General features: G+C 42.4%; 100 protein-coding genes, 3 tRNA genes and 3 pseudogenes (2 of these 106 cut by a window edge). 47 read left to right on the forward strand and 59 right to left on the reverse strand.

The window, feature by feature from the left end:
- A protein-coding gene (locus HMPREF1534_RS10340; RefSeq protein ID WP_005939800.1) for a bifunctional metallophosphatase/5'-nucleotidase crosses the window boundary here: on the reverse strand, positions 1-874 show its 5' portion. 866 nt of this gene lie to the left of the window's left edge; only the first 874 of its 1,740 coding nucleotides appear in the window; the start codon lies at positions 872-874; the stop codon falls past the left edge of the window.
- A gap of 10 nt (positions 875-884) precedes the next feature.
- Positions 885-2,810: a sensor histidine kinase gene (locus HMPREF1534_RS10335; protein WP_018452510.1), complete on the reverse strand. Its 1,926-nt coding sequence runs from the start codon at positions 2,808-2,810 to the stop codon at positions 885-887.
- 118 nt (positions 2,811-2,928) lie between these two features.
- Between HMPREF1534_RS10335 and HMPREF1534_RS10330 the strand changes: the two genes are divergently transcribed.
- The 6 genes from HMPREF1534_RS10330 to HMPREF1534_RS10305 all read left to right on the forward strand — a co-directional run bounded on the left by HMPREF1534_RS10330 (position 2,929) and on the right by HMPREF1534_RS10305 (position 11,142).
- On the forward strand, positions 2,929-3,894 hold the full coding sequence (locus tag HMPREF1534_RS10330; protein ID WP_005939806.1) for a DnaJ C-terminal domain-containing protein: 966 nt from the start codon (positions 2,929-2,931) through the stop codon (positions 3,892-3,894).
- 14 nt (positions 3,895-3,908) lie between these two features.
- Positions 3,909-4,196, forward strand: coding sequence for a chaperone modulator CbpM (locus tag HMPREF1534_RS10325; protein ID WP_005939809.1), 288 nt, complete (start codon positions 3,909-3,911; stop codon positions 4,194-4,196).
- 308 nt (positions 4,197-4,504) lie between these two features.
- Positions 4,505-6,628: a Tex family protein gene (locus tag HMPREF1534_RS10320; RefSeq protein WP_005939819.1), complete on the forward strand. Its 2,124-nt coding sequence runs from the start codon at positions 4,505-4,507 to the stop codon at positions 6,626-6,628.
- A gap of 15 nt (positions 6,629-6,643) precedes the next feature.
- On the forward strand, positions 6,644-7,444 hold the full coding sequence (gene nudC / locus HMPREF1534_RS10315) for an NAD(+) diphosphatase (protein ID WP_005939822.1): 801 nt from the start codon (positions 6,644-6,646) through the stop codon (positions 7,442-7,444).
- A 29-nt stretch (positions 7,445-7,473) separates the two neighbouring features.
- A complete protein-coding gene (locus HMPREF1534_RS10310; RefSeq protein ID WP_005939824.1) occupies positions 7,474-9,135 on the forward strand; it encodes a putative transporter in 1,662 nt (553 codons plus the stop codon).
- Positions 9,136-9,144: 9 nt separating this feature from the next.
- Positions 9,145-11,142: a fructose-bisphosphatase class III gene (locus tag HMPREF1534_RS10305; RefSeq protein ID WP_005939826.1), complete on the forward strand. Its 1,998-nt coding sequence runs from the start codon at positions 9,145-9,147 to the stop codon at positions 11,140-11,142.
- A 125-nt stretch (positions 11,143-11,267) separates the two neighbouring features.
- Here HMPREF1534_RS10305 and panD read toward each other — a convergent pair whose 3' ends face one another.
- Both panD and panC read right to left on the reverse strand, forming a co-directional pair.
- Positions 11,268-11,621 carry an aspartate 1-decarboxylase gene (gene panD, locus HMPREF1534_RS10300; protein ID WP_018452512.1) on the reverse strand — a complete coding sequence of 118 codons (354 nt, stop codon included), beginning with the start codon at positions 11,619-11,621 and terminating at the stop codon, positions 11,268-11,270.
- Positions 11,618-12,469, reverse strand: coding sequence for a pantoate--beta-alanine ligase (gene panC, locus HMPREF1534_RS10295; RefSeq protein WP_005939828.1), 852 nt, complete (start codon positions 12,467-12,469; stop codon positions 11,618-11,620). The genes panD and panC overlap by 4 nt, the downstream gene beginning before the upstream one ends.
- 272 nt (positions 12,470-12,741) lie before the next feature.
- On the opposite strand from panC, the gene HMPREF1534_RS10290 reads away from it, so the two are divergent.
- Complete coding sequence (locus tag HMPREF1534_RS10290) at positions 12,742-13,566, forward strand: glycogen/starch synthase (RefSeq protein WP_005939829.1); 825 nt, start codon at positions 12,742-12,744, stop codon at positions 13,564-13,566.
- Between the two features lie 19 nt (positions 13,567-13,585).
- Entirely contained in the window at positions 13,586-14,971 is a 1,386-nt protein-coding gene (locus tag HMPREF1534_RS10285) for a DUF4270 domain-containing protein (protein ID WP_005939830.1), read from the forward strand.
- A 202-nt stretch (positions 14,972-15,173) separates the two neighbouring features.
- On the opposite strand, the gene HMPREF1534_RS10280 is transcribed toward HMPREF1534_RS10285, so the two are convergent.
- From HMPREF1534_RS10280 to HMPREF1534_RS10270, 3 genes are all read right to left on the reverse strand, one after another.
- Complete coding sequence (locus HMPREF1534_RS10280) at positions 15,174-16,919, reverse strand: phospho-sugar mutase (protein ID WP_005939831.1); 1,746 nt, start codon at positions 16,917-16,919, stop codon at positions 15,174-15,176.
- 191 nt (positions 16,920-17,110) lie between these two features.
- Complete coding sequence (locus tag HMPREF1534_RS10275; RefSeq protein WP_005939834.1) at positions 17,111-18,754, reverse strand: C69 family dipeptidase; 1,644 nt, start codon at positions 18,752-18,754, stop codon at positions 17,111-17,113.
- A gap of 37 nt (positions 18,755-18,791) precedes the next feature.
- Entirely contained in the window at positions 18,792-20,459 is a 1,668-nt protein-coding gene (locus HMPREF1534_RS10270) for a M23 family metallopeptidase (RefSeq protein WP_005939837.1), read from the reverse strand.
- Between the two features lie 197 nt (positions 20,460-20,656).
- On the opposite strand from HMPREF1534_RS10270, the gene ald reads away from it, so the two are divergent.
- Positions 20,657-21,748, forward strand: a complete 1,092-nt coding sequence (gene ald, locus HMPREF1534_RS10265) for an alanine dehydrogenase (protein WP_005939840.1) — start codon at positions 20,657-20,659, stop codon at positions 21,746-21,748.
- A gap of 288 nt (positions 21,749-22,036) precedes the next feature.
- The gene (locus HMPREF1534_RS10260; protein WP_005939843.1) at positions 22,037-22,522 is read left to right on the forward strand and encodes a hypothetical protein; all 486 of its coding nucleotides are present in this window, start codon (positions 22,037-22,039) and stop codon (positions 22,520-22,522) included.
- Between the two features lie 187 nt (positions 22,523-22,709).
- Here HMPREF1534_RS10260 and HMPREF1534_RS10255 read toward each other — a convergent pair whose 3' ends face one another.
- From HMPREF1534_RS10255 to HMPREF1534_RS10245, 3 genes are all read right to left on the reverse strand, one after another.
- Complete coding sequence (locus HMPREF1534_RS10255) at positions 22,710-23,696, reverse strand: YeiH family protein (protein ID WP_005939845.1); 987 nt, start codon at positions 23,694-23,696, stop codon at positions 22,710-22,712.
- Positions 23,697-23,786: 90 nt separating this feature from the next.
- Positions 23,787-24,683, reverse strand: coding sequence for a LysR substrate-binding domain-containing protein (locus HMPREF1534_RS10250; protein ID WP_005939847.1), 897 nt, complete (start codon positions 24,681-24,683; stop codon positions 23,787-23,789).
- Positions 24,684-24,696: 13 nt separating this feature from the next.
- A complete protein-coding gene (locus HMPREF1534_RS10245) occupies positions 24,697-25,278 on the reverse strand; it encodes a DUF6621 family protein (RefSeq protein ID WP_005939851.1) in 582 nt (193 codons plus the stop codon).
- Between the two features lie 298 nt (positions 25,279-25,576).
- On the opposite strand from HMPREF1534_RS10245, the gene clpB reads away from it, so the two are divergent.
- Complete coding sequence (clpB, locus tag HMPREF1534_RS10240) at positions 25,577-28,165, forward strand: ATP-dependent chaperone ClpB (RefSeq protein ID WP_005939854.1); 2,589 nt, start codon at positions 25,577-25,579, stop codon at positions 28,163-28,165.
- A gap of 89 nt (positions 28,166-28,254) precedes the next feature.
- Here clpB and HMPREF1534_RS10235 read toward each other — a convergent pair whose 3' ends face one another.
- The 5 genes from HMPREF1534_RS10235 to nusB all read right to left on the reverse strand — a co-directional run bounded on the left by HMPREF1534_RS10235 (position 28,255) and on the right by nusB (position 31,676).
- Complete coding sequence (locus tag HMPREF1534_RS10235; RefSeq protein ID WP_005939858.1) at positions 28,255-28,695, reverse strand: DUF5606 family protein; 441 nt, start codon at positions 28,693-28,695, stop codon at positions 28,255-28,257.
- 68 nt (positions 28,696-28,763) lie between these two features.
- Entirely contained in the window at positions 28,764-29,360 is a 597-nt protein-coding gene (gene coaE / locus HMPREF1534_RS10230) for a dephospho-CoA kinase (RefSeq protein WP_005939861.1), read from the reverse strand.
- Positions 29,353-30,366, reverse strand: coding sequence for a CdaR family protein (locus tag HMPREF1534_RS10225; protein WP_005939864.1), 1,014 nt, complete (start codon positions 30,364-30,366; stop codon positions 29,353-29,355). Before HMPREF1534_RS10225 ends, coaE begins: the two co-directional genes overlap by 8 nt.
- Before the next feature lie 14 nt (positions 30,367-30,380).
- Positions 30,381-30,692: a preprotein translocase subunit YajC gene (gene yajC, locus HMPREF1534_RS10220; protein WP_005939868.1), complete on the reverse strand. Its 312-nt coding sequence runs from the start codon at positions 30,690-30,692 to the stop codon at positions 30,381-30,383.
- 57 nt (positions 30,693-30,749) lie between these two features.
- Positions 30,750-31,676, reverse strand: coding sequence for a transcription antitermination factor NusB (gene nusB, locus HMPREF1534_RS10215; RefSeq protein ID WP_005939871.1), 927 nt, complete (start codon positions 31,674-31,676; stop codon positions 30,750-30,752).
- Between the two features lie 193 nt (positions 31,677-31,869).
- On the opposite strand from nusB, the gene HMPREF1534_RS10210 reads away from it, so the two are divergent.
- The 4 genes from HMPREF1534_RS10210 to HMPREF1534_RS10195 all read left to right on the forward strand — a co-directional run bounded on the left by HMPREF1534_RS10210 (position 31,870) and on the right by HMPREF1534_RS10195 (position 34,049).
- Entirely contained in the window at positions 31,870-32,256 is a 387-nt protein-coding gene (locus HMPREF1534_RS10210; RefSeq protein ID WP_005939875.1) for a PUR family DNA/RNA-binding protein, read from the forward strand.
- A 180-nt stretch (positions 32,257-32,436) separates the two neighbouring features.
- Positions 32,437-33,033 carry a 50S ribosomal protein L25/general stress protein Ctc gene (locus HMPREF1534_RS10205; RefSeq protein WP_005939878.1) on the forward strand — a complete coding sequence of 199 codons (597 nt, stop codon included), beginning with the start codon at positions 32,437-32,439 and terminating at the stop codon, positions 33,031-33,033.
- Positions 33,034-33,057: 24 nt separating this feature from the next.
- A complete protein-coding gene (pth, locus tag HMPREF1534_RS10200) occupies positions 33,058-33,621 on the forward strand; it encodes an aminoacyl-tRNA hydrolase (RefSeq protein ID WP_005939880.1) in 564 nt (187 codons plus the stop codon).
- Positions 33,621-34,049, forward strand: a complete 429-nt coding sequence (locus HMPREF1534_RS10195) for an RNA-binding S4 domain-containing protein (RefSeq protein WP_005939883.1) — start codon at positions 33,621-33,623, stop codon at positions 34,047-34,049. The genes pth and HMPREF1534_RS10195 overlap by 1 nt, the downstream gene beginning before the upstream one ends.
- A gap of 129 nt (positions 34,050-34,178) precedes the next feature.
- On the opposite strand, the gene HMPREF1534_RS10190 is transcribed toward HMPREF1534_RS10195, so the two are convergent.
- The 6 genes and pseudogenes from HMPREF1534_RS10190 to HMPREF1534_RS0118975 all read right to left on the reverse strand — a co-directional run.
- Positions 34,179-36,446: a cation:proton antiporter gene (locus HMPREF1534_RS10190; RefSeq protein WP_005939886.1), complete on the reverse strand. Its 2,268-nt coding sequence runs from the start codon at positions 36,444-36,446 to the stop codon at positions 34,179-34,181.
- Between the two features lie 193 nt (positions 36,447-36,639).
- Complete coding sequence (gcvT, locus tag HMPREF1534_RS10185) at positions 36,640-37,725, reverse strand: glycine cleavage system aminomethyltransferase GcvT (protein ID WP_005939890.1); 1,086 nt, start codon at positions 37,723-37,725, stop codon at positions 36,640-36,642.
- Positions 37,726-37,764: 39 nt separating this feature from the next.
- Complete coding sequence (gene pepT / locus HMPREF1534_RS10180) at positions 37,765-38,985, reverse strand: peptidase T (protein WP_005939893.1); 1,221 nt, start codon at positions 38,983-38,985, stop codon at positions 37,765-37,767.
- A gap of 105 nt (positions 38,986-39,090) precedes the next feature.
- Positions 39,091-40,497, reverse strand: a complete 1,407-nt coding sequence (locus HMPREF1534_RS10175) for an amidophosphoribosyltransferase (protein ID WP_005939896.1) — start codon at positions 40,495-40,497, stop codon at positions 39,091-39,093.
- An 884-nt stretch (positions 40,498-41,381) separates the two neighbouring features.
- Complete coding sequence (locus HMPREF1534_RS10170; RefSeq protein WP_005939899.1) at positions 41,382-42,281, reverse strand: Abi family protein; 900 nt, start codon at positions 42,279-42,281, stop codon at positions 41,382-41,384.
- Positions 42,282-42,604: 323 nt separating this feature from the next.
- Positions 42,605-42,904: pseudogene (locus HMPREF1534_RS0118975) on the reverse strand (BRO family protein); the annotation flags it as partial.
- Between the two features lie 166 nt (positions 42,905-43,070).
- On the opposite strand from HMPREF1534_RS0118975, the gene crcB reads away from it, so the two are divergent.
- Positions 43,071-43,436: a fluoride efflux transporter CrcB gene (gene crcB, locus HMPREF1534_RS10165; protein WP_005939905.1), complete on the forward strand. Its 366-nt coding sequence runs from the start codon at positions 43,071-43,073 to the stop codon at positions 43,434-43,436.
- Between the two features lie 62 nt (positions 43,437-43,498).
- Entirely contained in the window at positions 43,499-44,794 is a 1,296-nt protein-coding gene (gene eno, locus HMPREF1534_RS10160; RefSeq protein ID WP_005939908.1) for a phosphopyruvate hydratase, read from the forward strand.
- A 123-nt stretch (positions 44,795-44,917) separates the two neighbouring features.
- Here eno and HMPREF1534_RS10155 read toward each other — a convergent pair whose 3' ends face one another.
- Both HMPREF1534_RS10155 and HMPREF1534_RS10150 read right to left on the reverse strand, forming a co-directional pair.
- Positions 44,918-47,329, reverse strand: a complete 2,412-nt coding sequence (locus HMPREF1534_RS10155; protein ID WP_005939911.1) for a DEAD/DEAH box helicase — start codon at positions 47,327-47,329, stop codon at positions 44,918-44,920.
- 73 nt (positions 47,330-47,402) lie between these two features.
- Positions 47,403-47,476, reverse strand: a tRNA-Thr gene (locus tag HMPREF1534_RS10150).
- A gap of 275 nt (positions 47,477-47,751) precedes the next feature.
- On the opposite strand from HMPREF1534_RS10150, the gene HMPREF1534_RS10145 reads away from it, so the two are divergent.
- Genes HMPREF1534_RS10145 through HMPREF1534_RS10120 form a run of 6 tightly spaced genes read left to right on the forward strand, consistent with a single transcriptional unit; the run spans position 47,752 to position 52,068 of the window.
- Positions 47,752-48,285: a DUF4199 domain-containing protein gene (locus tag HMPREF1534_RS10145; protein ID WP_005939914.1), complete on the forward strand. Its 534-nt coding sequence runs from the start codon at positions 47,752-47,754 to the stop codon at positions 48,283-48,285.
- A gap of 5 nt (positions 48,286-48,290) precedes the next feature.
- Complete coding sequence (locus HMPREF1534_RS10140; protein ID WP_005939917.1) at positions 48,291-49,244, forward strand: glycosyltransferase family 2 protein; 954 nt, start codon at positions 48,291-48,293, stop codon at positions 49,242-49,244.
- A 2-nt stretch (positions 49,245-49,246) separates the two neighbouring features.
- Positions 49,247-49,795, forward strand: a complete 549-nt coding sequence (locus HMPREF1534_RS10135; RefSeq protein ID WP_005939920.1) for a DUF6452 family protein — start codon at positions 49,247-49,249, stop codon at positions 49,793-49,795.
- Entirely contained in the window at positions 49,749-50,453 is a 705-nt protein-coding gene (locus HMPREF1534_RS10130) for a DUF6048 family protein (protein ID WP_005939923.1), read from the forward strand. Before HMPREF1534_RS10135 ends, HMPREF1534_RS10130 begins: the two co-directional genes overlap by 47 nt.
- A 3-nt stretch (positions 50,454-50,456) precedes the next feature.
- Positions 50,457-51,029 carry a manganese efflux pump MntP gene (locus HMPREF1534_RS10125; protein WP_005939925.1) on the forward strand — a complete coding sequence of 191 codons (573 nt, stop codon included), beginning with the start codon at positions 50,457-50,459 and terminating at the stop codon, positions 51,027-51,029.
- Positions 51,030-51,039: 10 nt separating this feature from the next.
- On the forward strand, positions 51,040-52,068 hold the full coding sequence (locus tag HMPREF1534_RS10120) for an FAD:protein FMN transferase (RefSeq protein ID WP_005939928.1): 1,029 nt from the start codon (positions 51,040-51,042) through the stop codon (positions 52,066-52,068).
- A 98-nt stretch (positions 52,069-52,166) separates the two neighbouring features.
- Here HMPREF1534_RS10120 and HMPREF1534_RS10115 read toward each other — a convergent pair whose 3' ends face one another.
- Complete coding sequence (locus tag HMPREF1534_RS10115) at positions 52,167-52,769, reverse strand: MarC family protein (protein ID WP_005939930.1); 603 nt, start codon at positions 52,767-52,769, stop codon at positions 52,167-52,169.
- Positions 52,770-52,954: 185 nt separating this feature from the next.
- On the opposite strand from HMPREF1534_RS10115, the gene HMPREF1534_RS10110 reads away from it, so the two are divergent.
- The 6 genes from HMPREF1534_RS10110 (at position 52,955) to HMPREF1534_RS10085 (ending at position 59,111) form a co-directional block, all read left to right on the forward strand.
- On the forward strand, positions 52,955-53,623 hold the full coding sequence (locus HMPREF1534_RS10110) for a Crp/Fnr family transcriptional regulator (protein ID WP_005939933.1): 669 nt from the start codon (positions 52,955-52,957) through the stop codon (positions 53,621-53,623).
- Positions 53,624-53,939: 316 nt separating this feature from the next.
- Positions 53,940-55,982, forward strand: a complete 2,043-nt coding sequence (locus HMPREF1534_RS10105; RefSeq protein WP_005939936.1) for a M3 family metallopeptidase — start codon at positions 53,940-53,942, stop codon at positions 55,980-55,982.
- A gap of 14 nt (positions 55,983-55,996) precedes the next feature.
- Complete coding sequence (locus HMPREF1534_RS10100; protein ID WP_005939939.1) at positions 55,997-56,446, forward strand: DUF4847 family protein; 450 nt, start codon at positions 55,997-55,999, stop codon at positions 56,444-56,446.
- A gap of 4 nt (positions 56,447-56,450) precedes the next feature.
- The gene (locus HMPREF1534_RS10095) at positions 56,451-56,885 is read left to right on the forward strand and encodes a deoxycytidylate deaminase (protein ID WP_005939942.1); all 435 of its coding nucleotides are present in this window, start codon (positions 56,451-56,453) and stop codon (positions 56,883-56,885) included.
- A 14-nt stretch (positions 56,886-56,899) separates the two neighbouring features.
- Positions 56,900-58,648, forward strand: coding sequence for a S41 family peptidase (locus tag HMPREF1534_RS10090; protein WP_005939945.1), 1,749 nt, complete (start codon positions 56,900-56,902; stop codon positions 58,646-58,648).
- The gene (locus HMPREF1534_RS10085; RefSeq protein ID WP_032932387.1) at positions 58,551-59,111 is read left to right on the forward strand and encodes a 5-formyltetrahydrofolate cyclo-ligase; all 561 of its coding nucleotides are present in this window, start codon (positions 58,551-58,553) and stop codon (positions 59,109-59,111) included. Before HMPREF1534_RS10090 ends, HMPREF1534_RS10085 begins: the two co-directional genes overlap by 98 nt.
- Here the strand turns inward: HMPREF1534_RS10085 and HMPREF1534_RS10080 are convergent, their stop codons facing one another.
- Positions 59,112-59,402, reverse strand: a complete 291-nt coding sequence (locus tag HMPREF1534_RS10080; protein ID WP_005939952.1) for a DUF721 domain-containing protein — start codon at positions 59,400-59,402, stop codon at positions 59,112-59,114. It lies immediately after the preceding gene.
- On the reverse strand, positions 59,399-60,514 hold the full coding sequence (gene recF / locus HMPREF1534_RS10075) for a DNA replication/repair protein RecF (protein ID WP_005939955.1): 1,116 nt from the start codon (positions 60,512-60,514) through the stop codon (positions 59,399-59,401). The genes HMPREF1534_RS10080 and recF overlap by 4 nt, the downstream gene beginning before the upstream one ends.
- A gap of 150 nt (positions 60,515-60,664) precedes the next feature.
- On the opposite strand from recF, the gene HMPREF1534_RS10070 reads away from it, so the two are divergent.
- The 5 genes from HMPREF1534_RS10070 to HMPREF1534_RS10050 all read left to right on the forward strand — a co-directional run bounded on the left by HMPREF1534_RS10070 (position 60,665) and on the right by HMPREF1534_RS10050 (position 63,107).
- On the forward strand, positions 60,665-61,342 hold the full coding sequence (locus tag HMPREF1534_RS10070) for a tetratricopeptide repeat protein (protein WP_005939958.1): 678 nt from the start codon (positions 60,665-60,667) through the stop codon (positions 61,340-61,342).
- Between the two features lie 118 nt (positions 61,343-61,460).
- Positions 61,461-61,958 carry a 6,7-dimethyl-8-ribityllumazine synthase gene (gene ribH / locus HMPREF1534_RS10065; protein ID WP_005939960.1) on the forward strand — a complete coding sequence of 166 codons (498 nt, stop codon included), beginning with the start codon at positions 61,461-61,463 and terminating at the stop codon, positions 61,956-61,958.
- Between the two features lie 110 nt (positions 61,959-62,068).
- Positions 62,069-62,151 (forward strand) — tRNA-Tyr (locus HMPREF1534_RS10060).
- A gap of 8 nt (positions 62,152-62,159) precedes the next feature.
- A tRNA-Gly gene (locus tag HMPREF1534_RS10055) sits at positions 62,160-62,232 on the forward strand.
- 170 nt (positions 62,233-62,402) lie between these two features.
- A complete protein-coding gene (locus HMPREF1534_RS10050; protein ID WP_005939963.1) occupies positions 62,403-63,107 on the forward strand; it encodes a pirin family protein in 705 nt (234 codons plus the stop codon).
- Between the two features lies 1 nt (position 63,108).
- On the opposite strand, the gene HMPREF1534_RS10045 is transcribed toward HMPREF1534_RS10050, so the two are convergent.
- From HMPREF1534_RS10045 to HMPREF1534_RS09970, 17 genes are all read right to left on the reverse strand, one after another.
- Positions 63,109-64,851, reverse strand: coding sequence for a hypothetical protein (locus tag HMPREF1534_RS10045; RefSeq protein ID WP_005939965.1), 1,743 nt, complete (start codon positions 64,849-64,851; stop codon positions 63,109-63,111).
- A gap of 19 nt (positions 64,852-64,870) precedes the next feature.
- The gene (locus HMPREF1534_RS10040) at positions 64,871-66,070 is read right to left on the reverse strand and encodes a 6-bladed beta-propeller (RefSeq protein ID WP_005939968.1); all 1,200 of its coding nucleotides are present in this window, start codon (positions 66,068-66,070) and stop codon (positions 64,871-64,873) included.
- Positions 66,071-66,078: 8 nt separating this feature from the next.
- The gene (locus HMPREF1534_RS10035) at positions 66,079-66,882 is read right to left on the reverse strand and encodes a hypothetical protein (RefSeq protein ID WP_005939971.1); all 804 of its coding nucleotides are present in this window, start codon (positions 66,880-66,882) and stop codon (positions 66,079-66,081) included.
- 12 nt (positions 66,883-66,894) lie between these two features.
- Complete coding sequence (locus tag HMPREF1534_RS10030) at positions 66,895-67,293, reverse strand: 6-bladed beta-propeller (RefSeq protein WP_005939974.1); 399 nt, start codon at positions 67,291-67,293, stop codon at positions 66,895-66,897.
- Positions 67,294-67,555: 262 nt separating this feature from the next.
- On the reverse strand, positions 67,556-68,314 hold the full coding sequence (locus HMPREF1534_RS10025; protein WP_005939978.1) for an exodeoxyribonuclease III: 759 nt from the start codon (positions 68,312-68,314) through the stop codon (positions 67,556-67,558).
- A 62-nt stretch (positions 68,315-68,376) separates the two neighbouring features.
- Positions 68,377-68,823 carry a S24/S26 family peptidase gene (locus HMPREF1534_RS0118980; protein WP_018452526.1) on the reverse strand — a complete coding sequence of 149 codons (447 nt, stop codon included), beginning with the start codon at positions 68,821-68,823 and terminating at the stop codon, positions 68,377-68,379.
- Positions 68,801-69,685 carry a phosphoenolpyruvate carboxykinase (ATP) gene (locus tag HMPREF1534_RS10020; RefSeq protein WP_005939984.1) on the reverse strand — a complete coding sequence of 295 codons (885 nt, stop codon included), beginning with the start codon at positions 69,683-69,685 and terminating at the stop codon, positions 68,801-68,803. Before HMPREF1534_RS10020 ends, HMPREF1534_RS0118980 begins: the two co-directional genes overlap by 23 nt.
- A gap of 7 nt (positions 69,686-69,692) precedes the next feature.
- Positions 69,693-71,315, reverse strand: a complete 1,623-nt coding sequence (locus tag HMPREF1534_RS10015) for an ABC transporter ATP-binding protein (RefSeq protein WP_005939987.1) — start codon at positions 71,313-71,315, stop codon at positions 69,693-69,695.
- 3 nt (positions 71,316-71,318) lie between these two features.
- Positions 71,319-72,428 (reverse strand): nucleotidyltransferase domain-containing protein, encoded by a 1,110-nt coding sequence (locus HMPREF1534_RS10010; RefSeq protein WP_005939990.1) that lies wholly within the window; start codon positions 72,426-72,428, stop codon positions 71,319-71,321.
- A 27-nt stretch (positions 72,429-72,455) separates the two neighbouring features.
- Positions 72,456-72,728: a PqqD family protein gene (locus HMPREF1534_RS10005; protein ID WP_022507287.1), complete on the reverse strand. Its 273-nt coding sequence runs from the start codon at positions 72,726-72,728 to the stop codon at positions 72,456-72,458.
- 102 nt (positions 72,729-72,830) lie between these two features.
- The gene (locus HMPREF1534_RS10000) at positions 72,831-76,055 is read right to left on the reverse strand and encodes a fimbrillin family protein (protein ID WP_005939996.1); all 3,225 of its coding nucleotides are present in this window, start codon (positions 76,053-76,055) and stop codon (positions 72,831-72,833) included.
- Between the two features lie 1,613 nt (positions 76,056-77,668).
- Positions 77,669-79,159, reverse strand: coding sequence for a S41 family peptidase (locus tag HMPREF1534_RS09995; protein ID WP_005940005.1), 1,491 nt, complete (start codon positions 79,157-79,159; stop codon positions 77,669-77,671).
- 178 nt (positions 79,160-79,337) lie between these two features.
- Positions 79,338-79,700, reverse strand: coding sequence for a preprotein translocase subunit SecG (gene secG, locus HMPREF1534_RS09990; RefSeq protein ID WP_005940008.1), 363 nt, complete (start codon positions 79,698-79,700; stop codon positions 79,338-79,340).
- A gap of 5 nt (positions 79,701-79,705) precedes the next feature.
- Positions 79,706-80,440 (reverse strand): hypothetical protein, encoded by a 735-nt coding sequence (locus tag HMPREF1534_RS09985; protein WP_005940011.1) that lies wholly within the window; start codon positions 80,438-80,440, stop codon positions 79,706-79,708.
- A gap of 14 nt (positions 80,441-80,454) precedes the next feature.
- Positions 80,455-80,982 (reverse strand): LptE family protein, encoded by a 528-nt coding sequence (locus HMPREF1534_RS09980; protein WP_005940014.1) that lies wholly within the window; start codon positions 80,980-80,982, stop codon positions 80,455-80,457.
- Positions 80,969-82,234 (reverse strand): sigma-54 interaction domain-containing protein, encoded by a 1,266-nt coding sequence (locus tag HMPREF1534_RS09975; RefSeq protein ID WP_005940017.1) that lies wholly within the window; start codon positions 82,232-82,234, stop codon positions 80,969-80,971. Before HMPREF1534_RS09975 ends, HMPREF1534_RS09980 begins: the two co-directional genes overlap by 14 nt.
- Positions 82,235-82,408: 174 nt before the next feature.
- Entirely contained in the window at positions 82,409-83,716 is a 1,308-nt protein-coding gene (locus tag HMPREF1534_RS09970) for an inositol-3-phosphate synthase (protein WP_026231492.1), read from the reverse strand.
- 135 nt (positions 83,717-83,851) lie between these two features.
- Here HMPREF1534_RS09970 and HMPREF1534_RS09965 point away from each other — a divergent pair, with 135 nt between their 5' ends.
- Complete coding sequence (locus HMPREF1534_RS09965) at positions 83,852-84,727, forward strand: PfkB family carbohydrate kinase (protein ID WP_005940023.1); 876 nt, start codon at positions 83,852-83,854, stop codon at positions 84,725-84,727.
- 11 nt (positions 84,728-84,738) lie between these two features.
- Here the strand turns inward: HMPREF1534_RS09965 and HMPREF1534_RS09960 are convergent, their stop codons facing one another.
- Genes HMPREF1534_RS09960 through rlmN form a run of 9 tightly spaced genes read right to left on the reverse strand, consistent with a single transcriptional unit; the run spans position 84,739 to position 93,486 of the window.
- Positions 84,739-85,941, reverse strand: coding sequence for a sugar MFS transporter (locus HMPREF1534_RS09960; RefSeq protein ID WP_005940026.1), 1,203 nt, complete (start codon positions 85,939-85,941; stop codon positions 84,739-84,741).
- 5 nt (positions 85,942-85,946) lie between these two features.
- Positions 85,947-86,672 carry an HAD family hydrolase gene (locus HMPREF1534_RS09955; RefSeq protein ID WP_025066748.1) on the reverse strand — a complete coding sequence of 242 codons (726 nt, stop codon included), beginning with the start codon at positions 86,670-86,672 and terminating at the stop codon, positions 85,947-85,949.
- Positions 86,673-86,674: 2 nt separating this feature from the next.
- The gene (locus HMPREF1534_RS09950) at positions 86,675-87,676 is read right to left on the reverse strand and encodes a lysylphosphatidylglycerol synthase transmembrane domain-containing protein (protein WP_005940032.1); all 1,002 of its coding nucleotides are present in this window, start codon (positions 87,674-87,676) and stop codon (positions 86,675-86,677) included.
- On the reverse strand, positions 87,673-88,623 hold the full coding sequence (locus HMPREF1534_RS09945) for a CDP-alcohol phosphatidyltransferase family protein (protein ID WP_005940035.1): 951 nt from the start codon (positions 88,621-88,623) through the stop codon (positions 87,673-87,675). Before HMPREF1534_RS09945 ends, HMPREF1534_RS09950 begins: the two co-directional genes overlap by 4 nt.
- A 4-nt stretch (positions 88,624-88,627) precedes the next feature.
- Positions 88,628-89,485: an ATP-grasp domain-containing protein gene (locus HMPREF1534_RS09940; RefSeq protein WP_005940038.1), complete on the reverse strand. Its 858-nt coding sequence runs from the start codon at positions 89,483-89,485 to the stop codon at positions 88,628-88,630.
- A 23-nt stretch (positions 89,486-89,508) separates the two neighbouring features.
- Complete coding sequence (locus HMPREF1534_RS09935; RefSeq protein ID WP_005940040.1) at positions 89,509-90,216, reverse strand: nucleotidyltransferase family protein; 708 nt, start codon at positions 90,214-90,216, stop codon at positions 89,509-89,511.
- Between the two features lie 5 nt (positions 90,217-90,221).
- Entirely contained in the window at positions 90,222-91,322 is a 1,101-nt protein-coding gene (pdxA, locus tag HMPREF1534_RS09930; protein ID WP_005940043.1) for a 4-hydroxythreonine-4-phosphate dehydrogenase PdxA, read from the reverse strand.
- A 25-nt stretch (positions 91,323-91,347) separates the two neighbouring features.
- A complete protein-coding gene (locus HMPREF1534_RS09925; protein WP_005940046.1) occupies positions 91,348-92,412 on the reverse strand; it encodes a DUF4837 family protein in 1,065 nt (354 codons plus the stop codon).
- Positions 92,413-92,439: 27 nt separating this feature from the next.
- The gene (rlmN, locus tag HMPREF1534_RS09920) at positions 92,440-93,486 is read right to left on the reverse strand and encodes a 23S rRNA (adenine(2503)-C(2))-methyltransferase RlmN (RefSeq protein ID WP_005940049.1); all 1,047 of its coding nucleotides are present in this window, start codon (positions 93,484-93,486) and stop codon (positions 92,440-92,442) included.
- A gap of 85 nt (positions 93,487-93,571) precedes the next feature.
- Here rlmN and HMPREF1534_RS09915 point away from each other — a divergent pair, with 85 nt between their 5' ends.
- The 5 genes from HMPREF1534_RS09915 (at position 93,572) to HMPREF1534_RS09895 (ending at position 100,806) form a co-directional block, all read left to right on the forward strand.
- The gene (locus HMPREF1534_RS09915; protein WP_005940051.1) at positions 93,572-96,025 is read left to right on the forward strand and encodes a DUF4922 domain-containing protein; all 2,454 of its coding nucleotides are present in this window, start codon (positions 93,572-93,574) and stop codon (positions 96,023-96,025) included.
- Positions 96,025-97,341, forward strand: a complete 1,317-nt coding sequence (locus tag HMPREF1534_RS09910; protein WP_026231493.1) for a SpoIID/LytB domain-containing protein — start codon at positions 96,025-96,027, stop codon at positions 97,339-97,341. Before HMPREF1534_RS09915 ends, HMPREF1534_RS09910 begins: the two co-directional genes overlap by 1 nt.
- Before the next feature lie 19 nt (positions 97,342-97,360).
- Positions 97,361-98,635 (forward strand): MFS transporter, encoded by a 1,275-nt coding sequence (locus HMPREF1534_RS09905; protein WP_005940057.1) that lies wholly within the window; start codon positions 97,361-97,363, stop codon positions 98,633-98,635.
- 70 nt (positions 98,636-98,705) lie between these two features.
- On the forward strand, positions 98,706-99,263 hold the full coding sequence (locus tag HMPREF1534_RS09900; protein WP_005940060.1) for a DUF4251 domain-containing protein: 558 nt from the start codon (positions 98,706-98,708) through the stop codon (positions 99,261-99,263).
- A gap of 256 nt (positions 99,264-99,519) precedes the next feature.
- Complete coding sequence (locus HMPREF1534_RS09895) at positions 99,520-100,806, forward strand: 6-bladed beta-propeller (RefSeq protein WP_005940063.1); 1,287 nt, start codon at positions 99,520-99,522, stop codon at positions 100,804-100,806.
- Positions 100,807-100,832: 26 nt separating this feature from the next.
- On the opposite strand, the gene HMPREF1534_RS09890 is transcribed toward HMPREF1534_RS09895, so the two are convergent.
- Positions 100,833-102,590, reverse strand: coding sequence for a VapE domain-containing protein (locus HMPREF1534_RS09890; protein WP_005940066.1), 1,758 nt, complete (start codon positions 102,588-102,590; stop codon positions 100,833-100,835).
- Positions 102,591-103,814: 1,224 nt separating this feature from the next.
- On the opposite strand from HMPREF1534_RS09890, the gene HMPREF1534_RS09885 reads away from it, so the two are divergent.
- The 4 genes and pseudogenes from HMPREF1534_RS09885 to HMPREF1534_RS09870 form a co-directional block, all read left to right on the forward strand.
- Positions 103,815-105,068: a hypothetical protein gene (locus HMPREF1534_RS09885; RefSeq protein ID WP_005940073.1), complete on the forward strand. Its 1,254-nt coding sequence runs from the start codon at positions 103,815-103,817 to the stop codon at positions 105,066-105,068.
- Positions 105,069-105,074: 6 nt separating this feature from the next.
- The gene (locus tag HMPREF1534_RS09880) at positions 105,075-106,229 is read left to right on the forward strand and encodes a 6-bladed beta-propeller (protein WP_005940076.1); all 1,155 of its coding nucleotides are present in this window, start codon (positions 105,075-105,077) and stop codon (positions 106,227-106,229) included.
- A gap of 261 nt (positions 106,230-106,490) precedes the next feature.
- Positions 106,491-106,649, forward strand: a pseudogene (locus HMPREF1534_RS09875) (Arm DNA-binding domain-containing protein); the annotation flags it as partial.
- Positions 106,637-107,371: pseudogene (locus HMPREF1534_RS09870) on the forward strand (mobilization protein); the annotation flags it as partial. The pseudogenes HMPREF1534_RS09875 and HMPREF1534_RS09870, both read left to right, overlap by 13 nt.
- Before the next feature lie 70 nt (positions 107,372-107,441).
- Here the strand turns inward: HMPREF1534_RS09870 and HMPREF1534_RS09865 are convergent.
- The 5 genes from HMPREF1534_RS09865 to HMPREF1534_RS09845 form a co-directional block, all read right to left on the reverse strand.
- Positions 107,442-108,365, reverse strand: a complete 924-nt coding sequence (locus HMPREF1534_RS09865) for a tyrosine-type recombinase/integrase (RefSeq protein WP_005940087.1) — start codon at positions 108,363-108,365, stop codon at positions 107,442-107,444.
- Positions 108,366-108,411: 46 nt separating this feature from the next.
- Entirely contained in the window at positions 108,412-109,584 is a 1,173-nt protein-coding gene (locus HMPREF1534_RS09860; RefSeq protein ID WP_005940089.1) for an HNH endonuclease family protein, read from the reverse strand.
- A 22-nt stretch (positions 109,585-109,606) separates the two neighbouring features.
- On the reverse strand, positions 109,607-110,458 hold the full coding sequence (locus HMPREF1534_RS09855) for a BRO-N domain-containing protein (RefSeq protein ID WP_005682029.1): 852 nt from the start codon (positions 110,456-110,458) through the stop codon (positions 109,607-109,609).
- 366 nt (positions 110,459-110,824) lie between these two features.
- On the reverse strand, positions 110,825-111,958 hold the full coding sequence (locus HMPREF1534_RS09850) for an adenine-specific methyltransferase EcoRI family protein (RefSeq protein WP_005940092.1): 1,134 nt from the start codon (positions 111,956-111,958) through the stop codon (positions 110,825-110,827).
- A 4-nt stretch (positions 111,959-111,962) separates the two neighbouring features.
- Positions 111,963-112,166 carry a helix-turn-helix domain-containing protein gene (locus HMPREF1534_RS09845; RefSeq protein ID WP_005940095.1) on the reverse strand — a complete coding sequence of 68 codons (204 nt, stop codon included), beginning with the start codon at positions 112,164-112,166 and terminating at the stop codon, positions 111,963-111,965.
- Between the two features lie 457 nt (positions 112,167-112,623).
- On the opposite strand from HMPREF1534_RS09845, the gene HMPREF1534_RS09840 reads away from it, so the two are divergent.
- The 3 genes from HMPREF1534_RS09840 to HMPREF1534_RS09830 are packed head-to-tail and all read left to right on the forward strand — an operon-like array spanning position 112,624 to position 115,003.
- The gene (locus tag HMPREF1534_RS09840) at positions 112,624-113,463 is read left to right on the forward strand and encodes a hypothetical protein (RefSeq protein ID WP_005940098.1); all 840 of its coding nucleotides are present in this window, start codon (positions 112,624-112,626) and stop codon (positions 113,461-113,463) included.
- The gene (murQ, locus tag HMPREF1534_RS09835; RefSeq protein ID WP_005940100.1) at positions 113,460-114,275 is read left to right on the forward strand and encodes an N-acetylmuramic acid 6-phosphate etherase; all 816 of its coding nucleotides are present in this window, start codon (positions 113,460-113,462) and stop codon (positions 114,273-114,275) included. The genes HMPREF1534_RS09840 and murQ overlap by 4 nt, the downstream gene beginning before the upstream one ends.
- A gap of 26 nt (positions 114,276-114,301) precedes the next feature.
- Complete coding sequence (locus tag HMPREF1534_RS09830; protein WP_005940103.1) at positions 114,302-115,003, forward strand: SIMPL domain-containing protein; 702 nt, start codon at positions 114,302-114,304, stop codon at positions 115,001-115,003.
- A gap of 4 nt (positions 115,004-115,007) precedes the next feature.
- Here the strand turns inward: HMPREF1534_RS09830 and HMPREF1534_RS09825 are convergent, their stop codons facing one another.
- Positions 115,008-115,343, reverse strand: the 3' end of a protein-coding gene (locus tag HMPREF1534_RS09825) for an ATP-binding response regulator (RefSeq protein ID WP_018452537.1). 1,302 nt of this gene lie beyond the right edge of the window; only the last 336 of its 1,638 coding nucleotides appear in the window; its start codon lies beyond the right edge, outside the window — the gene reads right to left on this strand; its stop codon occupies positions 115,008-115,010.

Here is a 115,343-nt window from a genome sequence, read left to right on the forward strand (position 1 = left end):
TCTTCAATTTCACTTTCAGTGTCACGTCAGATACCACATTCGCATTGCTTGCCGGATCTATTATCAGTACGCTATCTCCTTTTATATCAGCCACCTTTGTACAAGCACGGGCATGGTCATGCCCTATCAACACGATATCAAAGCCGGGCACTTTTTGAGCAATGTCCATAGAAGGATCTTCCACCACACTGCCAAGTACGTTGCCTGATTTTCCGGCATGAAACAAACCAATCAGCACATCGGGATTTTCTTTCTTCCGAATGATATCCACCCAATGGGCGGCAGATGCCTGCATATCCTCAAAATGAAGACCGCTCCACAGTTTTTCGGGCAGCCAAGAAGGAATGGCCGGAGTAATCATGCCCAGAATGGCAATCTTCACACCATCACGATTGATGATTTCGTAAGGCTTCAGATAAGGCTTACCTGTGGCATTGTCCACAATGTTGGCTCCCAATACGGGAAACTTACATTGCTTTATCCAACGGTCATAAACAGCATGTCCGGTTTCAACATCATGGTTTCCCATATTGCCCACTGCATACCCCATGAAGTTTTGTATCTCGGCTACCACATGAGTAGAAACCGTATCTATGAAATTGTAATAATACGCAGTGGGCTGCCCCTGAAGGATATCACCGTTATCTACCAAAATACAATTGTCTCCATATAACTTGCGCTGCTCCTTGACATAAGAATAAACACGCGCCAGACTCCCGTTCCACTCCTTTCTCTCTATAAAATTATAAGGAAAAAAATTACCGTGTACGTCACTCGTCTCTATTATTTTTATCTCTACCTCTTTCACATTATCAGCCGCCGTCAGCTTCATTCCGGCCCATAACAAAGCCGCCAAACATATTAAATATTTCATATTACATCTATTATTTTTCATTCAACGGATGAGTGAACACAAATCGTGCTCCTTCCTTATAGTTCTTATCTACCCAGATTTTACCACCCAAATTCTCCACAATCAGCTTGCAGATAGAGAGGCCCAAACCTGTACCCTGCGAATACTCATTCAACTTTTCAAACCGCTCAAAAATCCTTTCGCTTTTACCGGCAGGGATACCACATCCGGTATCTGTCACCGAGAACTCCAGACAGTTATCCTCTTTGTTTACCTTTATTGCCAGACGGATAAAACCGGAAGGTGTGAACTTACCGGCATTTGAAAGAAGATTAATCAACACCTGTTTCAACCGTTGCGCATCCGTCTTTAATATCAACGAAGACACCGGAGTTTGAAATTGATATATCGCCTGAGTACGACGAGCATATTCCGCTGTACTCAATGCCGTTTGACACAGCTCTACCACATCACACTCCTCTTCCACAAACTTAATACGCCCCGATTCCATGCGAGAAATATCAAGAATATCATTAATCAGATGAAGCAATAAATCGGAGTTTTTCTGAATAATATCACAATACTGTGCTTTCTCTTCACTTGTTGCATCATCGCCGACCAATACATTGGAAAAGCCGACAATGGCATTCAACGGTGTACGTATCTCATGACTCATATTAGCCAGAAATGCTGTTTTCAATCTGTTCGCCTCTTCTGCTTTCTCCTTGGCAACCAACAGTTCCTCACCGGATTTTTCCAAGTTATCCTTCAGATGATTGATGCGGACAATATAATATACGGCTATCAGAAAACAAGCTATCAGGAACATGAATGCTGCAACCACTCCAATCACCCAATATTTATATTGCTCATAAAATCCGGGAGTTTTATTAATCAACTCAGCACCTTTAGGCAAATTAATAGAATCCAATCCAAATTGATGCATCCGTTTCACATCAAACACATAATTACCGGGAACAGGCACAACGCCAGTCTCGCTGCCGGTCTCACCGTCCAGAAAATTATATGTGGCGCCGGCTATTTCTTTTCCCACCTTATGATAAACCGGAGTATAACCTCCCAACGCCCAATGGCCCAAACCGACAGATGCAATAGTAAAAACCGGCAACGTAGGATTAGCATCGCGCAACATATACGTTGTGTTGCCCATCACATAATTTTCCGTACAGTCTATGCGCCACGTACCCACAAGCACACAAACATCATTCGACAGATGACGTATTCTCTCACTGACCTCCAGAAAACTGCTGGTCCGACCGTCAAGCAACATCAGCTCCAGCTCGGGATATTTTTTCATCTCCTTCTTTACAAAGGCCTGCATGGAAAGACCACCATACGTGTTATCCGAGATAAATGCGACTTTCTTCATATTCGGATAAAAACGACGCATCAGTTCAATATTCTTGTCCACATTATACTGATAAACATAGCCTGAAACTATATTATAATCGGGAAAGTCTTTAAAGATATCTTTGCTATCGGGAGACCATTTCACCAAATCCACACTGTCTTCGGGCAGGACAACGGTATTCGCACTCACCATTCCGCACATGGCAGGAGTTTTCTTGGCTATCTCCGAATTCTGAGAGATGAAAGATGCCCACGCCTCCTGGCCCAATAATATAATCAGCGAAGGTGCCGCAGTACGTTCATATTTTTCAAGGATAGAAGCCATACGTTCTTTCCACAGGTGTGCCTCGGACAGGTTCTTGCAATTCATGCTTTCTATCGTAATGAGACGCTTTCCTCCCCGCAGTTTATACTCGTCCATAAAAGCAGACAAGTTGTCAGAAATACTACGTGTCTCAGGATTATAGGAAGTGATAATCAGAATCGTGCCGTCTGTAGTCACTTCAGCTTTTAACGGACGTGGAAATCCAACCGTAATCAGCATGACTAACAGTAGAAATCGGTATATCATTATCACTTTTTTCATTCTCTTTCAGAATAAATCTAAAAAATACAGGTGCAAAGATAATAAAATAAATTATAGCACAACTAATTGGCATGTATTTTGTTTCCTTCATTACAGACGAAATTTAACTAAAAACAATATGGCTTACATCGATTATTACAAAGCATTGGGAGTGGACAAAAGTGCCACCCAAGATGATATCAAAAAGGCTTTCCGAAAGTTAGCCCGCAAATATCATCCTGACCTAAATCCTAACGACCCTTCGGCCAAAGATAAATTTCAGGAGATAAATGAGGCTAACGAAGTTTTGAGTGACCCGGAAAAGCGAAAGAAATACGACGAATACGGCGAGCACTGGAAACATGCCGATGAATTTGAAAAACAAAAGCAACAATACGGAGCCGGAGGCTTTGGAGGCAGGACCGGCGGATTCGGTTCTTCCGGTAACGGCTCGTACTGGTATTCTTCCAACGGTGAAGAAGGTTTCGGAGATGCCGGAGGATTCGGCGGTAATGCCGGAGGATTCTCTGATTTCTTCGAAGAGTTGTTCGGACATCGTGGAGCGGGAGCCGGCAGCAGACGAGGTGCCGGATTCCGGGGACAGGATTATAATGCCGAACTGCAACTGTCACTGCGTGAGGCTGCCGTAACACATAAGCAGGTACTTAATGTGAATGGCAAGAATATCCGTATCACTGTTCCTGCCGGTATTGCCAACGGACAAACCATCAAGTTGCGTGGTCACGGTGCACCGGGAGTTAACGGGGGACCTGACGGTGACTTGTATATTACCTTTATCATACCGGACGACCCTGTGTTCAAGCGCTTAGGCAATGACCTTTATGTCACTGCTCCACTCAATCTTTACACGGCTGTGCTGGGCGGTGAAGAAACCGTAGACACGCTGGACGGTAAAGTAAAGCTAAAAGTAAAACCCGAAACCCAAAACGGCACCAAAGTCCGCCTGAAGGGAAAAGGATTCCCGGTTTATAAAGAAGAAGGGAAGTTTGGCGACCTGATTGTGACTTATAACATCACCATCCCCACCAACCTGACTGAACATCAGAAAGAGTTGTTCCGCCAACTGAAGAATAGTATCAACTAAAAAAGAAAAGGATTATGCAGACCGATTTAATAATTATCAATGATTATTGCGACCGTTGCCACGTAGACCCTTCGTTTATTGTGGAACTGGAAGAAGACGGATTAATCAACGTTCAAGTGATTGGCGAGGAACGCTATATCCCGGTGTCGCAACTGGCTGAACTGGAGCGTTATACACATTTATACTACGACCTGTCCATCAATGTAGCAGGCATAGATGCCATCCACCACATGCTGGAACGGATAGAATCCTTGCAGCACCAAGTCCGTTCGCTAAAAAGCGAACTGCAATTCTACCGTTGACAGAAACAGCCGTTCAATCGTCAACCGTAGGGAGTCGACTGCCATTTTACCGGTAGGGATCAGGTTTGTCCGCCTAAAAACTGTTTACTTTGTGCATTTACTCCCAAAGTCGTGACCATTGGGGTTGTAAATGTGTCAAAACGTGGATAACCCTGCCCCTACAGCTGACGATGGAATAGCCCGGTTTAGTTTTGACACACTACCAACAAAAAAACGCCTTTTCGGACAGCTTCTTCTTTTTATTCTGCGGAAGTAGGAATTTCTGCTTAGTAAATATTACCTTTGCACTCCGATAGAAAACAATAAACATGGAATTATTCAGCAAAATGATAGCCACGGCACTGGGCGTTGCCGTACACCAAGTAAATAACACATTATCATTGTTGGCCGGAGGCGCCACCATCCCATTTATCAGCCGATACCGTAAAGAAGCCACAGGAGGGCTGGACGAAGTACAGATCGGTGAGATAAAAGACCGCAACGATAAACTTTGCGAATTATCCAAACGCAAAGAAACCATTTTATCTACTATTGACACACAAGGCAAACTGACCGGAGAGTTGCGTACCCGCATAGAATCCTGCTGGGACTCCACCGAACTGGAGGATATATATCTACCCTATAAGCCCAAACGGAAAACACGCGCCGAAGCAGCCAGACAAAAAGGACTGGAACCGCTTGCCACCCTCTTAATGCTGCAACGTGAAAATCATCTGGAAAACCGTCTCGGCTCTTTCGTCAAAGGAGAAGTGAAAGACGAAGAAGATGCACTGAAAGGCGCTCGTGACATCATAGCCGAACAAGTAAGTGAAGACGAACGTGCCCGTAACCAACTGCGCAATCAGTTTTCGCGTCAGGCTGTCATCACTTCCAAAGTAATAAAAGGAAAAGAAGAGGAAGCCGTCAAATACCGTGACTACTTCGACTTCAGCGAACCGCTGAAACGATGCATTTCACACCGCTTGCTCGCCATCCGCCGTGGAGAATCGGAAGGTCTGCTGAAAGTGACCATCAGCCCTGACGACAATGAATGTAGTGAACGGCTCGAACGGATGTATGTACGCAGTAATAACGAATGTGGACATCAGGTTGCAGAAGCTGTCCGTGATGCCTACAAGCGCCTGTTGAAACCGTCCATAGAAACGGAATTCGCCACGCTCAGCAAAGAGAAAGCCGATGCAGAAGCCATCCGGGTATTTGCCGAAAATCTGAGGCAACTGTTGCTCGCTCCTCCCCTGGGACAAAAACGGGTAATGGGAATAGACCCCGGATATCGCACGGGCTGCAAGGTGGTGTGTCTTGATGCACAAGGTACCCTGCTCCACAACGAAACGATTTATCCCCATCCTCCCAAAAGCGAATATCAGCTTGCCGGACGGAAAATCGCCAAACTGGTGGAACAATATGCCATAGAAGCCATTGCCATCGGTAACGGAACCGCCAGTCGGGAGACCGAACAATTTGTCACCTCACAAAGCTATAACCGTGAATTACAAGTTTTTGTAGTGAGTGAGGATGGAGCATCCATCTATTCGGCTTCCAAGACAGCGCGTGACGAGTTTCCCGATTATGACGTGACCGTGCGCGGTGCTGTTTCCATCGGACGCCGTCTGATGGACCCACTGGCCGAGCTGGTCAAAATTGATGCAAAATCCATCGGAGTAGGTCAGTATCAGCATGATGTAGACCAAACTCTTTTAAAGAAATCGCTGGACCAAACCGTAGAAAGCTGTGTGAATCTGGTCGGTGTCAATCTGAATACCGCCAGCCGGCATTTACTGACCTACATTTCAGGTCTCGGTCCCACACTTGCCCAAAATATTGTGGATTACCGTACGGCAAACGGTCCTTTTCATTCCCGGAAAGAGTTGATGAAAGTTCCCCGCATGGGAGCAAAGGCATTCGAACAATGCGCCGGTTTCCTTCGCATCCCACAATCAAAGAATCCGTTGGACAATTCGGCTGTTCATCCCGAAAGTTATCCGGTGGTGGAACATATTGCGAAAGACCTTCATTGTACGGTAGACGACTTGATAAAGAATAAAGAGTTGCGTACCAAAATTGATATTAAAAAGTATGTCTCCGATACAGTCGGACTGCCTACACTAACGGATATCATGCAAGAACTCGACAAGCCGGGGCGTGATCCCCGCCAGCAAATCCAAGTATTTGAATTTGACAAGAATGTGCGTACCATCGACGATTTGAAAGAAGGTATGATACTGCCGGGCATTATAAACAATATCACCAACTTCGGTTGTTTTGTCGACATAGGTATCAAAGAGAACGGCTTGGTACATGTATCCCGGCTATGCAGGGAATTTGTGAGCGACCCGAGCACCGTAGTCAGGATACATCAGCATGTTCAAGTAAAAGTAATGACTATCGACAAAGAAAGAAAGAGAATACAATTAACGATGATTTTAGACTGACAATAAAACAAGATAATGGAACAAGAAAATTGTAATTGGTTTGTTTTTTATAAAGACCAAATTCTAATCTTACAAACAGAAAACGGATATCATGTGCCTTGCTGTACAGAACCTCCCGTAGCAGTTCCTATCGGCAGCACTATTCACACAATAGGAGAGATGAACGGACTTCCCTGCAAAACCTATTCTCTGCACACCCCCATTCCGGGTTCCGAAAGTCCGGCAAGACAGATGATGGGACTTCGGGCTTCTTTTGATTTTCTGCCGTTGCAAGAATACCAAATGGGCGGCAAGGCTTTTCAGATATTAAATTGGGACCAAAACAGCCGTTACTGTCCGGCATGCGGTGTTCCCACCCATCAAATCTCTCCCATTGCCAAGAAATGTCCGCAATGCCGACAAGAGTTCTACCCCCGTATCTCTCCGGCCATCATCGTGCGCATACAAAAAGGAGACAGTATCCTGCTAGTGCATGCCCGTAACTTTCGCGGCACATTCAACGGACTTGTCGCCGGCTTTCTGGAGCCCGGAGAGACATTGGAAGAGTGCGTACACCGCGAAGTGGCGGAAGAAACCGGACTGCACATCAAGAATCTGAAATATTTCGGCAGCCAACCGTGGCCTTATCCCAGCGGCATCATGATAGGATTCACCGCTGACTATGAAAGCGGTGAGATCAAACTGCAAGCGGAAGAATTAAATGCCGGAGCTTTTTATACTAAAGATAACCTGCCTGAAATTCCGGGAAAACTCAGTCTGGCAAGAAAACTGATAGATGACTGGTTGGGTGAAAATAGTCAAACGGATTTAGGATAATTACAATTAGTATTTGTTATCTTTGCATCATGGAATGGTTAAATAGTCTATTTTTCGAGCATACTCCTTTACAAGCGGTAGTCATCCTGTCGATAATTACTGCCGTAGGTCTCGGCTTGGGTAAGATTCATGTATTCGGAATCTCACTGGGAGTGACTTTTGTCTTTTTTGCCGGTATTCTGGCAGGACATTTAGGGTTCTCCATTGATTCCAATATGTTGAATTATGCCGAAAGCTTCGGTCTGGTGCTCTTCGTTTATGAATTAGGATTACAGGTAGGTCCGGGCTTTTTCAGCTCTTTCAGGAAAGGAGGAGTTAAACTCAACATGCTCGGTATGGGAGTGGTCTTAATAGGTACGGTGATGACTGTAATATTAAGCAAACTCACTACAATCCCAATGAGCGACATGGTAGGTATCCTTTGTGGAGCTACAACCAACACTCCGGCATTGGGAGCCGCCCAACAGACTCTAAAACAACTTGGCGAACCGGCCAATGGAGCAGCGTTGAGTTGCGCGGTGACTTATCCGCTGGGAGTAGTCGGTGTCATCCTTGCCATGCTGGTGGTTCGCAAGCTTTTTGTACGCCCATCGGATATCGAAACAAACGAGCACGAAGATGCCAACCAGACTTTCATTGCTACTTTTAAAGTACACAATCCCGCTATTTTTAATAAAAGCATCAAAGAAGTAGCCGAACTGAGTTATCCCAAATTTGTCATCTCCCGCCTATGGAGAAACGGCGCGGTAAGCATTCCCACTTCTGAAAAGGTTTTGAAAGAAGATGACCGCTTGCTAATCATCACTACCGAAAAAGACGCCCCCACCCTTACTATCCTTTTCGGCGAGCAGGAAGCTCAGGATTGGAATAAAAAAGACATTGACTGGAATGCTATCGACAGCCAGCTGATTTCCAAGCACATTGTTGTCAGCCGCCCTGAAATCAATGGAAAAAAACTCGGTTCCCTACGCCTGCGCAACAGCTATGGAATCAATATCAGCCGTGTGATGCGCAGTGGTGTGCAACTGCTTGCAACTCCGGGGTTAATCCTCCAACTGGGTGACCGGCTCACTGTGGTAGGTGAAGCAAAAGCGATAGAAAACGTCGAAAAAGTATTGGGAAACGCTACCCGTACACTGAAAGACCCCAACCTTGCCGCCATCTTTATCGGGATAGTGCTCGGATTGGTTCTCGGTTCAATTCCCATTGCCATTCCGGGAGTCAGTACTCCTGTCAAACTCGGACTTGCCGGCGGCCCTATCGTAGTAGGTATTCTCATCGGTTGTTTCGGACCACGTTTCCATCTGATTACATATACAACCCGAAGTGCCAACCTGATGTTGAGAGGAATAGGGTTATCACTCTATCTGGCATGTCTGGGTCTGGATGCCGGAGCCCACTTCTTTGAGACCGTTATGCGCCCCGAAGGAGCAATCTGGATTGGTTTAGGATTCGCCATCACTTTTCTTCCAGTCGTAATCATGGCACTCATCGCCCTGCGCATGAGCCATCTGGATTTTGGCAGCACTTGCGGAATGCTGTGTGGAAGCATGGCCAACCCCATGGCACTTAATTATGCCAACGACACTTTGCCCGGTGACAACCCTGCAGTGAGCTATGCCACAGTATACCCGCTGTCTATGTTCAGCCGTGTCATTATTGCACAATTAATACTCATGTTCTTTTTATAAAATATAACAATGAACGCTTATAATCAAATTACCCCCGAAACCATACAAGAAGATATGCGATACCTGCAACTGTTATCGCACAGCTTCCCGACCATAGCCGATGCCAGTACGGAAATCATCAATCTGGAAGCCATCCTTAACCTTCCCAAGGGAACAGAACATTTTCTGGCGGACTTACATGGAGAATATGAAGCTTTTCAGCATGTGCTACGTAATGCTTCGGGAGCCATCAAACGAAAAGTAAACGAAATATTCGGCAATACTTTACGTGAGAATGAGAAGAAAGAACTTTGCACCCTGATTTATTATCCTGAACAAAAACTGGAGCTTATCAAGGGAGTGGAAACAGATATAGACGACTGGTATGTCATCACACTCAACCAACTGGTCCGCGTCTGCCAAAATGTTTCTTCCAAATATACGCGTTCCAAAGTGCGGAAGGCACTTCCCAAGGAATTTTCGTACATCATTCAGGAATTGCTGCACGAAAGTTCGATGGTACCCAACAAGCAGGCTTATATCAATGTCATTATAAGTACGATTATCAGTACCCGCCGTGCAGATGATTTCATTATTGCACTCTGTCAACTCATTCAGCGTCTCACTATCGATACACTGCACGTATTAGGAGATATTTTTGACCGTGGACCCGCTCCCCACCGTATCATGGACATTCTCTGCAACTATCATAACTTTGATGTACAATGGGGAAACCATGATATTCTATGGATGGGAGCTGCAGCCGGAAACGAATGTTGCATGGCTAACGTGCTCAGATTGGCAATGCGCTATGGTAACTTGTCCGTACTTGAAGACGGATACGGTATCAATCTTCTGCCGCTGGCAACCTTTGCCATGGAAACTTATGCCGAAGACTCGTGCAGCCTGTTCGGTCCCAAAGTAGAAGGTCAGGAGTGCACGTACAACGAAAAGACCTTGCGCATGATTGCTCAAATGCATAAAGCCATAAGCATCATCCAATTCAAACTGGAAGCGGAAATCATCAAACGCCGTCCCGATTTCGGAATGGATGACCGCATGTTGCTTCATCGCATCGACTTCGAACGGAATATACTGACTTTAGACGGAAAAGAATATGAACTGAAAGACAGTTTCCTACCGACAGTAGATCCTGCCGACCCCTATAAGCTGACTTCCGAAGAAAGAGAAATCATGAATAAGCTTCATCATTCATTCGTCAGCAGCGAAAAACTGAAAAAGCATATGCGTTGCCTGTTCCGCTACGGATGCATGTACACCGTAAGCAACTCCAACCTGCTGTTTCATGCTTCCGTTCCCCTCAATGAAGACGGTACCTTGAAAAACGTGATGATAGCCGGGAAAGCCTATAAAGGCAAAAAACTGCTCGAAAAGGTCGGGCATCTGATACGCACCGCTTACTTTGCAGAAGAAGATAATGAAGAGAAGCAATTTGCCATAGACTATGTGTGGTATTTATGGAGCGGAAAAGACTCTCCTGCCTTCGACAAAAACAAGATGGCTACTTTTGAACGCTATTTCCTGAAAGAAAAGGAATTGCATAAAGAGATAAAAGGACACTACTACACTCTTCGCAACGAAGAAAAAGTATGCGATATGCTTTTAGACGAGTTTGGAGTAGTAGGAAAACACCGCCATATCATCAACGGTCATGTGCCGGTTAAAACCATTCAAGGGGAAAACCCTATTAAAGCCAATGGCAAGATGATGGTGATAGACGGCGGATTCTCCAGAGCTTATCATTCCGAGACCGGTATTGCCGGATATACCTTGGTCTATCATTCACGCGGCTTCCAGCTAGTCCAGCATGAACCTTTCACATCCATGCAGAAAGCGATAGAAGAAGGACAGGATATTAAATCGAGTACACAAATCGTAGAGCTCAGCTCGCAGAGAATGATGGTGAAGGATACGGACAAAGGCCGGGAATTAGTTACCCAAATCAATGATTTGAAAAAGCTGCTCTTAGCCTACCGCATGGGACTTATTAAAGAAAAAGCCTTGTAAGGACATAAAAGAAAAGGAAAGTGTGTCAAAATTCCCTTTTTATCGAAATGAGAGTTTCGACACACCCTCCAACAAACTTTAATTTAATACATCTAAAAAATAAAAATGATTATATTTTAAAAGAATCATCCCAACACTTGATTCGTCATCGAATCAGGAAAAACCACTGTCGGCTTGAACGACTTGGCCTCTTCAAAATCCATCATGGCATACGACATGATAATCACGATATCTCCCACCTGCACTTTACGTGCAGCCGCACCATTCAGACAAATACATCCCGAGCCGCGTTCTCCTTTAATAATATACGTTTCAAAACGCTCTCCGTTATTGTTATCCACAATGTGTACTTTCTCACCGGCAATCATATTGGCGGCATCCATCAAATCTTCATCAATCGTGATACTACCCATATAGTTCAGGTTAGCTTCTGTCACACGAACACAATGAAGTTTGGATTTCAACACTTCAATCATCATAGCTTTTCCTTATATTTTATATTGTCAATCAAGCGTACCTCACCGCAAAATACGGTGATACAACCTACTGCATATTCCGTATCTTCCCAATTGGCAATCTTCTGCAGACTATTTCCATCCACTATTTCAAAATACTCCAAACGCAAGCCCTTGGAAGCTGCAATAGCATTCTCTACAAACTTCTGAGTCTCTGCCACTGTATGTGACGCAGCAAACATACGGCTCTTAAACAATGTTTGTGATATATTCAATGCATATTCTCTTTCTTCAGGTGAAAGACGTGCATTACGACTGCTCAGAGCCATACCGTCTTCTTCGCGAACGATAGGACATCCCACAATCTGCAACTTAAATTCCATTTGTTTCACCATTTCACGAATAATAGCCAACTGCTGGAAATCTTTCTCGCCAAAATAAGCACGGTCAGGCTCTACTATCATAAATAGTTTACTCACAATTTGGCATACACCATTAAAATGTCCCGGACGGAATCGTCCTTCCATTACTGTGTCCAACGGAGCATAGCTGAACCGGCGTGTATCCGGCTCCGGATAAATTTCTTCCACGGATGGAGCAAAAACAAAAGATGCCCCTACCTTTTCCAATAATTCACAATCGGCATCCAACGTACGCGGATATTTAATTAAGTCATTCCGGTCGTTAAACTGAGTAGGATTCACAAAATCACTCACTACCACCACATCATTCTCGGCAACAGCACGTTTCACCAATGAAGCATGACCTGCATGCAACGCTCCCATCGTAGGAACCAAACCGATTGTTTTTCCTATATTACGCAGGGCATCAAGCTCTGACTGAAGCTCTTTAATCGTATGAACTAACTTCATTTTATCTCACTTCTTTTTAAGCTGTTTCAATTAAAACGGCTGCAAAGTAAACCATTATTTTGGAGATAACGAAAAAAAAAACGTTTTATTATCAGTCAAAGATATGCCAACAACGACAACTTCAGCTCGCTATCAGACAGAAAAACAATTCTTTTTTCCTTTATTATCAGACACTTAACAAATCATAAGGAATTATTAAGTGTGTATTTTTGCCTCTCTCAGCTATTTTTTTTATATCTTTGCAAAATGTTTATGAGCAACAAAAAGTTAAGATGAAGGCAAATAAAGTTTTATTTATTACACAAGAGATTACCCCTTACGTTCCCGAATCCGAAATGGCAAGCATGGGAAGATATCTTCCGCAGGCTATTCAGGAAAAAGGCAGAGAAATCAGAACTTTTATGCCGAAGTGGGGCAATGTTAATGAACGCAGAAATCAATTACACGAAGTCATTCGCCTGTCGGGTATGAACCTGATTATCGACGATACAGACCACCCGTTGATTATCAAGGTTGCGTCAATCCAGGCCGCCCGCATGCAGGTATATTTCATTGATAATGATGATTATTTCCAGCACCGTCAAATGGTAGCTGATGAAAACGGAGTAGAATACACGGACAATGACGAACGTGCTATTTTCTATGCACGTGGTGTATTGGAAACAGTAAAGAAACTGCGTTGGTGTCCCGATGTTATCCATTGTCAGGGTTGGATGAGTGCATTTGTACCCCTCTATATCAAAAAAGCTTATCAAGACGAACCGTCTTTCAGAGATTCTAAAGTTGTATTCTCTGTATTCGGAGATGATTTCAAATCGGAATTCCAAGGTGATTTAGCCGAGAAATTGATGCTGAAAGGCATTGAAAGAAATGATGTAGACAACATTATCAAAACTCCGGCTAATTATGAAGAACTCTGCAAATTGGCCATCGCCTATTCAGACGGTGTAATTCAAAATAGTGAAAAGGTAAATGAGAACGTGATGAAATTCGCACGCGAATCGGGTATTCCTGTCCTTGATTACCAATCACCCGAAACTTATGCAGACGCTTTTAATAACTTCTACGATGAAGTTTGGGAGTTTGAAAAGAAATAAATCAATATAGATTACAAAAATGAAAATCAAATATTTATGCGCATTGTTGTTAGCCGCACTTACATACAGTTGCGATGATACGACACCGGGAATCGGTGATACGACTATTCCGGATGGAGACCATATTCAGGCCGGAGGCAAAATCTATGATGTCACCACCCGTTCTATTTTAGCGGATTCCGTATATGCACGTACCAGTACTGCTTATCTGGGACGTTATACCGACCCTCAGTTCGGTGAATTCACGTCCGACTTTATAGCGCAATTCAACTGTACGGATGATTTTGAATTCCCCGAAGCTGTACAAGAGATCACAGGACTGACACTCTTTGTCCAATATACGAAATTTTTCGGAGATTCCCTAAACTCCATGCGCATGAGAATTGATACATTGGACAAAGTGATACCGGAAGGAGATTTGAACACATTTTATACGAATGTAAATCCCGACAACTACTACAACGAAAATGCCAAACCCATCGCTGAAAAAGCTTATTCGGCAGGCGGAACCGATGCCCACCTCACAGATACGCTTAGCAGCAGATATTATACTCAAACCATAAAATTGCCCACTAATCTGGGAAAATTTATGTATGAGAAATATAAGGAAGATAAAAACAACTATAAGAATGCCGATGCATTTATCAAGAATGTCTTAAAAGGCATCTATGTACGTTGTACACATGGTGACGGTACTATTCTATATATTGACAACCTTGACTTACGTATGCATTTCAGCAGATTGATTAAGAGTTCTTCCAATAAGCTAGACTCTTTGGTAAATACATTCGCTGATTTTGCTGCGACAAAAGAAGTTATTCAAGCCAACCGTTTCCAGAATTCCGAAAGATTGAAAGAATTGGTGGACAAAGACAATTGTACTTACATAAAGACTCCTGCCGGAATCTATACGGAAGCTACATTGCCTGTCGATGAAATATATGAAGCGCATCAGAATGATACATTGAATGCTGCAACTCTTTCTTTCACCCGCTTTAACGAAAAAAACAACAGCAGTTTTGCAATGGGCATTCCCCAATATTTATTAATGGTAAGAAAGAAGGAAATGTACTCGTTCTTTGAGGAGAATAAGATTACCGACAATATCTCTTCTTTCATCACAAGCTTTACCAGCAACAGTAATAAATATACTTTTTCCAATATTGCCCAATTGATTACTCACTGCATCGAAGAAAAGAAAAAAGGAGAAGCCGGTGACCCGGACTGGGTTAAAAAGAATCCCGATTGGAATAAAGTTGTGCTGATACCTGTAAAGGTGGACTTTGATACAAACAATTCGATTATCGGGGTAAGCAATAACTTGGATATGGAGAGCGCTGAGCTGAAAGGCGGCACCAAAGCAGGAAATGAATTAAAAATGCAAATCATATATACCAAGTTCTAACGATACGGATTACACGTTAGTACGCATAGGATCACACATATATATGTGTGGCCCTACGTGTACTAATGCACAAGGTCACACATACGTACGTGTAAGCCCATGCCTGCACAGGCATAAAATAAAGGGTGCGCCAAAAGTCCGAAACGGTTTTACTTTTGACGCACCCTTTTTTATCTTTTGCCTCAAGATGGCTGTAACCGGATTAAATTCCCAATGACTTTCTTACGGCTTCTACTTTTTCTTCTGCAGCAGCATTAGCAGCATCATAGCACTTAGGACATCCCATCTCGCCTTTCACTTCCATATAGAACTTAATCTTAGGTTCGGTACCCGAAGGACGAACAGAAATCTTAGTACCGTCTTCAGTGAAGTATTGCAGTACATTAGAGGTTTCAGGCATATCAATATCTGCCACATTACCTTCACCGTCTGTAGCTTTCAAAGTCTTGTAATCCTTTGCCAATATCACTTTAGAACCACCGATTTCTTTCGGAGGATTGGCGCGGAAGTTTTCCATCATTGCTTTGATTTCATCTGCACCACTCTTACCAGGCTTCACTACATTGACTGTCGTTTCTTTAGAGAAACCATATTCCACATAGATATCCATCAGAACATCGAACAAAGTCTTGCCCCGGTCTTTGGCCCAAGCACAGATTTCAGCCAGCAACGCACAAGCAGAAACAGCATCTTTATCACGAACAAAGTCTTCGGCCAGGAAACCATAACTTTCTTCACCACCGCCGATGTATTGCTGTTTGCCTTCGCTCAAACGGATTTCACGTGCAATCCATTTAAAACCGGTATAGCAGTCGCGCATCTCAATCTTATTCTTGTCGGCCACAGCCTTGATAAGCTCGGTAGTAACAATGGTCTTGACAATAAAATCATTGTCCTTCATCTTGCCCATTGCAATGCGGTTCTTGATGATATAATACAAGAAAAGCAAACAAGTCTGATTACCATTAATCAATACCCACTCACCCTTGTCGTTCTTACAAGCCATACCTACACGGTCGGCATCCGGGTCACTCGCCATCACGATGTCAGCATCAATTTTCTTAGCCAAATCGATAGCCATAGACAATGCTTCCGCATTTTCGGGATTCGGCGAGATAACAGTCGGGAAATCGCCACTCTTCACCATCTGTTCGGGCACGCAATGCACATTTTCAAAGCCCCATTGTTTCAAAGCGCGCGGAATCAGCATCATACCCGTTCCATGAATAGGAGTATACACAATACTCAAATCCTTCTGACGCTTAATTACTTCAGAATCAATAGAAATAGTATGCACCTTATCCAAATAGATGCTATCGATATCCTCACCAATCACCTGAATCAGTTCTTTGTTTCCTTCAAACTTAATATCGGCAGCCGAAGCAATCTTATTCACTTCATCAATAATACCTTTATCATGCGGAGCCAATACTTGTGCACCATCATCCCAATAGGCCTTATAACCGTTATATTCTTTCGGGTTATGAGAAGCTGTCAGGATGATACCGCTTTGACATCCCAAATGACGAATGGCAAAAGACATCTCAGGAGTGGGACGCATATCCTCAAACAGATATACCTTGATACCATTAGCCGAGAAAATATTTGCTGAGATTTCGGCAAACAGACGGCTGTTGTTACGGCAATCATGACCAACCACAACAGCTATTTGTTCAAGGTCTTTAAAGTTCTTATTAAGATAGTTGGACAATCCCTGAGTAGCTGCACCGACAGTATATATATTCATACGGTTACTACCTACTCCCATGATACCGCGCAAACCGCCTGTACCAAATTCCAAATCTTTATAAAATGCTTCTATCAAATCGGTTTTATCTTCATTTTCCAACATACGCTTTACCTCTGCCTGAGTTTCGGCATCGTATGCAGGAGTTAACCACTTCTTGGCTTTCTCAGTCACTTGCTGAATCAATTCTTCATTTTCCATGTGATCTACTTTATTAGAGTTAATATTTTAATAATACGCAAATGTAAAAGAATAAGTTCACAATTCCTATCTTTTGAAGAAATAAATTATAATGGAATCCATGCCTGTATCCATGAAAAAAAATCCGCACTACACCTCCATAGAGATGTAATGCGGACAGCTTTTTATTATCAAACGTAAGATACGCCTTCTTATTTTGTCACTTTATAACGCTCTCCTGTAGCTTTCACCAGCTCTTCCAAAAATTCCTGAGGATAACCCGGACGCACCAGCGGAGCACAGTTTCCTGTTTCCGGTCGCAAGATAGAGCCGTTCTTTGCCATTTTCTTCACTGCACCGTCGTTGTATTTCACAATGAGGAATTCTCCCAACTTCTTCCAGCTGTCAACTGCCGACTGAGCCGTCATGCAAGAATAGTTGGTCAAAAACTCTTTCGCTTTCACCGGGTCTTTCTCGTAAAGGCTGAGTGCAGCGTTTTCTATACCACTTTGCGCACTGTCATAAGTATCCTCCAAATTGTTTTGAACCGCACGCATATCCTCAATCATCAAACTGTATCGAGGACGAATCATGTCGGCCACCCAGTTGTAAATCCAGAAAGCGGAATTCCACGAGAAGGTTACACAGTCTGCTTCTTTACCGCTATAACAATCGGGAATTCTGTCCGTACAGCAATAGACCGGAGCAAATACTGTCATGTTGGCATCATCCGCACCAAACCACAGTACACCACCTATCGCATCGGGGAGTTCGGCACGCATCTGTGCCACAAATGTAAATGCAGTCTGCTGAGTAGAAATCGGGCGTTCATTAAAATACTCTTTGTCGCCTACTTTATAAGTCAACGGTGACAAACGATAAGGTGTTTTAAAAGGACCGGCTCCCGGATCATTAGTGATATCCAGCGGCGTGCCTTCATAATGGTCACGCATGGCTCTTTGTACATCGCGCACAGAAAGCTTATGGTCGGGCTTGATATAAAGAGGCATCGGTTCCTTGCTCTCTCCCTTTATATAAGGCAAATAGGTATCTCCTACCGCTTTATTAAACATATTATAGTAGCTCCATACACGTGCTTCACAAAAACGAAGCCCGCCGAAATCCAAAGGATTATAAGCTTCCGAAAAACTAAAATCTTTGTTCATACCGTCAAAATAACCTTTCTCGCGGGCAAACGAAATCACATCGGGAGAATAGAGACAGTTGTCTTTGTCATTCATATTAAATTTATGAATCCGGCTTTGATTGGCATGTGCTGCAATACAATCATCCGGTATCCTGACAGCTACCCATACTGCTCCTTTCACACCCGGCCCTTTGCCTATCATTTCAAGAATCCATACTTCGTTGGGGTCTGCAATAGAGAATGACTCGCCACTGCTGTAATAGCCGTATTCCTTAACCAAGTCAGTCATCACTTCAATAGCTTCTTTTGCCGTGCGCGAACGTTGGAGCGCAACATAAATAAGACTGCCGTAATCCATAATACCGGTAGTATCCACCAACTCTTCACGCCCGCCGAAGGTTGTTTCTCCAATCGTTACCTGATATTCATTCATGTTTCCAATCACATTGTAAGTTTGGGGGGCTTCCTTTATCTGTCCCAAATACTTACCCGTATCCCATTCATAAATATCACGCATGGTGCCTTTGGCATGTACACCTGCGGGATAATGATATAACTCACCGAACATTCCGTATGAATCGGCTGAATAAGATACAATAACCGAACCGTCTGTCGATGCATTTTTACCAACAATAAAGTTGGTACAGGCCAGTGTTTCGGTCACGGCTGCCATCAGCAAGGCAGCTCCTAAAATTAGCTTGTTCTTCATTTATATAACTTTTTAATTGTGTTATTCTGTTTTCTACTTAAAACTTATATTCTTTCCGCGTCTCATTCCCACAATAATCGGTCACGATCACTTCCAGCTTATGGGGCACTCCCCTTTTCAAACGCTTCGGGTACTTCATTGACAACCGGGCTGTCTTCGAGCTGAAACTGAAAAGCTCAAACCGACCATCAATCATCACCTTGTAATCTCTCACACCTGTCTCGGCATCACCAATCTTAAACTGTATGTTTCCGCTTTTCCACTGAGACCGGTTCAGGGGAGTGACTCGCGGAGAAACCGTATCGACAGCCACGGTATATGTTCCCAACTCACGAATGGTTGTTTTCATCCAGCCGTCATCAAACTTCCCTCCGGCAGAACCCTTCCTGTTTCCCCACTTACGAACTACATAATATTTTGATGTGTCTTCCACCGGAAAACGATGCACGCCAATCATCAACGTACATCCCGCCTGCAAAGGCACTGCCTCATCATGCAACCGATATTCGTATGCAATGGCAGCAGTATCCTTTATCACCTTAGTGTTCAATGCAATGTCTTCATACAGCATGCCTCGCGGAATGACCAATTCCATTCCGGGTTCCTGTATCACATTGCCTTTATCCCATTCCAAATAATGTTTTGCTTGCGGATTATATTCTTCTATCGGCATCCGGCATCCACGCACCACAAACCGATATGTGTTCTTATTGCCATATAAATCCTCCAGTTCATAACGGAAGTGATAATCCCTCTCCTCGTCAATCGTCACGACTCCTCCCTTCTCATCAGCCTGTAACATACGCAAAGGATTTCCCGGAAGTATCTGTGAACGCATCACCCAACTGTTTTTCTTCACATGTTCCTCATAATCCGTCCAAGCGTTAATCATGCGGTTTTCTTCAGGCAAAACGCCATCCACCGTACTACGGAACACTTCAGCCGTATCTACATAAAGTACGACAGACCGCACCCCGTAATTGTTATGCGTACCGTCCATGTAGTCGTATGCTTTTATACCTGCTGCTATTTCTCCCCAAGCCTCAACCGGAGTTCCCAATGCGGCAACCGGAATCGCTTTCTTCTTCGGAGAACCGCTCACCACTCCTTTCCCCGGCTGAGGATAAAGCATCACCAAAGAAGCACGAGGAGGAGTCGTGTCTTTCACCTTATCCGTATAAAACTGCAAAGGGTCTATCAGCTCACCTGTATCCGTACGACGAATCTCCATATGCAAATGAGGACCAAACGAATATCCTTCATTACCGCTCAAAGCAATAATCTCACCGGACTTAAACGCCAGTTGGCCGGGTTCAAACTTCAAGTCTACCGCAAAAGTCTCATTCTCATACTGATATTCTTCCACCAGCTTTGCCACAGCCGGAGCGAACTTTGAGATATGTCCATACACGGAAGTATAGCCATTAGGATGAGTGATATACAAAGCCTGCCCATAACCTCCGGGCGTAACCGACACACGGCTTACATAGCCGTCGGCAATGCAATGAATAGGCTTGCCAATCTCCCCCTGCGTTTTAAAATCAACTCCTCCGTGAAAATGATTGGCACGCAACTCACCAAAGTTTCCGCTTAAAGTCAACGGAAAATCAAAGGGGGAAATAAAAGGTTTTTCGGGATGTTCCTGTGCCCGGGTAGCCAAACAGCCTCCCAATGCAAGGAGCAATATATAACTGCGTATCGTCATTTTTCTCCTATCTGTTTTTTTGTTCTTTTCCGCCCCTGCATACGGGCAGGTGCAAACTTACAAAATAAATTCAAAAGTTCCTCTTAATTTGTGTTGCTAAACATACTTCACAGAGAAAAAAAACAGAGCAGCAAGGAACCTACTTTTCTGACATTTTGTTACCTTTGATACATTCAAACCCCTTAAATGTGACGATTATGATAGTAGGAATTCCTAAAGAAATCAAGAACAACGAGAATCGTGTATCGTTAACCCCCTCGGGAACACGAGAATTAGTACAAAGAGGTCACACGGTATATGTCCAGCACACTGCCGGTATCAACAGCGGATTTACTGACGAAGACTATGAAAAGGCCGGAGCACATATACTCCCCTCCATCGAAGATGTATATGGAACAGCCGAAATGATTATCAAAGTAAAAGAACCTATCGAAAGCGAATACGGCTTGGTGCGCGAGGGGCAATTGGTATTTACCTATTTTCACTTTGCCTGCGACCAACAGTTGACGGAAGCCATGATAAAAAGCAAATCGGTGTGTATGGCTTACGAAACGGTAGTAGACAGGCAGGGCGCCCTTCCTTTATTGATTCCAATGAGTGAAGTAGCCGGCCGCATGTCTGTGCAAGAAGGTGCACGTTTTCTGGAAAAGCCACAAGGCGGGAAAGGAATTTTACTGGGTGGAGTGCCGGGGGTAAAACCTGCAAAAGTATTAGTTTTGGGCGGTGGAGTTGTGGGAACCAACGCCGCTTTAATGGCTGCCGGACTGGGAGCAGACGTCACTATTTGTGATATATCCCTTCCACGCCTAAGGCAGCTAAATGAATTTATGCCCAAAAATGTGAAAACATTATTCTCATCCGCTCACAATATAGAACAGGAACTCGCTACCACCGACTTGGTAATAGGTGCTGTTTTGATTCCCGGAGCAAAAGCTCCTCACCTCATCACCCGCCCTATGCTCAAACTGATGAAAAAAGGAAGTGTGCTGGTAGATGTAGCCATCGACCAAGGAGGTTGTTTTGAGACGTCACACCCAACCACACACGCCGAGCCGACATACGAAGTCGATGGAATCATTCATTATTGTGTAGCCAATATTCCCGGAGCAGTGCCATGCACTTCTACTTTGGCACTGACCAATGCAACATTGCCTTACGCCGTCAAGTTGGCAGATATGGGATGGGAAAAAGCCTGTGAAACAGATTCCGGACTCAAAAAAGGCTTGAATATTGTAAATGGAAAAGTCGTATTCCCGGCTGTTGCAGAAGCCTTCGGATGGAAAATATAATCCTCCTTAAAGAAGCAAATGTATTAAAAGCCGGAAGAAATTATCATGGTGATAATGATATGGCTTTTAATACATTTCTCTATTTCAACCATAAAGACTAACAGCTTCCGGGCATAACAATGGCATAGAAATCCAGTTTATCCTCTCACAAGCCACTGCATATAATAAAATCAGACTCTTTAAGGCAAGAACATTTTACAGTCACCGGCCCCATCATTTTTTTCTCTTTTCTTAATAATATTATCAAATATTCTCCTATCTTCGCAAGAAATTGATAAAATACACGATATGAAATGTTACAAATTCATTAGTTTATTGGCTGTGTTCTTTGCGATAACAACATTGACACACGCCCAAAATGCAGGTCCCTGCACGGGAAGTGAGTATGCCACTGATGCAGAGTTTTTCCGTGCGTATGCCTCTGCACAGAGTAGTGATGCAACAGCTTCCAAGAAAAAAGCCATGACCGGTGCCCGAACAGCCCTTGAAAACCAAATCAAAACAAAAGCAGAAGCTGCTGCCAAATCGCAGACTAAGATATCCGGTGCTGACATTGCTCAATTCAACAGCCTGATTCAGGGAGTGATACAGCAAGAAGTAGTCAAAATGAAAGTCATCTGCGAGAACAGTGAACAAGCCGGCGGACGATATAAAACACATATCGTAGTAGAAGTTACCAAAGCAAGTGTATTGACGAATATTGTCAACAGTGCCAAAAGTGATGAAAAACTGAAAGCGAACTTCGAAGAAGGTAAATTCAAACAGGCTTTTTAAGCCCTCACTAAAACTCCTTGGTCTTTTTCAAAAACTCTTTGATCTTTTCTGAAAACTCTTTAGTCTTTTCCAAAAACCTCAAAGTCTTTTTAAAAGCCTCTCGAACCTTTTCCAAAAGAACAAACGCCTAAGAGTCTTTCAAAAACTCTCAGGCGCTTTAAATATACCTAAGTTCTGATACCTAATCTTAGAACAATAATATATAAGCCAATGTACTCAAGCTGATTACCACCCACAAAATCACTCCCTGAATAAGCGGTTTCATTCCTACTTGCTTTAATACATTCATCGACAATGACGCACCGATAAAAAACATCGTTATAATCAACCCTTTACGTGCCAAACCCGAAATGGCCTGTCCCAGTTGAGGAATGCCATCCAACACATAAGTATTGAGAATGATAGCACCTATAAAGTAAAAGATAAACCAGGGAACACTGATTTTCTTGCCACTTCCCTTAAAGATAAATGAAGTAGCTAATGCCAATGGAATAATCCACAGCGCACGAGTCAATTTAATCGTTGTAGCCACTTTCAAGGCTTCCTCACCATAAGCAGCCCCTGCACCTACCACCGAACTGGTATCATGAATGGCAATCGCTGCCCAAGTTCCGAATTGCTGCTGGTCTAATCCCAGCCAATGTCCCAAAACGGGAAAAATAAACAAGGCTATTGCATTCAATACAAAAATAGTAGCCAACGCCACAGACATTTCGCTGTCTTTTGCCTTTAGGACAGGCCCCACAGCAGCAATGGCACTACCACCGCAGATAGCAGTTCCTGAACTTATCAGATAAGAAGTATCACGGTCTATCTTCAATATTTTACGGCCGATAAACATACCGATGAGCATAGTTCCAATCACTGAAAGGATGGTAAACTCCATACCTTCCTTACCGGAAGCCAGAGAAGCTTGAAGATTCATGCCGAAACCCAAGCCTACCACTGAATACTGCAATAAATATTTTGAAGTTTTTTTATTGAACTTGGGATGAGCCTGACCACACACCAATGCGAATATCAAACCTAGGAATAAAGCTACCGGTGGAGTGACCCAATGTGAGAAAGGGGCCAATGCCGGGATATAATCCATTAACAAAAAAACGATCAACGTGGAAAGTATACCTACATAAATTACTTTGTTGTTTTGCTGTAAAGCTGATACTGAAATCATATTTCTACCTTTCTTTAAATGTTATTTTCTGTTTCGGAGTGCAAAGGTAGTATATGTTTCGATAGATCACCAATCGTTTTTATTTATAGGTTATAACTTTTCTTTATAATGTTCGGCAAACTGCATAAATAAAGCCGGCAATCCGTTTTCCTGTCCCTGCAACTGCACAAAGTCAAATTCCCGAAACATAGATAAATCTTTTATTTCCAGCACTTTCATCTCACCTGCATACAATTCTTTATTGACAGAACGTATAGAAAGAATCCCCAAGCAATCACAGTTTTCCAAAAAAAGTTTGATGCTTTCCGTACTTCCCAAATACATTTTCACATTCAGGTCTGATAACTTTATATTGTGCTTTTGAAGAGCTGCCAATAAGATATCCAATGTTCCAGATCCTCTTTCACGCAACACCAAAGGAATTTTTTTAAACTCTTCTAATGTGATTTCATCATATTCCGTCCATTTACTGTGAGTATGAACAACAGGAACCAATTCATCTTGCAGAAATGAAGTATACTTCAAATTAGGCTGCCGGATATTTCCCTCCACCAAAGCAAGGTCTATGCGATGTTCCTGCAGAGCTTTTTCCACTTCCAAAGAATTTCCGTTAAATAAAGACAGAGAGACTTGTGGGAATTTCTCGATAAAGCGTGCCAACAATGGAGGAAGCACATATTGGGCAATAGTGGTACTGGCTCCCAAACGCAGCTTTCCGATATGTTCATTACGCAACAGATTCATCTCATACTCCAGTCGCCCGTATTCTTCCAATATCTTCTCGCAGTGCTCCAATAACAGCCTTCCGGCATCAGTCAGCGATATTTTATTCCCCATCCGCTCAAAGAGACGCGTCTGATACATCGTCTCTAACTCCTGAATATGCTTTGTTATGGCAGGCTGACTGATGAAAAGCTCTTGAGATGCCTTAGTAAAGCTAAGGTTCTTTGCCACACAACTGAATACTCTCAACCGAAAATCAGACATAGTGCTACTTTTATTACAACTCGTCGGCTTTTATCCCTAAAGCTTGCAAAACAGCGAATCCCAACATCTCCCACTGATAAGCAATCGCTTCAGTCGGTGGATTCATGCCAAAGACAGTCATTCCGTCTTTTCCGTCCACCTTATTTAATATAGCGGGAGCTTCATTGCCATACTCTTCTTCCGCAGGAACCGCTATCAAGCGTTTCACATCTTTCGCATCCGCAACCACCCTCAGTGATTCAAGAAACAATTCATCCCTTCCTGCCATATCCGAAGGCTCAAAAGAATAAAAAGCGAACTCACCCAAGTGACTCTTAAAAGCTACATTATTCAATTCTTGACGCAAATCTCCCGGTTGGCAAGTGCTCATATTCTCACTTTCCTTATCATAAATAAGCAATACCTGAATATTATTCTCCCCGAATTGTAGCCCGGCATCCAAAGCCAGGCACTCCATCAGCACCGGCAGATCAGCCTTTGGCAATTCACGCCCCAATACGGTACTAAAGTGCTTTTTCAAGTCGCCACACACTCTGTTCAAATATGCTGCATCTACCAGCATTACAGTTTCTGCAAAATTCATCTCATTCGCCATATTCTTACTTTTGTCATTTTCTTTTCTACATTACCGGTCTAAAGATAGAAATAATCTTTTCTCCTTCCGAAAGTTTTCTGCCTTTTTGTATCCAATTCGGACTTTTTTTCATTTAAGAGCTCTTACACCCTGCCATTTTGTCTGATTCTTTTACCCCAACCACCTGTTTTTCCTCTGCTTTCAGCTTTTGGCAAAGTATTTGAGCATTCTTTACCGAAATCGCTTAAAGCATTGAACAAAGACGTAACGATTCCGTTTTCAATAGGTATTTTGAAATAAAACAGAAAGGAGATACAATATGAATTTTAACAACTTCACAATTAAATCACAAGAGGCAGTGCAGGAAGCTGTGAACCTTACGCAAACCCGCGGACAGCAGGCTATCGAACCGGTTCATTTGCTGGCCGGTGTGCTGAAAGTTGGTGAAAACGTGACTAACTTTATCTTCCAGAAATTGGGGATGAATGCACAACAGGTTACGTTAGTCATCGACAAACAGATAGACTCACTGCCAAAGGTCAGCGGCGGAGAACCTTATCTGAGCCGCGAAAGCAACGAGGTATTACAAAGGGCAACCCAGTATTCTAAAGAAATGGGAGATGAATATGTTTCACTGGAAGCTATCATTCTGGCATTACTGAATGTAAAGAGTACCGTTTCTACCATTCTGAAAGATGCGGGTATGACCGACAAAGATTTACGTGCTGCAATCACAGAACTACGGAAAGGAGAAAAAGTAACTTCTCAATCCAGCGAAGACACTTATCAGTCCTTAAGTAAATATGCCATCAACTTAAATGAGGCTGCCCGCAGTGGAAAGCTCGACCCGGTTATCGGCCGTGATGAGGAAATCCGGCGAGTATTACAGATATTAAGCCGACGTACCAAGAATAATCCGATTTTAATCGGTGAACCGGGTACAGGTAAGACAGCCATCGTTGAAGGTTTGGCACACCGTATCATTCGTGGTGACGTGCCCGAAAACCTGAAAAACAAACAGATTTATTCATTGGACATGGGTGCACTGGTAGCCGGTGCCAAATATAAAGGTGAATTTGAGGAACGTTTGAAATCGGTTATCAATGAGGTGACAAAGTCGGAAGGCAGTATTATTTTGTTCATTGACGAAATCCATACTTTGGTAGGAGCCGGAAAAGGTGAAGGAGCAATGGATGCTGCCAATATCCTGAAACCTGCATTGGCACGTGGTGAACTTCGCAGCATCGGTGCCACAACCCTTGACGAGTATCAGAAATACTTTGAAAAGGACAAAGCTTTGGAACGCCGTTTCCAAACTGTAATGGTTGCCGAACCGGATACTTTAAGCACCATCTCTATTCTGCGTGGATTAAAAGAGCGATATGAAAATCATCATAAGGTTCGTATTAAAGACGAAGCCATTATTGCTGCCGTAGAACTGAGTAACCGCTACATCACCGAGCGTTTCCTGCCCGACAAAGCCATCGACCTGATGGACGAGGCCGCTGCCAAACTTCGTATGGAACGTGATTCTGTTCCTGAGGAGCTGGATGAAATCTCACGCCACCTGAAACAATTGGAGATTGAGCGTGAAGCCATCAAACGTGAAAAAGACGAACCTAAGTTGCAACAACTGAATAAGGAAATTGCCGAATTGAAGGAACAAGAAACTTCCTATAAAGCAAAATGGCAAAGTGAAAAAGAGCTGGTAAACAAGATTCAGCAGAACAAACAGGAAATAGAGCAACTGAAGTTTGAAGCCGACAAAGCAGAACGTGAAGGAGACTATGGTAAAGTAGCCGAAATCCGTTACGGAAAATTACAGGCTCTGGAAAATGAAATCAAAGATATTCAGGAAGACTTAAAGCATAAACAAGGTGACAATGCCATGATTAAAGAAGAAGTCACTGCCGAAGATATCGCTGATGTGGTTTCACGCTGGACAGGAATCCCGGTCAATAAGATGTTGCAAAGTGAACGTGATAAATTACTGAATCTGGAACAAGAACTACACTTGCGTGTGGTGGGACAGGAAGAGGCTATTGCCGCCGTTTCCGATGCAGTTCGCCGTAGCCGTGCCGGACTGCAAGACCCGAAGCGTCCGATAGGCTCGTTCATTTTCCTGGGTACTACCGGTGTAGGTAAAACAGAGTTGGCGAAGGCATTGGCAGATTACCTGTTTGATGACGAAAGCTTGATGACCCGTATCGATATGAGTGAATACCAAGAGAAGCACTCCGTATCCCGACTGATTGGAGCGCCTCCCGGATATGTAGGTTATGACGAAGGCGGTCAGTTGACAGAAGCCGTAAGACGTAAACCCTATTCTGTGGTATTATTTGACGAAATCGAAAAAGCGCATCCCGATGTGTTCAACATCCTATTGCAAGTATTGGATGACGGTCGACTGACAGATAATAAAGGACGGACTGTGAATTTCAAGAACACCATTATCATCATGACTTCTAACTTAGGCAGCTCTTATATTCAGAGTCAGTTTGAGAAGATTAATGATGAAAATCGTGAAGTGATAGTAGAAGAGACGAAGAAAGAAGTAATGTCAATGTTGAAAAAGACAATCCGACCGGAGTTCCTGAACCGTATTGACGAGACAATCATGTTCTTGCCTTTAAATAAAGAAGAGATTGAACAGATTGTGATGCTGCAAATTGGCGGTATCAAGAATATGCTCGCCGACAATGGAATCACTCTCCAGATGACAGATGAAGCAATCCGTTTCATTGCCGGTACAGGATATGATCCCGAATTTGGAGCCCGTCCGGTGAAACGTGCTATCCAACGCTACTTACTGAACGACTTGTCAAAGAAATTATTATCTCAGGAGGTAGATCGTTCTAAACCGATTATAGTAGAAACTGCGGGAGACGGATTGATATTCCGTAACTAATTCTCTATAATCAAACTATATAAAATGCCCTCCCTGCGAATGATTCGAAATTTGCAGGGAGGGCGTTTTATAAATAATAAAGAAAAGTATTATTTTCCTTCTTCTGCTGCCGGTTCTTCAGTGGCAACCGCATTTTGCTCTACAAAATCCGTAATACCATTGCTTACCAAGATATTGTACCATGACAACAGCTTCTTGATGTCACTTGCGTGCACACGGTCACGGTCATAGCTGGGAAGAATTTCTGCAAAATAAGCATGCAACTCGTTTGCAGATACTTTCTTATAGTCAATAGAAGCCACAGCCCCGTTCTCTTTGTTTTTCACTGATTCCAACACTTTGCTCAAAGGCACTTCTTCTGCATCTGTATACATCGCTATATCAGCCAATGAAATAACTTTGTCCTGTCCATAAGCCGGAATTCTTTTTTTAGCGGCGTCAACTGTTTCTACAATCAACATATTCTTTCCTGAAGAAATCAATTTATATAATCCGGGCTTACCCGCGATTGATAAAATGGTCTTTAACATACTATTTCTATTTTATTTATGGTTTGAGGCAGCAAAAGTACAATTCGCGATTGAAACTCCCAAATTTATCATACGAATTTTCCTGATTTTAATTCTTCAATTACCTGAGTCAACTGTGGAAGCAGCGGAACAGTACCATCATTCAAAACCGTAAAATCTGCCCTACTTCGTTTTTCTTCGTCATCAAGTTGTGCCAAGATACGTGCACGCACCTGTTGTTCTGTTGCATTATCGCGCTGCATAGCCCGCTTCACCCTTAACTCCAATGGTGCATAAACCATCACTACAGCATCTACTGTATTTTCAAAACCGGCCTCATAAAGAATGGCAGATTCCATACCCGCTATCTCACACTCTTTCAGTTCTCCAATCCAACGGATAAAATCCTCCCTCACCCTGGGATGAATAATAGCATTGATTTGTCTCACATGCTCAGGAGCCGAAAAAAGATAAGAAGCGAGCAGAGGTTTATTCAAAGCTCCTTCTTTATCATAGACCTCTTTTCCCAATAAAGCAATAAGCTCCCGACGAATTCCCTCATCGGATACCATCAAGCGCTTAGCTTCATTATCAGCATTGTAGACCGGCACATCCATTGTCTCCAGTAAGTGAGAAATATATGATTTCCCACTGCCAATACCTCCGGTAATAGCTATCTTAATCATTGAATATTATTTGTTGTTCAATCAGATAATCCACCTCTTGCGGATTAAGACGCACATGATTCACATAGCGGGGAACAGATTTAAGTTTCACCGGACACTTTTCTCCTTTATTATTCAGTAATTCCTCGTAAGTCACTCCTATAAAAAAATCTTCAGCCGTAATTGCCTTGAAATGACTCAGTCCGACCTGAAAAGTAACCTGCACTTTGGAGGGAAAGGTACGCAATACTTTATCAGGAGGAAAATTCACACCACGCACAGGTACCTCCACACTCTTCTCTGCATATACATCCAGCATGAGCGTTACATCATTAAAGTCGGGAATAAACCGGGCTCCTTTCACTTTTGCCAGACTGATGCGGCGATGAGTCGTATCAGACAGATTCTCTAATACCACCGACTCTGTATAGGCCGTAGTAATGGTATCCAATATTTCCTGAGGAGCATAGACCATTACCGAATCAGGAGAATAGATAACATCAGAAATATAATACTGACGATCTAAATCAATTTTTCCCTGCAACTTGACAGGAACTTTTTTAGCTTCCCCCTTAGTATAAATAAACTCCAATGTGTCAGGCCGAACAGTCAGCAAGCGAGTCGACTGGTTCAATTGACCTGTAATTTTCTTCAACAGAGTAGAAACCGGAATACGTACTTGCGTGCCTTTGCTCTCATAATCCTTAAAATCAATTGTAACCGGATAGAAAGTTTGCCCCAACATATAATTGGTCAATACAGTTCCCCTATCCTTCACTCCTATCTTTAACTCACTGGGTAACTCGGAAGTCAGCACCACATTATTGGGGACATTCTTCATACGGAGAGGAATCGAAAATTCTGTTTCATAATCATCATTCAATATCTGAAGCAACCAAAAACAGAAAGAAACGAATACAAAAAACAAGAAAATCAGAAACTCCCTACTATTACGACTAAGCAGGAAGCTTCTGATTTTCTCTAATGTCCTCAAATAGTAAATACGTATGTTCCTTTTGTCGAACATAGCTTATATAAGTTTTACTTTGTTTGTTGGTTTGCAGCAGCGTTAGCATAGATAGAATTTCTATCAATCTTAATCTTCACGCCTGATGCAACTTCCAATACTACAGTACTATCTTCTATTTCTTTAATTTTTCCATAAATGCCACCGGCAGTTATCACTTCCTGACCTACTTCCAGATTCTTACGGAAATTTGCAATTTCTTTCTGTTTCTTATTCTGCGGACGAATCATGAAGAAATACATAATAGCGAAAATAGCTACCATCATAATCAGGAATGAGTAATCGCCTCCGCCTGCAGCCTGCAGAAATACAAATGATAAATTCATACTTTCAAGTTTTTTTAGTTTATAATGTTGTTACACTTACGATAACAAACAAAGATATTAATTTTTCGTCAGCTTGTTTTCTTTTTTTAATTGATTAACGATTCCATCCAATGTACCGTTAATAAATCCACCACTTTTAGGAGTACTATACAACTTAGCGATTTCCACATATTCATTGAGCGACACACTAACGGGGATATTAGGAAAGCTAAGAACTTCCGCCAAAGCAATCTGCATGATAATCACATCCATAAATGCCACACGGTCAAGATCCCAATTCTTTGTATTCTCACTGATAAGATGACGATAATAGTCAGAATTCAAAATAGCGCGGCGGAACAAACGACGTGCGAAATCTTGATCTTCATCATCTTTAAACTCAGGTAACAACTCTTGTTTAGCACCATTTTTTTCTTCAAAACGCTTGATTGTTTTAAGAACAAAAGTGTCTACAATTTCCTTGTCATCGTTCCAATACAAGCTTTGGTCTTCCAGCACTTGGTCAAGTTCTGCATTATTGAAGATTATCTTCTTATATATTTTGCGCCATACTTCACGGTCTTCCTCATAAGAAGAAGTTTCACTTGCCATATACTCCTTATATATGTCACTTTCCATAATTTGCTCACACAGACTTTTCACAAAATCCGCTTCATTTTCCCACGTTTTCTTCTGATTGCCGGCAAAATCCAATAACTGTTTATTCACCTCCAATTGGGCAATAAAACGATTCTCTACAAATTTGGTGTTGGGAAACAATTCTTCCTTAGTAGGGATAAGTTTGTTTTTCGCAGCATTCAGTTTTTTGTTAGCCTGTTTAGTTACCTCAACCATTAAAAGCAATAGATAGTTATACAAATCATATGCTTTAGAGAGACTAAAGAACAACTCCTTCTCGGCAGTATCCAAGTTTTTCCCTCCGTTCTGATAATAAGCATAGATTATCTGAACTATCTTAAGACGAATAAGAACTCTATTTATCATAATTCACATAAAATTATTAAGGAGTTGCAAAAGTAGGAAAATTCATTGATTTCACATAACATAATTACATTTTTTAATGCAAAATTTGCATAGAAAAGCGGAAAACGCTTTTTTCTTCGAAGTTTATGAGCAAATTCTTTGCCCATTAAAAAAAAATATCCAATTTTGAAGCCGATTTATAAAGATTCAAATTATGGAAGAGAAAAAGAAAAGTGTAGTGGATGGTGATAAAGAAATAGTTTTCTCAAAAGCCATTAAAGCGGGAAAACGTATTTATTATTTAGATGTGAAGAAAAACCGGAAAGATGAAATGTTCTTGGCTATCACAGAAAGTAAGAAAATTGTATCGGGTGAAGGTGACGATTCACAAGTGAGTTTTGAAAAGCATAAAATCTTCCTATATAAAGAGGATTTTGAGAAGTTTACAAACGGACTTCAACAGGCTATTCAGTTCATTACTGACGAACAAGGTCCGATAGAACCCCACCACAGCGAAGACATGCCGGAAGAAAAAAGAACTGAAAACGAAAGTGAAGAAGCTCTAAGCTCTAGTGAAATAAAAATAGATATTGACTTCTGATTTAATGTATAAGTAAGAGTCCGGATTAAAAAATCCGGGCTCTTTTTGGTTAAATCAAAAATAAGCATTACTTTTGCACCGCTTTTTTAAGCTCCATCGTGTGATATACCACATCGTGTGATGGCGAATTAAGCAACAAAATCAACTTAATTTAGAGTAACACAAAAAATTTAAAGAACAATGAAATCAATTGAAATTAAAGGTTCTGTAAGAACAGACCTCGGAAAGAAAGCAACTCGTGAATTGCGTAAAAACAATGGTGTTCCTTGCGTAGTATACGGAGTACAGAAAGATGAAAACGGAAATCCTGTAGCAACTCATTTTTCAGTAACTACCGACGGTTTGCGTAATCTGGTATACACACCGCACATCTACGTTGTAGATTTGAATATCGATGGCAAAACAGTAAACGCTATCATGAAAGATATTCAGTTCCACCCTGTTAAGGATTCTATCCTTCACGTTGACTTCTATCAGATTGACGAAGCTAAACCTATTGTAATGGAAGTTCCCGTTCAGTTGGAAGGTTTGGCAGAAGGTGTACGTGCCGGTGGTAAATTGGCATTGCAGATGCGTAAACTGAAAGTTAAAGCTTTATATAATGCAATTCCTGAACGTCTGACTATTGACGTTACTGCTTTAGGCTTGGGTAAAACCATCAAAGTTGGCGAATTACACTATGAAGGATTGGAATTAATTAATGCCAAGGAAGCTGTTGTTTGTGCAGTTAAATTAACTCGTGCCGCACGTGGTGCTGCTGCAACTGCAGGTAAATAATTACTAACCCCTTAATCCTTTTCAATGAAATATTTGATTGTAGGACTGGGTAATATAGGTGAAGAATACCGAAATACCCGTCACAACATAGGATTCAATGTATTGGACGCCCTTGCAAAGGCGTCCAATCTTGTTTTTACCGATGGCCGTTACGGTGCTACTGCCACCATGTCACTCAAAGGACGTCAACTTATCTTGTTGAAGCCTTCTACATATATGAACCTGAGTGGCAACGCTGTACGTTATTGGATGCAGAAGGAAAACGTTCCATTGGAAAATGTGTTGATAATAGTAGATGACTTAGCCCTTCCTTTCGGAGCTTTACGCCTGAAAAGTAAGGGTAGCGATGCCGGTCATAACGGATTGAAGCATATAGCCGCCACATTAGGAACTCAAGCATATGCCCGCCTGCGCTTTGGTATTGGCAATGACTTTCCACGCGGAGGGCAAATAGATTTTGTATTGGGACACTTTACAGAGGAAGATATGAAAACTATGGACGAACGTGTGGAATTAGCATGTGAAATAATCAAAAGTTTCTGCCTGGCCGGTATTAATATAACCATGAACCAATACAATAAAAAGTAATGGCTGAAGCAAGAATAGATAAATGGATGTGGGCGTCACGCATCTTTAAAACGCGCACAATAGCTGCAGAAGCTTGTAAAAAGGGCCGTGTAAGCATAAACGGTTCACAAGTCAAACCGGCACGTACGGTGAAACCGGGAGATGTGATAGAGGTACGCAAACCGCCTATCACTTATTCTTTCAAAGTTTTACAAGCAATAGAAAAACGTGTCGGTGCAAAACTTATTCCTGAAATTCTGGAGAATGTTACTTCACCGGAACAATATGAACTATTGGAAATGAGTAAAATCAGCGGTTTTGTCGATCGCGCCCGTGGCACCGGACGTCCTACAAAGAAAGACCGACGCAGTATGGATGAGTTTATCACACCGGAATATTTGCCGGACGATGATGACTTTGATTTCGATTTTGACTTTGAAGAGGAATAGATACTAATAAGTATTAATATCCCCCTTGTTTTCCATCAGAACGAAGTGAAAATATGTATGAGCCTACACGTATATGTGCAAGGCCATACATGCTAATCATAGGGATATAAATACTTCACAACTTATATATTAATATTGTATCTCTTTCTTCTTACCCAACAAATGATAAACATCATCTCTCTCGCCCACTACCCATACTACATCACCTTCACAAAAAATCATATTAACATCCGGTCGGATCAAATTACCATCGCCTCGTTCTACCCCTACCACCAAACATCTATAATCATCACGAATACCGCTCTCCTTAATACTCTTACCCAAGAAAAGAGAATTACCATCCACCATAAACTGCTTCAAGTTCATCTCACGCTTCTCAATATCCTCTTCTTCAGCAGCAGAAGAGACTCGCTCCACCTGACGGGCAAATTCCCCCAACTGCTCATCCGTACCGATAACCTGAATTGTATCGCCGGGAAACAAACGGACATTGGCACCCGGAATGTTGATACGATGCATCCCGCGAATAATAGAAGCAACATGCACCCCATATTTATATCCCAAATTCAACTCTTTCAGTGTATGTCCTGCCCAAAGAGAATCCGCCGGCACCTCGAAATCCGAAAGATGAATATCACGTGACAATAAATGTCCCTCATATTCCGGCCGCTTCTGTCCCGTAAATTCAGCATGCATATCACGGAAGCGTAAATTCTGTATAAAAGTACGTTCCATAAAAATAGACTGTTTCTTCAACCAGCGCGAAAGCATCATCATACAAACCAAAATAATAGCAATACCAACCATCAATGCAGTAGATGCCTTGAAAATATTCTCGATAATAAACAAAACAAAAGCCACAGCTATCACCATGCGCAATAAAATGGTAGATAATAACGGAGCACGGTTATAACGATTATCCTGCCACAATGCCTGAAACTCAACTGAATGATTCTTCTTCATAATAATAGCACGCAAAAATGGCGATATACATACAATTGTAAACACTGCACCCGCCAAATTCGCCCAAAACAAAGGTAAACTTGCCCGAAACAGAGGAATGATGAAATGGAAAGAAAGGACAATTACCGCAATGCAAAGCACCGAATAGATGGCGACAATGCGAATAATAGCGGTCAATAGTTTTCTCCAATTATTCTCATGGTTCACCGTCTGCGAACCCGAAGAGTAGCGATCTAAAATTTTTCTCCATTTGTTTGGCAAAACCTTCTCTACCCGATGATAAGCGGGAACAGCAAGACGAATCATATAAGGAGTAAGGAACGTAGTAATAACCGAAACCGCTACCACTATAGGATACAGAAAATCACTGGTTACATGCAGGCTTACTCCTAATGAAGCGATAATGAAAGCAAACTCTCCAATCTGCGTCAGGCTAAAACCACACTGCATTGCCACCTTTAGTGGCTGACCTGCAAGAATCACACCTCCGGTTCCAAATATAACCTGTCCCAAAAGAATAGATAAAGTAATGGCAACAATGGGCCATGCATACTCCACAATCATGGCAGGGTCCACCATCATACCAACCGAAACAAAGAATATTGCGCCAAACAAATCCTTAACCGGCGCCACCAGTTTCTCTATACTCTCTGCCTCTACCGTCTCCGCCAAAATAGAACCCATGATGAAAGCACCGAAAGCCGGAGAAAAACCAACTTTTGCCGCCAGTACTACCATTCCAAAGCACATAGCCAAAGAAACGATAAGTAATGTTTCACTCCCCATCCACTTACGTGAACGTTTCAGAAAAATAGGAATAAGATATATTCCTACTACAAACCAAAGAATCAGAAAGAATACTAACTTACCAATACTGTAAATCATCTCCGTACCCTCAAAATTCTTACTTACAGCCATTGTACTCAGCATCACCATCAACACAATGGCAAGAATGTCTTCCAGTATCAAAATGCTAAGCACCAACCCGGCAAACCGTTGCTGCCGTAACCCCAAATCATCGAATGCCTTATAAATAATGGTCGTTGAAGACATTGCCAGCATACCGCCCAGATAAAGGCAGTCCATGTGTTTCCATCCAAAAGACCAACCGGCTACCATCCCGACCAATATCATACAAAATATAATGGTACACGCCGCTATAATAGCAGTACCTCCGACTTTCATAAGCTTTTTGAAACTAAACTCCAATCCTAAAGCAAAAAGTAGGAAAATAACACCGATATCAGACCAAGTATGAATATTTGCCGTATCTATTACTGATGGTGTATAAGGCATATGCGGGCTTGCCAAAAACCCGGCTACAATATAGCCCAAGACTAAAGGCTGCCTCAACCGTTTAAATATCAGCGTCATAATACCGGCGCAAATAAGAATCAAGGCGAGGTCACTTATAAGGGGAGCCAATTCTGACATAACAATATTTTTTTTGCCTGCAAAATTATAAATTATCTATCAACTGTGGAGTCTTTCACCTGCTTATTTTGTGATAAGTACTTTGTTTTAACTCATTGTCTGCATAACGATAAATATTATGGCAGGTTGGCAAAAAAAATCTCCTCCACCCATATCACAGGCAAGATGAAGGAGATAAAAAAAATGAATAATATTACTTTCTGAACGGTGGTTTGACAACCATCGCCTTTAATTTGCGTCCACGCACATCAATGAAAACCTCTGTGCCCGGTGTAGCATAAGCAGTTTGAATATATCCCATACCGATGCCGATTTTACGAATCGGAGACATCGTTCCACTGGTTACTTCACCAACCTTTTCTCCCTCTGCATTTACCAACTCATAACCATGGCGAGGTATACCGCGATCAATCATTTCAAAACCAACCAATTTGCGATTCAAACCTTCTGCTTTCTGCTTTTCAAGAATAGCACGTGCTGTAAAATCCTTTCCTTCAACAAACTTGGTAATCCAACCTAAGCCCGCCTCCAATGGAGAAGTGGTATCACTCAGATCATTACCATAAAGACAGAATCCCATCTCCAGGCGCAAAGTATCGCGTGCACCCAGTCCTATAGGCTTGATACCTTCAGGAGCACCGGCTTCAAAGATGGCATTCCAAATCGCTTCACCGGCTTCAGGATAGAAATAAAGCTCAAAGCCTCCGGCTCCGGTATATCCGGTATTAGAAATAATCACGTCTTTCTGACCGGCAAATTCTCCGGTAGTAAACGCATAATAAGGTATTTCAGACAGATTCACCGAAGTGAGTTTCTGCAAAACCTCCATTGCTTTCGGACCCTGGATAGCCAACTGCGCCATGCGATCGGAAGCATTTTCCAATTCAGCACCCGCCGTGTTATGGCTGACACACCAATTCCAGTCTTTCTCTATATTGGCAGCATTCACAACCAACAAGTATTTTTCCGGTTCGTAATGATATACCAATAAATCATCTACAATACCTCCCTCTTCGTTGGGGAAACAAGTATACTGAGCCTTACCAATAGGCAAAACAGCTACATTATTAGAAGTCACTTGCTGCAAGAAAGCCAATGCATTCGGGCCTTTTACCCAAAATTCTCCCATGTGGGAAACATCAAATACACCCACTGCATTGCATACAGTGAGATGTTCATCGATAATTCCCGAATATTCGATAGGCATATTATAGCCGGCAAATTCGTGCATCTTTGCTCCCAGAGCAATGTGTTTCTCGGTAAACGGAGTCGTTTTCATGTTATTATTCAATTATTTTTTAAGGTTATTATATTCGTCTTATCTTGCCACCAATTCTGAAATCTTCACCACTACCATCATGGCTTTTTCCAATGACTGAATAGGAGCAAACTCATATCTGCCGTGGAAATTCAGACCGCCGGCAAAAATGTTCGGACAAGGCAGTCCTTTGAAAGAAAGTTGTGCGCCATCCGTTCCGCCACGAATCGCTTTCACCTTCGGAGTCACACCGGCTTCTTCCATCGCCTTGAAAGCTATATCGATAATATGCATGACCGGTTCAATCTTTTCACGCATATTATAATACTGATCTTTCAATTCTACTGTCACTGTTTCTTCACCATATTTCTTATTAATCTCAGCTGCCCACTTCAACATATTCTCTTTACGCGCTTCAAATTTGGCACGGTCATGGTCACGAATGATGTAAGACAGCGTAGTTTGTTCCACCTCACCGGTAATACCTACCAAATGATAGAATCCTTCATAGTTTTCTGTACACTGGGGAGTCTCTCCATCCGGCAATAAATTCATAAACTGATTGGCCACACACATGGAATTTATCATCTTATTCTTGGCATATCCCGGATGCACGTTACGACCCTTTACAACTACTTTGGCAGAGGCTGCATTGAAATTTTCAAATTCCAGCTCACCTACCTCTCCTCCATCCATTGTATAAGCCCATTCACAACCAAACTTTTCCACATCAAACTTATGAGCACCCAACCCAATTTCTTCATCTGGATTGAAACCTACCCGAATCTTTCCATGTTTAATTTCGGGATGCTCTTTCAAATAAACCATCGCAGTAATGATTTCTGCAATACCGGCCTTATCGTCAGCTCCCAGCAGCGTCTTTCCATTGGTTACAATCAAATCTTCTCCTTTGTGGTCCAGCAATTCAGGGAACCGATTAGGAGAAAGAACAACATTCTCTTCCTCACACAAGACAATATCCGAACCGTCATAACCATAAACGATACGCGGAGTCACTCCTGCACCGGTCATATCAGGACTGGTATCCATGTGAGCAATAAATCCTATCGTTGGTACCGGTTTGTCGGTATTTGCCGGCAAGGTAGCAAAAAGATAACCATTCTCGTCCAATGAAATTTCTTCAAAGCCCAGTTGTTCCAATTCAGATCTCAAGTATTGTGCAAATACCATTTGTTTGGGTGTACTGGGCGTCACACCACTATTATCGTCTGATTGAGTATCGAAACTTACATACTTTAAAAATCGTTCTATCAGTGTCATTTTATCTTCCTATTTTTAATATTCAATGCTGTAAAAATAGGAAAAGAGCCGTGAATTGCCAAACAATTCACGGCTCTTTTTTCATTCTATCTTATTATTTTGATATCAGAAACAACTGGAACCATCAAAACAATGCGTACAAACTTTGCACTTTGGCAAACCGATAGCTTCAATTAAGGTTTCCAATGTATTGAACTTCAACGAAGTCAATCCGAAACGGTCGGCAATCATTTGCACCATCTTTTGGTATTGAGGTGAATCTGTTGCAGCATATTTTTCAAGATCTTTATTCTCATCTCCTTCTATTTCCTTAATCATGCGGCGTGTTATCAGCTCCAAGTCACCTTTTGATGCAGTAAAGCCAAGGAAAGGACAACTGTAAATCAACGGCGGGCACGCAATACGCATGTGAACCTCTTTTGCTCCATAATCATATAAAATCTTCACATTATCACGAAGTTGAGTTCCACGTACAATGGAATCATCACAAAACAAAACACGTTTTCCTTCCAGCATGGCACGATTGGGAATCAGCTTCATTTTTGCTACCAACGAACGCATTTCCTGATTGGCAGGAGTAAAGCTGCGGGGCCATGTGGGAGTATATTTGGTTATGGCACGATGATAAGGAATGCCTTTTCCTTCGGCATACCCCAGCGCCATACCTACGCCGGAATCAGGAATACCACAGGCACAATCCACTTCCGAATTATCCTTCTGCCCCATTTTATAACCACTCATAAAACGCACTTCCTCCACATTCCTACCCTCATAGCAAGAAACCGGGAAACCATAATACACCCACAAAAAAGAACAAATCTGCATTCCTTCATTCGGCTTGCGCATTTGTTCCATTCCATCGGCACGCAAGCGGATAATTTCGCCGGGGCCCACATATTTTTCAATTTCATAATCCAGATTCGGCAGACTGCTCGACTCGCTGGTCGCAGCATAAGCCCCCTCTTTCTTACCAATCACGATGGGAGTACGTCCCCATTTATCACGCGCCACAATAATACCGTCTTCGGTCAGCAGCAACATGGAGCACGACCCTTTTATCTTATTAAATACATTTTCGATGCCATCTACAAAGTCCTTGCCCTGAACAATAAGCAATGCTATCAATTCCGTTGGGTTTGTCTTTCCCAAACTCATTTCGGAAAAATGCATATTCGCAGCCAGCAAGTCACGCTCCAGTTCCGAAATATTCTGAATCTTGGCTACTGTAACAATGGCAAATTTACCCAAATGCGAATTGATTACTATCGGCTGAGGATCTGTATCACTAATAATACCTATACCCGAGTTACCTTTAAACTTCGGGAGTTCCAATTCAAACTTTGTGCGGAAATAAGAGTTTTCCAAATTATGGATAGACCTCATAAATCCTTCTCCCTTGGCATAAGTAGCCAAGCCTCCTCTTTTTGTACCTAAATGTGAATTATAGTCCGTTCCGTAAAATAAATCGGTAACGCACTCAGTCTTTGAGACTGTTCCAAAAAAACCACCCATTCCTTTTTGCTGTTTTTTGTTTAGGGTGCAAAATTACTAAAATCTCTGGAATAAACGAACAAAAAAAACAAAATGGTACCGAATAGCTTATGAATAAAATGTTTGCTGTGACAAATCCGACCTAACATTCCACCACCCGATACAATGCATACGTACGTGTGGCCCGATGCGTACGTACGTGTAGGCTTACGCATATATATGTGTAGGCTGATGCCACCGTATGTATAGACCTATGATCAGGCTGAGTGCTGCAAAAAGACCTTGAGGTTTTCAAAAAAGCTCGGTAAGTTTATTAAAAAGATGCCGAGGTTTTACGGAAACACACCGACCTTTTTCAAAAAGCTCGGCATCTTTTTCACATAGGGGCAGATGGAATCATCCCCTCACTAAGCCGATCATTCCTTCTTTCCGTTCATCCTTACATATTAGCCAAAACACATTATCAATCAATCGATTAAAAATGACAGGATATCCATTCATTCTCCTTTCAGTCGTGCTTCCCAAGCTGCTTTCAAATCTGCCTTCAGTATTTATCTGTATCAAAAAAAGTCTTACAGATGAAAGGAGGCTGAAAAGACAATACGAGATGTCCATTCACTACCGAAATCCGCCATAACAGGGCGTTTCAACGACTAATGAAAGGAGGAAGGAAGAGACAGATTTTTCCGTTTGTATGGCGAAAAACACAGTTATTTTTTTATGAATTCAGTCATTGCACGGCAAGCCACTTTGGGTATTTCACGATTACTGTTTATTTTCTCCACCCTCTTCCGCCACCTCCATGTGTTCTTTAAAAGATGTGAATGATGCTGACAAAAGTTACATTTTAAATTCTTTTGTTGGCATCATTTGTCTTTTATGAGACATTTATAATCTATATACTCTCAGTACCATAGCTCCTCGTCAGCCCAGTTCCTGCAAAATCCCATAGCCGTAATATCTATCGAAGGAAAACGAGCCAATAAATCAACAATCTTTTCGTTGAAATTGTTTTTGGGTGAAACTGATGACAGAAAATATCGAATAATACACAGCCTATAGAAAATCCTTTTCTTGTCTATTTGGGAAGTATCTATCCAAGCATTTGAAGTCTTGCGCGGTTCTGCTGGGTTTAACATAAAATCCCTGTTCCATATTCTTGCATGATGGCAACACATATTGCGAAGATTGGCAAGTACGGTCAACCACGAAGTGAAAACCTGCGGTTTCAAGCCGAAATAATTAGCGATGCCTTTCATCAGCTTGTTGCTGGCAATATTGGAATAAATATAGTTCAAGTTGCCGAAAGACAAGACTTCGGTAATCATCCATGCCGGAGGATAGTTTTCAACATAATTGTGCCTGAAATCCTCAATGTAATCTTCCTTGCTTGATGTAAGTTCCTTTTCTATGACAGCCAGCGTCTGATTGAATTTTTCAGCGTTAGCAAAATAGTCCGCCTTTGTTATCCAGTACTTATCACCAAATTCTTGACAGCCGATATTAGCCAAGACGCTGCGAATGACAACTTCTATTTTTTCAATCTCATTAAAGAGAAGAATGCGTAACTTCTTGTCAAAGCGGTAGAGCACCAAGACTTGCTCGAATGTCGTCCCTTCTTTTAGTTGCAAGTCACTCTTTGGACTTTTGTAGAACGGGTAGATGTAGGCTGAAAGACGGTGATAACCGATATTCATCAGATAGTTCTCAACTTTCCGCTCGTCATCCATAAGCATACCACGTTGCTTTAGTATCTGAACGATTTGTTCAGGAGAAGAATATGGTTTGGCAAAACTTGCTCTCATATAAGGTATAATAAAAAAAACGACCCGCCGATTTGAGCATCGTTGAGAGGCTTGGCAGGTTCTAATGCTGCAAAGGTAATAAAACTATTCTGAACTATAAAATTTTTCATGGTTTTGTTCCTAAGTTTTGTTCCTAAAATAGTTCCTAAAATAGTTCCTAAAATAGCTTTTATTACATTTCAAAAGTCGTATGACAGCTATTTAAGGTGAGTATAACCATGACAAAATATAGATACTAAAATGGTACTAAATTGTATCTTCTTCTTTATAACTGCATTATAAAATTCTTAATATCAGCTTGTTATTAAATTTAATAAATCCTAGTCCATTAATGCTTGGTTAATGGAAAGTTCGGGATCTTGCATTTGGTCAAGACGTTCGGCAGCCACTTGCGCCATCCATAGCTTAAAAGGTTCTGCTTTGGGCGATGGAATAGATTGAATGAAGCGGAGAAGTTGCTGTGTGTCAGCCACATCAGTCAGGCACATTTCGCCGTCAGCCGCAAGCATTTTCAAACCGTGACAAATTGTCACGGTTTCATTACCTTCCTTCTTTAACCTTTGTTTTAACTTACGCCAATAGGCCGTTGCATCAACACTATCCGTTAAGACAGCTACTACATCAGCAGAATGCTGTAAACATAATAGTTGCTAAGTCATTACCTCACAATCGGGCATCTACTCCCAAAGCCTTTATTATAAGCCGATAAGAAAAACTTTCCAGAATTACAGAAAAAATTTCTCTCCGAATGAATAATCCTTGCTATTTTTGCATTAAAATGCAGCAGTTATGAAATCATTATTATATATCTTTATCGGAGGAGGAACAGGAAGCGTGCTTCGTTACTTACTTACCATTGCCATTCAGCGCCAGACAGGGACGGCTTTCCCATGGGGGACTTTTGCCGTCAACTTCCTGGGTTGCATACTGATAGGTGTTTTTTATACGCTCACCTCACGCATTCATATCACCAATGAATTACGTCTATTGCTCACTATCGGACTTTGCGGCGGGTTCACCACTTTCTCTACTTTCAGCAATGAAAGCCTTCAATTATTAAAATCAGGTTTTTATCCCACCTTCTTTGCATACGCGATTGGCAGCGTGGTTTTAGGAATTATCGGAGTCATGCTCGGAGTTTGGATGAGTGAATAGAACAAAATCTCTTCCTTTTTTGTTATTATCATAAAACCACCCAATTAAATTTTAGAATCAATATGAAAATAGCAAAGATTAAAGGAAGAGAGATTCTTGACTCACGTGGCAACCCCACTGTAGAAGTAGACGTAACATTAGAATCCGGTATCATGGGACGTGCATCTGTTCCGTCGGGTGCATCCACCGGTGAACATGAAGCTTTGGAATTACGCGACGGAGACAAGACCCGTTATGGAGGAAAAGGAGTTCTGAAAGCCATAGACAACATTAATAATATCATTGCTCCGGCATTGACCGGCATGGACTCATCAGACCAACGCGGCATTGATATGGCTATGCTGGCTTTAGACGGTACCCCCACTAAGTCCAAACTCGGAGCCAATGCCATTCTGGGCGTATCACTGGCTGTGGCAAAGGCAGCGGCAAATTATCTGGATATACCTTTATATAGATATATAGGAGGAACAAACACGTACGTATTGCCCGTGCCCATGATGAATATCATCAACGGAGGTTCGCATTCCGATTCTCCCATCGCTTTTCAGGAATTTATGATTCGCCCTGTCGGTGCCAAATCATTTCACGAAGCATTGCGCATGGGAGCAGAAGTTTTCCACGCACTGAAAACCGTATTAAAGAAGCGCGGACTGAGCACTGCTGTTGGCGACGAAGGAGGTTTCGCTCCTGTGTTGGATGGAACCGAGGATGCATTGAATTGCATTTTGGCAGCCATTGAAGCAGCCGGTTATGAGCCATTCAAACACATCACTATCGGTTTGGACTGCGCTTCTTCAGAGTTCTACCATGATGGAATCTATGATTATACGAAATTTGAAGGAACAAAAGGTGAAAAGCGTACTGCATCAGAGCAAGTGGCTTATCTGGAAAAACTGTGTTGGGATTATCCTATCGACTCCATTGAAGACGGTATGGCAGAAAATGACTGGGAAGGCTGGCGTATGCTGACCGAACGTCTTGGAAATCGCTGTCAACTGGTAGGTGATGACCTGTTCGTAACAAACGTGAAATTCCTGGAGAAAGGAATCAGCGAAGGTTGTGCCAATTCTATCCTGATTAAAGTAAACCAAATCGGTTCGCTGACCGAAACATTGGACGCCATCGAAATGGCTCAACGTAATGGCTATACCACTGTTACCAGTCACCGTTCGGGTGAGACGGAGGATGCAACTATTGCCGACATCGCTGTTGCTACCAACAGCGGACAAATCAAGACCGGTTCATTAAGTCGCAGTGACCGTATGGCCAAATACAACCAACTGCTACGCATAGAAGAAGAATTGGGAAGCCGTGCCGTTTACGGATACAAGAAAATTGCACATGATTTCAAAGTATAAGAAGGCATGTAAAGTCACCGCCTGACATAGCATTTCGGGAGTGTGTCAAAACATGGATAATGCTGCCCCTACAGCCTGACGATGGGATAGCCCGGTTTAGTTTTAACACACTCCCTTTTAGTCCTATCCCAAGGGGCTATATTTTTTCTTCATTTCTTCCACATTCATTCCCGTGAAATAGTCTTCTATAAACTCCCATCTCTGCTCATCATCCAAGGAAGTATTACCAAAAAACAATTGGAACAGCTCTATCTGTTCAAGGAATATCTTTTCATTATTTTCAAGCACGAAGTTTTTATAAGCTTCCGATGTCACCTCTTTCTCCAGCACTTCAGGCATATTAACAGTCACCTCTACCGAAGGCACACCACCTTCGACAGTAAAATCGACCACATTGAGCATTGACAAAAGATTGAGAAGCATGTTTAGGTCTGAAAAAGGCGTGGTGTAAAACAGCAACAAATCTCCTTTCACTCCTGTAATACGCTGAGAGCAGAGCTTCTGATAACGTGAGAGCAACAAGTCAAAGCCTCGGGTAACAGTAAAAACCAACTTGTCTTCATCCTTTTTCTTCGTGCTACTGATATAGCTGACGCTTCTTCCCTCCTCCACTCTCGATTCCAGCAAAGAAGAAAGGAAACGTTTTGCCGAAGGAACATCCATATCATATTCGGCAAAGATACTGCGCAAATCATCTTCTTCAAACTTGCCCTTATTGCCATACAAACTAACAGTCAGCAAATCTTTCAACCGTTTCAGCAGACTCGCCAGTTTTGTGCATATATCTCCTGCATCTTCTTTCAGCAATACCTCATGTTTGCCGACAGCCGCCGCACGGACTCCTTCAAACAAATTACCATTATATAAATCGCGCTTAAACTCCCGATAACCCATTTCCGAGAAACAGCTTTCCCACAATGCTTCAAAAGATACCTTATAAATACCTTCCGCACCGACCACGGGAGTCATAAACTTTTTATACGTTTCCCTGAAAGCAGTATCCCCTGTTTTTTCCTGTACATATCCATCTGTAAAGAGGGTCCGGGAATTTATCTCAATGGGCTGTCCTCCAAAACGGCTGGATAAATCTTCCTCTATCCATAACAAAGCCGTTTTTATCACTTGTCCCAAATCCGATTCATATTCCAACTTGTTCTGCTTACGAGGAAGTTTCACTGCAAACTCAAAATCCGACAAAGACACTTGCATCTCCTTGCTTTTGCCCTTCATCAAATAGATTTCCCAAAGCTTCTTCAAAATCATCCCCAACTGATTTTGCGTAATGGCTCCGGCAGAGTGTAAGCGTTTCATAAAATAGAAATCCCGTTCATGAAAGTCGGTGGCCGCAATACCTTTAATACTTTTATCACGTGCCGCACGTCCTATCTCCTGAATATAGTCAACAAATGTACTCGAAGGAGCCACATGATACACCCGGTCAATATCACTGATGTCAATACCCATACCGAATGCTTTTGTCGCAATAATCATCCGTTTGTCACCTTCCTTAAAAGCTTCAACAATCGCTGCCTTCTGAGCCTTGTCCTTCTTTCCATAATAAGAAGACACCAATCGCCAGTTAGTAGAACGCACCCACATTTTAATCCGAGTGTCTATGCTGCCGGCAAAAGGATAATACATGATAGTTTTATGTTCATCCAGAAAATCATCGGTACGTCCGATAATGACACGTTGTTTCGCCTTATCATAATTCTCATCTTCTTCAATAGTAAGCAAACGAATATCAAAGCCGATATTTTCGCGCTTCACTGTTCCCACAAACAGTCTGCAAGGGTCTATACGCAAAGAGCGGATGGTTTCAAAAACCATATCATTTCCCCCGCGAGGATTCCAAACGGCAGTTGCAGTCAATGCAAAAACCGGAAAAGCATAGCCCAAGTTCTTCTTCAAATTATCCAAGTGACGACCCAGAAACCAATAATCCACACGGAATTCCTTCCCCCATGTAGTTACCGTATGTGCCTCATCCACCACAATCAATCCTATCCGACGGTCACCTATAAAATGTTTAATATCATAAGCCAACAATAATTCGGGAGAAAGATAAAATAAATCCGTCTCTCCCTCGCGCACCTGACGGTATGCCTCATTTTTTTCTTCAGGTGAAAGATCGGAAGATGCATAAGACACCTTTTCATATCCCAAATCACGCAGATTTTCCACTTGATCAACAATCAAAGCCTTCAAAGGAGAAATCACAATTGTAAGTAACTTATATTCTTGTCCCAAATAAATGGCAGGAAGCTGGAACAATAAAGATTTACCGGCTCCCGTTGGCGCTGTCAACAAGAAATTATAAACCGAATCCGTCTTCATCGATTTTTCAGACTCTTCAATAACCTCTTCTATCAATTGTCCTTGGGAAATTTTTAGTTTATCTTTGCCGGAAGACAAATCATTATAGACTTCAAAATCACGAAAATCAGTATAGCCATATATTTCCTTTAAAAGTTCTTTTACGGCCGGGCGACATTGCTGTGGTAAAGATGCAGTTGCAATATTTGTTTCCTTCATGAAGAAAAAATTAGCTGGATGATTATAAATAGAAAAAGGAATGAAGACTTACTCCATTCCTTTTGTCTTTCTGAGCCTCTTGTCGGATTCGAACCAACGACCCCGAGATTACAAATCACGTGCTCTGGCCAACTGAGCTAAAGAGGCGGGTGGGTAAGCTTACTATATCGCGCCGCTACAACCAACTACCTTTGCTGCGATCAAGCCCTGGAGGATTCATCAGGAGCTGGCCGTATAGGACTTACCCATTTTTGTTTTGCGAGTGCAAAGGTAGATATATTTTTTGAAACTGCAATACTCTCATGCACTTTTTTTTGATTTTAGCAGAAAAAATACATTTTTCACCCCTAAATATAGCATGTATTCTTAATAAAAGCCGTACTTTTGTAGACTTATTAATTTTGTGCACTTATCAATAAAGAATGACTGAACGTAAACCAACTCTTCAAGAATGCGCAATGCGCTATGGCACGGGCATGGGACTGCTTTGGTCCTTTAAGTTCATGCTTTTTCCTTTAGGACTGAGAATACCTTTCCTATTACTCCTGTTTATTGTACTTACATTAGGTGTCCCTATTTTGGGCTATATTTTTGCTAAAAAATACAGAGAACGTTATTGCAACAATGCAATCAGCTTTGGGAAAGCATTGCTGTTTACAATATTTATGTATATGTTCGCATCCCTATTCGTAGCAGTAGTCCATTATATCTATTTCCATTTCATTGACGGCGGTTTTGTTTTTGAATTCTATCAGAATATGATTAACCAATTCAAGACAACTGCCCAAGCAGAACTTTTACCTTCTATCGACCAATTGCAGGAAGCCTTTGATATGGTGGCAGCACTGACTCCATTGCAAATCACTTTCCAGTTGATATCAAATAATATATTTTACGGCATGCTGATAGCAATCCCTACGGCATTGCTGATAATGCGTAAACCGAAAAACCAATAAGACACATGGATATATCTGTAGTTATTCCACTGTATAATGAAGAGGAATCTTTGCCGGAGCTCTTTGCCTGGATTCAACGCGTAATGGATGACAACCATTTCAGCTATGAAGTAATATTTGTAAATGACGGCAGTACAGACCGCTCTTGGGAGGTAATAGAAAATCTACGCACCCAATCGGATAAAGTAAAAGGAATCAAATTCCGCCGTAATTACGGCAAATCCCCTGCACTCTATTGCGGATTCGAAAAGGCGCAAGGCAATGTGGTTATCACGATGGATGCCGATTTGCAAGACAGCCCGGACGAAATTCCCGAACTCTACAGAATGATTACCAAGGAAGGTTATGATTTGGTATCGGGCTACAAGCAAAAACGCTACGACCCCTTGTCAAAGACCATCCCCACCAAGCTTTTCAATGCTACAGCACGTGCCGTATCCGGCATCAACAACCTGCACGACTTCAATTGCGGGCTCAAAGCCTATCGCCGGGACGTGATCAAGAACATCGAAGTATACGGTGAAATGCACCGCTACATCCCCTATTTGGCAAAAAATGCCGGCTTCTCTAAAATCGGAGAAAAGATAGTGCACCATCAGGCACGCAAATTCGGAAAGACCAAATTTGGCGGACTGAATCGTTTTTTCAACGGATATCTTGACTTAATCACTTTGTGGTTTCTATCTAAATTTGGCGTCAAACCGATGCACATGTTCGGCTTCTTAGGATCACTGATGTTTATCTTCGGATTTATTTCCGTAGTCATCATCGGTGCTAACAAATTATACAACCTAACAAACGGCCTGCCTTATACCCTGATAACGGATTCGCCCTATTTCTATCTGGCTTTGACGTTAATGATACTGGGCACACAATTATTCCTTGCCGGATTCATCGGTGAGTTAATAGCACGCAACGCTCCCGAACGCAACAACTATAAAATAGAAGAAGAGTTTTGAGAATGAAGAAATTACCAATTACCATCCTATTGTTCCTGACTGCATCAGGATACTTATGGCAGGGATGCAGCGAAAGCGATTGTCCCCTGAGTACAACATCCCTTGCACATTTCGACTTACTGAGCAGTGACAGCCATTCGTCCGTCAAACTGACTTCCGAGGTCACCATTACAGGTACTACCGTGGCCGACGTTACAGTAAAAGACACATTGCCGGACGGAACCATAACAGATACAGTTGTGAAAGACTCTGTCTTGACAGACACCATTTACAACAAAGAAAGTGACTTGAGCAGCTTCAGCCTTCCACTCAGTTATACATCAAAAACTACTTATACGATACATTACAATGAAAAGCTGAAAGACGTGATTGAAATAACGCATCGCAACATCCCTTTTATTAGCGATATAGAGTGTGGCACCATGATGTTCTATCAGGTGGAAAATATCAATTATACAACAAACTCACTGGATTCTGTAGTGATTGTAAACCCGGATATCAACAATGAAGAAAAGAGAAACTTTAATATATACTATACTATTAGGGAGTAGCTTACTGTTATGCCCCTTACGCTCTACAGCCCAAGAAAAGAAAACGGCAACAACAGAAGAAAAAGCCACCGTACCTCTGTATCAGGGCACGTATGTGGGCTTAGATGTATTTGGCCTGGGAAGTAAAATATTCGGCAGTGACTTTACCAGTGCCGAGGTGAGTGTGGAGGTAAACTTAAAAAACCGCTTCATCCCTATTATAGAAATCGGTTACGGTCATACAGACACCACCGATGACGAAACCAATATTCATTATAAGGCTTCAGCACCTTATTTTCGTATCGGTATGAATTACAATATTCTTTTCAAAAAGCCTCATCTCCCCGGTTACGCGTATGGAGGTATACGCTATGGCTTCACCTCTTTCACATACGACGTCGATGCTCCCGCAATGGTCGACCCGACTTGGGGAAACATCACCGTTCCGTTTACCTACAATGGGGTAAAAAGCAATGCCGGATGGGTAGAACTGGTGGGAGGGCTTACGACCAAGGTATACAAGAATTTTTATATGGGGCTTTCTGTGCGCTACCGGGTACGCACCAGCATGAAGAAAACAGGAAATACAGAACCCTGGTATATCCCCGGATTCGGCAAGAACAAAGCTAACCATTTTACTATCGGAACATACAGTTTAATCTATAAATTACCTTTTTAGTGAATGAACACACTAGAGATTTGGCTTTTGGCAATCAGTCTTGCTATGGATTGTTTCACGGTATCCATAACAAGCGGAATCATCATGCGTCGCATCTGCCGACGCACTTTTTTTGTAATGGCATTCTTTTTCGGACTCTTTCAGGCCGTTATGCCCCTTATTGGATGGTTCTGTGCCAGCCGGTTCAGCCATTTGATAAAAGACTATGACCACTGGATAGCTTTCGGCCTTTTGGCTTTTTTGGGAGGACGAATGATAAAAGAAGGGCTCAGCAACGATGATAAATGTTGTTTTGACCCTACCCGCTTAAAAGTAGTATTGACACTGGCTGTAGCCACCAGTATCGATGCGTTGGCTGTCGGCATCTCCTTTGCCTTCGTAGGCATGAATTCATTCATGTCCATTCTTTCTCCAATAGCAATTATCGGCTTTACCTCCTTCGTCCTTTCTATGGCAGGCAATCTGATAGGAGTATTCTGCGGAAAGCGGTTTAACCTTCGGACAGAACTGTGGGGAGGTTTAATCCTGATAGCCATCGGCATCAAAATTTTAATAGAACATCTTTATCTCAACTAATTATAATATTATGAATAAAAAAAAACTAATCTGGCAGTTACCCTTTCTTGTGGTGCTGATTGTGGGAACGGTTATCATTCTGAAAAAGCAACCTCCTTTCCGCACAGACGAAGGATTTATTTTCGGTACAGTCTATAAAATCACCTACCAAAGTGACAAAGATTTAAAGAAAGAAATCGAAGCTGAATTGAAGAAAGTGGATAATTCCCTATCCCCTTTCAACCCCAATTCAATCATCAGCCACATCAACCATAACGAAGAGGTGGTTCTTGACACACTGTTCACCCATGTATTTAATCTGGCTCATAAAATATCCGAAGAAACCGATGGAGCATTTGACATAACAGTGGCTCCCCTGACTAATGCCTGGGGATTTGGATTTAAAAAGTCCATCCCTTTGGACTCATTAACCGTAGACAGCCTTAAACAGTTTATCGGCTATCAAAAGATAGAGTTACAGAACAACGAAAAAATAATAAAGGCAGATGAGCGGATGATGCTGGACTGCAGTGCCATTGCCAAAGGTTTCGGTGTAGATATAATTGCACAGTTATTCAACAGTAAAGGTATTAAAAACTACATGATTGATATTGGCGGAGAGGTGATTGTAAACGGAAAAAATCCTAAAATGAATGCATGGCGAATCGGGATTAATAAACCAATAGACGATTCCTTGTCCGTCAACCAGGAATTACAGACAATTCTTGAAATAAGCAATGTGGGCATGGCAACATCAGGTAATTATCGCAATTTCTATTATAAAGGTGGAAAGAAATACTCTCACACCATCGACCCTCGCACCGGTTATCCGGTACAACACAGTATTCTTTCTTCCACCGTTATTGCCCGTGATTGCACCACAGCCGACGCCTATGCCACTGCATTTATGGTGATGGGGCTAGATAATGCAAAAGCTTTTTGTGCAAAACACCCCGAGCTGGAAGCTTATTTCATCTGTTCAGGCGAGAATGGCGAATATGAGATATTCTTCACTGAAGGAATGAAGAAGTACATAGTCCATGCCAATAATCTAAAATAACGATGTATTCATGAATGCATCCGGGAGTGTGTCAAAACTAAAATAATAGATTAGAACGTTGACACATTCCCTTACAGGTTGATGTTTCCACAACCTGCTTATTTCAAATTCTGGAACTGTTCTATCAGCAGAGTCAGGTTAGCAGTAAAAAGCCGGGCGGAAATAGCCAAAAGAATGATACCAAAGAATTTACGAATCACATAAATACCACCTTTCCCCAAAAAACGCTCTATACGGTCGGTCAGTTTTAAAACCACATAAACCCATACCATATTCAGCACCAACGCTATTACAATGTTAACCGGAGCATATTCGGAACGCAGCGAAAGTAAAGTCGTAAAAGCACCGGCACCGGCCAACAAAGGAAATACCAACGGCACCAACGTTGCCTCTTTAATAGGTCCCTGGTTTTTAAATATTTCAATATCCAATATCATCTCCAGTGACATCAGAAAAATAACAAAAGCACCGGCTACTGCAAACGAAGCAATATCTACCTGAAACAACTTCAACATCATATCGCCGGCATAAAAGAACCCCAGCAACAACGCGAAAGAAATAAATGTTGCCTTGTTAGCATTCACATTTCTTCCTTTCTGCTTCAAATTCAATATAATAGGTATAGAACCGATAATATCTATTACAGCAAAAAGAACGATAAATGCACTCAAAAACTCCTGAAAGTCGAAAGAACCAAACATACTTACCTCCTTTTTTAGCTGCAAATATATTTATTTTTTATGCACTGTACAAGCTTTTATCTTAAAACATTAGTAGACTGTAAGAAACAATAAAAAAGATAAAACAGAATGCAACTCTAAATAATAAATCTCGTTTTATCGTTACCTTTGTATGTTAAACTATAACTTAACGAAGATTAGAACTTATGGAAATTACAATGTACGATACACTATTACAACTCCCTTTGTTCCAAGGATTATGTAAGAATGACTTCACGAGCATCTTAGGCAAAGTAAAATTGCATTTCCGGAAATACAATGCAGACGAGATTATTGTAGAACAAGGAGAGCCATGTACTGAACTTATCTTTCTGTTAAACGGTGAAATCTCTTCTCAGATTGTCGATGAGCAAAAGTCATACTCTTTACACGAAACATTTGGAAGTCCTTTTGTATTGGAACCCTATTCTCTGTTCGGCATGCATCCCAACTATATCGCCACGTATAGAGCGCGTACAGATTTGAACTTGGTCAGCATTGACAAAGCATTTGTTCTGTCCGAATTGAATAATTATGAAATTTTCCGTCTCAATTACTTAAACATATTAAGCAATCGTGCCCAAATTGCTTATAATAAATTATGGAACAGCTATATAGGAAGTCCCAAAGAAAAGATTATCAACTTCATTTTATCACGTTCTATGAGACCAGAGGGTGAAAAGCGATTAAAAATAAAAATGGAAGATCTGGCCGGTTTAATTGACGAAACCCGCATCAATGTCTCAAAAGAGCTGAACGATATGCAGGAAAAAGGCTTAGTAGAATTAAGTAGAAAAGAAATCTTCATCCCTGCCATGGAAAAGCTCTCTGAATAAAAACTGAAACAGTCTCTCAAATCGTCAACTACAGGGGCAGGGGTTGCCTGCCCGAACCGGTGGTGGCGACCTTGGGAGTAATCCACAAACAAGCTGTTTTCGGGCGAGCAAACCTCGCCCCTACCTATTAACAAAATGACAGCATTATCAACGTTTAGACACAACCCATCATTTTTTATGCCTATCCTGGCAGAATTTCAATCAACAAGTTTGTTAGCATATGGCATCCATTTAATATACTTTGTTAAATATATAGATAGAATGAGGTGAATGAGACTTTTTTTTAGCAATTTTGTAAGTCAAATATAATAATGTTATGACAGAAACAAAAAACCCGTTTTTAGAGCCTTATAATACACCTCATCATACCCCTCCGTTCCACTTAATCAAAGTAGAACATTATGAACCGGCTATCCGGGAGGGAATGAAAGAGCAAAACGAAGAGATTGATGCTATCGTCAATAATGCGGAGAAACCCAATTTTCAAAACACCATTGTGGCATTGGAAAGATCAGGGTCATTACTTGAAAGAGTAACCACCATCTTCGGTAACCTGCTGAGTGCTGAAACTAACGACGAGATGCAGGAGCTGGCAGAAAAGATGATGCCTTTACTGGCAGAGCATAATAACAGTATCAGTCTGAATGAAAAACTTTTTGCACGTATTAAAGCTGTCTACGACCGGAAAGATCAATTGACTTTAAACGGAGAAGACAGTATGCTGCTGCAAAAGACCTATGACGGCTTTATAAGAAGCGGAGCCAACCTGCAAGGAGAAGCAAAGGAAAAATACCGTCGGCTCAATACCGAATTAAGCGTACTCGCATTGCGCTTTTCACAGAATCTGCTGAAAGAGACCAATAATTATGAACTTTCTCTAACGACAAGTCAACTGGAAGGTCTGCCCGAAAGTATGCTTGAATCATACGCCCAAACAGCCAAAGAGAAAGGAAAAGAAGGCAATATCATCACATTGGATGCACCCAGCTTCGTTCCTTTCATGAAATACTGCAAAGACCGTACACTGCGACAACAGCTTTACATGGCCTATAATACGCAATGTACTCACGACAACGAGTACAACAACATGGACATAATCAAGCAACTGGTTAATATCCGTATGGAACTGGTACAACTTCTCGGTTATTCCAATTATGCAGAATACGTACTGAAGAAACGTATGGCAGAAACAGAAGAATCCGTTTACCAACTACTAAACCAACTGCTGGAAGCCTACTCTCCCACCGCGCATCAGGAAGTGAAAGAAGTGGAAGAATTAGCCCACCGCCTGGAAGGTAACGATTTCCAATTAATGCCTTGGGACTGGGCCTATTATTCGGAAAAGCTGAAGAATGAAAAGTTTAAGCTGAATGAAGAAGAACTACGTCCCTATTTTGAACTCAGTCAAGTAAAACAAGGAGTATTCGGATTAGCTACCCGCCTGTATGGTATCACATTTAAGGAAAACAAAGAGATTCCCGTCTACCATCCGGATGTAGATGCTTATGAAGTATTTGATGAAGACGGCAGCTTTTTGGCCGTACTATACACCGATTTTCACCCTCGTGCCGGAAAACGCTCAGGGGCATGGATGACCAGCTATAAAGAGCAATGGATAGAAAACGGAATCAACAGCTGCCCACATATTTCCGTTACGATGAACTTTTCCAAGCCATCGGCAGAAAAACCTGCACTACTCACTTTCTCGGAAGTAAATACTTTCCTGCATGAGTTCGGTCACGCCCTGCACGGCATATTTGCCAACAGCACTTACGCCACACTGAGCGGTACAAGTGTTTATTGGGATTTTGTGGAACTCCCTTCACAAATCATGGAAAACTTTGCCATCGAGAAAGAATTTCTCAATACATTTGCCAAACATTACCGGACAGGTGAACAAATCCCGCCACAACTCATTCAAAAGATAGTGGATGCATCCAATTTCAATATTGCATACGCCTGTCTCCGCCAACTGAGCTTCGGTCTGCTGGACATGGCGTGGTACACCCGCAAGACTCCCTTTGACGGAGATGTGCGTACCTATGAAAAAGAAGCATGGAAAAAAGCGCAAGTCTTACCTTCTCCGGCCGAGACATGTATGTCCGTACAGTTTTCGCACATCATGGCAGGAGGATACTCCGCCGGATATTACAGCTACAAATGGGCAGAAGTGCTGGATGCGGATGCTTTCTCGCTATTTAAAGAAAAAGGAATCTTCAACCGGGAAGTGGCCGATTCTTTCCGCCGGAACATTTTGTCCAAAGGTGGAACGGAACATCCTATGACGCTTTATAAACGCTTCCGCGGAAAAGAGCCCGGCATTGAGGCATTACTGAGACGAAATGGAATTATCAACTAAAAACAAGAAAAGAAATGAAACTGAAATCAATTCTTTACCTATTAATAACACTTCCATTATTGTGGAGTTGTAATAACGAAGATAACATAGAAGATATTTTTTCAAGTGGCACTTGGTATCTGATCAATTTTTATGGCGGAGGACTCGACGATGCCGGCACACCCGAATTTACTCCCAAAGATGACAACGCCACACTGGAAGTTATCCAAAAGTTTACCATCGTTTTCAATAATGACAATACATTCAAGGCTTCGGCACAAAATATCACCTTTGAAGGCATTTGGGAAGCAAATGGAAAAGACCGTTCGGTGAGCATCAACATCGAAGACCGCCGTAACTCCACTAATCTAAGTAACAAGTTTATGGATGCACTGGTAAATGCCCGCTTTTATAAAGGAGACAGCAATTATCTGCGACTGGCTCCCGAAGACAAGAAAAGCTTTATCCAACTCAGACATAATTAATCACATGGAAACCAACGAAGAAAAACAACTGAAACTCGACAAACGATACATCCGCATGGCCGGCATCTGGGCAGAAAATTCTTATTGCACACGTCGCCGGGTAGGTGCATTAATCGTTAAAGATAAAATGATTATTTCAGATGGATACAATGGCACTCCATCGGGTTTTGAAAATGTGTGCGAAGATGACAATGGAGTCACCAAACCTTATGTACTGCATGCCGAAGCCAACGCCATTACCAAGATTGCACGCTCCAACAACAGCAGCAACGGAGCCACCATGTATGTCACCGCTTCTCCCTGCATTGAATGTGCCAAACTCATTATTCAGGCAGGTATCAAACGAGTGGTTTACTCCGAGAAATACCGATTGGAAGATGGACTGGAACTATTGAAGCGAGCCAACATCGAAGTAATTTATATCGACCCCAATGAATAATAGTAAATAAAAATATGAGCAAAAACCGTACATCCCGTTTTATACCGATTATCATTGCCGTAAGCATCGTAGCCGGAATATTGATTGGAACTTTTTACGCTAACCATTTTTCAGGTAATCGGTTAGGTATCATCAACACTTCCTCCAATAAGTTAAACGCCCTGTTGCGCATCATTGACGACCAATATGTGGACACTGTGAAGATGAACGAATTGGTAGAAGATGCAATGCCTCAAATTTTAGGGGAACTCGACCCCCACTCTTCTTACATTCCTGCCAAAGACCTGGAGGCAGTAAACTCCGACTTGAAAGGAAGCTTTAGCGGCATCGGCATTCAATTTACCATCCAGCAAGACACAATTCATATCAGCAATGTCATTCAGGGAGGCCCGTCCGAAAAGGTAGGTTTGATGGCAGGCGACCGCATCATCTCTGTCAACGATACAGCTTTCGTAGGCAAGATAGTAACCAACTACGAATCAATGAAACGTCTGAAAGGGCCCAAAGGTAGCGAAGTAAAACTGGGTGTTTATCGTCCGGGAGAGAAAGAACCGCTATATTTTACCATTATTCGCGGTGATATCCCTGTCAAGAGTGTGGATACTGCTTATATGTTGAACGAAAAATTCGGTTATATCAAAATCAATAAATTCGGGGAAACAACATATCCCGAACTGCTGATTGCATTAGCAAAACTAAATCAAGACAACTGCAAAGGTGTGATTATCGACCTACGCGGCAATACCGGAGGCTACATGGGAGCCGCTATTCAAATGGTGAATGAATTCCTTCCCAAAAATAACCTGATAGTTTACACTCAGGGACGCAAATCTCCTCGTGAAAATTATCACTCTAACGGAACAGGCAGCAGCCAAAAAATGCCGCTTATCGTACTGACAGACGAAGGTTCTGCTTCTGCCAGCGAAATTTTTGCCGGTGCCATTCAGGACAATGACCGCGGAACCATCATCGGTCGCCGTTCTTTTGGCAAAGGATTGGTACAGCAACCCATCGACTTCAGCGATGGTTCGGCTATCCGACTCACTATCGCACGGTACTATACTCCTTCAGGACGTTGCATCCAGAAGCCTTACGTCAAAGGAAACGATATGAACTATGAAATGGATCTTGTAAAACGCTACGAACACGGTGAGTTCTTCTCGCAAGACAGTATCAAGCAAGACCACAGTACTATTTACTACACCGCCAACGGACGTCCGGTTTATGGCGGAGGCGGCATCATGCCCGATATTTTTGTTCCCCAAGATACAACGGGAGTTACTTCCTATTATACAGCAGCAGTAAGCAGGGGCCTAACCATTCAATTCTCTTTCCAATACACAGATACCCATCGTGCGGAGCTGCAGAAATATGATACGGAAGCAAGTTTGCTACAGTACTTGAAGCGTCAGAATATCTTGGAACAATTCGCCCGCTTTGCAGAAAAAAAAGGCTTGAAACGCCGCAATATCCTGATGTATAAGTCACAGAAATTATTTGAAAAGAACTTATACGGTAATATCATTTATAACATGTTGGGCATAGAAGCCTATATCCAATACCTGAACCAAACCGACAAGACAGTACTTAAAGCACTGGAAGTATTGGAAAAAGGAGAATCTTTCCCTAAGGCTCCCGAAGAAACCGTAGAAATAAAAGTCAACGATGAAGGAAATAAAAAAGAAACTGCGCAAGCAGATAGCACAGGAAAAAAGCCGTCACACCGCCACAGAGTTGACAGCGAATTCCATTGCTTTGCTTAACAAGTTGGAACAACATCCGCTTTTCATTGCAGCAAAGACGGTATTGCTTTATTACTCATTGGGTGATGAAGTACAGACGCATGATTTTATAGAGAAATGGTATCGGCAGAAGGACATCCTTCTGCCGGTAGTCAAAGGAGATATTCTGGAGCTCCGCCGTTATACAGGTCCACAAAATCTGCAAACCGGTGAAGCCTATCATATAGAAGAACCGACAGGTGAAGCATTTACTGATTACACTCAAATAGATTTTGCCATCATCCCCGGTGTTTCTTTTGATAAAAATGGCAATAGATTAGGTAGAGGGAAAGGATATTATGACCGGTTACTTCCCCAACTCCATTCTTATAATGTGGGTATTTGTTTTGATTTTCAGGTAAGTGACGAGATACCGACAGAATCATTTGACAAACCGATGCACGAGGTATGGACGGAAAAAGGAAAGATTTCCCTTTACCAATAATTACCGGAAAATAATATTTACAATAACCTGTGCACCTACTTGCTTGTTCAAATTCCTCACCAACAAGTCTCTTCCCATCATCAGTTCCTGACGGAGCACGGAAGAAGTGAGGTGTACATAAAGAATCTGATTCTTAATATAAAGGTTGCTTGTATAACCGGCAATAGCGGGTCCCACTACATCTTTCCATGCCTGTACCAGCCTATATTCATTCAAAGGAGACTCCAGTCCGTTCAAACGAAAGAACTTACGAATCATATCTCCTATTTGTTCCGCATCATTCCGCTTCATTCTGTATCTCCTTTCCGTTCTGCAACACTGCCATTTTCTACTCCAAACACTTTATATTTCCCTTCGATATTCTCCAAAATCTTATCCAAATGTTCCCGGTTGGTATCCGTTATAAAAATCTGTCCGAAGTTATCGCCTGCTACCAGCTTTACGATCTGTTCCACACGGGAAGCATCCAGTTTATCAAAAATATCATCCAATAACAATAGAGGGGTGGTATTGCTGCCTGTCCGCTTCAAAAAGTCGAACTGCGCCAATTTCAAAGCAATAAGATACGTTTTGTTTTGTCCTTGAGAGCCTTCCCTTTTAATTGGAAAATTCCCTAACTGCATGATAAGGTCATCTCTATGAATCCCTTTCAACGAATATCCCATAATGCGGTCACGCTGCCGGCTTCCTTTGATGATTTCCTGTAAGTTTCCCTGTATAGCGTGAGACTCATATGATAAATTCACCTTCTCCTTATCTTGAGAAATATAAGAATAAAACGACTGAAAAGTGGGGATAAATTCAGCTATGAATTCACTACGTTTCTTATACACGACCTCTCCACTCACAGCCATCATCTCCTCCCACACGGAAATCAGCTCCTCATCAGGCTCCACTTCAGCCTTCAACAAAACATTACGCTGAGTCAATGCTTTATTATAGCGTATCAAAGCATTCAGATATTCTTTATCATATTGCGAAATCACCACATCCATAAATCGGCGTCGCTCCTCACTCCCGCCGGCTATCAGTTCGGCGTCTGCCGGCGAAACCATTACCAAAGGAACAAAACCAATATGATCAGACAGTCGGGTATACTCTTTTTTATTACGCTTGAACTGCTTTTTTTGCCGACGTTTCAAACCACAATAAATTTCTTCCGGATCACCTTCATCCGTTACATAAAACCCTTGAATCACAAAGAAATCCTGACCATGCATAACATTCTGCGAATCAATAGGATTCGTAGCACTCTTACAGAAAGACAGATAATAGACCGCATCCAGTAAGTTCGTCTTTCCCATCCCATTCTGACCAATAAAACAGTTCATCTTAGGTGAGAAATCCAGTTCCACCTGTTCCAGATTCTTATAATTCAATATCGAAATACGTTTCAGTATCATAGACTTTCTGTTTGATTTAAGCCACAAAATTAGGGATAAAAACGGTAAAACCTAAAAAAATATGCCTGTAAATTTCATTAATACATATAAATGAACTACTTTTGCTGTCCGAAAACTATAGCAGAAAAATAATAAAAAGTAAATATAAAAATGGCAGAAAAAAAACACACTCAAGACCCTTTGGATATGGAAGAGGCTTTAAGTACCTCCGAAGCATTCATTATCAAGTACAAAAGTAGAATTCTGGGAGCTATTGCGGCAGTTGTAATCATCATTGCAGGCTTCATGGGTTACAAGCATTTCATCTCTGAGCCGAATGAAATCAAAGCTTCAGCAGCTTTATTCAAAGGAGAACAATATTTTGGAGCCGACAATTTTGAAACTGCACTGAACGGTGACAGCATCGGTTACAAAGGTTTTCTGAAGGTAGCTGATGAATTCAGCGGAACAGCAGCCGGTAATCTGGCTAATGCATACGCAGGTGTGTGCTATGCACAATTAGGTAAATATGAAGAGGCAGTGAAATACTTGAATAAGTTCAGCGCTGACGATCAGCTGGTAAGTCCGGCTCTACTCGGAACAATGGGTAACTGCTATGCTCAGGCAGGGCAATTGGACAAGGCTGCCGCTACCCTGATGAAAGCAGCCGACAAAGCAGACAGTCAGGCATTAAGCCCTATCTATCTGATTCAGGCAGGACAGATTTATGAAAAGTTGGGTAAGAACAGCGAAGCTGTGAATGCTTACACTTTGATTAAAAACAAGTACTTCAATTCTTATCAGTCAATGGATATTGATAAGTATATTGAACGTGCATCCATCAAATAAGAAAGAAGATATTTTTTAATCATATCGTAGGCACGGATTACACGGACACACACGGTTTCTCTTCTTAGAATAAACTGTGAAAGCCGCGAAATCCGTGCCTTATTAATTCATATAAACTATGGCAACAGCGTATCATAATTTATCAGATTACGACTTCAATTCCGTACCCGATGCAGAAAATATGCGTTTTGGTATCGTAGTATCCGAATGGAACAGCAATATTACCGGTCCTCTTTTGGAAGGTGCTGTCAATACTTTAAAGAAACACGGAGCTAAAGACGAGAACATTCTGGTACAAACAGTCCCCGGAAGTTTCGAATTAACTTATGGCTCTGCACAAATGATTAAAAGTGGCAAAGTAGATGCAGTCATAGCAATAGGCTGTGTAGTACGCGGAGATACTCCCCACTTCGACTATGTATGTGCCGGCACCACTCAAGGTATCGCCCACCTGAATGCAACAACCGACGTGCCCGTCATTTACGGACTGATTACAACCAATAACATGCAACAAGCTGAAGATCGCGCCGGTGGAAAATTGGGTAATAAAGGAGATGAAGGAGCCGTTACAGCTATAAAAATGGTCGACTTTAAAAGAAAATTGCAGAAACTTTGAAAAAAAGTTCTGCAATAATTTGCATATTCAAAAATAAGTCGTACCTTTGCATCGCAATTGAGAAACAAACCTCCTCAATAAGAGAATTAAGGAGTTCTTAATAAGCGAATGGGCAAATACCAGAGTGGCCAAATGGGGCAGACTGTAAATCTGCTGTCTTTCGACTTCGGTGGTTCGAATCCATCTTTGCCCACAAAAATTGCGGAAGTAGCTCAGTTGATAGAGCATTAGCCTTCCAAGCTGAGGGTCGCGGGTTTGAGCCCCGTCTTCCGCTCTTAAGATAAGAGGATATCCTTTTCGGGTATCCTCTTATTATTTATAATGATAAACAGTGTCCCCCTATAAAAACATTCTCTCCTTCCCTTGACAATCAGCATGAAAACTTTTCAGAGTCTATTTTTGTTATATACATATCAATAACTTTTAAACAAAGAAAGGACAAGTATGAAAACTATTATTGATAGAGCTACATCAAGAGGATATTTTAATCATGGCTGGTTAAAGACATATCACACATTTAGCTTCGCAAATTATTATAATCCGCGACGAATCCACTTTGGTGCCTTGCGTGTACTGAACGATGACAGGATTTCGCCGGGAGAAGGTTTTGATATGCATCCACACAAAAATATGGAAGTGGTTTCCATCCCACTAAAAGGTTATTTAAAACATGGAGACAGTATAGAGAACCAAAGTATCATCACGCCCGGAGAAATCCAAGTAATGAGCACAGGAAAAGGTATCTATCACAGCGAATATAACGGCAGTAATGAAAAAGATCTTGAACTTCTGCAAATCTGGATAATCCCCAATAAAGAAGAGACAGAACCGGAATATCATAATTACAATATCCTTCCGTTAATGAAGCACAACGAATTAGCAACCTTCATCTCGCCCAATGGAAACACTCCGGCACATTTACTGCAAGATGCGTGGTTTTCAATGGGAACACTGAGTGCCAATCATAAAGTGAGCTATCATTTGCACAAACCACATACAGGCGTCTATTTCTTCATTATAGAAGGCAACGTAGATATAGCCGATGAAAACCTGACCCGCCGTGACGGTATCGGTATATGGGATACCGAAAGCATCATCATTAAAACCAATGAAGAATCACAAGTACTGGCTATTGAAGTAGCTTTATAAATTATTTATTTGTGGCACATTCACCCATCCGGTTGATTTGCGCCACAAATTCTTCCTTGCTGCCTTGTCCCAACCCCATTTTTCTGCATATACGATAAACCACACGGTCGACAGAACGGGCTTGAACCCCAAGTAAATCGGCAATATCATCAAAACCAAGCCCCAACACAAATAAGAAACAAATGTCTTTTTCATTATTCGTAAGCGAAGGATAAAGCGCTTCGAGGCGGTCTGCCCAACGATGACGTGATACATTCAGCCAATGTTCCAGCTTGGCACGGTCTTCGGCCGGATTATAACGCGGATTTTCTTTTGATACAATCCGCAAATAAGTCTGAGCAGCTTCCACGGTTTCAACAGGAAGCGAAATATGTTTGGAGCGAAACGTCACCTCCAGTTGACGAATACGCAATTCTTTATTTTTCTTCTCTTCTTCAAGGGCTTGCATCTGCTCCTGTAAATTCTTGGCTTCCCCTTGGTTTTCTTCTATCTGCTCCTGAAGTGTATCAATCTGCTCCTGAAGGATAGAAGCATCCTTTTTATAATTACGCAGGATATCCAGTTTTTGATAACGGAAAAACTTCCAGCTTCCCCACAGCAGTAAGGCTAGTGTACACACTGAAGCTATCGTTATCAATATCGTTATAGTCCAGCGACTGCGATAATCATTACTCTGTCTCAGTACTGCCGAATAATCATATTTCTTTTCTATCTCCAATAATTCGGCACGGCTCCCCGATGTAAACAGCAACTCCAGTTCATTAATATAATGCTGCATATATAGGGCTGCTTCACGCTCAAATCCCTTTGCTTGCATCTCTCTGTACATATCTTTATATACCGATGCTCTTAACTTAGGACGGGAAGATTTCAGCACTTCAACACGCAGGCTGTCCACCGTTGCGCCTTTACCCAACTTTTTATACACTTCAGCCAGTTCGATATCATATCCACGCCGCGCCTCAGCCGTAGAAGTACGTTCCTGTGCCTGCTTCAGCAAGGAGACCGCCTCATTCCAGTTCTTCTTATCCTTTTCTACCAGCGCCAAGCGATAGTATATCTTTTCCTGAGTACTAAAATCCATCCGGTTTACTATATCAAAGAATTTATCCTGTACCAATTTCACCTCTTCATTATACCGGGGCGTACCTTGCCCCAAATAAAGCGGAATAAAAGCCGAGCTGCCCCCCATGGCTTTCCATGAGGGGACAGACAGGTTCAAATCCAATGCTTTCTTATAATAGCCAACAGATTGTTCATAATGTGCATACCGCCCGTTGATATGTCCCAATGCCACATACACCAGAAAATGAATCCGTAAATCTTTTGCAGACTTCACTGCCTCTTCCGCCTGCTTATAAGCATATATGGCCTCATTATCCTTTCCTAAACTTTCCAATACATACCCTTTATACAGAAAAGCGGACGCCTTTTCATCGGAAGTGCCATGAGATGAATAATACTTCACGGCAATATCAATCAGCGAATCAGAAGATATTTCCTGTCCGCACCTGTGCATGACTTGTGTCATGAGCAAGGCATAAAGACTATATTCTTCTTTAGAAAGTTTCTCCGGCGAGGGAATTGTTCTCAATATCTGAAAAGCAGAATCGGGTGCATTCCACAGATAATACTTTCCCCATGACAATTGAGAAGTATGTTTCTCCCCACTGCATGCAACATTGAAACACCCTATAATGACTACCCAGACAGACAACAAGATAAACGAACGTTTTTTTATCATATCACAAAAATATCACTTTTTAAACTCTCCGCAATTTATATACAATAAAAACAGGATTACTATCATCATTAACCTCTTTCAACTCAGGCGGAACAGTTATATTGCACTTTTCTTTATACAGATGCAACTCATAGGCAGTGAGCAATTGAACCAAACAATCACCCTGCGTACGTCCCCATACCGGAAAATCCTGATAGCTCTTGGTTCCGAGCATTCCGTAAAGCAAATTAGCATCTCCCAATGCCCGGATATCTCCCGGTTGCGCACACTTCTCTGCCAATACCTGCCCTGTCTTCTTATGGACAGAAGCAACATAATGCCCCGCATTATATCTGCAACGGAAATAATAATTGGAAGGAGTTTCAAACATATCAGACACAAAAATGTCATAATCCTCTCCAAACTTTCTTTTCAGCGAACTAAAATCAGTGGCATCCAATGAACGTATCACTTCCTTATCCGAGTTACCCGTCCTCAACACACACGCCGGAAGAATGTCATCCGCCGTCACTCTAAAGACGGTATCATTGCTGCCTGTCTTAAACAAAACGGATTCTTCCATATCGGAATAAGCTGTTGCCAACGCAATAGTAAACCCGGCTTTCTCATGAGATACTAAAGGAGAAGAAAAGTCGTTCTTCATTGCAATCGTATCTGCTTTATCCGAAAAAACTCCCAAGCCATAACTACCGCTTTCAAAAGGCACGTATGGAAAAGCAACTGAAGCAAAACAATCTTGGCCCACCATGCGCTGATAAACAATCGTATAATCGTGATTCAGACTCTGAATAAACTCACCGTCCAAGGTATAGACCATTATTTTATTGGAACAAAACAAATAGAGACGGTTATTTTTTTCGTCAGCCTGCATCCCCATCAGGAAATCGCTAAATTCACCCGGTCCCTGACCGAAAGGAATCAGTGTCTTGACAAACTGTCCCTTCCGGTCGAACTGCACGATACGCTGTTCCTTAACAGGAGAAACATAAATATAATTACTTGTCACGGCATATTCGGACACTCCATCCAGCAAAGAAGCCGGATCTGCCGTTGTTTCCAACGGAATGTATTCCACACTTTCTATCTCATCTTGCAAAGCAAGCATTGACGGATGATCCATACCACTTCTCAAATCTACCGAAAGTAACTCCTGAGGAGTTTGTTCCGAACTGCAAGAAGCCATAAAAGACAATAAACAAAAGTACTTAAATAATTTCATAGCAATAATCAATTTTTAAATGTGTATACAATAACCATCGGATTATCATCAGCATCCAACTGCAAAGCAACCGGTTTATCTTTCAGATATCCTTTATTCTCCAATTTCTCCAATGTCACGGCATTAATGACCTGCACACAAATTCTGTCTTTATAAATATATCTCGGACAGAAAGGCACTCCCCCATCCCAATCATTCTCCATTCCTATTACATTGCCATCACTAAATCCAACCGACAATTCCATGAAATCTTGTTTGACCGGCTGAGACAAGAATTCTCCCGTCCGTTTATCCAAACGCTGGAAAAAGCACTTTTCCGGCTTGGACAAGACAATAGTCCGGAAATAGAAATAACGTGAAGTTTTAAAAAAGGTGAACAACTCTATAGTAGATAATGTATTTGTATTGTCTTTAGCCATTTCATTGATGTCTGCTATCTTTTCGTTATATTCGGCTCCGTTCTTTTTATCATAAACACAAGCAGGACGAATACCTGTTTCCGTCACCCGGAACACAGTATCATTGCAAAGCGTATAAGCTAAAGCCGAATTTTGAAAAGGAACGAATTGTATTTCCTGCATATAACAAGCTTCTGCCGGAACATTAGCCGGAAAGGGTGATTTGGTTGCCATCATCTGATTCTTTTCATTTTTAAGGGCAACCAGCCAAGGAGATTGCTGAATAGGAGTAATCGAAGCTCCCGACAATGCAAATGAGCCATTATTCAACAGATAGCGATTTTCCACAGCCTCTACCGTTGTGGTATCGGTGCGCAGAAACTCACCATCATAAGAATAGACAAACGCCGGCAACCGCCTGCTATTTTAAAAAACTTCTTTCTTATTTACATCCAACGAAATATTCTCTATCGTCCAAGGAGCATATTCGCCCGGACCATTCCCTACCCTGCCTATCTGACATACAAACTTTCCTTGTCGGGTAAATTTAAATACCTGGTCTGTCTTACCATTTTGAACAAAGATGAAATCATCATCCATTATCAAATAAGTCAAATTACTTATCAAACACGAATCCGTCGTTTCCAAAGGAATATATTCTATTCCCATCACATCATCCTTCATCGAAAAAGGAGTATTCTGCTCCATAGCCGAACGTACATCTGCCACCCAAACATCCTTTTTTTCTAAAGAAGCGGATTGGCATGCGCCTAATATCAACAGAGTTAAAACAACTCCTATCCATACCTGTGCTTTGTTTTTCATAATCGTATTCTATTTAAATTTCGAAGCAAAGATATAGAAGAAGAAAACATTTCGGATTATGAAATGAAAGAAGTTTTGCGACTAAACAAGTCACTGATATTTCAACAGTTACAAGTAGTAAGGAAGATTTTGTGCGACAATTAAAAACTCTTTTTTAAAGGGATGAATACACAAAGCAAATCGTTTTCGGGCGAGCTAACCTCGCCCCTACGAACTAAACGACAGCATTATCTACGCTTTGACACACTCCGAATGCACAAAGCTATAATTCTATTGTCAGCTCCACCGGACAGTGGTCCGAACCAAATATATCCGTATGAATAGCCGCCCCTTTCAACTTATCATTCAGAGAAGCAGAAGCGAGAAAATAATCAATACGCCAGCCGGCATTCTTCTCTCTCGCTTTGAAACGATAGGACCACCATGAATAAATTCCCTCTTGCTCCGGGTAGAAATAACGGAAAGTATCCGTAAATCCCGAATCGAGCAGCGTAGTAAACTTAGCACGTTCTTCATCCGTAAATCCGGCATTCTTGCGATTGGTTTTCGGATTCTTCAAGTCAATCTCACGATGCGCCACATTGAGGTCGCCACAGACGATGACAGGTTTCTTTTCCTCCAATTTCTTTAAATACGCACGGAAGTCATCTTCCCATTTCATACGATATTCCAAACGGCGCAGCCCATCTTGAGAATTGGGCGTATAAACCGTAATCAGGAAGAATGAGTCCAGCTCAAGAGTAATCACACGTCCTTCGTGGTCGTGCTCGTCAATGCCCATCCCGTACGTTACCGAAAGAGGTTCGAGACGAGAAAAAACAGCTGTGCCCGAATAACCTTTCTTTTCTGCATAATTCCAGTAAGAACGGTATCCTTCAAATTGAGCATCCAATTGCCCCTCCTGCATCTTAGTCTCCTGCAAGCAGAAGAAATCAGCATCCAGCCGACGGAAGGCATCGGCAAAACCTTTATCGTAACAGGCACGCAGGCCGTTCACATTCCATGATATGAGTTTCAACATGATTCTTTTATTTTTTTAGGTAAAAACTTTCAGCAGCAAAAGTAAGCACAAAAGCATATTTATCAAAACAGAATACGATGAAAAATACACAAACCTACTTTCCTGAAAACTCCCAAGCTTCGCCATAAACGGCTCAAGATACGCCAACGCAAAGAAGAAACCGACACGGCACGTCCTGAAACCCGATAAACCATTCCCAATACTCCGATAATATCCGCAGCTGTACACTCCTCATAAAACGCACAAACACCATCCCCCTGCATAATAAACCGACCATCCTTCATCCCGACAATCCGGTGAAGCAAACACCGGCCACGATAACGAAACAAAACCACATCCATAGGTTTCAAAGATTCTGCCTTACATGGATAAACCGCCACTTCATCTTTTCCTTCGCGTAATAACGGAAACATAGAACTGCCTTTCATCCGAAAACGTACACTCTTCCCATGATGAATATCATCCTCTACAAGAGAGAAGAAACAATCATTTGGCAACCGCTTCATCATTCTCTGCAAATAAAGTACGACAAGACAACTCCACAGCCTCTCTATCCGGCAAACAGGCCAAATGATAAAAAGGAACCTGAGAAACAATTTTCCCTAATGTGGTACCGATACCTTCATAAAGTCTCCTGTCATAAGCAAACTCCGGAGGAGAAGAAGGATGAAGAGCTGCATAAGACCGCAATATCCCTAATCTGACCATCCGATTGGAAGTTTCCTGTGACAGTCTCACACAACCGGCCAGTTCATATCGCTCTGCTTTATAACAAGGAGTTTTCCCGCTCCATGGACTGCCATAAACCCATATTCCGGTATGTTCGACATGCACCACCGGACTATCATCATTCAACAATACGGCTCCTGCCCGATACTTCTGCCACAAACGAGTATGAGTGCTCTTTCCTGTACCGCTTTCCCCTAAAAACAGTACAGCCTTTTGACGATATACGATACAACTGCTATGTATAGCCACCGTATCCGACATTGCCGTCTGTATCCCATAGCCAATCCACAAGGCAAACCGCACTAAGCGAGCTGACCAGTTGCCGCACAGATAACAAACATTTACTTCATTATCAGTCCACAGGAAAAGACTTTTTTCATTTACCGGAGATAATCTTAACAAATAACCGCCCGCAGTACATCCGAAGATTCCTTCCACCCCTTCATGAGCAAACACATATTGCCGTTCACAAAAAGCAGGAATATTCCCAGACTTTCCTTCCATAAAAAAGAATTCCGGTACATTATAATCCCCCTCGGCAACCTCAAAAGGAGCAAACCCAGCCATTCGCTCCAGGACAGAACACAGAATACTGCCCGATACTTTAAAACAGTGGCCGCCTACCTTATATATATTATGCATTTTCTTTTCAATTTAAAGTTATTATACGATTACAAAAAGCCAGCGAACTCTCACGATGGGCTATTGATAAAACCGTCAGCCCCCGATAATCATTTCTGAGTCCGCATATCATCTCATTTATTTCGCATTCGGTTGCCGTATCCAACGCTGAAGTAGCCTCATCCAACAACAATATATCCGCCTCCTTATAAAGCGCACGTGCGATCCCTACTCTTTGCTTCTGCCCTCCCGACAAACGTGCCCCACTTTCACCCAGCAGCGTATCTATTCCCAGCGGCAACTCATCCACCCATTCATCCAGCCTCACCTGCCGTAATATCCGCTTCACTTTCTCCTTACTGATATCACAACATCCCAATGCAACATTCTCAGCCAGTGTCCCGTCAAGAATAAAAACGCCCTGCGGCACATAACCTATCCGGCGATGCCATAACTTCCTGTTCTCTGCTGAAAGGAGAACACCGTCTATCCGTATCTCCCCTCCATCAGGCTTCAAGAATCCCAATAAAAGATTGAACAAAGTGGACTTGCCTATACCGCTTGAACCTCGAATACCAATATACTCTCCCTTCCGAATCGTACAATCAAACTCCTTTAAGACTCTCTTTCCTTCCGGATAAGTATACGAAAGATTGGATATTGCAATTTCTTTTTCAAAAGATAACCCGGCTGTCGGTTTTTCTTCGAATGTTGAAAATAAATCTTCCATTCCTGCTTTTATTATCCGCAGACAAAAAACGGAATTCTGTATCTGAGTCCATGCAGAAAGCGATTCACGCAAAGCCGGCAATAAACGAAAGGCACCCACGGCAAAGATTCCCACCAACGCCTTCACATTTCCCGTCCCGGACAATGCAAGCAGTGTGAGTCCTATAACAACTGATAATTCTGAAAGGCAAAGCGGCAGATGATACACCGTCTCCAGCTTCAAACGGCAAAAAGAAATCGTATCCAAACCCTTCAGAAAAGAATGTTGCAAGGAAGGAAATGCATGGTTTACTTCCAGCTCGGCATATCCTTTATAAGCTTCGGTGACAATACGTGTCTGTTCGCGCCGTGCCAACAACTCCTTTTTACCATAATACCTTATCCGCCTTTTTATTCCGAATATATACATCAACATAAAAGGGAAAAAAGCAAGATATAACATCAGCACCGTCATCGGTGCATATACCAACAGTACCGCAGTAACCAATAAAATAAGTAATACATCAGCAGTCATATTCAGCAACGGAGACAACAAACTCATACTGAAAGCATAACATACGTAGTTCACCTCATATCCCAAACGAGTGCTGCCCAACCGACTGATAAACAAGATTCCGCGATGATAATAAGAAGAAAAAAGAGAAAAACTTAATCGTTTATACAAAGACAATAAAAAATAGTTTTGAAAACGGGACAATCCCATGACCAATACATTTTTGAATAAAATAAACCCGACAGCCAACAGACAAAACAATAGGGCTTCTCCCTTTTCTTCTTTCTCTTCTATCAAAAAAAGAAGTACCGGTATTAAAGCTGCAAGTCCGGCAAAATTCAGCAACGCACTGAAAAACACAGCCATTATTACCCTCATCCCCATTCTTCGCTCCGAGGGCAATAATAAATGATAGATTTCTTTCAACATAAATTATGATACCGTTCGGCGGAATATGGATTGTGGGAAACGTACATGTTGGATAACAGATATCCAAAGCCACTTTACTAAAGATACACGCATCACACTGTCACACAAACGATGAATATGTAACATCCGCTTCAGTTTATAGACCAATATTCCCCATTTACCGGTAGCCGGTACATTTATATTATAAGTGGGATGAAGCATTTCCTTTAATAAATTCTCCGCCAGCTCTTCCCCTCCTTTCATGACAAGAACCTCTGTACCCAAGTAGCGGTTGCACAAATGTGTAAGTGCATAAATCATATTCAGAAAACGTTCATCCGTCACTCCTTCGGGTATCTTCAGTCCCTGCTTCTTCAACAGGCATGCCCAATCACATAAGTGATGCATGGCAAAACCAAGTGCATAATGCTGTGCCGAATGAAAAGCAAGGAAAACAGTATTGAAATCCGGCGAGGGAGTCAGCACCTCATACTTGCCATCAAGCACTGTCAGCCGGGGACGGAGAAGCTTCCGCAACAAAATATCCATCGAAACAGCCGTACGGTATATTTCCGTATTCAGGAATTTTTTATGATTCTCTATCGGAATACCTTTATAATAAAACATACTGTGCTTTTGCGAATGCGAAAAATCCACTTCTATTCCCCGGCCTCTCATCAGCTTGTCGGCAAGAGAGTTTGCTTCCCTATCACTCAGACCGGAAGAATCGGCAGAATAGGTAAAGATATCAATATCACCTCCCTCACGGTGAGAAGGAATAGGATAATTATTGGCAAACCCCACTCCTTTTAATTGCACGGCAGTGATGCCGTGTGTGGCATAGAATGTCGATAAATCGGATATAACCCGACAATAGTACCGATATCTCTTTTCACATCTTTCTACCGCCAGCCACCAATTTATTTTTAAGGATTTGGGTGGTTGTAACTCTGTGGGAAGAGTAATCAAACCATCCCAGGCAAGTGCCATTACACCCTGTCGAACAGACAAGCGGTAACATTCCTGCCAAGCTTCGGAAGTGATACCGGCAAAGATTGTTGCATCTGCATGAGTACCATGCAAGGCAGAACGCAACAAGGCAAAAAGCATTTGTTCCGTAATATCCAATTTCATTTTAGATAAACTTTAGCATATAATTTTTTAATCAGCCGATATGATACCGCATTTCTTCAAGGCATCCACCCAAACCGTTGCATCCTTCTTTGCCGTTTCTTCCGAAACAGAATAATGCTCCATTAATATTTCCGCAGCATCTTCTATCAAAAAGTCTTTGTCCGAAAGCTCATTCCAAAGAAGCCGTGCCGAAGTATTAAGAGAGATAATGCGGGTAAGGTCGGCTTCGGGCGTACCTTGATTGACAATAATAGTTTCTCCGGCTATATCGCGGAGCTTGAATTTCGTATTGATTCGCATAATAATTTCATACTTTAAGAAAAGAAAGCCGTCCAACCGAACCATAACGGACGAAACGGCTTTCTTTTGATGAGTATTACAAACTTTTTTGTTTAATAATTATCAGTTGCTTGTTTCCTGCTTTACATTGCTCTTGACAGCCTCTCCGTTCACGGTAATATTAGCAGTACCATATTCCACAGCCGGATCATAAGTTGAAGTGAAAGAGCAAGAGCCATCATAAGTGAGCGTTACACCTTTATCCTCTGCTGCATTCGCACAAACATGCACAGCCGGGAATGAAGAAGCATGAGTACCCTCTACGTTTACTGTAACACCCGTCATAGTAACCGTGGTAAGATATTGATAAGCCCCATTCAAATAATTACCGATTGTTATACCTGCAAATGCTGCTCTGTTACCGTCTTGCCATTGTTTCATGTGATTATTCTCACCGTGAGTACTCTCAAGCTCAGCTTTCAGCGTAAATGAAGAATTCTTAATCGTATAAGTTCCTCCACGCAAAAAAGCAGCCTGATGATTTCCTGAGAATGTGCAATTATCAATATTCACCGTAGACGGAATATTTACCAAGAGAGCTGTTTCAGTAGCAATAAAGTGAGAATTTTCAAGTACTATCTTTGTACTACCTACCACCGGATTCGTATGAGCATTAGTATTAACTGCATAATATCCACTCGTTATTGTGGAGTTTTTAACTATGATAGAGGTCTCCTGAACATTTTTGTCATTCAATATACCTGCAGCATCTGCAGCCGTTGCTTTATAAACGATACCATCCAATTCCAATTTAGCATTATCTGCCGCAAGAGATATTCCCATTTCATTATCTGTGATATTTCCATCAGTCAATTTAAGACTACCTCCTTTCACCAAGATGAATGTTCTGCCTTCAAGATTATCATCAATGGTCAATGTTTTCTTATTAAGATCAATATTCACTACTTGAGATGCAAGTACAATAAAGGGAGAAACAGTACAATCTTTGCCCAATACAAAACTGAGCTTAGCATCATCTGTCAAATAAATCAATGCTCTTTCTTTTGATTCCAAAGCACTTACATCAGAGAATGTACCACCTTTGATAAAAGCAGTACAATTCTTACTATATACTTGCCCTTCAAAGATACCATCTTTTATTTCCAAAGCCTTAGTTCCGGTCTCATTTTGCAAATCCTTTTCATACAAAGCATAAGGACCTGTCAGTGTTCCTCCATTAATAACCACTTTAAGGTCTTTATCGGTAACATGCTGTGAGACAGCAACTGCCACACCGGTCATAGTCGTACCACTGCCATTGCCCTTCTCATCAAAGGTAGATACTGTACTCTTTATTGCACCCGCATTGACAGTCAATGTACCCGAACGCATTTCTATACCGGTCGGTGCACTGACAGTACCGCCATTAACTGTCAATAATCCGTCTTGTGGATGATAAATGGCTGTACCTTCTCCAGTATTTGCAGCCGTAATTGCTCCACCGTTAATAACCACTTCGGTTCCATGACGAGTACCATTACCACTGATACCGTAATAATAACCCTTAAGCGTACCACCGTTTACTGTCAGTTTTGCCACTTCACTACCGGTATCATTGCCATCAGTCAACTTCACTGCTGTATAAACACTTTCCACCCCATTATAATCAATGCTACCTTTACCGTTACTGCTGTCATTGATAGTCAGTTGGGCACCACGACGTACAAGAACCACCGCATCCTTAGTATTCAGCACTTGTTCCAGCCCCGTAGTCTTAGCCTTTATGCTATGACCATTCAAATCAAGTGTCAATGCTCCCTCAACAACCAACGGTCGGAAAAGAGTAACATCCTGTTCCAAAATAAAGTTTCCGCCGGCTTTGGCAACCGCTTCCATTTCCGCTATTGCCGCATCAACTATTTCAAAGTTTGTATTGGCAGATAAATCAGGATATTTCGCACCCGATTCCACAAAGACTTTCACTACATTGGAATTCTCTGAATGCCGTTCTATGGCAGTGATTGTTGCACCCTTTTTCACTCTCACATTCCCTTTCTTCACAATCAACTTAGTGATTGTTACTCCTGCATCAACGACCAGTGTGTTTTCGGCTGTAGAAGCTGTTGCCTCCTTTATGGTAGTACTTCCTCCGTTTGAAGATAATGTGACAGTCGTATTCGGCATATTAACATTTACCACCGGAGCCACTTCAACACTCTCAGTTTCCGGCAGAGCAATCGTCATGTCTTTCACAGATGATGAAGTTTCGCTAGTTGCTTTATCTTCAAATTCTATTTTAGCTCCCGATGCCACACTTTGGAAAGCAATGCTTATAGGAGTCTCGGGTGATTGTGCAGCAGGCACCTCTATCTTATTACTCGTACCTGAAACCTCACCCGATACGGTTACGGCCGTATTCTTCCCTAAAGCATCGGCAACCTCAGACACAGAAGATACCGTCTGGGCTTCGCCACCGGTAATCGTTCCGCTGGAAATAGACAATTTCTTCAAGTCTTTACGAGCTATGGTATAACTGCCGCCAAAGACATTTGCCAATTCTTCCGTATCATTCAATATCTTCACACGTACATTGGTATAATTACCTGTCGGCACAGGAATGTAAAATGTACCGGAAGTATTTTGGGCAGTGTTGCCAAAAGCAATACTGACAGTCTTTTCCGAATCGTCTGTAGCAGTTGTGGCTTCTAATTCAGGTTCACTACCTGATAATGTTACCGTATATTTACCGACTATCTTTTGATCTGCCGTGAAAGTCAGTTTGAGTTTATCCCCCACAGGCAATTTGGCAAACTTAATGCAAAACACACCTCCCAAATGCTTCAATGCTACATTACTGTTCTCAATCTTTCCCCACATGGCAGGGTTATAACTATTGCCTTTACCTTTGGTATCCGTTTGATAATCAGCATCTACTTTAGTATAGCTGTACTCTTTCGGGAAATTGTAAGTAAGCGTTATAGTACCATTAGTCGTTGAGACAGCGTGTCCGTCATTATAAGGATAAGCTGCATAACCGGCTATAGTTCCCGTCATATCTCCACTAAAGGAAGCCGTGGCTTGACCGGCCCCGCCTTCAACCAAAGTAAGAGCTGTAAAACCGGTGGTATAATCGGCTCCGTTTTGCATGGTTACACCCAAACGGTCACCTTCCGACCAATAAAATGCTCCATTAGCATCAAATCCTGCACGTGCCATACCGGAAGCATTGCTTTCCATGGTGGCTCTTAACATTCCATTCGTGACCTTCGTACCAAAGTCGTCTTCGTTGTTACAACCGGTCAACAAAGCGGTTGCCACAGCCAAACTTATTAAATATCTAAATTTCATAATTTGCTTTTTATTTTCATGAATTATTTCTAACATTACAAATGGAGTGTGTCAAAACCAAACCGGTCTATCCCATCGTCGGCTGTAGGGGCAGAGTTTGCCTGCCCGAAGACACAAAACAAACTGTTTTCGGGCGAGCGAACCTCGCCCCTACCGACTAAACGACAGTATTATCCACGTTTTGACACCCCCTCATACATTTCTTTAGTCAGTCCAATTACCGTTTTCGCCACCACCACTGGTTGCAAATCCTTTTTCTACTTCCACTTCGATGATTTCCACTTTCGGAGCTTCATACGTTTCAATACTATTTTCCTTCATAACCTTTGTACAATAAAATTTTAATATGATTTTCTATTTTAAAAATCAGACATTATACGCCCCAATTACATATTTCGACACTTGACAAAAATAAACAGTAATTGCTGTCTGAGGGCGGAAGATTCCTGGCGGACCGGTGGTATATATCTCACCGCTGTAGTCCCCCGACGTGAAATGGAATGCGAAGAACGGCATTCGCGTGTGTTTTTGTTTTTTCATACGCCTGCATTGTTTTAGTTGCCTAAAAACGGTTAACTCTTGCCATGTCTTCCCTCTTTGCATGACAATTAATAAAAAAAAGCGTGAGGGCTGTATCTTGTTTATCCTATCGTCGGGCCTTCGCAATGCCTTTCACCTGGATAAACAACAGCCACCCACGCCGTTTGATATATAGATGCCACACCAATGGCAGGTATATAACACAGACGTGAGCGTTGTTGTTATCATCTTCAGGTGAAATCAAAGTTGCGAAGTTTGACGATAGAAGATAATTTCAATAACGCTTCTTAATAAATATATAAATTCCCTTACGCATAAGAGAATATTCGGTACAAATATAACATATTCTTAATTAGGAAAAAAATTTCTTATTTACTTTTTTACTTTTATTATGTACTTTCGGGTCAAGTCAAAAAGTGTGTGGGCATAATATTTTGAGAAAATCCGGGTCACTTATTATTCTTGGGGATTTAAATATCATATCACAAACAAAGGGAAGAATAAGCCGTTTTCCAAGTTCGGCCAAGGTCTTTTAAACGGAAGATTATTACAGTCTGCGGCAATGGACTGTACAGTCCACTGTAGCAGACTGTACGGTCCACTGCAACGAACTATACAGTCCGCTGCCGGAGACTGTAGTAATTCGACGGACAGGCAGGCATAACCGGAAGGACGGAAACGCCTGGTCCGGCTAATGAAACGACTTAGGAAGCTTAAAAACGCATGCAGGGGATTGGAAACCGGAGGAGATAACGACTGCCTCTTATCATCCACAGGAGTTTCGGACCGACCCGTACTTTCTTTCCGTAGATGAAGTTTTATTATAAAGAAAAAGAGAGGAAACGCTAAAATAAAAATCAGAGAGGCTCGATTCCTACAAAGGAAACAGGGTGTATCAAAACGTGGATAATACTGTCGTCTAGTTCATAGGGGCGAGGTTTGCTCGCCCGAAAACAGTTCTTCGGGCAGGCAAACCCTGCCCCTACAACTGATAATCGGACAGGCCGGGTTAGTTTTGACACACTCCCAAAGCCCATTCCCTTAGATTCGAAATTACAAGTAATTTCAAATGTTTAATTACATTCTTCTATCTGCTTTCTTTCTATTTTATCTATTAAAGTATTATCTATACGCTTGCCAAACAATGGATTAACAGTCATTGGAGTTAATTCATACGGAAGCAAAGAAACAGTGCGAGCCCCGGAACGGTCTGTTTTACCTGCTGCCCTATCAAGCGCCAGTCTCAACAAAGATTCATTCTCGTCACCCAACTGATAACCGTCAAGCGGATTATCCTCAGCCGGATAATCCGGCTTTAAACCATCGGGCATACAAGGATTATTGCCATCCTTATCGGCATAACGGTTAATCATTACATACAACCCCCAGTTCTTGATAACGCTTGGGAACTTTGAATAAATGTTTTCAGGACCGAGCAACGCTCCCGTACAATATTTACCATGAGACTGACCTCCGATAAGTTCCACTGCCATATAAGGTATTAATCCGATAAGTACAGATTCGGAAGCCGATGCCGTACCCGAACCGATAAGCCCGTAAATCTTAGTGATGCCTACATTGGCCCTTCCCACATCAATAGTTTTAGAACCATTGGTGACAACAGTGCTGAAATAAGTATTCAGGTCTTCTCCTTTTTTCTTGTAATACTCCATTAAATCCTTATTCCATATTTCTGTTTCATAAACAGCCTTGCTCTTCACCACATTCTCCGGTGCAAGCATAAATGCCAATACATTCTCCGTAAAAACATAGCCTCCGCCATTATAACGCAAATCCAGAATAAGTTCACTAATGCCCTCTTGTTTAAACTGACAACAAATATCTACCAGTTTTTCAGCCGAATCCAAATCGAAACTGCTATATGCCAGATAGCCGACCTTCTTGCCTCCGACATCAAATGTTTTATGTACAAGAATTGGATTTTCGTACATTGTAACGGCATCAAGCGTTAGGGTCTGTCCGCTTAACCCAATGTACCCGTCTTTCTGCTCACCCATGCCCAAAGTAATATTCGAACTATAAAGAGCTTCCTGATAATTGTCCTTCGTTATCTCTTTCCCATTCAGCTGCATGATGATATCTCCGCGTTTTATTCCCACTTTGTAAGCCGGACTTCCTTCATAAACAAACGCCACGATAAAGAAATAATTTTCGGAGTTGGAAAACTTGCCAAGCATCAGATTATAACCGTAAGTAGTGGCAACCCCATCCATGTTATTAATGAGACTTTCCATATCATCCGTCATCATGGTCCACTTGTCTACCTCCTTATTATTTTCCTTAAATCGTATGTCTTTTACGGTACCAATCGGATCCTCATTTACATTCGGGTCAAGCTTCTGCATCTCTGCGGCTATTTCATCTTTCCACAAATAATAGGTATCCAGCGCATCATAAGCAAACTGGTTGGCATAATAAATCTCATCGGTTGTCACTCTGCCATCGCCACTACCTTGACCACCGCCATTATCATCATCTTTAGAGCATCCGCTCATTATGCATAAAACGCATAAAAAAAGAGAAAGGAAATAGATTTTTTTCATATATGATATTTTTTAGAAACACCTAGTACCACGTATAAGTATATTCATTTTCACAAAAATACAATAATCTTTTCAATATCATTCCATGAAGGTGAAAGAGTTTTAAAAAAAACGGTTTGCTCCCCGAAAGAAGCAAACCGTTTTTATCCTTATGATTAAGGAAAATACTTTCTAAAAATTACTGTGCAGAATCAGCAGGAGCAGTTTCTGTTGCGGCGCCATCTGTCTGAGGAGCTGCAAAACCGGAAGGTGCATTCAATGGGTTAGTAGCTCCTTCTTTTACAGCTTGTTCCATAATTACAGAAGATTCTGTATGAGCTGTAGGAACAAAATAAGCAGTAAGCACACTGCATGCAACCATAAAAGCAGCCAATCCCCATGTCAATTTTTCAATAAAATCCGTAGTCTTGCGAACACCCATAATCTGATTAGAAGAAGCAAAACTAGAAGCCAAGCCACCTCCTTTTGAATTCTGAATCAATACAACGAAACACATCAAAAGAGCTGCAAGCACAATTAATCCAATAAGTAATAAATACATTTTCTTTATTTTGATTTAGTGTTAATAATCAATTTCTCCAAAAATCTTATTTGGTCTGCAAAGTAAGCGTTTTTTTTTGGATATTTCAAATTTAATTTTTTAATAATTTCAAGAGCCTTTGAATATCTTTGTTGTTTAACGTATATTTTTGCCAATGTCTCGGTAAAATAACTCTCGTCTTCCGGTTCCGGCTCTTTTTCTTCCGGCTCCGGTTCATCGGCCCTCTCTTGTGAAGAAAGAAGAGGCTCATCTGAATTGTTTTCCAGAAAAGTATCTATCAAATCCTGTCCTTTCAATGACGGAATTTCTTCAACCGGGACTGCTTCTTCTGTTTCGGTCAATAAATAAGAGGTGTAATCCGTCGTTATATCCATTGGCAATTGTGTAATATCTTTCTGTTCTTCTTCCGGCTGTCCGGCCAGAAATGCATCTATCAGTGAAAGCGTACGGTCAAGTCCCAATAAATCGGACGACTTTTCTTTTCCTTCCGATGGAGTGATGGTAAACCGCTCACCTTCTATCAAATAAAACAGCACTTTACGGTCGGCTATATATAAAGCCGCTCTCCTCAGTTCTTCTCCAAAAGTAATGTCATGAAGCAGAAACAGATTTTTCAGATAAAGTAATCTCACTGTCTGAAAATAAGGATAACGGGCAAGCAAAGTTCGAAGCTCGTAAAGAGTATCCCGATTCAAAAACTCGGGATGTGCAATCCATTCATATAAGTGCTGTTGTGTCATGTCAAAGATAGTTATTACCAATTGGCTACCGTCATATTAAATATCTGGTCTACAATATCTTTAATCATCTGATTCACCAATTCATCCTGTACAGACGAGAGTTGCTGACTGGATTTATATTCACGGCTGGCCGAGAATTGCTGATTATTAAAATTATTCTTCGGATTAGCCTTATCGACAAAGTTCACTCTGACCGTCATACGGAGTTCCACCATGTTTGAATAACCGTCGGAACCGATACCTTTATTTGCAGCATCATAATTTGTGATTTCTCCCGAAAGTTGCAAATCTCCTCCGCGTCTTACCTGTGTCAGACGCGTTTGCTGCAAATAAACATCTTGCAATGCAGTGTTGAACATATTCTCCATCGGTCCCCAAACAAAGCCGACAGAACGGTTAGGAAAATTCTCGAAAGAAATTGTTTTAGTCTTCGCATAATCAATGGAAGCACCATTAAATTTATAAGAAACCGAGCAAGCCGTCAATATACCGATCAGTACAATCAAGCTGCCTATCCATTTCATGTTTTTAATCCAAGCCATATTCTTTTATTTTTCTATATAGTGTGCGCTCTGAAATATTCAAGTCTTTTGCCGCATTCTTGCGTTTCCCATGATGACGGTCAAGCGCTTTACGTATCATTTCTTTTTCTACTTCATCCAGTGACAGTGTCTCTTCCACATATTCTTCCGTATCCTGAATATCATCATCCATCGGCATCTGCTTGGTTGCAGAGATGTTGATGGTAGGCACAGGAACGGAAGCCGGGGTTGCCGGAACCAGATTATGAGAAGGTTCCTGATAATAAGATACCGCTGTTGTTGTTGCCGGTGCTACGGTTGCAGTTGTTCCACGCTCGGCCATCAGAGTATTGACTAACTTTTTGAGTTCGGTCACGTCACGACGCATATCAAACAAGACTTGATATAAAATCTCGCGTTCACTGCCGAATGTTTTATCACCCGGCTTTATGCCAAACAACATAGGCAAACGCGAATCCTGTTGCTGTGCAGGAAGATAGTTCTGCAAAATAACGGGAGTAATGTCACGATTTGTTTCAATAATGGATATTTGCTCCGTGATATTCTTCAACTGACGGACATTGCCCGGCCAAGGATAAGCCAACAGCATTGCTTTCGCATCTTCTGTCAACTGAATGGCGGGCATACGATATTTCTCGGCGAAATCTGAAGCAAATTTACGGAAAAGCAAAGCGATATCTTCTGCACGCTCTCTCAAAGGCGGTATCTTGATAGGGACAGTATTCAGACGATAATACAAGTCTTCACGGAAACGTCCTTCGGAAATGGCCTCTGTCAAATTAACATTTGTAGCAGCCACAATGCGCACATCCGTTTTCTGTACTTTCGACGAACCGACTTTAATATATTCTCCGCTTTCGAGCACACGCAACAAACGAGCCTGAGTAGATAAAGGCAACTCACCCACTTCATCCAAAAAGATTGTTCCCCCATCTGCCTCTGCAAAATATCCCTTGCGGTCACTGATAGCACCGGTAAAAGCACCCTTCTCATGACCGAAAAGTTCTGAATCTATGGTTCCTTCAGGAATCGCTCCACAGTTTACAGCTATATACTGTCCGTGTTTACGACGACTGAATTGGTGGATTATCTGCGGAAAGTTTTCTTTTCCGACACCACTTTCACCGGTTATCAATACAGATAAGTCGGTAGGCGCCACCTGAATAGCAATATCTATAGCACGATTCAGCCCTTCCGAATTTCCGATAATGCCGAACCTGAGCTTCACGTTTTGTATTTCTGACCTGACCATATTTCTCCTTGTTAATATGACAAAATTACAAATTCCCCGGCAGACAGCAAGTAATTTTGGCAGAAAAAATAAAAAACAAACGCGGATTTCACGGATTAATACGGTCTTTAATAAAGAGAAACCGTATATCCGTGTAAACCGCGTCTGCTTAATATTAATAATAAAGGATACTGATTAATCTATTTCCTGATCAGCCTCATAACCACCCATTTCACGAATAGCATTCTTCAAAATAGCGTACTGCTGGAAGAGATGATTGACAGGAATTTCGTTTTCTGTGTAGTCGTGCATCGGGCTCTTCAAGAAGAAGCTCAAGAAACGCTGGATGCCGAAACGTCCTGCACGTGCAGCCAAGTCGCTCAACAATACCAAGTCCAGACACAAAGGTGCAGCAAGGATTGAATCACGGCAAAGGAAGTTAATCTTAATCTGCATAGGATAACCCATCCATCCGAAAATGTCAATATTGTCCCAACCTTCCTTACTGTCGTTGCGGGGAGGATAGTAATTGATACGTACTTTATGATAATAATCTGTATACAGATCAGGCTGTTCTTCAGGTACCAGAATTGATTCCAATGTAGACAACTTGCTGACTTCTTTTGTACGGAAATTAGCCGGTTCATCCAAAACCAAACCGTCACGGTTACCTAATATATTAGTAGAGAACCAGCCGGACAAACCTAAGCAACGAGTTCCGATAATCGGAGCAAAACCTGATTTAACCAATGTCTGACCGGTTTTGAAGTCTTTACCGGCAATAGGCATTTTAGTCTTTTCTGCCAATTCCCACATAGCCGGGATATCGACTGTAGTATTAGGAGCACCCATAATGAAAGGAGCACCTTCCGACAGAGCTGCATATGCATAGCACATAGACGGAGCGATATGTTCTTTATCGTCAGCCTTCATTGCTTCTTCCAAAGCAGCTAATGTTCCATGTATTTTTTCATCAACAGGAACATAGATTTCTGTAGAAGCCGCCCAAAGAACAACGATACGCTCGCAATTATTTGCAGCTTTAAAATTACGGATATCTTCACGAAGTTGTTCCACCATATCCCAACGGTTCTTGCAATCTTTCACATTATTTCCATCCAAACGGCTGGCATAGTTATGGTCGAAAGCAGCTTTCATCGGAACTATTTTTTCCAACTCGTCCTTTACAGGATTGATATCTTTCTCTTGCAAAACTTCTGCATTAACAGCTGACTCATAGGCATTAGCCGGATAAACATCCCATGCACCGAATACGATATCATTCAGACTTGCCAATGGAACGATTTCGCCATAATGCAAATACTTTTTATTTTCTCCACGGCCAACACGCATCTTATCATATTGAGTCATAGAGCCGACAGGTTTTGCCAAGCCCTTACGAGCCATCAGCACTCCCGTCATAAAAGTTGAAGTAACAGCGCCCAATCCAACACAAAGGACACCCAATTTACCGGTAGCCGGTTTTACATTCATTTTTTCCATTCTAATTTCCTTGTTAAATTGCATCTCATAGTAGAGATTAAGATAATTGTGACAAAGTTACACCTTCTTTTGAAAACTACCATGCTTTTCTTAGTTTTTTTATACCTTTGCAGCCGTTAAACATTTAATTTAGGTATGAATGATATTTGCTGTATAGGACATATAACACTGGATAAAATTGTAACGCCCAAGCAAACGGCTTATATGCCGGGAGGTACTTCTTACTACTTTTCTCATGGAATCAGCCACCTAAAAGACACCAAGCACTATAAACTGGTTACGGCACTCGCCCCTACCGAGTTTAAAGCTGTGGAGGATATTCGTGCCAAGGGAATTGAAGTAAAAGTTATTCCTAGCCGTCACACTGTATATTTCGAGAATATATACGGAGAGAATCAAGACAACCGCACCCAGCGTGTTTTGGCCAAAGCCGACCCTTTCACCGTAGAGCAATTGAAGGATGTAGAAGCAAATATTTTTCATTTGGGAAGTTTGCTCTCCGATGACTTCTCTCTTGATGTAGTTAAATACCTGTCAGGAAAAGGCACACTGGCTGTCGATGCTCAGGGTTACCTTCGTGAGGTAAGAGGTAAAAAAGTGTATCCGGTGGACTGGACAGAGAAAACAGAGGCACTGAAATATATTGATATTCTGAAAGTGAACGAACATGAAATGGAAGTGCTGACCGGACATAAGGAAGTGAAGCAGGCTGCGTTTCAACTTGCCGAATGGGGAGTAAAAGAAGTTTTGATTACCCTTGGAAGTCTTGGCTCGGTTATTTTTGCCGAAGGATGTTTCTATCGGATTCCGGCTTATCCGCCTAAAAATATAGTGGATGCCACCGGATGTGGAGATACTTATGTCACCGGATATCTGTATATGAGGAACAAAGGAGCTTCTTATGAAGAAGCCGGATGTTTCGCTGCTGCAATGTCTACGCTGAAATTAGAAGCATCCGGTCCCTTCAACGGTACGGAAGAGGATGTGTGGAATGTAATTCACAAAAGATAACAGAGTCCTCCTTATTGTTCTATGGATTCATGTTCTGCCCGCAAGGAATAAAACAAAACCACACAAAACGCTACGAAAGGTACGATAAATGACAGAGACATATTACTGTTGTCTGCCACATATCCCATCAAAACCGGACCGATAGCTCCTCCTATCGGAGACATCATGAGATAAGAAGAGGCGCGTTTAGTGTGGTTTCCCAACCCTTTCAGAGATATAGCAAAAATGGTGGGAAACATAATAGCCTCAAATGCATAAACAAAAAACAAAGCAACCAGTGATATATGCCCTAAATTGCATATTACCAACAATGTGGCAAATACCGTTCCGACAGCACAGCACAACAGCACACGTTCGGCACGGATAAACCTCATTACCCAGCTACCAACAAAGCGTCCGCACATAAACAGTCCTAATCCTCCGAAAGAAAGCAAAACCGACGCATCACGAGCATTCATCCATCCGTCATCCACTACATAATTTATAAAGAAACTGTTGATCGAAATCTCTGCTACCTCATAGCAAAACAAGGCAAAAACACCGAATACAAAAAGTTTATGCGACCACAAGCCTTGTTTACCGCCTGTCTCAGTTACTTCATCCGCATGTACAATCTCCGGAAGCTTTATTCGAGAAAACACCAAAGCCACCCCCAGCACTACGATGCCCATCAACATATAAGGAAATGAAATATGCGAAGAACCTTCTTCGGAAAACAACAACAAGCCACCGACCAATGGTCCGCAAATACATCCTAGTCCGTTAAACGATTGCGCCAGATTCAATCGGCTGGCAGCCGTTTCCCTGTCTCCCAGTTCTGTCATATAAGGGTTTGCCGCTGTTTCGAGAAACACTAATCCGCACGCTATCACAAATAAAGAGAGTAAGAAAAACTCAAAGGACATCCAATATTCTCCGGGAACAAACATCAATGAACCGACACCATACAACAACAGCCCCAAAACAACTCCGCGCCGATAACCATACTTTGTGATAAAAAGCCCTGCCGGAACAGCCATTACAAAATATCCCAAATAAAACAAGACCTGTACCATGGCCGAATAAGTACGAGTAATATCCAATACCTCTTGGAAATGTTTATTCAGCACATCAAGAATGGCATGTGCAAATCCCCATAAAAAGAACAAAGAGGTAACCAAAACAAAAGGAACCAAATAGTTCCTTTTCACCAATGCATATCTTTGCTTTTCCATATTTCTTATGATAATAATGCAGGCAATCCCGCTAAATCTGTAATTATCACATCGGGCAAGGATTCATCAATCACTTCTCCACCCCAACCTTCACCTTTCAGCCAGACAACCGGACAGCCTACTTGCTTTGCCGGAACAACATCCTTCGAGAAAGAATCTCCGACAACCAGCACTTTACAGGCTTCATATCCCATTGCTTCCACTCCCAAACGATAAATAGCCGGATCGGGTTTGCGCACTCCCACTACGGATGATTCAATAATATCATCAAAGAAAGTGTACAGTCCAAAGTCTTTAAGAATGGTTTGGATATTTCCATAAAAATTGGAAACAAGCACCAATTTATACTTTTTGGAAAGTGCTTCCACCACAGGGCGGGTTACCTTCAACACATCCAACACATATTCATAACAACCGTCTGCCACCTGCTTGGCATAAGTTTGCAACATTCTCTCATCCATCGGCAACTTTCCCTGTTCAGCCAGATACTCTACCTGCAACTTAGTCTTTATAGAGAGAACATCATGAAAATTATGTTGCGGCCGGACAAAAGGATATTTAGCCAAAGCTCTTTCAGCAAACACATATGCTTCCCGGAAACTCTCCTTGTCTACCGGTACATGATATTCTGCATATTTACTCCACAAAACCTCTGCCCAATGGCGGCTGTTGGTATCTATCGTACCACCATAATCAAATATAACTCCTTTGATATCTTTCAACATATTCACACTTATTTATTTGCAGGCGTACCATTGCCGACTTTCATCAGCAACACGCCTATTACAATCCAAATCAATTCTCGTACACGGGTAATCAACCCGGTATAAACGCCAAATGCCCCCGGAATAGCCAGCCCTCCTACCGCCAAGGCAAATCCTCCCTCACGCGCTCCCAACTGCATGGGAGAAAAGAAGAACAGATTGGCAAACAAAGAGGTAAATGCCATAATCAGGATACATGCCGGAAAACTGACATCTGTTGTCAGAATATTCAGAATGAAATATACCTCCAAACATCCCAAGACGCGCGCCATAAACTCTAAGCTCAATGAAGCATAGAAAGTAGACTTACGCTGTTGATGCAGCTCTGCAATCTGGCTGTCCACGCGTTCTAATGTTTCCCGTTTGTTTTCCGAAAAACGTTTCGCCCATCCTTTTATAAAGGGAATATGTTGCAACAACTTCAACGTGCGCACTGCCATTCCATTTCTATATCCCTTCATAAAAAAATAAATGGCAAGCAGGCAAAAGAAACCAACTACAGAAAGCACCATACCCATTGCAAAATCTACCGGACGAAGCGCCAGATACAAAAAAATAGAGAAAAGCCAAAAACAAAAATGTGAGAAAATATGCATCATCACATACAGGATAACCGATGAAGTAGCTTTGCTTGCACCTACATATGGAGTCAGTTCCATAATGCGATAAGGCTCGCCTCCCATCAATCCGACCGGAGTGGCATAATTCAAGGCAAAGCCGGAAACAGTCAGTTTATATACTTTCCAAAACGGAATAGGTGTTCCCTTCTTTCCATCCCGGATAATGATATACCAAGAAAGGGTATTGAATAAATAAATAATAACCCATAACCCTATAACAGCCGGCAACCAGATTCCGGCCCTGCGAAGATTAGCCAACAGCTCATCATACTCCATATCAAAAGTACAGAGCATCACAACGATGGCAACGATTCCGAATATCAGGAATATGTTTCTATATTTACTTTTCACAGTGCTGCGTATTTATGATAAAAACGGGCGCTGAGAGCCTCATGGCAATGGCGCATATACACGAACAATGAAGTCATCACAATAATCTCAAACACAAAATAAAGCCAAGGCTCACCTATCAGCAGACTGACATACAATGCAATGGCGCGCGTATTGAAAGTCAGTATATTAGTGTATTTCATCAACGGCTTACTGGCAGCACGGAATTCATCGCGCAATTCCTGAGGAACATTATCACCATACTTTGCCTTTACCAACGCATAGAATTGCTGGAAATTGGGAGTCATTCCCTCCTGCTGACGAGTATAGTTTCCATAAAAATAAAGGAATATTTTCCACCAGAAGTTTCCCTTCCACGGCAAACTGTGAAATATTTCACGCTGCTGCTTAAAGTTGTCCAACTCACTTCCGCTCTTTCCTTTCAAGAAATAAAGATGAATATTGCGGTAATAATCCGCCAGCGTACATTGCTTACTGTGACAAATCGTACCCGAAAACACAGCCAGAATCCAGATAAACACTCCCCAATGCATTCCGTCACCGATATTGAAAGGCATCGGCTGATTCATCAACCTAAGACAGATAGCCACATAAATGGTAAAAAACCAAATATCACCTGCAAACCCGTCCAACATACGTCCCCACTGGGTTTTCTGTCCTGTGAGGCGAGCCAGCTGCCCGTCAGCGCTATCATAATGATTCGCCCACATCAACAATAAAATACCGATAACAGTGTGTTTCATATCGGGATAATAGAACATCACACCGGCACCTACACCTAGAATAATAGATAAGATAGTCACTACATTGGGATGCACTTTCAGCTTTTTAAAGAATAAAGCCCATGCATAGCCAATAGGTCGGTTAAAATAAATATCCAAGAACTCCTCTGTGTCCATTGATTTGAAAGAAGCCTCTATTCCTTTCTTCTCACTCTCTTTACTCATGTCTCTATTTTTTCATTTGCTTTTTCTTCACCCGGTTATAAATGCACTCTGCAATCTTTACACCTGCTTCCTCTCGGCAACGGGCAAAACTGGGCCAATCATTAAAATCAATTATCTTAAGTTCACCGTCGGCAGATACCACACAATCACCTCCGTAAATGGGGACATTCAAAACCTCGGCTGCCATATCGCTATATTTCTTAAGTTCTTCTTCATTGAAGGGAATTCCTTTGGCCACGCCATTGATTTTCTCCAGACCGAATTTGCTGTGCGAACAAGGAGAAGGATAAAACCAATAAAAGAAATCCGTTCCCTGAACGCCATAAAATTTAATTAAATCACCCTGAAGATGCTCATTTATCACAGCTACCGGTATGTGCCGGCTACGGAAATCGGCCAAAACACGCTCCACCTCTTCTTTGCCGGTGGCATAGCATACATCTTCTTTTACCATAGCATGAGAATCACCGCGTTTTATCCAGCAAGGATAGCAATCTTCCTCAAACTGCCTGTCAGTAGATATTACGAAACTCCTCGGATGAGGAACACCATGTTGTATCAAAAGTTCCGTCATTGGTCTGCGCACGCAATTATCAATTCCGTAAGCCGAATTGACAACCAGCGCACCTTCATCCTCCAACGATTTCAGGCGGGCTATTGTCACCCTGTCACGAGCCATATCGAATATCACATCCGCCTTTGCTCCGCAAGCCACAAATTCCTTTTCCGCATAAAGCTCCACTTTGCATCCCAATAGTCTCAACTCATCCGCCACTTTATTAAAAATGGCGGCATCATTGTCTACGTGGTTCGGTGAATACTCATTGCCACGGCTTATCCCTATTATTGAAAATTCATCCATTCCTTTATGTCAGTGCTTTAAGTTTATTCTTTTCCGGCCAAAAAAGCCTCCGCTTTTACGATATCACCGGCATGGTCTACATCCAGGATTTTCTTAAAAGGATAAGCCTTCAACTTCAGACCATCTGCAACCAGTTGTCTTTGGAAATTACGCATACGCGACATTCCTTTGTCCATACATGCGTTTAAAGTTCTGATAGCAGTGGGTGTCAGGCAATAAATGCCTCCCGAAATATAACGACATTCCGATGTAGCCGCATCATGGAACCCTGTGATATTCAAAGCTCCATCAGTAGATATATAAAGCGGCTTTTCATCATCAATATAATCCGTTACTGCCATATATCCATCATTATCCGCCCGCTTAAACGCTTCAATAAATGCAGCGAACTCCTCTTCGCGAAAGATAGTATCTACAGTAGTCAGACAAAACTTGTCATCTTGCAAATAAGAACTCAGTTCATAAAAACTATGCATGGAACTGGGAGTAGTCTTCACTACCACTTCCAAAGGCACTTCCGTTTCCTGTTGCAACTTAGCAAGGTGCTCTTTGGTCAACGGGCTCTCATTATTAATAATAACCACTACTTTATCAGCTCCATTACGGATAAAAATCCGTATCAGGCGGTCAATCATGGCAACTCCGTTGAGCTGCACCAAAGGTTTGGGCAAAGTAACCCCTTCTTGTGAAAGCCGGGACCCTTCACCCGCTGATATAATTGCGAACTTCATTTCTCTTAATCTTCTTCGTCTATAGTATCCAACTTCAACTTATCACTGTCATCGCGTCTCTCATAATACTGCTTACGCAACGGACGCGCATGAATCGCTTTCTCCACGATACGGTTGCGGAATATATCCATTGCTACATAAATAGCCTGCCGGAACGAATCTTCCAGAGCAACACCCTGACCGGCAATATCATAAGCTGTTCCATGCGCCGGAGACGTGCGTACAATGGGCAAGCCTGCAGTATAGTTCACCCCTTCATCCATAGCCAATGCCTTAAATGGCGCCAAGCCCTGATCGTGATACATAGCCAAAATACCGTCAAAATGAGTATAATTACCCGACCCCATAAATCCGTCGGCAGGATAAGGACCGAAACATTGCACTCCCTTGGCAACCATCTCTTTGATGGCAGGAATAATAATTTCATTTTCCTCCGTACCTATCAGTCCGTTGTCTCCTGCATGAGGATTCAGTGAAAAGACTGCAATACGAGGACTGTCGATTCCGAAATCCTCTTTCAAAGAACGATGGAAGATGGCAAGTTTCTCCATAATCAGTTCTTTCGTAATATCTTTGGCTATATCACGAACCGGCACATGACCTGTCACCAATGCCACACGAAAATCATTCTTCAGTAAAATCATCAAAGCCTTCTGTCCTTCGCCCACACGTTCCTCGATATATTCGGTGTGTCCGGGAAAATGGAATGCTTCCGACTGAATGGTATTTTTATTGATAGGAGCTGTAACCAATACGTCTATCAAGCCATCTTTATAATCCTGCAAAGCTCTTTCCAAAGCATCCAAAGCAGCCTTTCCCGCCTCTGTTGTAGGTTTTGAAAGCTCCACTTTCAGTTCATCTTCCGTACAGTTCAGAATACTCAGTCTATCCGGCATAGCATCATCAGCCGAGTTGATGATGCTAAAATTTGCCTGAATATCCATTGCTTTACGATGATAAGCCGCCACCTTCGGTGATCCGTAAATAATAGGTGTACAAAGTTCCAGCATAGTAGGGTCTGCGAAAGTCTTCAGAATGACTTCATATCCCACCCCGTTGATATCCCCGTGAGTAATACCAACTCTTATCTTGTTATTATCTTCCATTTAGTTATTATTAATCTGTTCTATTTTATTCTGCTTTTGCAGTTGAATCCACCTTTTCTTCAGGGATGTCAGCATTGACCACCACTTCGTCCAGCAGCGTTTCATTCGGCAATCTCAACGTATAAAGTGAAGCCTCCATCTGGCGCATCAGGTTACGTTTCATTTTATCGGGAGAATAGATAAACGCTTCAGCAACAATCACGCGTCCGTTGGCACGGTCTACCCGGGCATGAGAAACAAACGGGCCACCCATCATGTCGCCTTCCATTTCCCATAATCCGCGCGCTTCCTGAGCATATTCGCCTTTTACCATAATATTCTTGACATCGACAAACATGGAGTCGGTAGCCATGTACATACCTTCACGTTCACCCGGAATATTGGCTTTCATCACCGAATCACGTTTATGTACAAAGAACTCTTTAGTAAAGGTATTCCTGTCTGTATAAGGATAAGAATATATTACGAAATTCATATCGGCAGAGGCACGGTTGGTAGAAGCCCACAAGAAATCTTTACCGACCTTATAATTCGATAACTCCTGAGGAATCCAGACATCACAGTCAAACATACTGCCCACTTTGGCTGAAATGGCATCATTATGTTTTTCTTTCAGCAAGTTTATCTGGCGATTGATTTCAGATTTCACAAAGAAATCGATAATCACCTGCTTGTTCTTTTCCACAAAGTCTGCAAACTCTTTTTCATCAGGTGCCTGAATAGTCATAATCATTTGCGGTGCAGCATAAACATCACGCGAAAATTTTATTTTAGGCTGTGTATAGATATCCTGAATATCAACAACAATGATATTACGGAAAATCCTCATGACACGGTCAAAGTGTTCGGGAGCGATATTTGAAATACGGAAAGAGCGTTCTGCCTGAGGTAATCCGGGAACATTCGTATCCAGCACATCAAATAATGCACGTCCTGCGGGGCGATCCCACACTGCCTTATTTACCACCACCAACACTTCGTAAGGTCTTCCGCTGGAAGTCGGAGTAAACAAGTTTTTCTGTCCTTTCTTACAAGAAGCCAGCACCAGCACTACCAGTACCAAACTCAAATAGAATGCTATTCGTTTCATAATTCTTATGGTATTATATTTAATAATCTATAGTGTAACACCTTTTTCTTTCTGTTGTTTGGCTGTCGACAACATTCCGCACGCCGCAAATATATCCTCCCCTCTTGATGCACGAATAGTAGCAAAAACTCCGTGTTGTGTCAAATAATCACGAAATGCCACCATTGTTTCCATGTCCGTTCCTTCCAAATTAACATTCGGGATGGCATGGAAACGGATTAAATTGATGCGGCAGTCGATGCCACGCAGCAATTTAACAATTTCTTTGGCATACACCAAAGAATCATTCACATCTTTAAACACAATATATTCAAAAGACAACCGCCTTTGCTTACTGAAATCATAATTACGCAATATATCTACAATTTCGGTAATAGAGAAAGCTCTTTCGGCAGGCATCAGTTCTTTTCTCTGCGATGGGAAAGGAGTATGCATACTGATAGCCAGATGGCAGTCACTCTCATTCAAAAAACGTTCCAATCCTTTTTTCAATCCAACGGAAGATACAGTTATTCTTTTCGGACTCCAATGATAGCCATAATCAGAGGTCAGTATTTCGAGCACCTTCAGCACTTCATCCAAGTTGTCAAAAGGCTCTCCCATCCCCATAAACACAAGATTGGTCAGCGTATCGCGTTCCGGTATAGAATATATCTGGTTCAGAATCTGATTGGCAGTCAGGTTGGCCGTAAAACCTTGCTTTCCTGTCATGCAGAACTTACAATTCATCTTGCACCCCACTTGTGAAGAAACGCACAAGGTAGCCCGGTCTTCATCCGGTATATATACAGCCTCTACAAAATTCCCGGTCGGCGTACGAAACAGATACTTCACCGTCCCGTCCACCGAGCGCATAGCTTCCACCGGTGCAGATGCTCCGATTTCATAGCTGCCTTTCAACATCTCACGATGCTTCAGTGACAGGTTAGTCATTTCATCTATCGAAACGACTTTCTTCTCATACAACCAAGATACAATCTGCTTTGCAGCAAATTTAGGCATTCCCAGATTCTGCGTTATGTGCTGAATCTCATTCAATGTCTTGCCAAGTAATACCGTTTTTGGAGTTTCCATTCTATTTAAAAAGACAATTAGCGTACAAAGGTAGAGAAAAAATAATATATATTGCCTATCTTTGCGCTGAGAAATACATTTAAAGATGAGAAAAACAATTAATTGTTTTATTCCATACGAAGAAAACACAGCAATAGACAAAGTTGTTACAGCATTGAAAGACAGCATTGTTGTAAACAAAATCTATTTATTGACAACCGCTCATGGCTCAATGCCATCCGTTCCTGCAGGATGTGAACCATTCACCATTGACTCCTTGAACAGCAGTGATACGATAAAGAAGATTGCTCAGAAAGCAGACACCCCTTTCACTTTATTATATACCAAAGCATCCCCGTTTGAATTAGGCTACATGGCTTTGGAACGCATAGCCGACTTCCTGCAAGACCGGAAGACCGGCATGGTCTATGCCGACCATTACGAGTGGAAAGAGGGAGAAAAGAAAAAGCATCCCGCCATTGATTACCAACCGGGAAGTGTACGCGATGACTTTGACTTCGGGGCTCTGCTGGCATTCAGAAGCGAATACCTGATCGGGGCAGCCGGAATGATGGAGAACGAGCGCGAAGACTATCGGTACGCCGGACTTTATGCCACTCGCTTGTTCATTGCCGAAACAGGCCGAATTGTCCACATCAATGAATACCTATACACTGAAATAGAAGAAGACAACCGCTTGTCGGGCGAAAAGCAGTTCGATTACGTCAACCCACGCAACCGCGAAGTACAGATTGAAATGGAACAGGCCTTCACCGGATACCTGAAAAGAACAGGTGTCTATTTGCCGTCTAATTTCAAAAAGGTAAACTTCCGAACAGAAACATTTACCTATGAAGCTTCCGTCATCATCCCCGTAAGAAACAGAGTCCGCACCATCGACGACGCCATCCGTTCCGCCCTCGAACAGCAAACGGACTTTCCTTTCAATATCATCATCGTTGACAATCACTCCACAGACGGCACATCCGAAGTGATTGCCCGTTATAAAGACCATCCGCAAGTCATACACCTGCAACCCGAACGCACCGATTTGGGCATAGGCGGCTGCTGGAACCTCGCAGTCCATCATCCCTTATGCGGCCGCTTCGCCATACAACTGGACAGCGACGACCTCTATAGCAGTCCGCAGACGTTGCAAACCATCGTAAACACTTTCTATAAAGAACAATGCGCCATGGTGATAGGCACGTACCGAATGACGGATTTCCACCTGAACACCATTGCTCCGGGCATCATAGACCACAAAGAATGGACACCGGACAACGGGCACAACAATGCCCTGCGCATCAACGGGCTGGGTGCTCCCCGCGCCTTCTTCACTCCCCTTTTAAGAGAAATCGGAGTGCCCAACGTCAGCTACGGAGAAGACTATGCATTGGGCCTCGCCTTCTCGCGCACCTATAAGATAGGACGGATTTACGATGAACTATACCTTTGCCGGCGTTGGGAGGGCAACTCGGATGCCGCACTCGGCATTGAGCAAGTCAACACCAACAATCATTACAAAGACAGCCTCCGCACACACGAAATCAATCTCCGCCGGTGCTATAACGAACAGCGCAGCCAAAACGACGGAAATAAAAGCAAAGCACAAAACAAGCATTTTATAGAAAAACAATTTGCCGAATGGCAGACGGCAAGCGACAACCTTGCCGCTTTAAGAAAAGCGCTTGTCAAGCAAGAAGTGATTTGCGGCATCCCGTTTACTGTGCAGCACAACCCGGCACGCATGGTTTCCACCGGAGCCAAAACCGACAAAGAAAGCATTCTCTCCCGTCCCTGTTTTCTTTGCAGAAAAAATCAACCCGAAGACCAGCGCGTCTGTCCCATCGGAGACGGATACAATCTGTGTGTCAATCCTTATCCGATACTCCCCTATCATATCACCATCCCATCTGCCGAACACCGGGAACAGATCCTGCCTGCTGATTTTTGCAACACCGTCAGCACTCTCCTCAATGAATTGCCCGACGAATACGCCTTATTCTACAACGGAGCACTTTGCGGAGCCTCTGCCCCCGACCATCTGCATTTTCAGGGAGTTCCGACGGAGCACGTTCCACTGATTGCTTTCTATCGCCGGACGGACAGCGGAAAAGAAAGGCTCGCATCAATCAGCCATTCATCCGTCCTGCACTACATCGACAGTTACGTCTGCCCCCTGTTCAGCATCGAACAGTGCCGTGACGGAAAAACAGACGAGTCCTTGTTCACCAATATAATGAAAGAATTGCCGTGCAGCAATAACGAACCGGAACCGAAAGTAAACATACTGGCATGGCAAGAAGATGAAAAACAAATCATCCTTATCATTCCGCGCTGTAAGCACCGTCCCGAATGTTACAGTGCCGAAGCCGGCAAACAAATGCTTGTCAGTCCGGGTACCCTTGATATGGCAGGCATCATTGTCACACCGCGCAAAGAAGATTTTGAAAAGATATCAACCGAAGACATCCGACAAATTCTGCAAGAAGTCGGACTGCCACGCGAAGATGCACAGGAAATAATTAAGAAGTACCGAAAAAGAGACAGACTATGATGAAAGAGCCCGAAATAAATGTAGGAATAGTAAATGCACAAGAAATCCATTTTTCGTTGAACGGCCGTTTTTTTGCCAAAGGAGAAACCGTATGTGGCGAACAAAGCGTCTCTTTCAGTGAAGGAGGCATTTTGTGGAACGGCAATCTGTATCGTGAGCTGACATTCACCCCACAAGACGAACGCACTTCCTTCTCCCTCTATGATGTGACCATCGGCATCAATTTTCATTGGGAGCGTCAGGAAACCCAAAGCTTTATGGGAACGCTGAAACTGGTGGTGGATGAAGGCAAAATAACAGCCATCAACATCCTTCCGGTAGAAGACTATCTGATAAGTGTCATCTCCTCGGAAATGAACGCCACCTCTTCACTGGAGTTTTTGAAAGCACATGCAGTCGTTTCGCGAAGCTGGCTTTTTGCCCAAATGGAAAAGCGTAAGGCTCTATGCAACAAGAATGAAGGATTCTTCTCCTTTGTGAAGACCGAAAACGAATACATCCGCTGGTATGACCGCGAAGACCACACCATCTTCGACGTGTGTGCCGACGACCACTGCCAGCGTTATCAGGGAATCACCAAAGCATCGAACGCAACAGTCGCCGAAGCTGTCCGCGCCACACGCGGCCAACTGCTCATGTACGGTCAAGGCATTTGCGATGCCCGTTTCTCCAAATGTTGCGGAGGAGTAACCGAAGAATTCGGTTACTGTTGGGAAGATAAGGACTATCCCTATCTGTCCGCCATACGAGATGACGGAAAAGAAGCCTCGCAACCACTCCCCGACCTGACTCAGGAAGCGGAAGCCGAACGCTGGATACGCACCTCTCCCCCGGCGTTCTGCAACACCGACGACAAGAAAATCATTTCACAGATACTGAACAACTACGACCGCGAAACGACAGACTTCTATCGTTGGAAAGTGCGTTACACACAAGAGGAACTGGCAGAGCTCATCCGACTGAACACCAAAACCGATTACGGAAGCATCCTCGATTTAATTCCTGTCCGGCGAGGAAAGTCGGGACGTATCTGCAAACTAAAAATCGTAGGCACCCTGAAGACCCTCATTATCGGAAAGGAACTGGAAATTCGTCGCACCCTCTCCTCTTCCCATCTGTTCAGTTCGGCTTTTGTCATCGACAAAGGAGAACTGAAAGACGGTGTGCCGGAATGGTTCCTGCTGACAGGCGCCGGCTGGGGTCACGGAGTAGGCTTATGCCAAATCGGTGCCGCTGTCATGGGTGAGCAAGGCTATACATACGACAAGATTCTGCTACACTACTATAAAGGAGCAGACATCCGCCGTTTCTATTAATCCAATCTTACAGGTAATCATGAAAAAGACATCACCGTGGGCATGGATTCCCACCCTCTACTTTGCGCAAGGATTGCCATACGTGGCAGTGACCATCATCTCGCTTGTCATGTATAAAAGGCTGGGCATCAGCAATACCGAGCTGGCCTTCTATACCGGCTGGCTCAACCTGCCCTGGGTCATCAAACCACTGTGGAGTCCGTTCATCGACCTCATCAAGACCAAACGCCGGTGGATTGTCACCATGCAGATGCTCATCGGTGCAGGACTGGCAGGTATTGCCTTTACCATCCCCACAGAATATTTCTTTCAACTGACGCTCGCCCTGTTCTGGCTGCTCGCCTTCAGTTCTGCCACACACGACATTGCTGCCGACGGATTTTACATGCTGGCGCTCGATTCTCACGAGCAAGCACTGTTTGTAGGTATCCGCAGCACCTTCTACCGTATTGCCACCATTGCCGGACAAGGGCTGCTCATCATGCTGGCAGGCAGGCTGGAAACGGTGACAGGCAACATTCCATACGCGTGGTCCATCACCTTCTTTGTGCTTGCCGGCATCTTTCTTGCCGTGTGGCTTTACCATCGTTTCATCCTCCCCCATCCGGCTGCCGACCATCCGGCAAAAGAAGTATCCGCTTCCGGGTTGATGAAAGAATTCTTTACCACCTTTACCACCTTCTTCCAAAAAAAACACGCCACCGTTGCCATTGCATTCATGCTGCTATACCGACTTCCCGAAGCCCAATTAGCCAAAATGGGAATCCCCTTCTTTCTCGACCCGATAGAAAAAGGAGGCTTGGGACTTACTACCGAAGAAGTAGGATTCGTGCAAGGAACAGTCGGTATCATAGGACTTACGTTAGGAGGCATTTTGGGAGGCATTGCCGTAGCCCGGGGAGGTCTTAAACGCTGGCTTTGGCCCATGGTATGGGCTATCTCGTTACCTGATTTTGTTTATGTATACCTCAGCTATGCACAACCGGATTCCTTGTTGTTTGTCAACATTTGCATCTTCATCGAACAGTTCGGATACGGTTTCGGATTCACAGCCTACATGCTCTACCTCATTTACTTTGCCGACGGCGAGCACAAGACGGCACACTATGCCATCTGTACCGCTTTTATGGCACTTGGCATGATGATTCCGGGAATGGCTGCCGGATGGCTGCAAGAGCACTTGGGATACAACCACTTTTTTATTTGGATTATGATATGTTGCATCGCCACATTCGGAGTCACGGCTTTGCTGAAGATTCATCCCGAATTTGGAAAGAAAACCTTAAAAAGTTAATGTTAAATTCAACAATACAAGCCATTGCATTGTTTCCTTTTCAGACGATAACATATAAAACAGAAGATATATGAAAAAAATTATTTTATTGGTATCAGTTGTATTGTTTGGCTGCGTAGGATACGCACAAGCACAAACATCTGAAAAAAAGCTGAGTCGTCAAGAACGAAAGGAAGCTAAAAGAGCCATGGAGCAGGCATTGTTTGAAGAAGCCAAACAAGCCATAGAAAACAAAAGCTTTACCCTGGAAGCGGATCAGGTTATCTTTAAACGGGGCAGAACTGCATTTGTCTCTTCAAACACAAATTTTGTGACAGTCAATGGTAATAAAGGCTCCGTACAGGTAGCTTTCAATATACCTGTAAGCGGTCCCAATGGCTTGGGTGGAGTAACTGTAGACGGCAATGTGTCCGGCTACAAAGTGACCACAGACAAAAAAGGCAACATCCGTCTGGCAATGAATATCACAGGTGTAGGTATTTCTGCCCAAGTCAATATTTCACTGGCCAATGGCGGCAACAATGCAACAGTGGATATTCTTCCTAATTTTCATTCCAACAGACTTACCTTATCAGGCACTCTGTTGCCATTGGATAAATCAAGCGTATTCAAAGGAAGGTCTTATTGACAGATTTTTCCTAAATTCAGCCTCAACCGAGTTTTTCATTTCTACTGTCACTGCTGCCACCATAGGATGCTTATCACATACAACATCCTATCAATAAACGACTTATCCAAGTGGTGGCAGTAGCAGTTCTTTCACCGTTATCAAATAATTCTAAGAAAATTTGGAAATGCCCCAAATAAGTCCTATACTTGCTTATCATTTTAATACTACAATAAGTATCTACAAATGAAAAAACACACTTATACAACTATACACTATGAAACACCTGTTAACCCTGTGCATAGGATTTTTCATGTTGCTCTCTTGCAACAATAAACCCTCTCAATCTGCCGCAATAGCAACAGACGAACCGGAAGTGAACGAAGATACGCTCTTCAGAGTAATCGATTTGGCAAACAACCTGAAGCCATGCAGTGACTCCTTACTTCTGAGTGATATTGTGGAGGATGTGGAATATGTAAAACTGGAGACGGCAGACAATGGTCTGGTTGGAGCAATGAATAGAGGCTATGTGTCCGACAGTGCCATCTTTTATAGCAGTTCTGGCAATACGACACCTCCTCCTCATATTTTTATGTTCGACCGTTTTACGGGTAAGTTTATCCGTACAATCGGTAAATCAGGGCAAGGACCCGGAGAAATGCATTGGCCCATTGGTGTTGTAGCTAGAGACAGCTTAGTCTATATATCTTCTACTTATCGGAATGAGCTTTTCGTTCATAAAATCAAAGACGGAAAGTTTGTGAAATGTATTCCCTTGAACAAACCACATACCGCTGCAAGGGATTATTACATTGGCGACAATAGAGTAATCCACTTTCCTTTTTATAGTAATTGGGATGGTAAATATTTAATGTGTGATATGACCATTCAGGATTTTGATGGAAATATCATCCAAGAGCAAACACCGGATGTGGACTATACCGGATTTGACCACAGAAACAAACCGAATGCAAATTGGGCTGTAGCATGGACCTATAAGAATCATCCCAATGTCTATTCTTTTTTCACGGACACCATCTATGCAGCCATCAATGACACCATCCGTCCCAGATATTTCTTATCTTTAGGAAAATACAAACGTCCGCTTCAACTAAAGGTCAGCGTCGAATGGAAACATTATATTATATTCTATAGCTTTTGGGAAACAAAGAACTATCTGTTGGGCAGTTTCGGCTTGGAACAAGAGGCATGGTTTTTCAGATACGACAAAAAAAGCAAAGAGATAAAAACATGGAAGCAGGATGCTGAAATAGTAAATATTGCCATTCCAACTGATGCTTATGACTGGTGTATTGTGTCTGCTGCCGGCATCACCAACGACATTGACGGTTGTTCCAACCACCTCCGTGCAATGGATTTCATCAGTGAAAACCAGTTTGCAATCTGTATCACCCAAGACAATATGGATGAAATCAGAAAGATAGTATCCGAATCCACGAACGTGAAATTCCCCGAAAAGCGTCAGCAACTCTTGGAACTGATTGACTCAATGGGACCGGATGATAATCCGATTCTAGCTATTTATAAACTGAAAGATTAACATAAAGACGGACAGCATTTTATCGATTATTCAATGGTTACCAATGCCATGCTATTGTCACATGCCACCACCCGGTACACATTCCCCTTGGCGGTATGCACCCGCTCGCCCAACTGGGGCAGGATGCGGCTCAGGCTGTAGGCGGTCATGCCCCTCATGACCGAAGGGTGGGCAGACTTCATCCGCTCGAATAATTGGGTGGCGGAAAGGGTCAGCACCTCCTGCGGATGGTCCTCTTGGGTGGCAAAGCGGAAACAGAGGCGGAACACCTCCTCTTCGGGTATGTGTTTGTAGAACAGGGCGTTGTGCTGCTGGATAGCCTGCTCTTCTTCCTTGTTGAACCAGCTTCGTTCGCCGGACAGGAGTTCCGCTTTGAGCTGGGCATACAACTGCTCATGCTCTACGGGCGTGGTGCAGTCTATGGCGTGTTCCAGACTGACACAGAGGAAGCGGCGTGAGCCGGTGCGGTCTACCAGCAGGTCCTCCCGGTTGCTGGTGCCAATGAACGAGGCGATGCGGGGCAGTGCCGACGCACTGCGTTTGTAGGCCTTGCGGATGTTCAGTGCGGAGGCTTGCATCAGGTTCTTCAGCAGAGGCATTTTGGATGCGCTGAGTTTGTCGAATTCATCCAGATTAATCAGGCCGTAGGCAGCTAACTTGGCTTCGGCGGATGCCGGAGAGCTGAGGTCGTAACTTTCTGTATAGTAGGCTTTCAGTGCATCGGGCATCAGCAGGCGGCAGAACGTACTTTTCCCCAGTCCTTGTCGGCTGCTCACCAGCAGGGGAGCTACGCTGTTGGCGCGGTTGATACTGCTGGTATTGTTAGCACTGTTGGCATTGTTGGCGCGGTTGGCGCAGTTGGTATCCGGTCGGAACTGCATCCATTGGGCGGAGAGCCCCAGCATCCAGCGGTGGAAACCGTTTACCCATACCGGGTTGTCGGACACCCGGCGGGCGAGTGCGGATACCCGGTCGGTGCCGTCCCATTCGGGGAGCTGCTCAAAGTAAGCGGTAAAGGGATGGTATTCGCTGATGCGGCGCGAGCGCACAAAGCGTTGGATGTCTCTGTCCCAGCAGTCTATGCCTGTTTCAATGGCCTCCATGCTGAGCGTGTTCATCCACCGTTCGTCCACCTTGGTGTAGCGCAGATGGGTGTCGGGGATGTTGTTTGCCACCTCGGTTTCCTCGGTAAGTACATTGAAGCGGAAGCGGTAGCGGGAGGTGAGGAAAGCGGTCACTTCCTGCATCAGGGAACATGATTTCGCTTTCTTCACTTCCTCTTTCGAGGATACCGGCGCGGCTTCTTTTCGATTGCCTTCCGAAGAGATCACTCCGATTTTCTTTTCAATATCTTTCGAGAATTCTAATCCTGCTTCTTTTCGAGCACTTCCCGATGGTGCGGATTCCTCCTCCGTTTTTTCAATTAAGACTGCCGGGCATCCGGGAGCTTCGTTCCTGCTTTCCGACAAATTGCCCTTGCCGTTTTCAGCCGGAAGAACCTGTGATTCGACTACTTCCTTCACTCCGTCTTCATCGGACACAATATAATGGTAAGTGCCCGCCAGCGCATTCCCATCGGTGCGCGGAGTCCAGTCCACCACCAACGCCACCCGGCCCTCGCGGATATCCACAGCCAGGTGCACACCGGGAATGGTCCGACAAAGCGGCATCAGTCCGTTGAGGGCGGATACGAGGTCACGGCGCGGTGTTCCGTCGGAGGGAACAGGGGTTGACAGGAATTTGCTTCCGAAGAAGACTGTTTTGAGAGTGGCGAATACATTCATAAGGCACTTTTTTAGGTTTGACGAACTACAAATATACAACATGAAAAAGCGTTTGTCAAGAGGGGAAGACAAATAAATCAAACCCCGGTACAGGATATGACAGAGCCTGACACAATGACATATATACGTGTGGGCTTATACGTATATATGTGTAGCCCGATGCGTATATACGTGTAGGCTGATGCCACCGTATGTGTAGCCCGATGCGTACGTACACACTTTATAATTGAATTCAAAATGTGGATAATGCTGTCGTTTCGTGCGTAGGGGCGAGGTTTGCTCGCCCGAAAACAGTTTGCTTTGTGTCTTCGGGCAGGCGAACCCTGCCCCTACAGCTGACGATGGGATAGGCCGGTTTCGTTTTGATACACTCTCCTGTTGCAAAAAGACTTTGGTGTTTTTTAAAAAGACTTTGGTGTTTTTTAAAAAGACTTTGGTGTTTTCTGAAAAGATCGGGAGGTTTTCCAAAAAGACCTTGGTGTTTTTTATGTAAGGGAAGATGGAACCACCCTCACCAAGTCGGTCATTTCTCCTTTTCCGTTCATCCTTACATTTTACCCGAAACATACGGATAATCAGTATATTAAGAATGACAGCACATCCCCTTATCCTCCTTTCAGCCGTGCTTCCCGAGTCCTTTCACAAGCAGCCTTCAGTAATTCCCTTGTGTACTTTCTACACCTCTTTTTAGACTACCGTAAATGAAAGCGTTATCGAAACAGTTCAAAAGCCAGAAGAAGTTTTACAAATAAAAGGAGGCTGAAAGGGGGATGACACGATGTTCCTTCACAACCGGAACCCCTATCAGCAGGGAGTTTCAGCAGTAGATGAAAGGAGGAAGGAAGAAACGATGCAATCATTGATAGATGTCAGGATTCGGGACGATGTTCGTAAGCATTCAGCCTCGTGCGTATTTCTCTCCAAGCTATAATAAAGAAGGTGTGCCAAAACTACAATTGACGGTCACGACCTTGGAAATAATACACAAAGTAAGCTGTTTTCGGGCGAGCGACCTCTCCCCTACTAGCAAAATGACAGCATCATCAACGTTTATACACAACCTCATAATCAATTAAAGGTCTAAAAGAATAAATATTTTTTCCATAAAGCCATTTGAATATACAAAAAAATCTTAGCTTTGCAGAACATATATATTAATGAAGAATAACCACATGAAAGTATCATTACAAAGCATCAATAGGAATACTATTCTGTATTTTCTATTTGTGTTCTTGCCAATCTCCACAAAAACAAGTAAATAATCCACAAGAGACAGAAAACGGAATAATCACTTTAACCGCAGATTATCCAATAGAAAAAGATACGCTTACATTAAGCGAAATAGCCGACACTGTTTTTTATGTAAAACTACAACAACAAGGTATCAGCAACAATGCACGTATAGAATATCTTAACAGTCTAATTTTGGTTTATGATTTTTTCAACCTATATACGTTCAATCATTATGGAAAATTATTATACAAAATAGAGGCACGAGGAGGAAGTATGGACTTTTTGCCGGATAAATCGTATTTCTATCTATATACATTTATGGATGAATGCATCAGGAAATATGATTTAAAGGGAAATATACTTCAGACTATCCATTTAAAAGAAAAAGTGGATGGATATAGATATTCTTTCCTTTGTCTTAACGACAGTTTATTTGTCATGAGTCAAAACAATGAAGGAAATAATCCGAACGAATTATTTTTTATCAATGGAAAAGGAAGTATAATTGAGCGTAAGGCGAATATAAATCAATTCCAAGCAAGTGAAAAATCATATTTCAACAACATGGATTGGCGCCGATCCTTATTCAGAGGACAGAATGGATGTTATTACCACCGTGATTATAGTGACACCCTTTGGAAAGTACACGATGATATGACTTTGCAAGCACTGTTAGTAGAAAATAAAATTAAGAAAGTGCCTTTAGAACAGAGAACAGAATATTCGGGAAAACCCATGAGTGATTATATAACGACTACACTAGCCGAAAAGTTGAATGTAGTCCGCTATTATGAAACTTCCCTCTATTATATAGCGGAATATAAAGCCGGAGGGCATTCAAGGGGGCTTTCCAACTATTTGTTCTATGACAAAAAGACAACTAAATTATATCAAGTGACGAATAAATTTGACTATGAAAACAAGCATGCACTTTTCCATTTCGGCATATTCAATGATTATGACGGTGGTCTTGCTTTTGCTCCATCCGCACAATCAGGAGATTACTTAATAATGGTAAACGCCAGCGACCAGCAGGGAGATAGGCATAAGACCCTACCTAAAACACTTTACCAAGAAGGTAGAATAATACCAGAATTAGTCAATAAAAAGCCTGTATCCAGACAAAGACAAATGAGAAGTGATGTATATCATGATGAAAGACATAGGGACCAGCTTAATGAATTCTTTAAAGATTTCAATGAAAAAGAGCATACAATGCTGATGTTTGTCAAACTAAAGAAATAAGTATATATGTCAAAAAAGAAATTATACTGTGTGATTCTCCTCGTTTGTCTACTTTGCTGTGCGTGTGGGAAGAAAGAGGGATACAATGCCCTCAGTTATCAAGTAACAGAAAACGATACTTTGTTTATTTGCGATGCCGAACAATGGGGAAATAGTAGACAAATAAAGTTAAGCAATTGGGTCACAGACTTTAAGTGTATTCAATTGGAAAATTCAGACACTGCGTTAGTGAAAGGATGGAGAGTATATATCACTGACAATTATATTGGCGTATTGGACGAACAGGCTTTCAAATTGTTTAATCATCAAGGAAAATTCCTCTGCAATATTGGACGTACAGGGCAAGGACCAGGAGAATACAAAGTGCTATATGGTGCTACACTCAATGAAAAGTTCGACAAAATTTGCCTTGCACCGTTTTATGGGAAATCACTCTTGGAATATAATTTCAGAGGAGAATTTCTTCAGTCAATAGATGTTTCCGTCATAGTGAAAGGACAGGTACGCTATCAGCCTGATGGTTCATTACTTTTGACCCATTTACAATTTGCTAATTCACCTACTTTTCAATATTTACACGTAGATACGACTGGAATAAAGACTTATATTAACGATGATTCGAAATTAATTTCCAGCATAGATGAAGAAGGTAACTTTATAGGGTTCAACAATGAAATCTGGGCTGGAAACAATACATCGGAATTTACCTATCATATATTTGAAACGGATACTCTTTATCGTTTTAATCCTCAAACCCATAAAACGTATCCTCGTTTTGCACTGAATAATTTCCATGGTCGGTACATCGACCTCACGGAAACCCCCTCCTCTTTCCTCATTTATTTCTATCCAAGCGGAATGGAAGAAGTAAACGGCTGGAAGCCTGAAACCAATACTGTCTTAATAGATAAAGAGGAAACAAGAGCCTATTTTGCGGAAGTAGTCAATGACTTTATGGGAAATTTACCGGTCAATAAATTAGGAATTCCACAAGATGGTTGGTATTGTGAACTGTTTGAACCGCTACAACTGGTAGAACTGATTGAAGAAAAATTGTCCGATGAGAATTGCACTGATAAAGAGCGCAAAGCACTGGAAGAATTACGCTCTTCTTTTGATGAAGAAGGGAACAATATTTTGTTTTTCGGAAGAATACAATAAACACATAGCGAAAAAGTAAATTTGAGCAAAGCGTAGCGAATTGGCTGATACAGCGTTCGTTACGCTTTGTTTTTCTATTGAGCAAAGCCAACGAAAAGCCAACATGAAGCCAAACTGTGCAAGAGTTCAGTTAGCACTTCATTACTCCCGTAACAGGTGCAGATTTCTTGCTAAAAGGTTCTGTTTCTGCATTTTGCGTCGATTTGCATAGTTATCGGTAACTCACTAATAACTAATTTTGTGACCAAAAAAGGAGTGAGTATGCGAAGTACATTCAAGGTCTTATTTTACGTGAAGAAAGGCAGCGAGAAGCCCAACGGCAATCTGCCTCTGATGTGCCGTATCACGGTGGACGGCGAGATTAAACAGTTCAGTTGCAAGATGGACGTTCCCCCACGACTGTGGGACGTGAATACTACCGTGACATAAAGCGACAGACAGAGGAGCTGAAAACGGAAGTGATGGAATTGCAGGAACGGAAAGAAACGGCACGGGAAGAGCTTGAACGGGCGAAAAAAGAGATACAGACCGAACGGCTGAAAGGGGCAGCCACGACCGCAGCCGCCAACATCGCCGAGAGTGTCGGTTCTCTTTTCGGGAGCAACAAGGTCAAGACTCTGGAGAGGGAGAACACCGCCCTGCATAGGGAGGTAGCCACACACGAAGAAACCATCGAAGCACTGCAAACCGAGATACAGACCATACGGGCAGACTACAGCCGTCAAGTGCTGGAAATGCAGCAACGGTACTTGCTGGAAAAGGACGAGATGGTAACAAAACATCAAACGGAAGTCTCAAGGCTTAACGCCTTGTTGATAAAAGCCACAGAATGGTTTCCTTGGTTTCGTGTTATGCTCCGTATTGAGAAATTGTGCCTTGCTGTCGGCTTTACCCATGAACAGACTGCCCATTTAATGACAGGCAAGCCATTGCCATATAACGGAGAACTCTATTCCGATGAGCATAGGCGTAAGTTCAGGACGAATGATGTTACTGCCAAAGTTGGTACAAACAATGGAAAGCTGATACTTGCCATTGACGGACTACATATCGGGGAATGGTTCAAGAAACAATTTGAACGATTACAACAGAATGTCGACTGGAAGCCTATTCAGAAAAAGAATAAAGGCTTCAAGCTATAGTCAATCATGCGCATCACATACATGGAGGACATTTTTTGTCCCCCATGTATATATAGAGTCCAAGACTAACTCATGTTATTCCCAAGAAATTACTCATACGATCAATACACCGTTTCTTTTGATTGAGATTAGGATGAACGTACAGATTAAGTGTCGTTGCTACGTTTGAGTGACCGAGTATGACGCTGACAGTTTTATAATCACACTGGCTTTCAATACATCGGGTCGCAAATGTGTGCCTAAGTCCATGAAAGACCAAGTGGGGAATATCCAATCGTTTTAGCAACCTGCCAAAATAATCACGATAAGAACGAGGCTCTTTAGATTGTGTAGAAGTGCCTACCACGTATGGGGATTGAGATTGTTTCCTTACCATTTTCAACGCTTGGAAAAGTTGTTTGGATATAGGAATCTCACGACAAGAATTCTTGGTTTTGGGGGAAGAGTGAACCCTTTCTGTAGATTTCAACTCACAGTTATATATTCTGCCTACAGTATGTTTCACGATGACTGTCTTTTGTGCAAAATCCACATCTTCCCATTTCAAAGCACAAACCTCACCGATTCTCATTCCGGTACAGAGAGCCAACAGTACACCTATATTTTGTGGAGTGGGCTGTTCCAGCAAGTGACGCATCAATATATGTTGATGATTTAATGACAATGTTGGCGGCAGTTTGTTTTCTGTTTGGGTAGGATATTCGATTTCCCATTCTTCAAAATGGAAAATCCCATGCTTATTCCCATATTTGATAACAGATTTGAGCACTGCCACTATATCCCGGACTGTTTTTCTTGCTAATCCGGAAGTACATTTGTCTATCACAAACTGCTGGACATCCTTCTCTGTTATATTTTCCGCAGCGCCAAATCGTGGCAATAGGTGTGTCTGTAACGTAAGCTGATATGCACATAGGGTGGAATGCTTCACTATCGGACGTTTTGCATCACACCAAATCTCGGAAACTTCGTGAAATGTTTTTTTATTGTTCATATTTTGAGAGAATTAATTGATTTAACTCTCTCAAAATAACACACTTTTACCGATTTCCCTTTGAACGGTTATGGGTTTTACAAAGCATCTCACAATTTTCCATGCTGGTTGACCCTCCCTTGCTCCATGCAGTCACATGGTCGGCATCCATTTCCGAAAGTTTGTAAATACGGGTCTTGTTGGCATTATTCCCCAACGCACAGAGCGGACAATTGGAAATTCCCTGTTTCTCAGCCGCTTCGGTCTGACGCTTGTAAGCAGCCCGCTTGGTTGATTCTTCAAAGATACGGATGTCAAGTAATTTCCTATCCTCTTCTCCACCCAGTACATATTCGTAAATATTTCGGGGACACCGCACGCTTTCATCCGCTTGCAAGGCTTTTACCCGTTCTGTAACATGGACGGTACTATAAGGGGTGGTATGGTACGTTTCATACAGCCGTCCCCATTCCAAGCCGCACATGTCACGCTCTACCATAGTAAAGGTAGCCGATACCCAGTCAATCACAGAACGGAAATAACTTTCCAATTCTCCCGTGGAAGGCTCGTGACGGTGTATGCTCATATAGGCATCAATGCTCATCCCCTTACTGTCGCAAATCCACCGGAGGGCTTCCGCCAGATAATCCTGCCGTTTCACATCTCCCTTGATATAATGACTCCATTTCTGTATTTCCGCATTTTGGGAATTACTGAACACCCGCTTGGCTGCATTTACGAACTCGCCCGAATAGATGGCATTGAGCAATTCCTGCTCCTTGAGCGGAATGCCCACAATATTGATGGTCTTAAACCACTCTTTTATTTCCTTTTCTTCACCCTCGCATTCATATACCAGCAGAGAGGATTGCATAATCTTTTGTTGCTGCTCTTCGGGCAATCCCGAGAAATACTGCACGTTATCCGCTTCATCCTTGATGGCGAATTTACCTGTAACAAACCGACCGATAGAAGTGATGCGTTGCTGCCCGTCAAGTACTTCAAATCGTCCGTTCACAGTCCGATTGAAATAGATTAGTCCGATGGGATAGCCTTTCAGCAGGGATTCTATTACCGCTACATCACGTTTCCCATCGTTGTAGATATAATGGCGTTGATACTCGGGTTGGATAGTGAGCCGCCCGTCCAATCCAAATAGACCTTTACCTTCCAATTCGTTGTAGGTAAACCCTTTACAGATGTCTTCGACAGTCCATTCTGTATGTAATGTTGTCTCCATAATATTGATTCACTTTATAGGATTATTCTTTTGTGTCTTCTTCTTCCGGTGATGAATTGAGCGCAATGCCTGTCTTGGCGTTCAACGGACTGATGACCGCCTTGCCCGTCTTGGCTTCCAACTCCATACGGGCATTGCGGGCAATCTCACCACCGGCTTCCGCCACATCCATGTGTTCCCGAAATGTCTCCGGATTTTTACTTTCAGATATTTCTTTGGTGGAAAGTTCCGCCAACATATTTAGCACCAATTCCTTATTGGTCATATTGTCACGTAAGTTCTCTTTTTTCAGACCTTTGAACTGCTTATATTCCTTGGCGGTCATGTCACTCCAGGTCTGATAAATAATATCGGTCAGCGTAGCAAACTGCACCCCCTCTTGCAATCCGTGCCGCTTCCATTCATCCGTGAGGTCTTTACGAATCTCTATAGATTTGAGACGCTGATTAATCCAATTATCCGAATACCCCAACCGCTTATAGTCCACCAGTGCTTGATTGATAGAGAGTTCGGGGTCTTGCATTTGGTTAAGACGTTCAGTCGCCACTTGTGCCATCCATTGCTTGAACGGTTCTGCTTTAGGCGATGGAATAGACTGAATCAAACGAAGAAGCTGCTGAGTATCTGCGACATCGGTTAAATACATCTTTCCATCAGCCGATTTCATTTTCAGTTGACTACAATTTGTAGTCAACTCACTCCCTTCTTTTTTTAAACGTGTTTTCAAGACACTCCAATACTTACGAGGATTAGGGCTATCGGTTAGGACAGCCACCACATCCACTATGGAAAAGTACCATTTTTCTTCTTTGTCATCCCAAATAGTACGAACTTTCTTGGTTTCAAAAAGCTTGATGGCATTATGCTGAGTCATAATATTATATTTTTGTCTTTATTTTTAAGTTGAAATCTTAGGTTGTAATCGTGGTATAGACCAAGACCCTAATGGAGTATATGGAAGAAGTGCTTATATTCATAATGTTGAAGTGTTTAAAAGATTATTTATTCAATATAGGAAGTTGAAATCTTAGGGATAACAAAGACGTGGTTCGGAAGTGCCTCTAAAATCTATCCCGAGCAAATCCAGGTTGACCGTCATGGAAAAGAATCCAAAGTGACGAAACTCAATGACGGGGCAGTATTGCTTCATTCCGAAGTGCCTCAGAATGAAACTTATTATATGGTTGACAGGAAATATTACACCCAAGTCTATGCACGTGTTCTTATTAAGCATATCAGATTATAATTTGCGAATGAGTAATCGGGCGTACATGGGAATATATTTTTCGCCAACCTTAATAACGCTTCGGGCATTTAAGTCGTTATATTTGGGGCTATCCATATCCGTGTACTTTTTCGTTCGTAAACAAGATGTGTTTTGCCTATCGGTTATCCCTAAGATTTCAAATTGCTCCGGACAATACTTAATCAAAAAGGATATAGGAACTCCCATCACTCCTTCATAATCTGACGGAATGGCATCCGTAAAAGGTACTTCAATGGCATCATAATTATCGTAGCGGTCATAGGCAGCTTTGCCTTTCAGTTCCTTATGTTTGGAAAAGCGGAGGTTGTCTGCCATGCTCATCAGTGGCAATGGCTCATGACGACGACCATGCTCTATGCTGGTAAACCAACATGAATTGCCTAATCGGGTATAATTACCGACATATCCCAATCTTGCAGCTTTAGCCTTGTCTTTCTCATCTACTTTAGCTCCGTCAGGAACGCCAAAAACCATATCATTTCCATTTCCTGTAGCACCTAACCAAACTTTGTTATCTTTTATCAAGGGAAAGACCTCTTTATAAGTGATTGCGTTCATGTTACCTATTACAGCAAACTTCTTCCCAGCTTCCACAATCCAAGCCAAGAACTCACGAAAGAGGGAGAACGGCGGATTGGTGATGATAAAATCCGCTTCATTACGAAGTTCGGTAACTTCTTTGCTTCGGAAATCCCCGTCACCATCCATATACTTCCATTCGAGGTCATCAATATTGATACGTCCGTCCCCGCTTTTGTCTCGTTCCAAGATGAATATCTTACCTTTCACCTGTGCCTTGGACGGGTCGAATTGAGGCGCTTCTTTCTCAAACAAAGAGGGCTGATAAGGTGTTTTGTATTTTTTGCTATCCGGCGCATAACTCGTAGAAATCAGTTTTTTCAAGCCTAACTCATCAAACTTGGCAGCAAAGTATCGGGTAAAGTTGCTCCATTCGGGGTCATCACAAGGAAGCAATACAGTCTTTCCCCTAAACACGTCCGGGTCATATTCAAGATAGGCATTCATTTCAATCTCTATGTCATGAAATTGCGTATAGAACTCATCATTCTTAGCCGCCTTAGCTTCTTTTAGATTAGTATTTGCCATATGTCTATTTTTTTATTTCATTAGGTACAAGAAGTGTACGCACATCCACATTCAGTATTTCCGCTATCCTGTATAGTACGGGTATAGGCGGTTGCACTCTGTTCGTGGCGTATAGATTGACCATATTAAAACCTTTGCCAAGTCGTTTAGCCAATTCAGTTTGACTAATACCCACCTCAATCAATGCTTCTTTTATCCGATGCGACATCTTCTTTAACTTGTCACAAAGGTATATAATTTTATTGGGTAAACCACTGTGCTCTTAAAAGAAAGTATTTCGTTAATGGCTTATCCAAAGCTATTTTGGAAAATTCTATTTGTTTTTTCGCCAGTCGATTTTATAAAACTGCCACCGATAGTTCGTACTTTCGAAAAAAATCCCTATATTTGCACTTGAAAGAGTTATTTGACAGCATAGTAATGCAAAACGCTGAAATTCACACGGTTGCTAACTCGTTACCGCTACTTTTCAAATAGTTCGCTAAAAGTTTATTTCTCAATCGGTTAAGTCTAACCGACAAAAATATAAAATAGAATAATTCCTAGGAAAACGCTCAATAATTGATTCATATCTAATGCATATTGTATCACGTTTTGTTGATTCGGCACTCACTTTCAATTATTATTCATATCTTTGCGTACACTATAACCATTAACCAGTAACCATGATTGTAATAGCAGACAGTGGTTCCACCAAAACCGATTGGTGCATCGGCAACAGCCAAACGGATTACCGGATAGTCCAAACTCCCGGCATCAATCCGTTTTATCTTTCCACCAAAGAAATAAGCCGGCAAATAACAGAAAACCTTTTCCCGCAGTTGACGGAAAAAGACACCGTCACCGAACTTTATTTCTATGGCGCCGGCTGCACGCCCGAAAAGGCATGCATCGTAGCAGATGCCCTCACCGAATGTTTCCCACACGCCCATGTTGCGGTGGAAAGTGACTTGTCGGGAGCCGCCCGCGCCTTGTGCGGACACACGAAAGGCATTGCCTGTATATTGGGAACAGGATCGAATTCCTGCGAGTACGACGGTGAAAAAATTGTTTCCAATGTTTCTCCACTGGGGTACATATTGGGGGACGAAGGAAGCGGAGCCGTGCTGGGTAAACGCCTGGTGGGTGACTGCCTCAAAAAACAGCTTCCCCCCGACTTGTGCGAACTGCTGCTGAAAGAATATGAGTTGACGCCTGCCTTTATCTTGGACAAAGTATATCGGCAGCCGCTTGCCAACCGTTTTCTGGCAAGCCTCACTCCTTTCTTATCCGCACACCGGCAAAGAGCGGAGATTCATGCGTTGCTGCTTTCCTGCTTCACCGATTTCTTCAAAAGAAATGTGATGCTGTACGAATATGCCGGTTGCCCGGTTCATTTTATCGGTTCCATCGCATGGCATTTCCGGGCGGAGGTGAAAGAAGCAGCCGATGCATTGGGCATTCAAGTCGGCAAGATAATAAAGAGTCCGATGGAAGGGTTGATAAATTATCATTTCAGAATATGAGTTTTATTAAAATAACCGAGCAGCCGTCTTTGCACGAAGACCTGGAACAGTTGTCCGTGCGAAGCTTATTGGAAGGTATCAATGAGGAAGACCAAAAAGTAGCCTTGGCCGTGCGCTCCTGTATTCCCCACATAGAAAGACTGGTAACAGGCATCGTGGAACGGATGCAGCAAGGCGGACGGGTATTTTATATCGGAGCCGGAACCAGCGGACGCCTGGGGGTATTGGATGCTTCGGAGATTCCACCGACTTTCGGTATGCCCGATACTTATATAATAGGTATAATAGCCGGAGGCGAAACGGCTCTGCGGCATCCGGTGGAAAATGCGGAAGACGATACGTTGAAGGGATGGGAAGAATTGCAGGCTTTCCACATCAGCGACAAAGATACCGTGATAGGCATTGCCGCTTCGGGAACAACGCCTTATGTCATCGGCGCATTGCAACAGGCACGGAAAAGAGGCATACTGACAGCAGGAATCAGCAGCAATCCTGATTCTCCCCTCTCACACGCAGTGGATATTCCCATCGAAATGATTGTGGGCCCGGAGTTTGTGACCGGCAGTTCGCGCATGAAAAGCGGCACAGGGCAAAAAATGATTCTCAACATGATCAGCACTTCCGTGATGATAAAACTGGGAAGGGTGAAGGGAAACCGAATGGTCAATATGCAACTAAGCAACCAAAAACTGGTAGACCGGGGAATGAGAATGATTATGGAGGAGCTGCAGCTAGACGAAAAAAAGGCTAAACAATTGTTGCAGAAATATGGTTCAGTAAAAAAGGTCTTGGACATTTATAATAAGAAATAAATTGTATAACTAAAAACAATTAAGACATGAAAAGTTGGAAACCGGAAGCCATTATCTTAGCAATAGGTATGCTGATTATGGGGTATTTTATCAAAAACGGACTGGATACTTTCGCCGGTAAAGACCGGGTAGTAACCGTCAAAGGATTGGCTGAAATGGAAGTGCCTGCCAACAAGGTTACTTGGCCTCTGATGTACAAGGAAGTGGGAAATGACTTGCCTGCCTTATATAATAAGATTAATAATACGAATCAGACTATCGTCACTTTCCTCAAACAAAAAGGTATCACGGAGCAGGAAATCAGTATCAATGCTCCCGAACTTATCGACTTGCAGGCCGACCGTTATAATAGTAATCCGATTCAATTCCGTTATAATATTACAACTGTCATCACTGTTACATCCGACAAAGTGGAACTTGTCCGTAATCTGATAAAAGAACAGAGTGAGCTTCTGAAGCAGGGCATCGCCATTACCGGAGGAGATTACCGCTACAATGTGCAGTATGACTTTACAGGGCTCAATGCCGTGAAACCTCAGATGATAGAAGAAGCAACAAAGAACGCCCGCGCCGCCGCCATCAAGTTTGCCAAAGACTCGGACAGTGAACTGGGAAAGATAAAAAGAGCTTATCAAGGACAATTCAGCATCGAAGACCGCGATGCCAATACTCCTTATATCAAACGAATACGCGTGGTGACTACCATTGACTATTCACTGGAAGATTAAAATATCAGATCCCCATCTTATGAAGCATTTTCAATAGTTCATCTTTGTTCAGAGGCTTTGATAAATAACCGTTGAAGCCTCTGGACATTACTTTTCTTCTGTCTTCATCGTATGCAAAAGCCGTTACCGCCACAATGGGGATATCGGAAGACAGTTGGCGAATGGCATCCGTTGCCTGATAACCGTCCACCACGGGCATGCCTATATCCATCAAAATAATATCCGGATTGCATTCCAGGTATTTGGAAACGGCTTCTTCACCATTTGTGGCACGGATCAAATCATAGTGTTTTTCCAGATAAATCTTATAGAGCAGATAATTGTCGTCCATGTCCTCGGC

The sequence above is a fragment of the Phocaeicola massiliensis B84634 = Timone 84634 = DSM 17679 = JCM 13223 genome (genome assembly GCF_000382445.1).
GTDB lineage: Bacteria > Bacteroidota > Bacteroidia > Bacteroidales > Bacteroidaceae > Phocaeicola > Phocaeicola massiliensis.

Coding starts and splice junctions, on each gene's coding strand:
- HMPREF1534_RS10335 (WP_018452510.1), bottom strand. CDS start 2,810: ATGAAAAAAGTGATAATGATATACCGATTTCTACTGTTAGTCATGCTG.
- HMPREF1534_RS10330 (WP_005939806.1), top strand. CDS start 2,929: ATGGCTTACATCGATTATTACAAAGCATTGGGAGTGGACAAAAGTGCC.
- HMPREF1534_RS10325 (WP_005939809.1), top strand. CDS start 3,909: ATGCAGACCGATTTAATAATTATCAATGATTATTGCGACCGTTGCCAC.
- HMPREF1534_RS10320 (WP_005939819.1), top strand. CDS start 4,505: ATGGAATTATTCAGCAAAATGATAGCCACGGCACTGGGCGTTGCCGTA.
- nudC (WP_005939822.1), top strand. CDS start 6,644: ATGGAACAAGAAAATTGTAATTGGTTTGTTTTTTATAAAGACCAAATT.
- HMPREF1534_RS10310 (WP_005939824.1), top strand. CDS start 7,474: ATGGAATGGTTAAATAGTCTATTTTTCGAGCATACTCCTTTACAAGCG.
- HMPREF1534_RS10305 (WP_005939826.1), top strand. CDS start 9,145: ATGAACGCTTATAATCAAATTACCCCCGAAACCATACAAGAAGATATG.
- panD (WP_018452512.1), bottom strand. CDS start 11,621: ATGATGATTGAAGTGTTGAAATCCAAACTTCATTGTGTTCGTGTGACA.
- panC (WP_005939828.1), bottom strand. CDS start 12,469: ATGAAGTTAGTTCATACGATTAAAGAGCTTCAGTCAGAGCTTGATGCC.
- HMPREF1534_RS10290 (WP_005939829.1), top strand. CDS start 12,742: ATGAAGGCAAATAAAGTTTTATTTATTACACAAGAGATTACCCCTTAC.
- HMPREF1534_RS10285 (WP_005939830.1), top strand. CDS start 13,586: ATGAAAATCAAATATTTATGCGCATTGTTGTTAGCCGCACTTACATAC.
- HMPREF1534_RS10280 (WP_005939831.1), bottom strand. CDS start 16,919: ATGGAAAATGAAGAATTGATTCAGCAAGTGACTGAGAAAGCCAAGAAG.
- HMPREF1534_RS10275 (WP_005939834.1), bottom strand. CDS start 18,754: ATGAAGAACAAGCTAATTTTAGGAGCTGCCTTGCTGATGGCAGCCGTG.
- HMPREF1534_RS10270 (WP_005939837.1), bottom strand. CDS start 20,459: ATGACGATACGCAGTTATATATTGCTCCTTGCATTGGGAGGCTGTTTG.
- ald (WP_005939840.1), top strand. CDS start 20,657: ATGATAGTAGGAATTCCTAAAGAAATCAAGAACAACGAGAATCGTGTA.
- HMPREF1534_RS10260 (WP_005939843.1), top strand. CDS start 22,037: ATGAAATGTTACAAATTCATTAGTTTATTGGCTGTGTTCTTTGCGATA.
- HMPREF1534_RS10255 (WP_005939845.1), bottom strand. CDS start 23,696: ATGATTTCAGTATCAGCTTTACAGCAAAACAACAAAGTAATTTATGTA.
- HMPREF1534_RS10250 (WP_005939847.1), bottom strand. CDS start 24,683: ATGTCTGATTTTCGGTTGAGAGTATTCAGTTGTGTGGCAAAGAACCTT.
- HMPREF1534_RS10245 (WP_005939851.1), bottom strand. CDS start 25,278: ATGGCGAATGAGATGAATTTTGCAGAAACTGTAATGCTGGTAGATGCA.
- clpB (WP_005939854.1), top strand. CDS start 25,577: ATGAATTTTAACAACTTCACAATTAAATCACAAGAGGCAGTGCAGGAA.
- HMPREF1534_RS10235 (WP_005939858.1), bottom strand. CDS start 28,695: ATGTTAAAGACCATTTTATCAATCGCGGGTAAGCCCGGATTATATAAA.
- coaE (WP_005939861.1), bottom strand. CDS start 29,360: ATGATTAAGATAGCTATTACCGGAGGTATTGGCAGTGGGAAATCATAT.
- HMPREF1534_RS10225 (WP_005939864.1), bottom strand. CDS start 30,366: ATGTTCGACAAAAGGAACATACGTATTTACTATTTGAGGACATTAGAG.
- yajC (WP_005939868.1), bottom strand. CDS start 30,692: ATGAATTTATCATTTGTATTTCTGCAGGCTGCAGGCGGAGGCGATTAC.
- nusB (WP_005939871.1), bottom strand. CDS start 31,676: ATGATAAATAGAGTTCTTATTCGTCTTAAGATAGTTCAGATAATCTAT.
- HMPREF1534_RS10210 (WP_005939875.1), top strand. CDS start 31,870: ATGGAAGAGAAAAAGAAAAGTGTAGTGGATGGTGATAAAGAAATAGTT.
- HMPREF1534_RS10205 (WP_005939878.1), top strand. CDS start 32,437: ATGAAATCAATTGAAATTAAAGGTTCTGTAAGAACAGACCTCGGAAAG.
- pth (WP_005939880.1), top strand. CDS start 33,058: ATGAAATATTTGATTGTAGGACTGGGTAATATAGGTGAAGAATACCGA.
- HMPREF1534_RS10195 (WP_005939883.1), top strand. CDS start 33,621: ATGGCTGAAGCAAGAATAGATAAATGGATGTGGGCGTCACGCATCTTT.
- HMPREF1534_RS10190 (WP_005939886.1), bottom strand. CDS start 36,446: ATGTCAGAATTGGCTCCCCTTATAAGTGACCTCGCCTTGATTCTTATT.
- gcvT (WP_005939890.1), bottom strand. CDS start 37,725: ATGAAAACGACTCCGTTTACCGAGAAACACATTGCTCTGGGAGCAAAG.
- pepT (WP_005939893.1), bottom strand. CDS start 38,985: ATGACACTGATAGAACGATTTTTAAAGTATGTAAGTTTCGATACTCAA.
- HMPREF1534_RS10175 (WP_005939896.1), bottom strand. CDS start 40,497: ATGGGTGGTTTTTTTGGAACAGTCTCAAAGACTGAGTGCGTTACCGAT.
- HMPREF1534_RS10170 (WP_005939899.1), bottom strand. CDS start 42,281: ATGAGAGCAAGTTTTGCCAAACCATATTCTTCTCCTGAACAAATCGTT.
- crcB (WP_005939905.1), top strand. CDS start 43,071: ATGAAATCATTATTATATATCTTTATCGGAGGAGGAACAGGAAGCGTG.
- eno (WP_005939908.1), top strand. CDS start 43,499: ATGAAAATAGCAAAGATTAAAGGAAGAGAGATTCTTGACTCACGTGGC.
- HMPREF1534_RS10155 (WP_005939911.1), bottom strand. CDS start 47,329: ATGAAGGAAACAAATATTGCAACTGCATCTTTACCACAGCAATGTCGC.
- HMPREF1534_RS10145 (WP_005939914.1), top strand. CDS start 47,752: ATGACTGAACGTAAACCAACTCTTCAAGAATGCGCAATGCGCTATGGC.
- HMPREF1534_RS10140 (WP_005939917.1), top strand. CDS start 48,291: ATGGATATATCTGTAGTTATTCCACTGTATAATGAAGAGGAATCTTTG.
- HMPREF1534_RS10135 (WP_005939920.1), top strand. CDS start 49,247: ATGAAGAAATTACCAATTACCATCCTATTGTTCCTGACTGCATCAGGA.
- HMPREF1534_RS10130 (WP_005939923.1), top strand. CDS start 49,749: ATGAAGAAAAGAGAAACTTTAATATATACTATACTATTAGGGAGTAGC.
- HMPREF1534_RS10125 (WP_005939925.1), top strand. CDS start 50,457: ATGAACACACTAGAGATTTGGCTTTTGGCAATCAGTCTTGCTATGGAT.
- HMPREF1534_RS10120 (WP_005939928.1), top strand. CDS start 51,040: ATGAATAAAAAAAAACTAATCTGGCAGTTACCCTTTCTTGTGGTGCTG.
- HMPREF1534_RS10115 (WP_005939930.1), bottom strand. CDS start 52,769: ATGTTTGGTTCTTTCGACTTTCAGGAGTTTTTGAGTGCATTTATCGTT.
- HMPREF1534_RS10110 (WP_005939933.1), top strand. CDS start 52,955: ATGGAAATTACAATGTACGATACACTATTACAACTCCCTTTGTTCCAA.
- HMPREF1534_RS10105 (WP_005939936.1), top strand. CDS start 53,940: ATGACAGAAACAAAAAACCCGTTTTTAGAGCCTTATAATACACCTCAT.
- HMPREF1534_RS10100 (WP_005939939.1), top strand. CDS start 55,997: ATGAAACTGAAATCAATTCTTTACCTATTAATAACACTTCCATTATTG.
- HMPREF1534_RS10095 (WP_005939942.1), top strand. CDS start 56,451: ATGGAAACCAACGAAGAAAAACAACTGAAACTCGACAAACGATACATC.
- HMPREF1534_RS10090 (WP_005939945.1), top strand. CDS start 56,900: ATGAGCAAAAACCGTACATCCCGTTTTATACCGATTATCATTGCCGTA.
- HMPREF1534_RS10085 (WP_032932387.1), top strand. CDS start 58,551: ATGAAGGAAATAAAAAAGAAACTGCGCAAGCAGATAGCACAGGAAAAA.
- HMPREF1534_RS10080 (WP_005939952.1), bottom strand. CDS start 59,402: ATGAAGCGGAATGATGCGGAACAAATAGGAGATATGATTCGTAAGTTC.
- recF (WP_005939955.1), bottom strand. CDS start 60,514: ATGATACTGAAACGTATTTCGATATTGAATTATAAGAATCTGGAACAG.
- HMPREF1534_RS10070 (WP_005939958.1), top strand. CDS start 60,665: ATGGCAGAAAAAAAACACACTCAAGACCCTTTGGATATGGAAGAGGCT.
- ribH (WP_005939960.1), top strand. CDS start 61,461: ATGGCAACAGCGTATCATAATTTATCAGATTACGACTTCAATTCCGTA.
- HMPREF1534_RS10050 (WP_005939963.1), top strand. CDS start 62,403: ATGAAAACTATTATTGATAGAGCTACATCAAGAGGATATTTTAATCAT.
- HMPREF1534_RS10045 (WP_005939965.1), bottom strand. CDS start 64,851: ATGATAAAAAAACGTTCGTTTATCTTGTTGTCTGTCTGGGTAGTCATT.
- HMPREF1534_RS10040 (WP_005939968.1), bottom strand. CDS start 66,070: ATGAAATTATTTAAGTACTTTTGTTTATTGTCTTTTATGGCTTCTTGC.
- HMPREF1534_RS10030 (WP_005939974.1), bottom strand. CDS start 67,293: ATGAAAAACAAAGCACAGGTATGGATAGGAGTTGTTTTAACTCTGTTG.
- HMPREF1534_RS10025 (WP_005939978.1), bottom strand. CDS start 68,314: ATGTTGAAACTCATATCATGGAATGTGAACGGCCTGCGTGCCTGTTAC.
- HMPREF1534_RS0118980 (WP_018452526.1), bottom strand. CDS start 68,823: ATGATGAAGCGGTTGCCAAATGATTGTTTCTTCTCTCTTGTAGAGGAT.
- HMPREF1534_RS10020 (WP_005939984.1), bottom strand. CDS start 69,685: ATGCATAATATATATAAGGTAGGCGGCCACTGTTTTAAAGTATCGGGC.
- HMPREF1534_RS10015 (WP_005939987.1), bottom strand. CDS start 71,315: ATGTTGAAAGAAATCTATCATTTATTATTGCCCTCGGAGCGAAGAATG.
- HMPREF1534_RS10010 (WP_005939990.1), bottom strand. CDS start 72,428: ATGAAATTGGATATTACGGAACAAATGCTTTTTGCCTTGTTGCGTTCT.
- HMPREF1534_RS10005 (WP_022507287.1), bottom strand. CDS start 72,728: ATGCGAATCAATACGAAATTCAAGCTCCGCGATATAGCCGGAGAAACT.
- HMPREF1534_RS10000 (WP_005939996.1), bottom strand. CDS start 76,055: ATGAAATTTAGATATTTAATAAGTTTGGCTGTGGCAACCGCTTTGTTG.
- HMPREF1534_RS09995 (WP_005940005.1), bottom strand. CDS start 79,159: ATGAAAAAAATCTATTTCCTTTCTCTTTTTTTATGCGTTTTATGCATA.
- secG (WP_005940008.1), bottom strand. CDS start 79,700: ATGTATTTATTACTTATTGGATTAATTGTGCTTGCAGCTCTTTTGATG.
- HMPREF1534_RS09985 (WP_005940011.1), bottom strand. CDS start 80,440: ATGACACAACAGCACTTATATGAATGGATTGCACATCCCGAGTTTTTG.
- HMPREF1534_RS09980 (WP_005940014.1), bottom strand. CDS start 80,982: ATGGCTTGGATTAAAAACATGAAATGGATAGGCAGCTTGATTGTACTG.
- HMPREF1534_RS09975 (WP_005940017.1), bottom strand. CDS start 82,234: ATGGTCAGGTCAGAAATACAAAACGTGAAGCTCAGGTTCGGCATTATC.
- HMPREF1534_RS09970 (WP_026231492.1), bottom strand. CDS start 83,716: ATGGAAAAAATGAATGTAAAACCGGCTACCGGTAAATTGGGTGTCCTT.
- HMPREF1534_RS09965 (WP_005940023.1), top strand. CDS start 83,852: ATGAATGATATTTGCTGTATAGGACATATAACACTGGATAAAATTGTA.
- HMPREF1534_RS09960 (WP_005940026.1), bottom strand. CDS start 85,941: ATGGAAAAGCAAAGATATGCATTGGTGAAAAGGAACTATTTGGTTCCT.
- HMPREF1534_RS09945 (WP_005940035.1), bottom strand. CDS start 88,623: ATGAGTAAAGAGAGTGAGAAGAAAGGAATAGAGGCTTCTTTCAAATCA.
- HMPREF1534_RS09940 (WP_005940038.1), bottom strand. CDS start 89,485: ATGGATGAATTTTCAATAATAGGGATAAGCCGTGGCAATGAGTATTCA.
- HMPREF1534_RS09935 (WP_005940040.1), bottom strand. CDS start 90,216: ATGAAGTTCGCAATTATATCAGCGGGTGAAGGGTCCCGGCTTTCACAA.
- pdxA (WP_005940043.1), bottom strand. CDS start 91,322: ATGGAAGATAATAACAAGATAAGAGTTGGTATTACTCACGGGGATATC.
- HMPREF1534_RS09925 (WP_005940046.1), bottom strand. CDS start 92,412: ATGAAACGAATAGCATTCTATTTGAGTTTGGTACTGGTAGTGCTGGTG.
- rlmN (WP_005940049.1), bottom strand. CDS start 93,486: ATGGAAACTCCAAAAACGGTATTACTTGGCAAGACATTGAATGAGATT.
- HMPREF1534_RS09915 (WP_005940051.1), top strand. CDS start 93,572: ATGAGAAAAACAATTAATTGTTTTATTCCATACGAAGAAAACACAGCA.
- HMPREF1534_RS09910 (WP_026231493.1), top strand. CDS start 96,025: ATGAAAGAGCCCGAAATAAATGTAGGAATAGTAAATGCACAAGAAATC.
- HMPREF1534_RS09905 (WP_005940057.1), top strand. CDS start 97,361: ATGAAAAAGACATCACCGTGGGCATGGATTCCCACCCTCTACTTTGCG.
- HMPREF1534_RS09900 (WP_005940060.1), top strand. CDS start 98,706: ATGAAAAAAATTATTTTATTGGTATCAGTTGTATTGTTTGGCTGCGTA.
- HMPREF1534_RS09895 (WP_005940063.1), top strand. CDS start 99,520: ATGAAACACCTGTTAACCCTGTGCATAGGATTTTTCATGTTGCTCTCT.
- HMPREF1534_RS09890 (WP_005940066.1), bottom strand. CDS start 102,590: ATGAATGTATTCGCCACTCTCAAAACAGTCTTCTTCGGAAGCAAATTC.
- HMPREF1534_RS09880 (WP_005940076.1), top strand. CDS start 105,075: ATGTCAAAAAAGAAATTATACTGTGTGATTCTCCTCGTTTGTCTACTT.
- HMPREF1534_RS09865 (WP_005940087.1), bottom strand. CDS start 108,365: ATGAACAATAAAAAAACATTTCACGAAGTTTCCGAGATTTGGTGTGAT.
- HMPREF1534_RS09860 (WP_005940089.1), bottom strand. CDS start 109,584: ATGGAGACAACATTACATACAGAATGGACTGTCGAAGACATCTGTAAA.
- HMPREF1534_RS09855 (WP_005682029.1), bottom strand. CDS start 110,458: ATGACTCAGCATAATGCCATCAAGCTTTTTGAAACCAAGAAAGTTCGT.
- HMPREF1534_RS09850 (WP_005940092.1), bottom strand. CDS start 111,958: ATGGCAAATACTAATCTAAAAGAAGCTAAGGCGGCTAAGAATGATGAG.
- HMPREF1534_RS09845 (WP_005940095.1), bottom strand. CDS start 112,166: ATGTCGCATCGGATAAAAGAAGCATTGATTGAGGTGGGTATTAGTCAA.
- HMPREF1534_RS09840 (WP_005940098.1), top strand. CDS start 112,624: ATGATTGTAATAGCAGACAGTGGTTCCACCAAAACCGATTGGTGCATC.
- murQ (WP_005940100.1), top strand. CDS start 113,460: ATGAGTTTTATTAAAATAACCGAGCAGCCGTCTTTGCACGAAGACCTG.
- HMPREF1534_RS09830 (WP_005940103.1), top strand. CDS start 114,302: ATGAAAAGTTGGAAACCGGAAGCCATTATCTTAGCAATAGGTATGCTG.